Source organism: Actinoallomurus sp. NPDC050550 (assembly GCF_040655075.1).
Classification (GTDB): domain Bacteria; phylum Actinomycetota; class Actinomycetes; order Streptosporangiales; family Streptosporangiaceae; genus Actinoallomurus.
This window is the reverse complement of sequence record NZ_JBFAJC010000018.1, coordinates 1-112,541: the sequence shown is the minus strand read 5'-3', so window position 1 is coordinate 112,541 and position 112,541 is coordinate 1. Positions and strand designations below refer to the sequence as shown.

Annotated in this window: 110 protein-coding genes (1 of these 110 running past the window's edge); 53 read left to right on the top strand and 57 right to left on the bottom strand. The window is 69.8% G+C overall.

Going from position 1 to position 112,541, the window contains the following annotated elements; genetic code table 11:
* On the top strand, positions 1-120 hold the 3' portion of the coding sequence (locus tag AB0I04_RS24820; RefSeq protein WP_360888695.1) for a rhomboid family intramembrane serine protease. The gene continues 480 nt to the left of window position 1, outside the view; only the last 120 of its 600 coding nucleotides appear in the window; the start codon falls outside the window, past its left edge; its stop codon occupies positions 118-120.
* A gap of 322 nt (positions 121-442) precedes the next feature.
* Positions 443-1,471, top strand: coding sequence for a serine hydrolase domain-containing protein (locus AB0I04_RS24815; protein WP_360888692.1), 1,029 nt, complete (start codon positions 443-445; stop codon positions 1,469-1,471).
* Between the two features lie 94 nt (positions 1,472-1,565).
* Here AB0I04_RS24815 and AB0I04_RS24810 read toward each other — a convergent pair whose 3' ends face one another.
* Genes AB0I04_RS24810 through AB0I04_RS24800 form a run of 3 tightly spaced genes read right to left on the bottom strand, consistent with a single transcriptional unit; the run spans position 1,566 to position 3,400 of the window.
* Complete coding sequence (locus AB0I04_RS24810) at positions 1,566-2,363, bottom strand: SDR family oxidoreductase (RefSeq protein ID WP_360888690.1); 798 nt, start codon at positions 2,361-2,363, stop codon at positions 1,566-1,568.
* A gap of 59 nt (positions 2,364-2,422) precedes the next feature.
* Positions 2,423-2,524, bottom strand: a complete 102-nt coding sequence (locus AB0I04_RS24805; RefSeq protein ID WP_360888689.1) for a DUF397 domain-containing protein — start codon at positions 2,522-2,524, stop codon at positions 2,423-2,425.
* Positions 2,525-2,548: 24 nt separating this feature from the next.
* Entirely contained in the window at positions 2,549-3,400 is an 852-nt protein-coding gene (locus AB0I04_RS24800) for a helix-turn-helix transcriptional regulator (RefSeq protein ID WP_360888688.1), read from the bottom strand.
* Between the two features lie 183 nt (positions 3,401-3,583).
* Between AB0I04_RS24800 and AB0I04_RS24795 the strand changes: the two genes are divergently transcribed.
* On the top strand, positions 3,584-4,108 hold the full coding sequence (locus AB0I04_RS24795) for an ATP-binding protein (RefSeq protein ID WP_360888687.1): 525 nt from the start codon (positions 3,584-3,586) through the stop codon (positions 4,106-4,108).
* A 22-nt stretch (positions 4,109-4,130) separates the two neighbouring features.
* On the opposite strand, the gene AB0I04_RS24790 is transcribed toward AB0I04_RS24795, so the two are convergent.
* Positions 4,131-5,618 carry a hypothetical protein gene (locus AB0I04_RS24790; RefSeq protein WP_360888685.1) on the bottom strand — a complete coding sequence of 496 codons (1,488 nt, stop codon included), beginning with the start codon at positions 5,616-5,618 and terminating at the stop codon, positions 4,131-4,133.
* 300 nt (positions 5,619-5,918) lie between these two features.
* A complete protein-coding gene (locus tag AB0I04_RS24785) occupies positions 5,919-7,577 on the bottom strand; it encodes an APC family permease (RefSeq protein ID WP_360888684.1) in 1,659 nt (552 codons plus the stop codon).
* Positions 7,578-7,840: 263 nt separating this feature from the next.
* Here AB0I04_RS24785 and AB0I04_RS24780 point away from each other — a divergent pair, with 263 nt between their 5' ends.
* Entirely contained in the window at positions 7,841-9,673 is a 1,833-nt protein-coding gene (locus AB0I04_RS24780; protein ID WP_360888681.1) for an acyl-CoA dehydrogenase, read from the top strand.
* 178 nt (positions 9,674-9,851) lie between these two features.
* On the opposite strand, the gene AB0I04_RS24775 is transcribed toward AB0I04_RS24780, so the two are convergent.
* Together AB0I04_RS24775 and AB0I04_RS24770 are read right to left on the bottom strand one after the other, a co-directional pair.
* Complete coding sequence (locus AB0I04_RS24775) at positions 9,852-10,022, bottom strand: hypothetical protein (RefSeq protein WP_360888678.1); 171 nt, start codon at positions 10,020-10,022, stop codon at positions 9,852-9,854.
* A 98-nt stretch (positions 10,023-10,120) separates the two neighbouring features.
* Positions 10,121-10,369: a hypothetical protein gene (locus AB0I04_RS24770; protein WP_360888675.1), complete on the bottom strand. Its 249-nt coding sequence runs from the start codon at positions 10,367-10,369 to the stop codon at positions 10,121-10,123.
* 212 nt (positions 10,370-10,581) lie between these two features.
* Between AB0I04_RS24770 and AB0I04_RS24765 the strand changes: the two genes are divergently transcribed.
* Positions 10,582-11,892: a helix-turn-helix domain-containing protein gene (locus tag AB0I04_RS24765; protein WP_360888672.1), complete on the top strand. Its 1,311-nt coding sequence runs from the start codon at positions 10,582-10,584 to the stop codon at positions 11,890-11,892.
* A gap of 100 nt (positions 11,893-11,992) precedes the next feature.
* On the top strand, positions 11,993-12,226 hold the full coding sequence (locus AB0I04_RS24760) for a DUF6458 family protein (RefSeq protein WP_360888670.1): 234 nt from the start codon (positions 11,993-11,995) through the stop codon (positions 12,224-12,226).
* Between the two features lie 113 nt (positions 12,227-12,339).
* Here the strand turns inward: AB0I04_RS24760 and AB0I04_RS24755 are convergent, their stop codons facing one another.
* Genes AB0I04_RS24755 through AB0I04_RS24740 form a run of 4 tightly spaced genes read right to left on the bottom strand, consistent with a single transcriptional unit; the run spans position 12,340 to position 16,843 of the window.
* On the bottom strand, positions 12,340-13,371 hold the full coding sequence (locus AB0I04_RS24755; protein ID WP_360888667.1) for an alpha/beta fold hydrolase: 1,032 nt from the start codon (positions 13,369-13,371) through the stop codon (positions 12,340-12,342).
* The gene (locus AB0I04_RS24750) at positions 13,361-14,710 is read right to left on the bottom strand and encodes an amidase (RefSeq protein WP_360888664.1); all 1,350 of its coding nucleotides are present in this window, start codon (positions 14,708-14,710) and stop codon (positions 13,361-13,363) included. Before AB0I04_RS24750 ends, AB0I04_RS24755 begins: the two co-directional genes overlap by 11 nt.
* A gap of 26 nt (positions 14,711-14,736) precedes the next feature.
* Positions 14,737-15,924 (bottom strand): hypothetical protein, encoded by a 1,188-nt coding sequence (locus AB0I04_RS24745; RefSeq protein WP_360888661.1) that lies wholly within the window; start codon positions 15,922-15,924, stop codon positions 14,737-14,739.
* 13 nt (positions 15,925-15,937) lie between these two features.
* Positions 15,938-16,843, bottom strand: a complete 906-nt coding sequence (locus tag AB0I04_RS24740; protein ID WP_360888658.1) for a nitrilase family protein — start codon at positions 16,841-16,843, stop codon at positions 15,938-15,940.
* Positions 16,844-17,027: 184 nt separating this feature from the next.
* Between AB0I04_RS24740 and AB0I04_RS24735 the strand changes: the two genes are divergently transcribed.
* Positions 17,028-18,041, top strand: a complete 1,014-nt coding sequence (locus AB0I04_RS24735; RefSeq protein WP_360888655.1) for a substrate-binding domain-containing protein — start codon at positions 17,028-17,030, stop codon at positions 18,039-18,041.
* Here AB0I04_RS24735 and AB0I04_RS24730 read toward each other — a convergent pair.
* Complete coding sequence (locus AB0I04_RS24730; protein ID WP_360888652.1) at positions 18,028-19,032, bottom strand: sigma-70 family RNA polymerase sigma factor; 1,005 nt, start codon at positions 19,030-19,032, stop codon at positions 18,028-18,030. The genes AB0I04_RS24735 and AB0I04_RS24730 overlap by 14 nt on opposite strands.
* Positions 19,033-19,279: 247 nt before the next feature.
* Between AB0I04_RS24730 and AB0I04_RS24725 the strand changes: the two genes are divergently transcribed.
* Genes AB0I04_RS24725 through AB0I04_RS24710 form a run of 4 tightly spaced genes read left to right on the top strand, consistent with a single transcriptional unit; the run spans position 19,280 to position 23,123 of the window.
* A complete protein-coding gene (locus tag AB0I04_RS24725; protein ID WP_360888649.1) occupies positions 19,280-20,740 on the top strand; it encodes an MFS transporter in 1,461 nt (486 codons plus the stop codon).
* 9 nt (positions 20,741-20,749) lie between these two features.
* Positions 20,750-21,082, top strand: coding sequence for a YciI family protein (locus AB0I04_RS24720; protein WP_360888646.1), 333 nt, complete (start codon positions 20,750-20,752; stop codon positions 21,080-21,082).
* Positions 21,079-22,299, top strand: coding sequence for an RNA polymerase sigma factor (locus tag AB0I04_RS24715; RefSeq protein ID WP_360888643.1), 1,221 nt, complete (start codon positions 21,079-21,081; stop codon positions 22,297-22,299). Before AB0I04_RS24720 ends, AB0I04_RS24715 begins: the two co-directional genes overlap by 4 nt.
* Positions 22,300-22,352: 53 nt before the next feature.
* Complete coding sequence (locus AB0I04_RS24710; RefSeq protein WP_360888640.1) at positions 22,353-23,123, top strand: alpha/beta hydrolase; 771 nt, start codon at positions 22,353-22,355, stop codon at positions 23,121-23,123.
* 46 nt (positions 23,124-23,169) lie between these two features.
* Here AB0I04_RS24710 and AB0I04_RS24705 read toward each other — a convergent pair whose 3' ends face one another.
* A complete protein-coding gene (locus AB0I04_RS24705; RefSeq protein WP_360888637.1) occupies positions 23,170-23,742 on the bottom strand; it encodes a Uma2 family endonuclease in 573 nt (190 codons plus the stop codon).
* A 213-nt stretch (positions 23,743-23,955) separates the two neighbouring features.
* Here AB0I04_RS24705 and AB0I04_RS24700 point away from each other — a divergent pair, with 213 nt between their 5' ends.
* From AB0I04_RS24700 to AB0I04_RS24690, 3 genes are all read left to right on the top strand, one after another.
* Complete coding sequence (locus tag AB0I04_RS24700) at positions 23,956-24,783, top strand: endo alpha-1,4 polygalactosaminidase (protein WP_360888634.1); 828 nt, start codon at positions 23,956-23,958, stop codon at positions 24,781-24,783.
* 182 nt (positions 24,784-24,965) lie between these two features.
* Positions 24,966-25,403: a hypothetical protein gene (locus tag AB0I04_RS24695; protein ID WP_360888631.1), complete on the top strand. Its 438-nt coding sequence runs from the start codon at positions 24,966-24,968 to the stop codon at positions 25,401-25,403.
* A 63-nt stretch (positions 25,404-25,466) separates the two neighbouring features.
* Positions 25,467-25,982, top strand: a complete 516-nt coding sequence (locus AB0I04_RS24690) for a ricin-type beta-trefoil lectin domain protein (RefSeq protein WP_360888628.1) — start codon at positions 25,467-25,469, stop codon at positions 25,980-25,982.
* 75 nt (positions 25,983-26,057) lie between these two features.
* Here the strand turns inward: AB0I04_RS24690 and AB0I04_RS24685 are convergent, their stop codons facing one another.
* The 7 genes from AB0I04_RS24685 to AB0I04_RS24655 all read right to left on the bottom strand — a co-directional run bounded on the left by AB0I04_RS24685 (position 26,058) and on the right by AB0I04_RS24655 (position 34,600).
* Positions 26,058-26,630 (bottom strand): permease-like cell division protein FtsX, encoded by a 573-nt coding sequence (locus tag AB0I04_RS24685; RefSeq protein WP_360888625.1) that lies wholly within the window; start codon positions 26,628-26,630, stop codon positions 26,058-26,060.
* Positions 26,627-27,130: a SigE family RNA polymerase sigma factor gene (locus AB0I04_RS24680; RefSeq protein ID WP_360888622.1), complete on the bottom strand. Its 504-nt coding sequence runs from the start codon at positions 27,128-27,130 to the stop codon at positions 26,627-26,629. Before AB0I04_RS24680 ends, AB0I04_RS24685 begins: the two co-directional genes overlap by 4 nt.
* 201 nt (positions 27,131-27,331) lie before the next feature.
* Positions 27,332-28,729: a dihydrolipoamide acetyltransferase family protein gene (locus tag AB0I04_RS24675; protein ID WP_360888619.1), complete on the bottom strand. Its 1,398-nt coding sequence runs from the start codon at positions 28,727-28,729 to the stop codon at positions 27,332-27,334.
* 2 nt (positions 28,730-28,731) lie between these two features.
* Positions 28,732-29,709 carry an alpha-ketoacid dehydrogenase subunit beta gene (locus AB0I04_RS24670; RefSeq protein ID WP_360888616.1) on the bottom strand — a complete coding sequence of 326 codons (978 nt, stop codon included), beginning with the start codon at positions 29,707-29,709 and terminating at the stop codon, positions 28,732-28,734.
* 48 nt (positions 29,710-29,757) lie between these two features.
* On the bottom strand, positions 29,758-30,879 hold the full coding sequence (pdhA, locus tag AB0I04_RS24665) for a pyruvate dehydrogenase (acetyl-transferring) E1 component subunit alpha (RefSeq protein ID WP_360888613.1): 1,122 nt from the start codon (positions 30,877-30,879) through the stop codon (positions 29,758-29,760).
* Positions 30,880-31,096: 217 nt separating this feature from the next.
* Positions 31,097-32,707, bottom strand: coding sequence for a hypothetical protein (locus AB0I04_RS24660; protein ID WP_360888610.1), 1,611 nt, complete (start codon positions 32,705-32,707; stop codon positions 31,097-31,099).
* A 45-nt stretch (positions 32,708-32,752) separates the two neighbouring features.
* Positions 32,753-34,600 (bottom strand): hypothetical protein, encoded by a 1,848-nt coding sequence (locus AB0I04_RS24655; RefSeq protein WP_360888607.1) that lies wholly within the window; start codon positions 34,598-34,600, stop codon positions 32,753-32,755.
* A gap of 121 nt (positions 34,601-34,721) precedes the next feature.
* On the opposite strand from AB0I04_RS24655, the gene purS reads away from it, so the two are divergent.
* The 4 genes from purS to purL all read left to right on the top strand — a co-directional run bounded on the left by purS (position 34,722) and on the right by purL (position 38,616).
* Positions 34,722-34,964 carry a phosphoribosylformylglycinamidine synthase subunit PurS gene (purS, locus tag AB0I04_RS24650; protein ID WP_252845398.1) on the top strand — a complete coding sequence of 81 codons (243 nt, stop codon included), beginning with the start codon at positions 34,722-34,724 and terminating at the stop codon, positions 34,962-34,964.
* A gap of 130 nt (positions 34,965-35,094) precedes the next feature.
* Complete coding sequence (locus AB0I04_RS24645) at positions 35,095-35,538, top strand: ATP-binding protein (RefSeq protein ID WP_360888604.1); 444 nt, start codon at positions 35,095-35,097, stop codon at positions 35,536-35,538.
* A 52-nt stretch (positions 35,539-35,590) separates the two neighbouring features.
* Positions 35,591-36,268 carry a phosphoribosylformylglycinamidine synthase subunit PurQ gene (purQ, locus tag AB0I04_RS24640; RefSeq protein ID WP_360888601.1) on the top strand — a complete coding sequence of 226 codons (678 nt, stop codon included), beginning with the start codon at positions 35,591-35,593 and terminating at the stop codon, positions 36,266-36,268.
* 113 nt (positions 36,269-36,381) lie between these two features.
* Entirely contained in the window at positions 36,382-38,616 is a 2,235-nt protein-coding gene (gene purL, locus AB0I04_RS24635; protein ID WP_360888963.1) for a phosphoribosylformylglycinamidine synthase subunit PurL, read from the top strand.
* Between the two features lie 33 nt (positions 38,617-38,649).
* Here the strand turns inward: purL and AB0I04_RS24630 are convergent, their stop codons facing one another.
* The gene (locus tag AB0I04_RS24630; RefSeq protein WP_360888599.1) at positions 38,650-39,318 is read right to left on the bottom strand and encodes a TetR family transcriptional regulator; all 669 of its coding nucleotides are present in this window, start codon (positions 39,316-39,318) and stop codon (positions 38,650-38,652) included.
* Positions 39,319-39,401: 83 nt separating this feature from the next.
* Here AB0I04_RS24630 and AB0I04_RS24625 point away from each other — a divergent pair, with 83 nt between their 5' ends.
* On the top strand, positions 39,402-40,829 hold the full coding sequence (locus AB0I04_RS24625; RefSeq protein WP_360888596.1) for an MFS transporter: 1,428 nt from the start codon (positions 39,402-39,404) through the stop codon (positions 40,827-40,829).
* Positions 40,830-40,884: 55 nt separating this feature from the next.
* Here the strand turns inward: AB0I04_RS24625 and AB0I04_RS24620 are convergent, their stop codons facing one another.
* Together AB0I04_RS24620 and AB0I04_RS24615 are read right to left on the bottom strand one after the other, a co-directional pair.
* Complete coding sequence (locus AB0I04_RS24620; RefSeq protein WP_360888594.1) at positions 40,885-41,724, bottom strand: helix-turn-helix transcriptional regulator; 840 nt, start codon at positions 41,722-41,724, stop codon at positions 40,885-40,887.
* Between the two features lie 88 nt (positions 41,725-41,812).
* Complete coding sequence (locus tag AB0I04_RS24615) at positions 41,813-42,955, bottom strand: S8 family serine peptidase (RefSeq protein WP_360888591.1); 1,143 nt, start codon at positions 42,953-42,955, stop codon at positions 41,813-41,815.
* A gap of 185 nt (positions 42,956-43,140) precedes the next feature.
* On the opposite strand from AB0I04_RS24615, the gene AB0I04_RS24610 reads away from it, so the two are divergent.
* Positions 43,141-43,590, top strand: a complete 450-nt coding sequence (locus AB0I04_RS24610; RefSeq protein ID WP_360888589.1) for a sterol carrier family protein — start codon at positions 43,141-43,143, stop codon at positions 43,588-43,590.
* 33 nt (positions 43,591-43,623) lie between these two features.
* Here AB0I04_RS24610 and AB0I04_RS24605 read toward each other — a convergent pair whose 3' ends face one another.
* On the bottom strand, positions 43,624-44,187 hold the full coding sequence (locus AB0I04_RS24605; protein WP_360888586.1) for a hypothetical protein: 564 nt from the start codon (positions 44,185-44,187) through the stop codon (positions 43,624-43,626).
* Positions 44,188-44,420: 233 nt separating this feature from the next.
* Here AB0I04_RS24605 and AB0I04_RS24600 point away from each other — a divergent pair, with 233 nt between their 5' ends.
* Complete coding sequence (locus AB0I04_RS24600; protein WP_360888583.1) at positions 44,421-44,744, top strand: NIPSNAP family protein; 324 nt, start codon at positions 44,421-44,423, stop codon at positions 44,742-44,744.
* A 24-nt stretch (positions 44,745-44,768) separates the two neighbouring features.
* Here AB0I04_RS24600 and AB0I04_RS24595 read toward each other — a convergent pair whose 3' ends face one another.
* A complete protein-coding gene (locus AB0I04_RS24595) occupies positions 44,769-45,125 on the bottom strand; it encodes a DUF4190 domain-containing protein (RefSeq protein WP_360888580.1) in 357 nt (118 codons plus the stop codon).
* A 167-nt stretch (positions 45,126-45,292) separates the two neighbouring features.
* Here AB0I04_RS24595 and purF point away from each other — a divergent pair, with 167 nt between their 5' ends.
* Positions 45,293-46,729, top strand: coding sequence for an amidophosphoribosyltransferase (gene purF, locus AB0I04_RS24590; RefSeq protein WP_360888577.1), 1,437 nt, complete (start codon positions 45,293-45,295; stop codon positions 46,727-46,729).
* On the top strand, positions 46,726-47,769 hold the full coding sequence (purM, locus tag AB0I04_RS24585; RefSeq protein WP_360888574.1) for a phosphoribosylformylglycinamidine cyclo-ligase: 1,044 nt from the start codon (positions 46,726-46,728) through the stop codon (positions 47,767-47,769). The genes purF and purM overlap by 4 nt, the downstream gene beginning before the upstream one ends.
* 413 nt (positions 47,770-48,182) lie before the next feature.
* Here the strand turns inward: purM and AB0I04_RS24580 are convergent, their stop codons facing one another.
* The 7 genes from AB0I04_RS24580 to AB0I04_RS24550 all read right to left on the bottom strand — a co-directional run bounded on the left by AB0I04_RS24580 (position 48,183) and on the right by AB0I04_RS24550 (position 57,565).
* Entirely contained in the window at positions 48,183-49,661 is a 1,479-nt protein-coding gene (locus AB0I04_RS24580) for a SulP family inorganic anion transporter (RefSeq protein ID WP_360888571.1), read from the bottom strand.
* Between the two features lie 27 nt (positions 49,662-49,688).
* Positions 49,689-50,294, bottom strand: a complete 606-nt coding sequence (locus tag AB0I04_RS24575) for a carbonic anhydrase (RefSeq protein WP_360888569.1) — start codon at positions 50,292-50,294, stop codon at positions 49,689-49,691.
* A 186-nt stretch (positions 50,295-50,480) separates the two neighbouring features.
* Positions 50,481-50,819, bottom strand: coding sequence for a hypothetical protein (locus AB0I04_RS24570; RefSeq protein ID WP_360888567.1), 339 nt, complete (start codon positions 50,817-50,819; stop codon positions 50,481-50,483).
* A gap of 329 nt (positions 50,820-51,148) precedes the next feature.
* Positions 51,149-53,395 (bottom strand): kelch repeat-containing protein, encoded by a 2,247-nt coding sequence (locus AB0I04_RS24565; RefSeq protein ID WP_360888564.1) that lies wholly within the window; start codon positions 53,393-53,395, stop codon positions 51,149-51,151.
* Positions 53,396-53,673: 278 nt separating this feature from the next.
* Positions 53,674-55,014, bottom strand: a complete 1,341-nt coding sequence (locus AB0I04_RS24560; RefSeq protein WP_360888561.1) for a carboxypeptidase regulatory-like domain-containing protein — start codon at positions 55,012-55,014, stop codon at positions 53,674-53,676.
* Positions 55,015-56,033: 1,019 nt separating this feature from the next.
* Positions 56,034-56,261: a DUF3073 domain-containing protein gene (locus AB0I04_RS24555; protein WP_360888558.1), complete on the bottom strand. Its 228-nt coding sequence runs from the start codon at positions 56,259-56,261 to the stop codon at positions 56,034-56,036.
* Between the two features lie 236 nt (positions 56,262-56,497).
* Positions 56,498-57,565 (bottom strand): Glu/Leu/Phe/Val dehydrogenase dimerization domain-containing protein, encoded by a 1,068-nt coding sequence (locus AB0I04_RS24550; protein ID WP_360888555.1) that lies wholly within the window; start codon positions 57,563-57,565, stop codon positions 56,498-56,500.
* A 354-nt stretch (positions 57,566-57,919) separates the two neighbouring features.
* On the opposite strand from AB0I04_RS24550, the gene AB0I04_RS24545 reads away from it, so the two are divergent.
* Together AB0I04_RS24545 and bldC are read left to right on the top strand one after the other, a co-directional pair.
* Positions 57,920-58,786 (top strand): hypothetical protein, encoded by an 867-nt coding sequence (locus AB0I04_RS24545; protein WP_360888552.1) that lies wholly within the window; start codon positions 57,920-57,922, stop codon positions 58,784-58,786.
* A 306-nt stretch (positions 58,787-59,092) separates the two neighbouring features.
* A complete protein-coding gene (gene bldC / locus AB0I04_RS24540; protein ID WP_141956617.1) occupies positions 59,093-59,296 on the top strand; it encodes a developmental transcriptional regulator BldC in 204 nt (67 codons plus the stop codon).
* Positions 59,297-59,607: 311 nt separating this feature from the next.
* Here the strand turns inward: bldC and AB0I04_RS24535 are convergent, their stop codons facing one another.
* Positions 59,608-60,309 (bottom strand): TetR/AcrR family transcriptional regulator, encoded by a 702-nt coding sequence (locus AB0I04_RS24535; protein WP_360888548.1) that lies wholly within the window; start codon positions 60,307-60,309, stop codon positions 59,608-59,610.
* Between the two features lie 226 nt (positions 60,310-60,535).
* Here AB0I04_RS24535 and AB0I04_RS24530 point away from each other — a divergent pair, with 226 nt between their 5' ends.
* The 5 genes from AB0I04_RS24530 to AB0I04_RS24510 all read left to right on the top strand — a co-directional run bounded on the left by AB0I04_RS24530 (position 60,536) and on the right by AB0I04_RS24510 (position 65,679).
* Complete coding sequence (locus tag AB0I04_RS24530; RefSeq protein ID WP_360888545.1) at positions 60,536-61,573, top strand: LacI family DNA-binding transcriptional regulator; 1,038 nt, start codon at positions 60,536-60,538, stop codon at positions 61,571-61,573.
* 352 nt (positions 61,574-61,925) lie between these two features.
* Positions 61,926-62,162 (top strand): hypothetical protein, encoded by a 237-nt coding sequence (locus AB0I04_RS24525; RefSeq protein ID WP_360888543.1) that lies wholly within the window; start codon positions 61,926-61,928, stop codon positions 62,160-62,162.
* Positions 62,163-62,276: 114 nt separating this feature from the next.
* On the top strand, positions 62,277-63,140 hold the full coding sequence (locus tag AB0I04_RS24520; protein ID WP_360888541.1) for an N-acetylmuramoyl-L-alanine amidase: 864 nt from the start codon (positions 62,277-62,279) through the stop codon (positions 63,138-63,140).
* Positions 63,141-63,142: 2 nt separating this feature from the next.
* Entirely contained in the window at positions 63,143-64,582 is a 1,440-nt protein-coding gene (locus AB0I04_RS24515; RefSeq protein WP_360888539.1) for a class I SAM-dependent methyltransferase, read from the top strand.
* A 2-nt stretch (positions 64,583-64,584) separates the two neighbouring features.
* Entirely contained in the window at positions 64,585-65,679 is a 1,095-nt protein-coding gene (locus AB0I04_RS24510) for a DUF711 family protein (protein ID WP_360888536.1), read from the top strand.
* Positions 65,680-65,897: 218 nt separating this feature from the next.
* Here AB0I04_RS24510 and AB0I04_RS24505 read toward each other — a convergent pair whose 3' ends face one another.
* Positions 65,898-66,788, bottom strand: coding sequence for an alpha/beta fold hydrolase (locus tag AB0I04_RS24505; protein ID WP_360888534.1), 891 nt, complete (start codon positions 66,786-66,788; stop codon positions 65,898-65,900).
* 88 nt (positions 66,789-66,876) lie between these two features.
* Between AB0I04_RS24505 and AB0I04_RS24500 the strand changes: the two genes are divergently transcribed.
* Positions 66,877-67,368: a DUF523 domain-containing protein gene (locus AB0I04_RS24500; RefSeq protein ID WP_360888531.1), complete on the top strand. Its 492-nt coding sequence runs from the start codon at positions 66,877-66,879 to the stop codon at positions 67,366-67,368.
* A 124-nt stretch (positions 67,369-67,492) separates the two neighbouring features.
* Complete coding sequence (locus tag AB0I04_RS24495; RefSeq protein ID WP_360888528.1) at positions 67,493-69,160, top strand: MFS transporter; 1,668 nt, start codon at positions 67,493-67,495, stop codon at positions 69,158-69,160.
* A 129-nt stretch (positions 69,161-69,289) separates the two neighbouring features.
* Here the strand turns inward: AB0I04_RS24495 and AB0I04_RS24490 are convergent, their stop codons facing one another.
* Complete coding sequence (locus AB0I04_RS24490; RefSeq protein ID WP_360888525.1) at positions 69,290-69,931, bottom strand: DUF1707 domain-containing protein; 642 nt, start codon at positions 69,929-69,931, stop codon at positions 69,290-69,292.
* A gap of 243 nt (positions 69,932-70,174) precedes the next feature.
* Between AB0I04_RS24490 and AB0I04_RS24485 the strand changes: the two genes are divergently transcribed.
* The 3 genes from AB0I04_RS24485 to AB0I04_RS24475 are packed head-to-tail and all read left to right on the top strand — an operon-like array spanning position 70,175 to position 72,528.
* Positions 70,175-70,942 (top strand): hypothetical protein, encoded by a 768-nt coding sequence (locus tag AB0I04_RS24485; protein WP_360888522.1) that lies wholly within the window; start codon positions 70,175-70,177, stop codon positions 70,940-70,942.
* A gap of 43 nt (positions 70,943-70,985) precedes the next feature.
* Positions 70,986-71,702, top strand: coding sequence for a L,D-transpeptidase family protein (locus AB0I04_RS24480; protein ID WP_360888519.1), 717 nt, complete (start codon positions 70,986-70,988; stop codon positions 71,700-71,702).
* A 58-nt stretch (positions 71,703-71,760) separates the two neighbouring features.
* Positions 71,761-72,528 (top strand): arylamine N-acetyltransferase, encoded by a 768-nt coding sequence (locus tag AB0I04_RS24475; protein ID WP_360888516.1) that lies wholly within the window; start codon positions 71,761-71,763, stop codon positions 72,526-72,528.
* Here the strand turns inward: AB0I04_RS24475 and AB0I04_RS24470 are convergent.
* Positions 72,509-72,988, bottom strand: a complete 480-nt coding sequence (locus tag AB0I04_RS24470) for an SRPBCC family protein (protein WP_360888513.1) — start codon at positions 72,986-72,988, stop codon at positions 72,509-72,511. The genes AB0I04_RS24475 and AB0I04_RS24470 overlap by 20 nt on opposite strands.
* A gap of 166 nt (positions 72,989-73,154) precedes the next feature.
* On the opposite strand from AB0I04_RS24470, the gene AB0I04_RS24465 reads away from it, so the two are divergent.
* Positions 73,155-74,819 (top strand): carboxylesterase family protein, encoded by a 1,665-nt coding sequence (locus tag AB0I04_RS24465; protein ID WP_360888511.1) that lies wholly within the window; start codon positions 73,155-73,157, stop codon positions 74,817-74,819.
* 60 nt (positions 74,820-74,879) lie between these two features.
* Here AB0I04_RS24465 and rodA read toward each other — a convergent pair whose 3' ends face one another.
* The 4 genes from rodA to AB0I04_RS24445 form a co-directional block, all read right to left on the bottom strand.
* Positions 74,880-76,067, bottom strand: a complete 1,188-nt coding sequence (gene rodA / locus AB0I04_RS24460; RefSeq protein WP_360888509.1) for a rod shape-determining protein RodA — start codon at positions 76,065-76,067, stop codon at positions 74,880-74,882.
* 251 nt (positions 76,068-76,318) lie between these two features.
* Entirely contained in the window at positions 76,319-76,903 is a 585-nt protein-coding gene (locus tag AB0I04_RS24455) for a carbonic anhydrase (RefSeq protein WP_360888506.1), read from the bottom strand.
* Positions 76,904-76,995: 92 nt separating this feature from the next.
* Positions 76,996-77,388, bottom strand: coding sequence for a hypothetical protein (locus tag AB0I04_RS24450; RefSeq protein ID WP_360888503.1), 393 nt, complete (start codon positions 77,386-77,388; stop codon positions 76,996-76,998).
* Positions 77,389-77,636: 248 nt separating this feature from the next.
* Positions 77,637-78,347 carry a hypothetical protein gene (locus AB0I04_RS24445; RefSeq protein ID WP_360888500.1) on the bottom strand — a complete coding sequence of 237 codons (711 nt, stop codon included), beginning with the start codon at positions 78,345-78,347 and terminating at the stop codon, positions 77,637-77,639.
* Positions 78,348-78,547: 200 nt separating this feature from the next.
* Between AB0I04_RS24445 and AB0I04_RS24440 the strand changes: the two genes are divergently transcribed.
* Both AB0I04_RS24440 and AB0I04_RS24435 read left to right on the top strand, forming a co-directional pair.
* Positions 78,548-79,237: a phosphatase PAP2 family protein gene (locus AB0I04_RS24440; protein ID WP_360888497.1), complete on the top strand. Its 690-nt coding sequence runs from the start codon at positions 78,548-78,550 to the stop codon at positions 79,235-79,237.
* A gap of 207 nt (positions 79,238-79,444) precedes the next feature.
* Entirely contained in the window at positions 79,445-80,194 is a 750-nt protein-coding gene (locus AB0I04_RS24435) for a phosphatase PAP2 family protein (RefSeq protein WP_360888494.1), read from the top strand.
* On the opposite strand, the gene AB0I04_RS24430 is transcribed toward AB0I04_RS24435, so the two are convergent.
* Entirely contained in the window at positions 80,189-81,703 is a 1,515-nt protein-coding gene (locus AB0I04_RS24430; RefSeq protein ID WP_360888960.1) for an alpha/beta hydrolase, read from the bottom strand. The genes AB0I04_RS24435 and AB0I04_RS24430 overlap by 6 nt on opposite strands.
* Before the next feature lie 280 nt (positions 81,704-81,983).
* Here AB0I04_RS24430 and AB0I04_RS24425 point away from each other — a divergent pair, with 280 nt between their 5' ends.
* Positions 81,984-82,958: a hypothetical protein gene (locus tag AB0I04_RS24425; RefSeq protein ID WP_360888492.1), complete on the top strand. Its 975-nt coding sequence runs from the start codon at positions 81,984-81,986 to the stop codon at positions 82,956-82,958.
* Positions 82,959-83,220: 262 nt separating this feature from the next.
* The gene (locus AB0I04_RS24420; RefSeq protein ID WP_360888489.1) at positions 83,221-84,186 is read left to right on the top strand and encodes a hypothetical protein; all 966 of its coding nucleotides are present in this window, start codon (positions 83,221-83,223) and stop codon (positions 84,184-84,186) included.
* 3 nt (positions 84,187-84,189) lie between these two features.
* On the opposite strand, the gene AB0I04_RS24415 is transcribed toward AB0I04_RS24420, so the two are convergent.
* Positions 84,190-85,425, bottom strand: coding sequence for an MFS transporter (locus AB0I04_RS24415; protein WP_360888487.1), 1,236 nt, complete (start codon positions 85,423-85,425; stop codon positions 84,190-84,192).
* 70 nt (positions 85,426-85,495) lie between these two features.
* Between AB0I04_RS24415 and AB0I04_RS24410 the strand changes: the two genes are divergently transcribed.
* Complete coding sequence (locus AB0I04_RS24410; RefSeq protein WP_360888484.1) at positions 85,496-86,467, top strand: DUF5937 family protein; 972 nt, start codon at positions 85,496-85,498, stop codon at positions 86,465-86,467.
* Positions 86,468-86,547: 80 nt separating this feature from the next.
* On the opposite strand, the gene AB0I04_RS24405 is transcribed toward AB0I04_RS24410, so the two are convergent.
* Together AB0I04_RS24405 and AB0I04_RS24400 are read right to left on the bottom strand one after the other, a co-directional pair.
* Positions 86,548-89,298, bottom strand: a complete 2,751-nt coding sequence (locus AB0I04_RS24405) for an alpha-amylase family glycosyl hydrolase (RefSeq protein ID WP_360888481.1) — start codon at positions 89,296-89,298, stop codon at positions 86,548-86,550.
* A gap of 163 nt (positions 89,299-89,461) precedes the next feature.
* On the bottom strand, positions 89,462-90,403 hold the full coding sequence (locus AB0I04_RS24400) for a type II CAAX endopeptidase family protein (RefSeq protein WP_360888479.1): 942 nt from the start codon (positions 90,401-90,403) through the stop codon (positions 89,462-89,464).
* Positions 90,404-90,703: 300 nt separating this feature from the next.
* Between AB0I04_RS24400 and AB0I04_RS24395 the strand changes: the two genes are divergently transcribed.
* The gene (locus AB0I04_RS24395) at positions 90,704-92,041 is read left to right on the top strand and encodes a hypothetical protein (RefSeq protein WP_360888476.1); all 1,338 of its coding nucleotides are present in this window, start codon (positions 90,704-90,706) and stop codon (positions 92,039-92,041) included.
* A 53-nt stretch (positions 92,042-92,094) separates the two neighbouring features.
* Here the strand turns inward: AB0I04_RS24395 and AB0I04_RS24390 are convergent, their stop codons facing one another.
* Positions 92,095-92,667, bottom strand: coding sequence for a YbhB/YbcL family Raf kinase inhibitor-like protein (locus tag AB0I04_RS24390; RefSeq protein WP_360888474.1), 573 nt, complete (start codon positions 92,665-92,667; stop codon positions 92,095-92,097).
* Positions 92,668-92,696: 29 nt separating this feature from the next.
* The gene (locus AB0I04_RS24385) at positions 92,697-93,563 is read right to left on the bottom strand and encodes a PHB depolymerase family esterase (RefSeq protein WP_360888472.1); all 867 of its coding nucleotides are present in this window, start codon (positions 93,561-93,563) and stop codon (positions 92,697-92,699) included.
* 85 nt (positions 93,564-93,648) lie between these two features.
* Between AB0I04_RS24385 and AB0I04_RS24380 the strand changes: the two genes are divergently transcribed.
* Positions 93,649-94,113 (top strand): MarR family transcriptional regulator, encoded by a 465-nt coding sequence (locus AB0I04_RS24380; RefSeq protein ID WP_360888469.1) that lies wholly within the window; start codon positions 93,649-93,651, stop codon positions 94,111-94,113.
* A 48-nt stretch (positions 94,114-94,161) separates the two neighbouring features.
* Here the strand turns inward: AB0I04_RS24380 and AB0I04_RS24375 are convergent, their stop codons facing one another.
* The 3 genes from AB0I04_RS24375 to AB0I04_RS24365 form a co-directional block, all read right to left on the bottom strand.
* On the bottom strand, positions 94,162-95,145 hold the full coding sequence (locus AB0I04_RS24375; RefSeq protein ID WP_360888466.1) for a 1-acyl-sn-glycerol-3-phosphate acyltransferase: 984 nt from the start codon (positions 95,143-95,145) through the stop codon (positions 94,162-94,164).
* Between the two features lie 6 nt (positions 95,146-95,151).
* Entirely contained in the window at positions 95,152-95,976 is an 825-nt protein-coding gene (locus tag AB0I04_RS24370; protein ID WP_360888463.1) for a patatin-like phospholipase family protein, read from the bottom strand.
* A 203-nt stretch (positions 95,977-96,179) separates the two neighbouring features.
* Entirely contained in the window at positions 96,180-96,599 is a 420-nt protein-coding gene (locus AB0I04_RS24365) for a hypothetical protein (protein WP_360888460.1), read from the bottom strand.
* Between the two features lie 426 nt (positions 96,600-97,025).
* Here AB0I04_RS24365 and AB0I04_RS24360 point away from each other — a divergent pair, with 426 nt between their 5' ends.
* The 3 genes from AB0I04_RS24360 to AB0I04_RS24350 all read left to right on the top strand — a co-directional run bounded on the left by AB0I04_RS24360 (position 97,026) and on the right by AB0I04_RS24350 (position 99,026).
* Positions 97,026-97,511 (top strand): class I SAM-dependent methyltransferase, encoded by a 486-nt coding sequence (locus AB0I04_RS24360; RefSeq protein ID WP_360888457.1) that lies wholly within the window; start codon positions 97,026-97,028, stop codon positions 97,509-97,511.
* A gap of 187 nt (positions 97,512-97,698) precedes the next feature.
* The gene (locus AB0I04_RS24355; RefSeq protein WP_360888455.1) at positions 97,699-98,334 is read left to right on the top strand and encodes an isoprenylcysteine carboxylmethyltransferase family protein; all 636 of its coding nucleotides are present in this window, start codon (positions 97,699-97,701) and stop codon (positions 98,332-98,334) included.
* A 101-nt stretch (positions 98,335-98,435) separates the two neighbouring features.
* Positions 98,436-99,026 carry a dihydrofolate reductase family protein gene (locus AB0I04_RS24350; RefSeq protein WP_360888452.1) on the top strand — a complete coding sequence of 197 codons (591 nt, stop codon included), beginning with the start codon at positions 98,436-98,438 and terminating at the stop codon, positions 99,024-99,026.
* A gap of 40 nt (positions 99,027-99,066) precedes the next feature.
* Here AB0I04_RS24350 and AB0I04_RS24345 read toward each other — a convergent pair whose 3' ends face one another.
* From AB0I04_RS24345 to AB0I04_RS24325, 5 genes are all read right to left on the bottom strand, one after another.
* Entirely contained in the window at positions 99,067-99,603 is a 537-nt protein-coding gene (locus AB0I04_RS24345; protein ID WP_360888449.1) for a hypothetical protein, read from the bottom strand.
* Between the two features lie 286 nt (positions 99,604-99,889).
* Positions 99,890-100,558, bottom strand: coding sequence for a response regulator transcription factor (locus tag AB0I04_RS24340; protein WP_360888446.1), 669 nt, complete (start codon positions 100,556-100,558; stop codon positions 99,890-99,892).
* The gene (locus AB0I04_RS24335) at positions 100,555-101,757 is read right to left on the bottom strand and encodes a histidine kinase (protein ID WP_360888444.1); all 1,203 of its coding nucleotides are present in this window, start codon (positions 101,755-101,757) and stop codon (positions 100,555-100,557) included. The genes AB0I04_RS24340 and AB0I04_RS24335 overlap by 4 nt, the downstream gene beginning before the upstream one ends.
* A 32-nt stretch (positions 101,758-101,789) precedes the next feature.
* Positions 101,790-102,509 (bottom strand): DUF1453 domain-containing protein, encoded by a 720-nt coding sequence (locus tag AB0I04_RS24330; protein ID WP_360888442.1) that lies wholly within the window; start codon positions 102,507-102,509, stop codon positions 101,790-101,792.
* 216 nt (positions 102,510-102,725) lie between these two features.
* A complete protein-coding gene (locus AB0I04_RS24325) occupies positions 102,726-103,376 on the bottom strand; it encodes a TetR/AcrR family transcriptional regulator (RefSeq protein WP_360888440.1) in 651 nt (216 codons plus the stop codon).
* A gap of 31 nt (positions 103,377-103,407) precedes the next feature.
* Between AB0I04_RS24325 and AB0I04_RS24320 the strand changes: the two genes are divergently transcribed.
* Both AB0I04_RS24320 and AB0I04_RS24315 read left to right on the top strand, forming a co-directional pair.
* Positions 103,408-104,391 carry an ATP-binding cassette domain-containing protein gene (locus AB0I04_RS24320; protein WP_360888437.1) on the top strand — a complete coding sequence of 328 codons (984 nt, stop codon included), beginning with the start codon at positions 103,408-103,410 and terminating at the stop codon, positions 104,389-104,391.
* A 17-nt stretch (positions 104,392-104,408) separates the two neighbouring features.
* Positions 104,409-105,170, top strand: a complete 762-nt coding sequence (locus tag AB0I04_RS24315; RefSeq protein WP_360888434.1) for an ABC transporter permease — start codon at positions 104,409-104,411, stop codon at positions 105,168-105,170.
* A gap of 88 nt (positions 105,171-105,258) precedes the next feature.
* On the opposite strand, the gene AB0I04_RS24310 is transcribed toward AB0I04_RS24315, so the two are convergent.
* Positions 105,259-105,489: a hypothetical protein gene (locus AB0I04_RS24310; RefSeq protein ID WP_360888431.1), complete on the bottom strand. Its 231-nt coding sequence runs from the start codon at positions 105,487-105,489 to the stop codon at positions 105,259-105,261.
* A gap of 304 nt (positions 105,490-105,793) precedes the next feature.
* Positions 105,794-106,864, bottom strand: coding sequence for an acyl-CoA dehydrogenase family protein (locus tag AB0I04_RS24305; RefSeq protein ID WP_360888428.1), 1,071 nt, complete (start codon positions 106,862-106,864; stop codon positions 105,794-105,796).
* A 390-nt stretch (positions 106,865-107,254) separates the two neighbouring features.
* On the opposite strand from AB0I04_RS24305, the gene AB0I04_RS24300 reads away from it, so the two are divergent.
* The 3 genes from AB0I04_RS24300 (at position 107,255) to AB0I04_RS24290 (ending at position 109,573) form a co-directional block, all read left to right on the top strand.
* On the top strand, positions 107,255-108,376 hold the full coding sequence (locus AB0I04_RS24300; RefSeq protein WP_360888425.1) for a hypothetical protein: 1,122 nt from the start codon (positions 107,255-107,257) through the stop codon (positions 108,374-108,376).
* 197 nt (positions 108,377-108,573) lie between these two features.
* On the top strand, positions 108,574-108,846 hold the full coding sequence (locus tag AB0I04_RS24295; RefSeq protein WP_360888957.1) for a DUF6585 family protein: 273 nt from the start codon (positions 108,574-108,576) through the stop codon (positions 108,844-108,846).
* Between the two features lie 148 nt (positions 108,847-108,994).
* Positions 108,995-109,573, top strand: coding sequence for a hypothetical protein (locus AB0I04_RS24290; RefSeq protein ID WP_360888422.1), 579 nt, complete (start codon positions 108,995-108,997; stop codon positions 109,571-109,573).
* Positions 109,574-109,867: 294 nt separating this feature from the next.
* Here the strand turns inward: AB0I04_RS24290 and AB0I04_RS24285 are convergent, their stop codons facing one another.
* Positions 109,868-110,188 carry an EthD family reductase gene (locus AB0I04_RS24285; protein ID WP_360888419.1) on the bottom strand — a complete coding sequence of 107 codons (321 nt, stop codon included), beginning with the start codon at positions 110,186-110,188 and terminating at the stop codon, positions 109,868-109,870.
* A gap of 395 nt (positions 110,189-110,583) precedes the next feature.
* Here AB0I04_RS24285 and AB0I04_RS24280 point away from each other — a divergent pair, with 395 nt between their 5' ends.
* Positions 110,584-111,249, top strand: coding sequence for an AraC family transcriptional regulator (locus AB0I04_RS24280; protein ID WP_360888416.1), 666 nt, complete (start codon positions 110,584-110,586; stop codon positions 111,247-111,249).
* A gap of 435 nt (positions 111,250-111,684) precedes the next feature.
* Positions 111,685-112,188 (top strand): GNAT family N-acetyltransferase, encoded by a 504-nt coding sequence (locus AB0I04_RS24275; protein ID WP_360888413.1) that lies wholly within the window; start codon positions 111,685-111,687, stop codon positions 112,186-112,188.
* Positions 112,189-112,541: the final 353 nt, after the last annotated feature.

Genomic DNA, 112,541 nt, shown 5'->3' with positions numbered 1-112,541 from the left:
GTGTACGGCACGATGATCTTCGGCGTGCTGCCCGGGCAGCCGGGCATCTCCTGGCAGGCCCACCTGTTCGGGCTGATCGGTGGCGTCCTCGCCGCTCGCCTGACCAGGCAGCGCGCCTGACCTGCCGCTGGAGCCGTCACGCCGGTAATGCGCCACGCCCGCGCCGCCGTTGACCCGCCCGGGGGACGAGCGTGCCGTCGCGGCCGTGCGTCACAAGCCGCTTCCGACGACTGGTGCCGATACTCGCGGCACTGACCACCAGAGCGGAACATTTCTCCAAGACAGCCGGCTGTGCGGTGGCGATGCTGGCGGTCATGCCTGGTCATGAAGGAGACCGCTCATGTGGTTGAAGTGTTGTGTCGCTCTGGTCAGCGCTGCGCTGATCGGAGTTGCCACCTCGTCGCCAGCGCGCGCGATGGGTGGGACGTCCCGCGATGCCTGGTTGCGGGCAGAGATCCAGAATCTCGTCAATGTCGACGGCCTTCCCGGCGTAGCCGCGGTCACGAGCCACGACGGGCAGCCGGTGCGGCGGATGGCTGCGGGCCTCGCGGACATCCCCGCGCACCGGGCGATGCGACCCAACGACCAGTTCAGGATCGCCTCCATAACCAAGACCTTCGTCGCCACGGTGGTATTGCAGCTGGTCACGGAGCACCGACTCGCACTCGACCAGCCGATCGCGGGGCTCCTACCTGAACCGGTACCGCACGCCGACCAGATCACCGTGCGGGAACTGCTCAACCACACCAGCGGACTCTTCGACTACTCGGATAATCCTCGCTTCGACCCCGGCGCCACCTACACTCCCGCGCAGCTCATCGCCTTGGGCGTGGAGCATTCGCCCTACTTCCCGCCCGGGACCGGATTCCGCTACTCGAGCACCAACTACATCGCCCTCGGCGAGATCGTTCATCAGGTCACCGGTCACGCGATCCAGGACGAAGTGCAGACGCGTCTGATCCACACCCTCCACTTGAGCAGCACGACCTTCCCCACCGCGACCACGGTTGCACCCCGGCAGGCACGCGGCTACGTCTTCGCCGCTCCTCTGCCTCCTCGTTCCGGTCCCGCACTCGACGTGACCACCCGGACAAGCGCCAGCGCGGCCGGGGCGGCGGCGGCGATGGTGTCGACAGGCGACAACGTCGACCGGTTTCTTGGAGCGCTGCTCGGCGGGGGACTCTTCTCGCAGCACCTGCTCACAGAGATGAAGCGGCCCACGCCAGGAGCCGATGCGTTCTTCGCCGGTGCCGGCATGCCCGGCATCAGCTACGGCCTCGGCCTGGTGATCGTCTCGGCTCCGTGTGGAACGGCCTACGGCTCTTTGGGAGGCATCGACGGGTACACCTCCAGCGTGATGCAACTCGGCCATCGCCGGGTCGCGCTGCTCATGAACACTGACTCTCTGCAGCCCTCGCTGCGTCGGCAGACGCTCTCCATCGCCGAGCAGGAGCTCTGCCGCGCTGGTTAGTCCAGGCGGAACGGGTGCCCGGGAGGCGCTGCTGCGCGCGTCCAACTACTACCGGACCGCTGACTTCTACCGCCGCGTGTGCCCGTGACCGACGTCAGCCGCGCAGGCTGACGTCGGTCACGGTGGCGTCGCGCGGGGTCATCAGCGCGTTCACGATGACCCTCGCGACCGTCCGGGGCGAGATGTACGCCGCCGGGTCGTACTCGCCGCCCTCCTGGGCGCGGACCTTGCGCTGCATCCCACTCGCCGTACGCCCCGGATACACCGACGTCACCCGGATCTCCGGCTCCTCCGCCCGCAGCGAGTCGGCCAGGGCCTTCAGCGCGTGCTTGCTCGCCGCGTACGCGCCCCAGCCGGGGTTGGCGCGCAGTCCCGCCCCGGAGTTGACGAAGACGACGTGGCCACGCGCGGCGCGCAGCGCTGGCAGCAGCAGCCGCGTCAGCTCCGCGGGGGCCGCCGCGTTGACCAGCAGTTGCTCGATCCACGCATCGGGTTGAGACTCGGCGACGGTGCCCAGTTCGACCGCGCCCGCGCTGTGGACCAGTCCGTCCAGCGGCGGCACGTCGACGTCCGCGAGCGAGGCCTCCAACCTGAGCGGCTCCGACAGATCGAGCGCGGTCGTACGGACCCGGCCGCCGGCCTCCGAGACGGCCTGCGCGGCCGTCACCGGGTCGGATCCGTTGACGGTGAGCGGGCCGGTCGTCGGTTCGGGTCCGGCCGAAGCGTCCTGCGCCGTCGTCGGTCCGGATCCCGCGGTGAGCCGCGCGGCGGTCTCGGCCAGCCGCTCGGCCGACCGTCCGACGAGGATCAACGCGTGCCCGGCGTCGTAAAGCAGATCGGCGACCGCTCCGCCGATGCCGCCCGTGGCCCCAGTGATCAGGTACGTTCCCACGTGCCCATTCTTAACAGTGTGGCCCCTGCGTGACTGCCGGGGGCTGCTCCCCGGGTGAGCTACTTACGGTCGCTGGACAACTCGATGGCGACCACCTCGACACAGTTGCTCGCGTCACCACTACGGAAGCTCTTGCGCCATGCGACGCATGACAGATCCATCTCCGGGGGCGTCATGAGCTTGCACTACTCCTTGGCGATGGCGGCGATGAGCTCCGCCGACCCTTCCGGAGACAACGCCGCTGCTTGCAAGTCTTCGAAGCCCACCTTAAGGCTCCGGACAGTCTCCACGCTTTCGGCATATGCGTCACCGATCCGTGTTCCGACATAGGCCACATCGGGCGCGATCTCCTCAGGAAAGCCAAGGATGATGAACGGCCCGTCGAGACCGGCGTGCGTTCCTACATCGAGGGGGAGGACCTGAACGGTGACGTTCGGTCGACGGCCCGCGTCGAGCAACGCGTGCAGCTGCGCCCGCATCACCTCATGGCCGCCGATCGGGCGCCTCATCGCGGCCTCATCCAGGACTGCCCTCAGGACCGGAGCCGGGGGATCTTTCCGGCTGAGCAGCGCCTTACGTGCCATGCGGGCCTGAACGCGCCGTTGAATGTTCGCCTCGTCTCCGCGCCGTCCCGCACGGATGATCTCGCGGGCATACTCATCGGTCTGCAGTAGGCCGGGAAGGGTCTGCGGGCCCCACTCGTCGATCCGGGTGGCGTCATCTTCGAGCGCCACATATGAGCCGTTGAACACATCCGAGTAGTCCGTCCACCAGCCGCGTCGCCAGGCGTTCTTGGCGAGTTCCATGAGCGCGGCGCGGGTGGCGCTGTCCACGCCGTACAGGTCGAGCATCGCGGTGATGGCCTGGGTGGTCGGCTTCGTTCTGGCGCGTTCGATGTATGCCACCTTGAAGCGGCTCCAGCCCTGGCCGAGCTGGGCGGCGGCCTCCTCGGTGGTCAAGTCGGCGCGCTCACGGAGGCGGCGGAGCTCACTCGCGAGCTTACGTCCACGGACGGTGGGACTGTGCGGTTCAGGCATGAAGCCAAGTCTCTTGATAATGACTCAGGGCAATCAATCGATGACCGAATGTGGTCAGCCATGCTCGAAGTCATTGCGTTCATGCTCTGAGCCAGAGCAGCATCCTCTGTATCCAATCAGATACAGAGAGTGATGATGTCATTGCAGCATCACGCTCCATCCCCTGCGGGGAGTGATTTCCCTGTGACACCCGACCCTGCGGCCATCGCCGGTCGCACAGAATCCCCCATCGAGACGCGCGTCCGGTCCGCGACCACGCGCACGTACCGACCGTCCTGGGTGGCGCTTCGCGCTCGGCCGGAGTACGCCGCCAAGGCCCGTGAGTTCGCCGTCGCCAGCGTCTTCGGGTTGTCATTCGACGCCTACGAAGTCGGTCTGGTCACCAGCGAGATCGTCACCAACGCCATCGTCGCCACCGCCGCGCTGGGCGGCTGGCCGGACGACGCATGGCCGCTGCGTCTCGAGGTGGCGGCCTGTGATCGTTGGGTCCGCATCGCGGTCACCGACCCCGACCACCGGCCCCTGCCCGCCTCGAACGCCGGCGGGCAGTTGATCGAGAACGGGCGTGGGCTTTCCATCGTCGACCAACTCGTCACCGTGCGTTGGGTGACCTATGCCGAACGCGCCAAGACCGTGCACGTCGTCCTCGCCGCACCAGGCGTGACACTGACGACCGTCGAATTGCGCGAACTGGGCGCGCCGACGTGAGCTCGCTCGGCGACCGCCGCCATCAGGAGGGGCGCAGTACCCGGGCGACGCCGGAGATCAGGGCGGTGGCCAGGATCCAGCCGGTGCCGGTGAGGGTCCAGGCCAGCCAGCGGGACCAGCCGATCGGGTCCCACGCGCTGCGCTGCCCGAACGTCTCGATGGGCAGCATCAGGTCGAGGGTGTAGATCAGCGCGTGAAAGTGCGGCCGCTCGTCCGGCTGCTTGATCGTACGCGGGTGGTCGACGCTGAAGACCACGGTGCCGACGGCGACGAGCACGATCAGCCACACCGCGGCGATCCAGGGCCGGTAGCCGTACCCGACCGTCCAGTCGAGCAGGACGCTCCAGGCCCGGCTGATCCGGCCGAGCTGCCGTCGCCGGGCCCGCTGCTTGGCCAGCTGGCACTTGCGGGCGAGGTCGTCCCGGCCGATCCGGCGCAGCCAGGAGGCGAGCTGTTCGTACGGCTGCGGGCGGAACCCGTGCGGGTCGCGGGAGATCCAGTCGAGCCGCTGGCCCTCCTCGGGTTCGCCGCGCAGCGTCTCGTACACGAGTCCGTTGAGCCGCAGTCGCTCCGGCCAGACGTCGGGCCGGTCCAGGATCACGTCGATGCGCGAGTACCCGAGCGTGACCTCTCCCTGGATCGGCTCGCGGGGGATGAGGATCAGTTCCTTGACGTTGGCGTGGCTGAGGTGAAGCGCACGCCGGTCGGGCGCGCGGAGCGCGCCCTGGTCGAACGAGAGCGTGCCGTCGATCCGCGCGCCGCGCAGGCGTACCGGGCCCTCGGCGGTGAAGCCCGCGCTGCACTCCATGCGGTCCTGGACGATCATGTTGTCGCCGTCGAGGACACAGTCCTGGTCGCGCAGGGTCGTCCCGTACAGGAAGAATCCACCGGTCATGCGGGCGCCGGTGAGACGCATTCCGCCGGTGATGTCGGAGTTGCGGATGAACGCGCCCGCGTCGACCGTGAGACCGCCGGCGGACAGGGCATGGCCGCCGGGGTTGCTCAGCCGCACGTCGTTCATGCGGAAGCCGCCGGACAGAGACGCGCGCATCAGCCGCACTTCGCCCTCGATGAGCGACTCGGACAGGCTCAGATAGCCCTCCGTCTGCAGCCCGCCGCCGTCGAAGCCGGGCAGGCGGCAGGCGTTGAGGCGCATCTGCCGGGCACGCGCGTTGGAGAAGTCCGGCGCCTTCTCCAGGAGGCAGCGTTCCAGCCGGAGTTCGCAGCCGACCTCTCCGCCGGAGACGTTCAACATCCCGTTGATCCGTGCCCCGCGGAGGCGTACGGCGGGCACGTGCCCCGGCTTCGGCTCGCACGCTCCCAGGAGAAGCGCGGAGATCACCTCGGCCCGGATCGTACGGCCCGGGGAGCCGCTGGTCGGTGGCCGTTCGTCACCCAGCGAGACGAGTGTCCCTGTCGGGTAGGCGTCCCAGAGTCGCTGTTCGGCTCTGGTCAGGCGGGGACGCCGCCCGCCGAGCCAGGCGGCGACGGAAGCGAGGGAATCGGGCACAGACCGTCATCGTAGGCGTTTCTGATCACCACTTTGCGGCGAATGTTACGTATGTCGCGACATGGCTCCGCTGGTGTCGGGGACATGGCCCCGCCGGACGCGGCGCTGTGCTGCGATCTCGATGTCCCGCGCTGCGCGGTCAGTCCTCGAGCGCCTCTTGGACGAGCCAGGCCCGGTCGGGTTCGTCGTCGCCGTCGGGCCATACTGGAACTCCCGCAGGAAGGTCATCATGAACACCCGGGCATAAGATCATCAACGGATCGCGCCCGCCACTTCAAATCACGCGACGCCGCCGGGCCGTCACGCCGCACGCGCGGCCGGTTCCACCGCGAGCTCGAAGTCGTCCCTCGCGACGTGCTCCTGGACACGCTCGTACGGCAGGGCCGTCACCAGCGCGAAGTAGTAGATCACCAGCGCGAAGGCCGCGACGACCAGGAAGTCCCATCCGAAGGGCAGCACCTCGTGCGACCTGAACAGCCCGCCCTCGCCCGGGAACGCCCCGTAGTAGGAGATGATCCCCATGCCGACGAGGTACGGCCAGATCCAGACCGAGTGCCGCATCTCCAGGTTGGGCCGTTCCGCCGCCGGCCGGCTGTAGTACGAGATGGTCAGCAGCACGAAGCCGGCGACCACGGCGGCGAGCAGCCGCCACACCGTCTGCCAGCTCGCCCAGTAGAGCAGCAGCGTGGCGAAGACGAAGCCGAGCGGGTTCAGGAACGACGCGCACGGCAGCCGGAACGGCCGGTCCCGGTGCGGATCGGCCCGGCGCAGGTGCGCCATGGCCAGCGGAGTCGCCGTGTACATCAGCACGGCCGCCGAGGTGATGAACGAGACCAGCGTCTCCCAGCCCGGGAACGGCAGGAACAGGATCACCCCCATGATCCAGCCGAAGATGATGCCGTAGATGGGCACGCCGCGGGTGTTCACGAAAGCGAACCGGTCGGGGATGTACCGCTCGCGGCCCATGCCGTACAGCAGACGTGCCTGGGTGCCGGTGTAGATGAGCCCGGTGCCGGTCGGTGAGATGAACGCGTCGGCGTACAGCAGGACGACGAGCCAGGTCAGGCCGAGCACGGTGGCCAGACCCGCGTACGGGCCGATGTCGTGGGTGAAGCTGAGATTCGGCCAGCCGTGCGCGATGTCCCCGGGCTGGAGCGCGCCGAGGAATGCCACCTGCAGCAGCGTGTAGATGGCGATGCCGATGAGCGTCGAGTAGATGACGGCGCGCCACACGTCACGGCGCGGATTGCGCGCCTCACCGGCCATCTCGACGGCCGACTCGAAGCCGAGCTCGGCGAAGATCACTCCCAGCGGCAGGGCGAGGAACATGCCCTTGATGCCGTTGGTCGAGCTCGGGAAGAAGCCGCCCTGCGCGGTGAAGTTCTCCGGGTGGAGGAAGAAGAGGAAGGTGACGACGGTGAGCAGCGGGATGGCGATCTTCCACCAGACGGAGTAGGTGTTCGCCGTCGCGAAGACCTTGACCCCGAACGCGTTGATGATCGTGAACAGCAGCATCAGCAGGGCGGCGACGATGTATCCGGCCGGGAAGGTGACGACCGCCGTGCCGTGCACCTTGTGGGTGAGCCAGTGCAGGGGCTCGATGGCGGAGGCGTACGTCAGCGACGCCTGTACCTCGATCGGCGCGATGGCCATCGAGTAGATCCAGCTCGCCCAGCCGATGGTGAAGCCGCCGAAGCCGCCGAAGGCGTAGTGCGAGAACCGTACGGTCGCACCCGCCATCGGGTACATGCCGCCGAGCTCGGCGTGGATGAGCGCGAGCGTCAGCAGCATGACGCCGGCCAGCGGCCAGGCGAGCACTGCGGCCGGTCCGGCGTGCTTGGCGGCGTTCATCGCGCCGAAGAGCCAGCCGGATCCGATGATGGAGCCGAGAGAGAAGAACGTCAGGCCGATGAGGCCGACCTCGCGCCGGAGCTTGCCGGCGTGCGCTTCCGTGACCATGGCCTTCTCCTTCCGGCCCGTGAGGTCGCGGAGGGGGCGGGACCACGGCGGATGGTGCCGCTGTCCTGGTCCGACGATCACCCGGGTGTCTCCGAGCCGCCGTCACTTGGAGACATCCCGCAGTTGCTACCGCCCGTTCCTATAGAAACGACCATTTTTCGGGACAGAGTTTGTCTGTCCGGCTACTGGCGGGTAACATCATCGTGTTACTGACTGGTACGTAATCGGGTGCGACCCGCCCGCCCGAGAGCAACGGGGTGTTCATGGGCCACTACAAGAGCAACCTGCGTGACATCGAGTTCAACCTCTTCGAGGTCCTCGGCCGTCAGGAGATCCTGGGAACCGGACCGTTCGGCGAGGTCGACGAGGCCACCGCGCGCAGCGTCCTGGACGAGGTCAACCGCCTCGCCATCGGGGTGCTCGCGGAGTCGTTCGAGGACGCCGACCGCCACCCGCCCGTGTTCGACCCCGAGACCAACGCGGTCACGATGCCGGAGAGCTTCAAGAAGTCCTTCCGGGCCTACTTCAACGACGCCGAGTGGTGGCGCCTGGAGCTGCCGACCGACCTCGGCGGCATGAACGCTCCGCGCAGCCTGCACTGGGCCGTCGCCGAGCTCATCCTCGGCGCGAACCCGGCCATCTGGATGTTCTCCAGCGGCCCGAGCTTCGCCTGGCTCCTGTGGAAGATCGGCACCCCAGAGCAGAAGAAGCTCGCCCAGATCGCGATCGAGAAGCACTGGGGCTCCACCATGGTGCTGACCGAGCCCGACGCGGGCTCCGACGTCGGCGCCGGCCGTACGAAGGCGATCCAGCAGCCCGACGGCACCTGGCACATCGAGGGCGTCAAGCGCTTCATCACCAGCGCCGAGCACGACATGGCCGACAACATCCTGCACTACGTGCTGGCCCGCCCCGAGGGCGCCGGACCCGGCACCAAGGGCCTGTCGATGTTCATCGTGCCGAAGTACCTCGTCGACACCGAGACCGGTGAACTCCACGAGCGCAACGGCGCCTACGTCACCAACGTCGAGAAGAAGATGGGCCTGAAGGTCTCCACGACCTGCGAGCTCACCTTCGGCGAGAAGCACCCGGCCGTCGGCTACCTCGTGGGCGACGTCCACGAGGGCATCAAGCAGATGTTCATGATCATCGAGCAGGCCCGCATGATGGTCGGCACGAAGGCGATCTCGACGCTGTCCACCGGCTACCTCAACGCGCTGGAGTACGCCAAGGAGCGCGTGCAGGGCGCGGACCTCACCAAGACGGCCGACAAGGCAGCCCCGCGCGTCACCATCACCCACCACCCCGACGTACGCCGCCTCCTCATGTTGCAGAAGGCCTACGCCGAAGGCATGCGGGCGCTCGTCCTCTACACCGCCAGCTACCAGGACAAGGTCCAGCTGGCCGAGGCCGCCGGAGAGCCGGACGAGCTCGCCGAGAAGGTCAACGACCTGCTCCTGCCCATCGTCAAGGGCGTCGGTTCCGAGCGGGCGTACGAGGTGCTGACCCAGTCGCTGCAGACCCTCGGTGGCTCCGGCTTCCTCCAGGACTACCCGATCGAGCAGTACATCCGGGACGCCAAGATCGACTCGCTGTACGAGGGCACCACGGCGATCCAGGGCATGGACTTCTTCTTCCGCAAGATCCTTCGGGACAACGGCGAGGCGCTGCAGCACCTCGCCGGGCAGATCAAGGAGTTCGTCGAGAGCGACGCGGGCAACGGCCGGCTCAAGAACGAGCGGGCCCTGCTCGGCAAGGCCCTCGAAGACGCCCAGGGCATCCTCAACCCGATGATCGGCTGGGCGCTCGGCTCCATGGAGCGTCCGGAGGAGATCTACAAGGCCGGCCTCAACACGACCCGCCTCCTCATGGCCCTCGGCGACGTCGTCATCGCCTGGCTGCTCTGCCGCCAGGCCGAGATCGCGCTGGCCAGGCTGGGCGGCGAGGTCTCCGACGCCGACCGCGCCTTCTACACCGGCAAGATCGCCGCCGCGCAGTTCTTCTGCGCGACCCAACTGCCGAAGATCGCCGCCGAGCGCGCCATCACCGAGGCCACCACGGGCGACCTGATGGACCTCCCCGAAGAGGCCTTCTGACCCAGACCACCTGACAAGTGCTCACCGAGGTCCCGCCGCCTGCCCGCAGCGGCGGGACCTCGCCGCTCCGGGGCGGTACGAAAGACTCGGTATCAGCGAGGCCAAACCGGACAATCGCCGCATGGAACACGTCAGACGACCGCATTACCGAGCTTTCGGTACGTGACCATCACGGTGCTCAACGGGGATGTCGGCCGTGGAGAACGTCGCGCAGTTCGATCGCCGTCCGCGCGACCTCAATCTGGTGCCGTCCCCGTACGGCTATCCAGATCCATCTCCACGGATCGAAGAGGAAGCCCCAGCGGGGGAACTCGGCCCGCAACCGCGCGAGCCACATCGTCGCGTCCACCTCGTACGAGCGGGCTAATGGCTGATCGACCCGCGTATCGGACAACTCGGATCGCGGCCGTGGCGACGGCACCGCCGCTCCGGCGACCCACGGGCCGGTCACGGCCGATCCTTGTCAGTGTCCTCGACGTGCAGGACCCGGGCGATCAGGTCGGCGGCCCGATCGATCTCCTCAGCCGGGCACATGTACTCGCTCTCCAGCGGCGCGTCGCGGGCAGGGCCGGTCCAGCACCAGTACCAGTTGAGCGATCCGTCGTCTGATGCGATCGCGACGTACTGCGACAGGCCGGGGTTCATCGCCTGCCCGCGCGGGTCGCCGGTCGCCGACGCAGCGGGATTCCAGGCCATCAGCGCGCTCGTCCCGACCCGCACCGTCAGACCGCGACCCGTCAGAGCCGCTCGGAGCTCGTCTAGGTGCGTCCTGATCGCCCGCTCTTGGCGGGCGGCCCCTCGAGATGGATCTGCCGGTGCAGCGGTCATGGAGACTTCCTCCCGCTAACGCTCTACGATTCGTTTTAGATGCGTCGCTATCGGTCCCTATAACACCTCGATCTCGCGGCGTGAAGGGGAGCCCGAGAGGGGGCCATAGAGGGGACCGGTGGGCGTTTTGCGAAAAGGGAGGATCGATGCGAAGTGGCAATAGCGAAGAATTCGGTGCATATCTAGCGCACCTCCGTCGAGAGGCGGGCAAGAGCCAGCGACGTCTCGCCGAGATCCTCTGCGAACTCTCCGGATGCCCTACGGTCACCCGGCACGAGATCAGCCGGTACGAGCGAGGGGAACGTACGCCGAGGTTCTGGCTGCCGTACCTCGCCGAGGTTCTGGGAGTGTCATTAGATGAGCTAGAGCGCAGGGCCTACCTCGGTGGCAGCGATCGGTCGGCAGGACGTCACCCGGATACGGAGATCGCAGCGGAATCGGCCGCGCAGGATGACACCCCGTTCGGCCGATTCCGCGACGCCGCCGGACGACGCATCGGCCGCGACACGGTCGCCGACCTGTTCACTCGAATTCATCGGCTACGTCTCGCCGACGACGTACTGGCCGGCGGAGATCTGATCGGCCTGGCCATGCGTGAACTCGACATGGCGCTGACCCTGCACCGGGAGGCCGGCTTTACAGAGAAAGTCGGCCAGTCACTTCTCTCTGCCATCGGCGAACTCGCGCAGATCACCGGTTGGATCGCCAGCGACGCGGGGCGAGATCAGCATGCCCAGGAGGTCTATCGGCTGGGCATCAGCGCCGCACGTGAGGCCGGTGACCGCGCCTTGGCGGCCAATCTGGTCGGTTCTCTCGCCTACCACGAGACCAACGCGGGGAGCCGCGAGACCGGGACGGTTCTCGCCTCCGCAGCACTCGGCGAGGCAGGTGATGACGCGCCGCCTCGAGCGAAAGCGCTCTTTTGGGATCGTCTCGCCTGGACGTACGCGAAGACCGATCAGACCTCATCGGCGATCCGGGCACTCGGGGAGGCGTCTGAAGCCCTCGCCCGGGGCGGCTCTGAAGATGAGCCTGCGTATCTCTACTGGGTCGACGAGAGCGAGCTTCGGATCATGGAAGCCCGTGTCTACGTGGAGCTGCGGCGTCCATTGCGAGCGGTGCCCATCCTGACCGAGGTTCTTGGCAGGTACGACAGCACCCATACACGGGAGCTCGCGCTCTACCTGTCCTGGCTCGCAGTGGCCCTGGCGGACGCGAACGAGCCCGAAGAGGCCGCGCATACCACTCGCCGCATGCTGGAGCTGTCGGCGAACATGCCGAGCGAACGCACCGCCCGGCGCTCCCACACTGTCCTCACCTGTCTGCGCCCGTTCCGAGAACTCCCAGAGATCCGAGATCTCGTCGAAGAGTACGGATCCCGGTACTCGTGAGGTCGTCGGCTGATCGGCGGGGTCGATAGGGTGGTGCGTCGCAGCGCACGGGTGTTTACTCGTAGTTGGGTTTGGCGGATCGGCCTGGGTCGGAGGCACGGTGGGGTTCGGCGTCAGCATCTTCCTGATCACCATCGGTGCGATCTTTAAGTGGGCCATCAAGGCGCACATCAGCGGCATCGACCTGCCCGCTCTGGGCGTCATCTTCATGGCGGTGGGCGGCGCGTCGTTCATCCTGCAGATCGTCCTGATGAACCGCCAGCCCAAGAACCCGGAGACCGACGTCTTCACCGAAGGGCGCGGCAACGGCAACATGCCCACTCACCCGGAGTGACCTCGCGCGCCGCACGTACGCGGCGGTGAACTCCACGAGCCTCACGCCGTATGACTTCGGCTGACCCCGGATGCCCCACGGCCGGATCGGGCCGTGGGGCATCCGGGCGATGACTACTTCGCGTCGGCGACCTCTGTGGCGAGAAGGTCGCGGACAGCGGCATCGATGAAGGCGGCGCCGGTGGGGTCGGCTCCTCCGCCGGTCAGGTGGCCCCAGATTCCGGGAATCACCCGGGCCTCGCCGCCGGGGATGTACTGTGCGGCGCGGATCTCGTCTTCGGGCGGGAAGTACAGGTCCTTTTCCGCGGGGAGGGCGAGGGTCTTCGCCGTGATGGAGCCGAGGGCGCGTTTGATGTCGCCTTCCATTCCGGGTGTGGCGGAGACATCGGCGTGCTGCCATGTCCACAGCATCGCCAGCAGATCGTTGGCGTCCTGGTCGATGAAGTTGGCCTCCCAGAATCCGGTCAGGAAGTCCTGCAGGGTTGGGAAGCCGAGTTGCCGGTAGGTCTCCTCCCAGTAGAAGGCCTGGGAGAAGCCCCAACCGGCGTATACACGGGAGAACGCCCTGATCCCCGCCAGCGGTGGCGCGGTGTAGCGTCCGCCCTGGTAGGCGGCGTCCAGGGTGAGAGCCGCCCGCAGGCTTTCGAGGAACACGACGTTGTGCGGGGAGGTCTCCGGTGCCCCGCAGAACGGCAGTGCACGGGCGACCATCTCGGGATGGCCGACCGCCCATTGATAGGTCTGCAGGGCGCCCATGGAACACCCGAGGACGAGCGCGAGCCGTTCGATGCCGAAGTGCGCGGTGACCAGAACGTGCTGGGCCCGGACGTTGTCGCGGATGGTGATCGCGGGGAAGTCGGCGGCACCGTGCGGCGGTGGGGTGTTGGAAGGGGAAGACGACACCCCGTTGCCGAACAGGTTCGGCACGATGATGAAGTACTCGCGCGGGTCCAGTGCCCGGTCCTCGCCGATGAGCCATTCGTTGGAGTGGTGGTCGCCGGCGAACCAGATGGGGAACAGGACGGCGTTGGTCTTACTGGAGTTCAGCCGGCCGTATGTCTGGTAGGCGAGCCGGGCCGGCTGCAGCGTGCCTCCGTTCTCCAGCGCGAAGCCGGGGAGTTCCAGGATCTCGTGATCAGTGGACATGTGGTTCTCCAACGGTGAGCGCGGCCGTTTCGAAGAGCAGTTCTTCCTGGCCGGTCCGGCAGATGAGTTGCAGCCCAGTGGGCAGTCCGTCGACCGTCCCGGCCGGGATGGTGAGCGCGGGTAGGCCCAGCACGTTCCATGGGCTGGTCAGGGCGAGCAGGGCGTCGCGTACGCGCACCTGCCTGTCGTCCAGCCGGGTGTTCCGCTGATCGATGAGCGGTGCGGTGAGCGGCACGGTGGGCAGCGTGAGGACGTCATGGCGTTCGAACAGCGCGTCGACGGCGTCGGCGAGCCGGGGTCGTGCCCGTAGCGCCCAGACGTACTTCCAGGCGGGCACGGTGGCGGCTGATCGGAGGCGTTCGAGGACTTCGGGGTCGAACAGGTCGGGTCGCTCGGCCAGGCGGTCGGCGTGTACGGCGGCGGCCTCGCCGCTCTGGATGGCGATGAACGCCTCACGCAGCTCTTCGGCGACTCCGGGTGGGATGCGGAGCACATCCTTACCCATCGAGGATTCCAGCGCCGTACGCGCCGAGTGCAGGACGCGGGCGTCGACGGGGAACAGGGGGCGGGTGTCGAGCCGGCCGACACGGGGCGCGCGGCCCACCGGTGGTGTCCGCTCCGGGAGCAGTGCCCGGTAGGCGATTCGGCAGTCGTGTGCGCTCGCGGCGAGCAGACCGACGTGGTCCAGCGTCGCGGACAGCGGGAAGACACCATCGGTTGGGATCACGCCGTACGCGGGCTTGAATCCCGCGATCCCGCACAGAGCCGCGGGGATCCGTACGGAGCCACCGGTGTCCGTACCGACGGCGAGGGGGACCATTCCCGCTGCCACGGCGGCGGCGCTTCCGCCGCTGGAGCCGCCGGTCATCCGCGCGGGATCGTACGGGTTGCGGGAGGGGCCGTTGGCCGAGCGGTCCCCGGTGGGGCCGTAGGCGAATTCGTGGGTGGTGGTCTGGCCGACCACGATCGCGCCCGCCTCTCGGAGGAGCCGGACACAGGCCGCGTCGGTGCCGGCCACGTGGCCGGCATAGTGCCGTGAACCCATGCTCACGGGCCGGCCCGCGACCATGATGAGGTCCTTGACCGCGACCGGTATTCCGTGCAGCGGACCCCGGTCGACGCCGTCGGTGAGTTCACGGTCCGCCTGCCGGGCCGCCGTCAGTGACTCGTCGGCGGCCACGGTCACGAAGGCGTTGACGACCGGATCGAGGCGGGTGATGGCGTCCAGCGCGTGCCGCACGAGGTCGACCGCCGTGGTCCGTCGCCGCCGTAGGTCCGAGGCGAGGTCGCTGAGCGACCGGCCGGCGAAGTGGCCCGAGTTCGCGAGGGACGAGGACAAGGAGACTTCCTCTCAGTGGGCGAGGTTCATGAGTGCCGGAGGCCGGGGAACAGGCCGAGCAGCGGGATGATCGTGGCCGTGCACAGGGCCATGGTGGCGGTGTAGGCGACCATCGGCGGAAGGTGTCGCGGCAGCCGGCGTGCCAGCGCCGCCGCGAGTGGCGGTCCGGTGATCGCGCCGAGCAGCGCTCCGGAGATGATCGCGGGGATCGTTCCACCGAAGGCCAGGACGGTGGCCGGGGCGACCGACACGACCGGGACGAAGGTCGGATACCAGCCGTGGGCCGTCCAGCGGCCACGCCAGAGCATCACCCCGCAGGCCGCCGTCAGGACTTGGGAGACGAGAAGCTGCGGCAGCAGGCCGCTGCCGTAGGCGGGCGCGGCGGGATTCAGCAGGAAGTGCAGCACACAGCCGAGCAGGAGCCCGGCTCCGGCCCACTCGTTGCCGTAGAAATGGGCCTCGGTGAAGTCCGCGAGAATCCGGCGCGGGACCCAGGAGACGGTGTGGCGGACCTGACCCGATGGCACCGACTCAGCGGGCGTCCGCAGGCGGGGCATCCAGGGCAGCCTCCGGCAGATCGAGCAGGCGATGACGCCGCCGAGGGACATGGCGAGCACGCTTCCCACCACCGGTGACAGGCCGAGCGGGACGCACACCTGGTTCACCAGCAGCAGGGCGATGGGCGTGACGAGCGTGGCCCCCAGCGCGGCCCCGGTCACGGCGACGAGCCAGCCCTCCCCATACAGGATCACGATCGCGGGTGGCACGGACACGAACGGTACGAACGTCGGCTGCCAGCTGTCCGGCGTCGACAGCGTCCACCCCCACAGCAGGTTGCTCGCCACCACTCCCAGGCCTCCGCTGACCGCGACCCAGGGCCACAGCCCGGTGCCGCATGCCTGTGTGAACCCTGTGTATCGGGCCCGGCGAGCCAGGTGCGCGAAGGCCGCACCCGCGATCATGAACAGGCCGCCGAGAGCGGACTTGGCCAGCGTCGCCTCGGTGGTGTCACCGAGGATCCAGTCCACGTACCAGGCCGGATGGGTGTAGCCGAGCTTCCAGGACGGGTAGCCCGCCACGGCGGCAGGGAGGCCGGGCCGCGCAAGGGTGAGCGACAGCGCCAGGAGCGCGGCGAGGGCGACGACCGCACCGGCGGCGGCCCACAGCCGCAGGGCGTGCAGGCGTTCGGGTGCGCGGATTGTCGTCGTGGTCATCGCGGCCGCCTGATCAGCGGGGGGCCGCGGGGCTCAGCGTGTAGCCGAGCATCGGATCGTACAGGTCGGTGCGCCGGTCCCGGATCAGGTCGTTCAGCTGGTTCCAGATCTGGGCGCTGCGGGCGGAGACGACGTCGATGTCGGCGGTGAGGATGGTCTCCTCCTCGGCGCCCGCCACCCGGCCGATGGGCCAGCCATTGGTCCCGGCGATGAGCGAACAGCCGAGGAAGCGGGCGCCCCGGTCGGACCCGACCCGGTTGGCGGCGGCGATGAACACGTTGTTCACGTGCGCGGCGGTCATGGTCAGGTACGAGGCCATGCACCGGCCGCTCTTGTCGAAGATCGGCGGTGGCGTCCACACCCAGTTGTTGACGCTGCAGATGATGTCGGCGCCCTGCTGGGCCAGGAGCCGGGGGACCTCGGGGAACCAGATGTCCCAGCAGATCAGCAGGCCGATCCGCCCGATCGGTGTCTCGAACACCGGGAAGCCCAGGTCACCGGGGGTGAACCACAGCTTCTCCCGGTTCCACAGGTGAGCCTTGCGGTAGTGGCCCACGTATCCGTCCGGCCCGACGAGGACGGCCGTGTCGTACAGGCGCACTCCGTCGCGTTCGGCGAGGCCGCCGACCAGGTGTACCCCGTGCTGCCGGGCGAAGGACTCCCAGGTCCTGACCGTTTCGCCGTCCGGGACGTGTTCCGCGTGCTCGAAGGCCTCGGCGCGTCCGCGGAAGCTGTAGCCCGTCGCCGCCAGTTCCGGCAGGACGATCAGCGTGGCCCCGTCCTCGGCGGCCTGGGCCGCCAGGGCGAGCGCCTGTTCGGAGTTGGCGCCGCGGTTCTCCAGCCCGACCTGGGGGTCGAACTGGATCACGGCGACGCGCGCCGGGGCGGCGGCCGGCTCGTGAGGAGAGGTGGTCGTCATCGCGGGGCTCCCTTCTCGTTGCCCAAACGTTTGGGCCAAACGTTTGGGTTAGCATGAACGCGACACCCGGAGGCCGTCAAGAGGTGCGGGCTCACTTACTTACCCCGCGATGCGGCCATCGGCGTAGGGTGAGCCGGTGCCGTAAGGAGGTGTGGCGTTCGTGGCGGGTCCGAAGGTTCGCCCGGTGACTCTGCGGTCCATCGCCGATCAGCTCGGGCTCCACGTCTCGACCGTCTCCCGGGTGCTGAACGGTCCGGCCGAGGACGGAGCGCGCGCGGCCTCCGGCGACACCGCCGAACGCATCCGCAGCCTGGCGGCCGAGCTGGGATACCAGCCCGATCCCCACGGCAGCGGTCTGCGTACGGGGCGCAGCAGGCTCATCGGAGTCCTCGTCCCGCGCGTGTCCGACCTCGTGCTCGCGACGATCTACGAGGGCATCGACGAAGCCGCCGGTGAACGTGGGCTCACGACCATCGCCGCCAACAGCCTGGACGATGAGGCGAACCGGCGAGCGCGGACGAAGACGCTCCTCGCCCGCCGCGTCGACGGCCTGATCTTCGGCGACGCCCGCCTCGACGACGGCTTTCTGGACCGGCTGGCCGCGGACGGCGTGCGGTTCGTCCTGGCCAACCGCAGGTCAGGCCATCATCCCTCGGTCACGCCCGACGACCGGCTCGGCGGCCGGCTGGCGGCCGAGCACCTCCTGGGCCTCGGCCATACCGAGGTCGCCGTCATCGCGGGTCTCCCGTTCGCCAGCACGGGCGCCGACCGTACCGCCGGGTTCGTCGACCACTACCGTGACCACGGCATCCACATCCCCGACACGCGCGTGCTGCACTCACCGTTCGACACCGCCGGCGGGCGAGCCGCCGCGGACGAGCTGCTCCGATCCGCGGACCGGCCGACGGCCATCTTCGCGGTGAACGACTTCGCGGCGATCGGCGCCCTGGGCGCGGCCCGCGATCACGGTCTGCGCGTCGGAACGGATATCGCGATCATGGGATACAACGACACTCCCCTGGCCGCGGAGCTGCCGATCCCGCTCACCAGCGTCGCCGTACCGATGCGCGAGATCGGCCGGCGATCCCTCGAGCTGCTGATCCGGCTGATGGCCGACGAGAAGGCCGAGTCACAGCGCCTGCCTCCCACACTGACGCCTCGCGCCTCGACCTGCGCCGCGAAGGTCACCGGACGCTGAGCAGGCCGGAGCCGGCGTCCACGGTGGGCGGCAAGCGGAAGACGGCGAACACGCCGGGGTCCTGGAACACCGTCGTCCGAGCGATCCCCGCGTCGGCGACCGTGAACACCTGAAGCGTGTGCAGGCGGAGAACGCCGTCGTCGCCGGGGACGTACGCGGCGACGGCGGGCTGACCGTTGGCGCCGACCGGGAACATCCGCCAGCCGGTGCCCCGGAGCCGGAAACAGCGCGCGATGAAGCCGATGTAGTCGCCCTTGCCCACGTACCAGTTCAGGAACGGCGGCATCTCCAGGATGGCGTCCTCGGTAAGCAGCCGTTCGAGCGCCGCCAGGTCGGCGTTCTCGAGCGCCGCGACGTAGCGGTCGACCAGCGCGCGGTGCCGCCGGTCGGTCGGCTCGCTGATCTCGTCCTCGCCCACGGCGGCCTCCGCGAGCCGGGCCCGGGCGCGCTGTAGTGCGCTGTTCACGGCCGCCGGCGTGGTCTCGAGGGCGCCGGCCACCTCGGCGGCCGACCAGTCGAGGACGTCGCGGAGGATGAGCACGGCGCGTTGCCGCGGAGGCAGGAGCTGCATGGCGGCGACGAACGCCAGCCGGAGGCTGCCCCGGGTGACGAGGACGGTGGCCGGGTCGTTCGGGTCGGTCCGGAGCATCGCGTCCGGAAGCGGCTGCAGCCAGGGCACCTCGTGCCCCGGCACGAGCGGCTGCTCGGGGTCGTCGCCGGGAGCGCCGATCTCCGACGGCAGCGGTCTGCGGGCCTGCTTCTCCAGCGCGGTCAGACAGGCGTTGGTCGCGATGCGGTGCAGCCACGTGCGCAGGGACGCACGCCGCTCGTCGAACCGGTCGTACGCCCGCCACGCCCGCAGGAGCGTCTCCTGGACGAGGTCCTCGGCCTCGTGGACCGACCCCAGCATCCGGTAACAGTGCGCCAGCAGCTCCGACCGGTACGGATCGGCCCGGCGCTCGAAGTCCTCGCTGACCGGCACCTGCGTCACGCCTTCCCCTGGACCGCGGAGACTCGACACTACCCTCCGCGGTCGTCGCTCCGTCAGGTCCCGGTCGCCCACCACCATGCCCATGAATTCCTCCTCACGTGTACGTACTCCGCGGGAGCGGCGAACTCATCGCTCCGCGGCGACGGAGAACGTGGAAATCGGGGTCCGATGAATCGGACCCGGCCGCTCGGTATGTACCGGCGGGCTCTTCCCAGAGCCGCCCGCGACCTACCGAACGGAGACCGTCATGACCAGACCGGTGCTCGCATCGCAGCGCGCCGAAGCGACTCGTGAGGGGGAGGGGCGACGTTGGCTCATGCTCGCCGTGCTGCTGCTCGGCCAGTTCATGGGACTGCTGGACGTCTTCATCGTGAACGTCGCGATGCCCGCCATCGGCGACGACCTGCACGCCTCGGGCGCGTCACTCCAACTCGTCGTGGGCGGCTACACCGCGGCGTACGCGATGCTGCTCATCACCGGGGCACGGCTCGGCACCCTGTACGGCCGGCGGCGGATGTATCTTCTCGGCGTCATCGTGTTCACCGCGACGTCGTTCGCCTGCGGCGTCGCACCGGGGGCCGGGGTACTGATCGCGTGCCGGTTCCTCCAGGGCGCGGGGGCGGCGGTCATGGTGCCGCAGATCATGAGTCTCATCCAGACGCGATTCACCGGCCCGGCGCGCGCGAAGGCGCTGTCCGCGTACGGCGTGGTGCTGTCGCTCGGCTCGGTCGCCGGCCTGGTGATCGGCGGACTGCTCGTCAGCGCGGACCTGTTCGGGCTGACCTGGCGGCCGGCCTTCCTCGTCAACGTACCGCTCGGCGTCGTCCTCGCCCTTCTGGTGCCGCGCCTCGTGCCCGCCGACGAGCCGAGCACGGCCCGCCGCCTGGACGTGCTCGGTCTCGCGATCGCGGCCTCGGCGGCGTTCCTGATCGTGCTGCCGCTGGTCCTCGGCCGTGAGGAAGGCTGGCCGGCGTGGAACTTCGGCTGCATCGGCGCCGGAGTCGTCCTGGCCGGGATCTTCATTCCGGTCGAACGGCGCGCAGCGGGACGTGGTAGGGATCCCCTGCTGGACCCGGCGGTGCTGCGCAACCCTGGCATCAGAGCCGGGATCGGCGCGCTCGCCGCCATGCAGGTGGGCTACGGAGGGTTCCTCTTCGTCTGCACCCTCCACCTGGAGGCCGGTCTCGGCGACAGCGCCCTGCGGGTCGGCCTCACCTATCTCCCGATGGCCGCGACGTTCGGGCTCGTCGGTTTCTACTGGCGTGCGCTGCCGGCCGTCACCCACCGCGTGCTCCCGCCCGCCGGGCTGGCCCTGTGCGCTGTGGCCTACCTCGGCATTTCGGCGGCCGTACGCACCGGGGCGAGCGGCGGCGCGCTGATGTGGGCGGCGCTCGCGCTGGACGGGGTCGGCATGGGCCTGGCGGTCAGTCCGCTGCTCGCCCGTTCGCTGCTGCACGTCCCGCTCTCCCAGGCGGCCGACGCCAGCGGCCTGCTCACCACCACGATGCAGCTGGGCCAGGTGCTGGGCGTCGCCATCTTCGGCACGGTGTTCCTCGCGCTGCGGGACCACGCCGCCGCCCACGCCACGTCGGCGCACGCGTCCGCGTCCGCCATGGCCACCACCGGTCACTGGCTCGCCCTGCTGGCGGCGATCGGCGTGATCCCGGCGATCGCGCTCGCACGTACGACCCGAACCGCGTCGCCTTAGGCTCGCTTTGTGAAGTACTTGCTGCTGATATGCGGAGACGGGCCGGCGTACGAGGCGATGCTCGCCGACCCGGACTTCCTGCCCGCCTGCAAGGCCTGGGCCACGGCCCGCGGCGAAAACCTGATCACAACCGGTGGGCTGGAACCACCGGCTGACGCCACGACCGTCCGCGTCCGCGATGGCGAGGTTCTTCTCACGGACGGCCCGTTCGCCGAGTCCAAGGAGGTCGTGGCCGGATTCAGTCTGATCGAGTGCGCCTCGCGCGAAGAGGCGGTCGAGGCGGCCCGGACCCATCCGGTGGCGCGCCACGGGACGATCGAGCTACGAGCCGTACAGCCGTGAACGTCGAGTCGACGATCGCGGGCCTGTTCCGGGAGGAATGGGGCCAGGTCGTCGCGACGCTCATCCGGCTGACCGGCGACTGGGACCTGGCCGAGGACTGCGCGCAGGACGCCTTCACCCAGGCGATCCAGCGGTGGCCGACGGAGGGGATCCCGCCGAGGCCGGGCGCGTGGCTCACCACGACCGCGCGCAACAAGGCGATCGACCGGCTCCGCCGGGCCGCTGTGGGCGTCGCCAAGATGCGCGAACTGGCCGCGCATCCCGCCGTGCCTACGGCGGATGCATTCCCAGACGACCGGCTGCGGCTCATGTTCACGTGCTGCCATCCCGCACTGCCGTTCGAGGCCCGGGTCGCGCTCACGCTACGCACCCTGGCCGGCCTGACCACGGCCGAGATCGCCCGGGCCTTCCTGGTCTCGGAGGGCACCATGTCCAAGCGGCTCACCCGGGCCAAAGGCAGGATCCGTGACGTGGGGATCCCGTTCCAGATACCGTCCCCGGAACTGCTGCCCGAACGGCTCGACTCCGTGCTGGGCGTCCTCTACCTGCTCTTCAACGAGGGGTACGCGGCCAGCGGCGGTGACGCACTGATCCGGCAGGGCCTCTCGGACGAGGCGATCCGGCTGGGCCGCCTGCTCGTCCGGCTGATGCCGGAGGAGCCGGAGGCCGCCGGCCTGCTGGCGCTGATGGTGCTTCATGACGCCCGGCGCCCGGCCCGGCTCGACGGCGACGAACTGGTGCCGCTGGAGGAACAGGACCGTTCCCAGTGGCAGCACGAGCGGATCGTTGAGGGCACGGCAGTGCTCGACCAGGCGCTGCGCCACGGGCGCGTGGGGCCGTACCAGATCCAGGCCGCGATCGCCGCGTGCCACGCGACCGCACCCTCCTTCGAAGAGACCCCGTGGGCTGAGATCGCGGCCCTCTACCGCCGTCTCGAGGCGCTCGTCCCATCCGCGATCGTCCGGCTGAACCGGGCGATCGCCGTGGGGATGGTCGACCCGGGGCGGGGACTGGCCCTTCTCGCGGCCCTGGAGTCCGATCTGCCCGACCATCACCTGCTGCCCGCCGCTCAGGCCGACCTCCTGCGCCGTCAGGGACGCCTTCCCGAGGCCGCCCGCGCCTACCGGTCGGCCCTGGCCCTGGCACCCACCGGGCCGGAGCGCCGCTACCTGGAGCGGAGATTCGCCGAGATCTCCGCCGGTGGGCTGTCCCTCTGACGCGAGGCCGTTCGTAGGTGGCGTGAGATCGGAACACCGGAAAGGCCGAGACCATGAACGTCACACAATCCGCCGACGGCACCGCGATCGCCTTCGACCAGTTGGGATCGGGGAGCCCGATCATCCTGGTGAGCGGCGCGTCCTGCACCCGCGGCGTCCACTCGCCGCTGGCCGAACTGCTGTCGGCCGGACACACGGTCCTCAACTACGACCGGCGAGGCCGCGGCGACAGCGGAGACACCCCGCCGTACGCGGTCGAGCGCGAGATCGAGGACCTCGCCGCGCTGATCGCGGAGGCCGGCGACTCCGCGGCCGTGTTCGGCAACTCCTCCGGCGCGATCCTGGCGTTGCGCGCCGCGGCCGCGGGCCTGCCGGTCACTCGGCTCGCCCTGTGGGAGCCGCCGTTCCAGCTCGACGCCGACGCACCCCGGCGCGCCCGCGCGTACGTCACCGAGCTGACGACCTGCCTGGCCGAAGACCGTCGTGGTGACGCCATGGCGCTGTTCATGCGCTTCGTCGGCATGCCACCCGTCGTGATCGACCAGATGCGTCAGGCCCCGATGTGGGCGTCCATGGAGGCCATCGCCCCGACCCTCGCCCATGACGCCGCCATCGTCGGCGACGGCGGTCTCCCGGCCGGCCTCACAGAGGTTGGGATCCCGACTCTGGTCCTGACCGGCTCCGAGACCGGCGCGTGGGCTCCGGCCGCCGCCGTCGCCCTGCTGGACGCCCTGCCGTCCGGCCGGCACACGACCCTCGACGGCCAGGACCACAACGTCTCCTGGGACGTCTTGGCCCCGCCCCTCGCGTCCTTCCTCTCCTGATCAATCCGAGACCGGTCCCGCCCGCACAGGGGTGGGGCCGGTTTCCTCACCGCAGTGAAGCCGTGTCGAGAGTGAGGTCGAACGGCTCCGGGAGACGCAGCTTCTCGCCGGCGACCACCCGATCGATCGTGCGGTATCCGTCGTCGCTCGGCTCGCTGAACAACGTGATCGCGGTCGGCTCGTCGACCGGGTCGATGAGCAGGTAGAGCGGGACACCACTCAGCGCGCAGTTACGCGGCTTGGCGAACCGGTCGCGCACGGCGTTGCCGCGCGACGTGACCTCGGCGACGAGCAGGACGCCGCGCCCGAACACCTCGCTGTCCCCGAACATCGGCGGATCCGGCGGCACGATCACCAGATCGGGCTCGATCCGGTCGCGGTTGCTCTCCAGGTGAATGGTGAGCTCGTGGCAGAGGTACCAGCCCTTCTCCAGAGCGACGTCGTGAAAGGCCGTGTGCAGGAAGTAGTTGATCCGGGCGTGCCGGAAGTTCCCGCGGGCGCTCACGACGAGACTCCCGTCGATGATCTCGACTTGGAAGCCCGGGTACGACGGTGTCCACTCCCAGATCTCTTCGATCGTGGGGGGCTCTTCTTCCTCGATCGGCTGCGGCATGGCCATGGCTCCACCATCCTCGAGTTCTCCTCGCTCAGCGTATCAGGACGACTACGAGGAGTATTGTCTAGAGCGCTGCCTGTGTCTGCCTGTTCGCGAAAATTCGGGACGCGTCGATGAGGCCGCCGTCGTCGGGGTTGTAGAGGAGGGTTCGGCCCCCCTTCGCTGAACGCCTGACGGCCGGGCGGGGGCCGGGTAGCTTGATCGCTTATGTCACGGATGCGTCATCGGTACGTGTTGTTCACCCTGGTCGCCCTGTCGCTCGCCGGTTGCAGCAGCACGGGCACGGGGGCCAAGGACGTGGCCGCGCACGGCGCGTCGTCGGCGACGGCCCAGGCGACCTCCTGGTGGCGGCCGAAGGTCGGTGTGAGCTGGCAGTGGCAGCTCAGTGGCAAGATCGACACGTCGGTCAACGCGAGCGTCTTCGACGTCGACATGTTCGAGACGCCCAAGTCCACCGTGACCGCGCTGCACAAGAAGGGCCGCAAGGTCATCTGCTACGTGAGCATCGGCTCGGCGGAGAAAGGGCGGCCCGACTACAACAAATTCCCCAAGTCCATCCTCGGCAAGAAGCTCGACGGGTGGCCGAATGAACGCTGGGTCGACATCCGCAGGATCGACGTACTGCAGCACATCTGGGCCGCGCGCCTGGATCAGTGCAAGGCCAAGGGGTTCGACGGTGTCGAGCCGGACAACGTCGACGCCTACCAGAACAAGTCGGGCTTCCCGCTGACCGCGAAGCACCAACTGGCGTTCAACCGGATGCTCGCGCGCGTCGCCCACCAGAAGGGCCTGGCGGTCGGGCTGAAGAACGACCTCGACCAGATCCCGTCCCTGGTCAAGGACTTCGACTTCGCGGTGAACGAGCAGTGCGCGGAGTACAAGGAGTGCTCGGATCTCAAGCCGTTCATCAAGGCCGGCAAGCCCGTCTTCCACGCCGAGTACAACCTGCCGCTGAGCAAGTTCTGCCCCGAGTCCAAGCGTCTGCGGCTCAGCTCCATCCGCAAGACCCTCGACCTCACCGCCAAGCGTCAGACCTGCTCCTGACCTGCGGCGCTCAGGGACGCCCGGGCGCGTGGTGATCCGACGGTAGGGCCCCCGGTCCCGGTCGTGTTTGGGACCGGTGGTCCAATTATCGCCGACGGTCTATCTCGGAAAAGAGCCGATCGCTAAGCTCGCTCCGCTCATACCGGTTAGCCGCATTATGGCCCGAGCGAGAGAACAAAGAGATGGGCATTCGTCGAAGGCTGGCCGTATCGGCGGTCGCCACCCTGTCACTCGCCGGTTTCGCCGCGGTCACCGCGGCCCCGGCCGACGCTGCGGACCACGGTTCGTGCGGCAAGGGCTGGTCCACCACGCCGCGGGACAAGGCGGCCATCAAGAGTGGCAAGACCACCTTCGCGTACGTGTATGCGTACGTGAAGTCCTACCCGCATTCCAATCATCGAGATGTCTGCGCGATCGTGCGTTCCGCCGGGAAGTACACGCGTTCGAAGCACGAAATGATGATCGGGCTCCAATTCAAGGGCAGGGCTCCCGCGAAGGTGGGCAGCGCCAGGTACTACGTCGGACCGGTGAAGGATTCGATCACCGGTAGGTACCGGGCGTTCGGCGCGATCACGATCGGCAAGCGCGTCTACAACGTCAACGCTCCCTGGCGGAGCTGACCCGTCCGCGAGCCACCACCAGGGGCAAGGACGGTTATGAACTCGGATGAGAAAGGACGGGCTATGCGCAAACGGAGTATGGCTGCCGTCGCGGCGGCCGCGACCGCGCTGCTGGTCCCCGCTCTGGCCGCCACGCCGGCCAGCGCCGCGAGCAGTTTCCACTTTCTGAACGAAGAGTCCTGGAGCTGCATCGTGATCACCAGCACGGCAGCGAACGCCCAGGCGCACATCAAGAAGTGCGATACGAGCACCACGGCCAAGAGGAAGCAGCTCACCTTCCAGGTCAAGTGGGGAAACCACCTCGTCAACGCCGCCACCGGCAAGTGCCTGGACATCAACCTCGGCAAGAACAAGAAGCTGAACAGCGGCGACGCTGTCGTGACGAACACCTGCAAGCAGACCGCTGCCAACCAGAAGTGGTCCTTCACCGGTGACGGCGTCGTGACGATCGAGCACATCCACCGTGCGAGAGAGCCCTATGTCTTCATCGCGGAGGCGGGGACCAAGAACTGGTCGAATGTGATCGTGCAGACGCAGGGTTACCCGGTCCCCGACCGGCAGATCTGGCACACGAGGTAAGTCCTCGCCGCCTGGTCGTACCTATTGTGGGGTTCTCCCTCGTCCGAGGCCGGGAGAACCCCACGCGGGCGAGGATCAGCGCGATCCGGTCACGATCTGATCCAGACCCGGCCGACCTGACAACGCCTCCAGCACCGCCCGTACGTCGGCGGGCCGACGCAGGGTCACCCGGAATGAGGTCGGGATATCGCCGGGGCGGATGGTGTCCCCGATCTTCGTTCCCGCGAACTGCTTCTTCGCCTCGGCGTACGCCTCCGCCGATGTGATGTACTCGATGCGGCGTACCTGCGGAATCTTCTTCAGCGCGGCGTCGATCGCGTCCTGCTGCTCCCGGGTGGCTTCCTGCCGATGGCAGGAAGGGTTCGCGGAGATCTTGGAGCAGAGGTAGATCGCGACCTGGGCCTCCCCGGATGGTCTCGGCGCCGTGAGCGGACCGGTGCCGCGGGGACCGGTCTCGTCCGGCACCCGGTGCGGAAGGCCGACCGCCAGGAACACCACCGCCGTCATCCCGGCGGCAGCCGCCAGGGGAGCGGCGAACCTCAGCCGGTTACGGCGTGCGGAGCGGCGGCGCAGCGGCGGAGGCGCGGCCGGTCCCCAGCCGTCGGCCATGGAGTAGGCGTCCCGTACGCGGTCTTCGAGCGTGCTCATCGGGCGTCCTCCAGGAGCTTGGCGAGAGCGGCGAGGGCCCGGGACGTCGTGGCCGACACGGTGCCGCGGCTGATCTTCAGAGTGCGGGCGATCTCTTCTTCGGGCAGGTCGCAGTAGAAACGCAGGGCGAGGACTTCACGCTGGCGGCGGGACAGCCGTGCGATCGCGGTCAGTACGGCGCGCCGCTCCTGCCCCTCCATCGCGCAGTCCTCCGCCGACCACGCGGGCGGCTGGTACGGCTGCCGGAACCGCCCCGCCACGGCCCGGCGGCGCAGCACGGAACGACAGCGGTTCAGCACGGCCGACCGCAGATAGGTCAGCGCGGCGGCGGGGTCGCGCAGGGACTGCCATCGGTCGTGCAGCCCGAGGAAGGCGTCCTGGACCACGTCCTCGGCGGTCGGCCCATCGCCGACCATCAACATGGCCAGCCGGATGAGCCCGACGGCGTGTTCGCGGTACAGCTCGCCGACGTCGGCGGGCGCCCGCGCGGAAGAGATCATTTCGATGTCCACATTCCAGAGACGCCTCAGCGCCCGGAATGCTGCGTGGCCGACTCGCTGGAGCCCAGCCTTTCGAGTGAACGTGCGCTTGTGGGTACGTCAAGTACTTAACGTACCCAGCTTGAGGAAGTGATCGTCTGTGCGCGGCGGCGGCTGTTGAGGGGTCTCCGGGCCTGCGCCGGCCCGGAGACCCCGGTGGCTTCAGCCCCAGGCGAGCATGCGCATGGGGTCCTCGAGCATGGCGCCGACCTCGCGGAGGACGGCGGAGCCGAGCTCGCCGTCGACGATGCGGTGGTCGAACGACAGCGCGAGCGTCGTGACCTTGCGGACCTTGATCTCGCCCTCGTGCACCCAGGGCATGTCCCTGATCTGACCGAACGCGAGGATCGCCGACTCGCCCGGCGTCAGGATCGGGGTGCCCGCGTCGATGCCGAAGACACCGACGTTGGTGATCGTGATGGTGCCGTCGGACAGGTCCGCCGGGGTCGACTTGCCGGCCCGCGCCGTGGCGGCGAGGTCGGCGAGCGCCCGCGCCAGGTCCGGGAGCGACAGGTCGTGCGCGTCGCGGACCTTCGGCACGATCAGCCCGCGCTCGGTCGCGGCGGCGATGCCCAGGTGCACGTAGTGCTTGACCACGATCTCCTGGGCCTCTTCGTCCCACGCCGAGTTGATCAGCGGGTTGCGCCGGACCGCCAGCAGGAGCGCCTTGGCGGCGAGCAGCAGCGGCGAGACCTTGACGCCCTCGAAGTCGGGCAGGTCACGCAGCCGCTTCACGGCGTTCATCGTCTCGGTGACGTCGACCTGCAGCCACTCGGTGACGTGCGGCGCGGTGAACGCCGACTGCACCATGGCCGCCGCCGTGTGCTTGCGCACGCCCCGGATGGGGATGCGCTCCTCGCGCCGCTCGCCTTCGGCCCGTACGGGCGTCGCGGGAGCAGGCGTCGCCGCGGCCCCCCGGACGTCGTCCCGGGTGATCGACCCCTGCGGGCCGGTGCCGGTGACCGTGGTCAGGTCGACGCCCAGATCCTTGGCCATCTTGCGGACCGGAGGCTTGGCCAGCACCGCGACGCGACTCCCGGCGGGCCGAGGCGTGGCCACGGGAGCAGCGGGCTCCGCCAGTACGGCGGCACTCGCGGGAGCGGATGCCGCCGCGACCGGGCCGGCAGCCGCCGCCTTGCGCGGCCGGCGCTTGGTGGATCCCGCCTTCACGCCGTAGCCGACCAGCACCGGGACGCGCTTCTGCTCCGGGGCGGAGGGGTCGACCGCCGGGGCGGGGCTGCCCTCGATTCCCGGCTCCCGCGCACCCTCGGCCGGCGCGGTCTCCTCCGCGGGCGTCCCGGTGACCGGAACGTCGCCGCCGACGGCGACCGAGATGATCGGCACGCCGACGTCGACCGTCATGCCCTCCTCGACGAGGAGCTCGGCGACGGTCCCCTCGTACGGGCAGGGCAGCTCGACGACGGCCTTGGCCGTCTCGATCTCGACGATCGTCTGGTTGACCTCGACGGTGTCACCCGGACGCACGTGCCACTTGACGATGTCGGCCTCGGTCAGGCCCTCGCCGACGTCCGGCAGCTTGAACTGCTTCAGCTCGCCCATGCTCACCACGCGAAGGTCCGGTCGACGGCGTCCAGGACGCGGTCGAGGTCGGGCAGGTAGTGGTCCTCGAGACGGGACGGCGGGTACGGCGTGGAGAAGCCGCCGACTCGCAGCACCGGTGCCTCCAGGTGGTAGAAGCACTTCTCGGTGATCCGCGCGGCCAGTTCGGCGCCGTACCCGTTGAACACCGGCGCCTCGTGCACGACGACGCACCGGCCGGTCCGGCGTACGGACTCCAGCACCGTCTGCTCGTCGAGCGGGTTGAGTGAGCGGATGTCGATGACCTCGATCGAGTGCTGCTCGTCGGCCTGCGCGGCCTCCAGCGAGGTCTTGACCATCGGCCCGTAGGCGAGCACGGTCACGTCCTCGCCCGGACGCGCGACGACGGCCTTGTCGAACGGGACGGCCTTGGACAGATCGGGGTCGACGGAGGCCTTGTCCCAGTAGCGGCGCTTCGGCTCGAAGAAGATCACCGGGTCGGGGCACTCGATGGCCTGCTGGATCATCGTGTACGCGTCGGCCGGGTTCGAGCACGCGACGACGCGCAGGCCGCCGGTGTGGGTGAAGTACGCCTCCGGCGACTCGCTGTGGTGCTCGACGGCGCCGATGCCGCCACCGCACGGAATGCGGATGACGACCGGCAGCTCCAGCGTGCCGAGCGACCGCATCCGCATCTTGGCGAGCTGCGAGGTGATCTGGTTGAACGCAGGGAACACGAACCCATCGAACTGGATCTCGCACACCGGCCGGTAGCCGCGCAGTGCGAGGCCGATGGCCGTGCCGACGATGCCGGACTCGGCCAGCGGCGTGTCGATGACGCGGGCCTCGCCGAAGTCCTTCTGGAGGCCGTCGGTCACCCGGAACACACCACCGAGCTTCCCGACGTCCTCACCCATGATGAGGACCTTCGGGTCGTTCTCCATGGCCTTGCGAAGGCCCTCATTCATGGCCCTGGAAAGAGTCAGCGTCTCAGCGCTCACCGTCGCACTCCCCTCCGCGCGTACCCACGGCCTGGGCCGGCCGCCCCCTCATCGGGACACATCCTCGAACGACGCCAGGTAGGACATGAACTGGTCGCGTTCTTCCGCGAGCAGCGAGTGCTCGGTCGCATAGACGTTCTCCCAGATCGCCGTCGCCTCGGGGTCGGGCAATTCTAGGCACCGTCTCCGCAGGTCCGAGCCGACCTCTTTGGCCTCGGCCTCGATCGCGTCGAAGAAGTCGCGGTCGGCCATCTGGTTCTTCACGAGGTACGCCTTGAGGCGCTCGATCGGGTCCTTCAGCTTCCAGGACTCCAGCTCGGCCTGGAGCCGGTAGCGCGTCGGGTCGTCGGTCGTGGTGTGGGCGCCCATCCGGTAGGTGAACGCCTCGATGAGCGTGGGGCCCTGGCCGCTGCGGGCGTTCTCGAGGGCCTTCTTGGTCACGGCGTGAACGGCGAAGACGTCGTTGCCGTCGACGCGGATGCCGGGGAACCCGAAGCCCTCGGCCCGCCGGTACAACGGGATCCGGGACTGCTTCTCCAGCGGCTCGGAGATCGCCCACTGGTTGTTCTGGCAGAAGAAGACGATCGGGGCGTTCTGCGCGGCCGACCAGACGAACGCCTCGTTGACGTCGCCCTGGCTCGTGGCGCCGTCGCCGAAGTAGACGATCGTGGCGTCCTCGGTTCCGTCCCGCTGGATGCCCATGGCGTAGCCCGTGGCGTGCAGGGCGTGGCTGCCGATGACGATCGTGTAGAGGTGGAAGTTGTGCAGCTTCGGATCCCACCCGGCGTGGTTGACGCCGCGGAACAGGCCCAGGAGGTCGAGCGCGTCGACGCCCCGGCACCAGGCCACCCCGTGTTCCCGATAGCTCGGGAACGCCATGTCGGTCGGCCGCAGGGCGCGAGCGGAGCCGATCTGCGCGGCCTCCTGGCCGAGCAGTGAGGCCCAGATGCCCAGTTCGCCCTGGCGGGTCAGCGCGACCGCCTCGGTGTCGATCCGGCGAACGATCACCAGATCCCGGTAGAGACCCTTGATCTCATCAGGCGTCAGGTTCACGTCGTAGTCGGGGTGCTCGACCCGCTCGCCCTCAGGGGTGAGCAGCTGGACGAGCTCCGATGGGGGAGATTGTGCGTCGGTGCCCAGGGGCGCACCGCGCGCGGCGTCGACGATCACGTGCCACTCCTCGTGCGTTCAGGGCCTTTCGCGGGATCGCCGCGGTCGGCCTGGTTCGCGTCGCCCTTCCCGCGGATCCCGGCGGTTGCGGGAGACGTAGTCGTCATCGTGACAGACCTCTCGTACCCGGGCGCAAGCCTCGGGTTCTACGGATTCGTACCCGCAAGGTTGTGCCCTGCCACCAACGCGAATCACGCTCCGATTCGGTAAACGTGGATCAATCGCGGGAGAGCACGCGGGTCGCGCCGGCGGCGACGGTCAAGCCGAGGATGAAGCCCGCGACGACGAGCGCGTCGGATATCCACAGGTAGATGCCGTGCGGCGCGAACTCCCCCTCCTGACCGAGCGAGCCGATCGGCAGCAGCACGTCCAGCGTGTAGAGGAACGGGTTGAACTGGGTGTTGTGCCCCGGCTCCTGGATCATCGGGTGGTGCTGGAAGACGATGGTGCCGAACGCCAGCAGCGCCACGAGCCACGCGGTGGCGAGGAACGGCCGGTAGCCGTAGCCGACCGTCCAGTCCTGGAGGTAGCCCCATACCCGGCCCGGCACCGGCTGCGTCGTACGGCGGTGCCGCTGCTTGGCGAGCAGGACGGTGCGCCGTTCGCCGTCGTGCCCGAGGGCGCGGTAGGTCTCGGCGAGCTTCTCGTACGGCTGGGGGATGTAGCCGTCCGTGTCGCGGCGCACCCACTTCAGCCGCTCCTTCGCGACAAGCGGCGGGTCGATCATCTCGTACGTGAGGCCGTCGAGCTGGTACCTCGGCGCCCAGGAGAGCGGGTCGTCGCGCAGGAGCTTGAAGTGCGCGTAGCTCAGGTCGACGATGCCCTTGATCGGCTCGGCGGTCCGCAGCAGCACCTCTTCGGCCTGGGCCCGCTGGAGGTTCAGCGCCACGCCGGCCGGGTTGCTGAGGCGTCCGCCGCGCAGGTTGAGCAGGCCGCCGATGTGCGCGCCCGCCAGGCTGACCACGCCCTCGGCGCGGAAGCCGTCCGAGCAGTAGATGTCGGTCTCGATGCTCATGTCGTCGCAGTTGAGCGCCGCACGTGCCGGATTGGACACCGACGCGCCGACCAGGGACAGGTAGCCGCCGATCCGCGCGCCGCGCAGCCGGATCTCCCCCTCGGCGCTGAACCCGCCGTCGCAGAAGACGTTGGCCGCGACCGCGAGCCGGCTGGCGTACAGCGCCTGCCCCTTGGGGTTACGCAGCCGCGCCCCGCGGAGGATCAGCTGCCCGCCGACGTTCGCGCCCGGCAGCCGGACCTCGCCCTCGGCGGTGAATCCCTGGTCGCAGTAGACGTTGTTGTCCACGACGAGGCGGTCGGCCAGCAGCGGCGCGTCACCGCCCGGGTGGGACAGGTGGGCACCGGTCAGGTTGAGGATGCCGGTGATGTGGGCGCTGTCGAGCCAGACCCCGCCGTACACGTGGCTGCCCTCCAGCCACAGGTGCCCGTCGATGCGCGCGCCGGAGGCGACCAGGCCGGGCAGCCGGCAGCGCATGAAGTGGACGCTGCGCAACTGCGCCCAGTACAGGTGCGGGGCCTCGGTGAGCTGGCAGCCGGTGAGCGCGAGCGGCACGGTCACGTGGGCGTGCCCGAGGTTCAGCGTCCCGGCGATCCGCGCACCGGTCAGGCGAACGGCGGCGACCTGGCCGGGTTCGTTCTCCCGTGCGCCGAGCAGCAGCGCGGAGATCACCTCGGCGCGGATGGTGCGTTCGGGGCCCCAGGCGTTCGTGCTGTCGAAGTCCTGGTCGCCGCCGGACAGGTCGACCGTCTCACCGCGCGGGAACGCGTCCCACAGCACGCGCTCGGGTGGGGTCAGCTCATCACTCAGCATCAGACGAACTCCGGGGGGAAGACGAGAGAACCTTCATTTATATCGCTAGTGGCGGGAGAGCACCCGCGAGACGCCTGCGGCGATGGTGGTCGCGAGGATCCAGCCCGACGCGACGAGCGCGGCGGCCAGCCACTGCTGCCAGCCGCGCGGCCCGAAGGCGTCCTCCTGACCGAAGCCGATGACCGGCAGCAACAGGTCGAGCGTGTAGAGCAACGGATTGAACGGCGGCGCCTCGCCCGCCTTCAGCGGCGGCGGGTGGTGGACGCCGAAAGCCACGACGCCGACGGCCAGCAGCCCGGCCAGCCACAGCACCGCTCGCTGCGGCCGGTAGCCGTAGCCGACCGTCCAGTCCTGCACGAGGCCCCAGACGGCGAGCCAGCGCGGCAGCGTACGCCGTCGGCGGCGCTGCCGGGCGAGCTGCACCGTACGGGCGTCGGCGTCCTGCCCGAGCCGTCGGTAGACGCCCGCGAGCTGCTCGTACGGCTGCGGCTGGTACCCGTCGGCGCCGTCCAGCCAGCCGAGCCGGTCGGCGCCCGCGCCGGGATCCTCGACCGTCTCGTACGTGAAGCCCTCGAGCCGGGAGCCCGGCGGCCAGCCCTTCGGAGCGTCGCGGAGCACCTCGACGCGCGCGTGCCGTACGTCGACCGCGCCGTCCACACCGCGAGTTCTGAGCCGCAGCGTGGTGGCGCGTACCTGCCGGCAGCTGATGGCGGCCTCACCGGGGGCGCTGATCGTCGCGTCGTCGAAGCACAGGTCACCGCCGATCCGCGCGCCGGCGAACGAGACCCGGCCCTCGGCGGTGAAGCCGTCGCAGCAGTCCACGACGCCGCCGACGTTGATCCCGTGCGCCTTGAGCGCCCGGGTTCCCGGCGCGGTGAGCCGGGCGCCGGAGAAGTCGACGCTGGCCTCGACCCGCGTGTCGACCAGATGGACGGCACCGTCGGCGACGAACCCGTACTTACCGAACAGGCCGCCGGTGATCTCCGCACGGGAGGCCCGAAGCGCGATCTCGCCCGGGTTCGACAGGTGCGCCCCGTCCAGGTTGATCGACCCGGTCACGTGGGCGCCGTCGAGGTAGATCTGCCCCTGCGCCCGGAGGCCCCCCGCCCGGAGGCTGCTCCCGACACTGAGGAGATGCCCGCGCAGCGCCACGTCCGAGGGATTTACCAGCTCCGCGCCGTCCAACTCCAGCGGGCCGCCGATTACCGCCGACCGCAGGCTGACCATCCCTTCGGCGCGCAGACCGTCGCTGAGGGAGACCGTGCCTTCTACCCGGGCCCGGTCCAGTTCCAGCGCGACGCCGCCAGGGCAGGACAGCCGGGCGCGGTCGAGGATGATCGCGCCCTGCACCCGCGCGCCCCGCAGGCGAGTCGATCCCGAGACGGTCAGGTCGGTGGCGATCAGGTCGCGGGCCACGGTCAGGCCGCCGGCCTGCAGCGCGCGTTCAGCGTCGATCCGCGCCGAGCTCAGGGACAGTGCACCGTCGACCTGCGTCCCGACGAGAAGGACCGGCCCGTCGAACCGGCAGCCCTTCAGCCAGAGCAGGCCGTCGATCCGGGCGTCTGAGGCCTGCAGACCCGGCAGCCGGGAGCCCGAGAGGTTGACCTGCCGGAGGCGGGCGCCGTACAGGCTCGGCGTCTCGGCGAACTCGCAGTCGCGCAGGAGGGCGGCGTACGGGACGTCGGCGAAGGACAGGTCGAGCCGCCCGGTGATCTTCGCGCCGGTGAGCCGGACCGCGGGCACCCGCCCCGGCTCGGGCGGCAGCGCGCCCGAGAGCAGGGCCGCGATCACCTCGGCGCGTACCTCGCCCTGGCCGCCGAGGTCGACGGTCCGCGCTGCGGGGAATGCCTCCCAGAGAGCGGATTCCGGCTCGGTGAGTTCCTCGGCGCGCATGACGACTCCTCGGGGGCGGGGGATCGGCCCTAACGATCCCATCGGGCCAGGGTTCGCGTCACCGGCATCGTGACGTTGCCGTACGCTTCGGTGCCGTAGCTGCAGATCAGAGGGGGTTGCCATGGCGCGTTTCATCGTCGACGTCATGTTGAAGCCGGAAATTCTCGATTCCCAGGGCCAGGCCGTCGCCCGGGCGTTGCCACGGCTCGGTTTCGAGGGCGTCACAGGGGTACGCCAAGGGAAGAGGTTCGAGATCGAAGTTGAAGGGCCGGCCGACGAAGCGGCCACTGAACGTGTCCGGAAGATGGCTGAGACGTTGCTGGCCAACCCCGTCATCGAGACGTTCGAACTCCGCGCAGAATAGTCGCCTAAAGTTAGCTCGGTCCCGCGATTACGTCAGTTTCCACCGGGGAAGCCTTAGCTTCGTTGAAAGAATCAGCAGACGGGGTCGACCCCAGGTCAGGGGTCAAGATGACACGAGGTGTCCGGTGGATATGAAGTTCTCACTCGACTTGCCGCGTGAGACTCTCAGCATCCCGGTGATCCGACGGGTCCTGGGCGATACGCTGCGCGGATTGGGGGTTTCGGAAGCCTGTATTGCCGACCTTCTCGTGGCCGCATCCGAAGCCTGCACCAATGTCGTGCAGCACGTTGATTCGGCGACCCACTATGAAGTGATCGCCAGTATCGCCGGTGACCACTGCGTGCTGAAGATCTCCGACACGGGCCACGGCTTCCAAAGCGACAGGCAGAAAGGCGCGGGGCCCGATTCGGAGTCCGGGCGCGGGATCAAGATCATGCAGGCGCTCGTCGACGACGTCACCTTCGACAGTCGCCCCGACGCGGGCACGGTCGTCTACCTCCAGAAGAGACTGAGCTGGCAGGAGGAGTCCCCGATGCGCCTCCTCGAGCCCGAGCTGTTGAAAACCGCAGGCTAACCCCCGGATAAGCTGGGGCACGTCCCGACCGTTCCTTGATCGGAGTGTGCCCATGTCAGCCCGTGTGGGCGTCATCACCTTTCCCGGTTCGCTGGACGACCGGGACGCCGCACGCGCGGTCCGCCTCGCCGGCGCCGAGCCAGTGTCCCTCTGGCACGCCGAGGCCGACCTCCTCGGTGTCGACGCCGTCGTCCTTCCCGGCGGCTTCTCCTACGGCGACTACCTCCGCGCCGGCGCCATCGCCCGGTTCGCGCCGCTCATGGACAAGCTCGTCGCGGCCGCCGGCGACGGCCTTCCGGTGCTCGGCATCTGCAACGGCTTTCAGGTGCTGTGCGAGTCGCACCTGCTGCCGGGCGCGCTGACCCGCAACGCCGGCCTGCACTTCGTGTGCCGCGCCCAGCGCCTGCGCATCGAGAACGCCGACACCGCCTGGACGACCGATTACGAGCAGGGCCAGGAGGTCGTCATCCCGGTCAAGAACATGGACGGCTGCTACGTCGCCGACGAGGCCACCCTCGACGAGCTGGAGTCCGCCGGCCGGGTCGTCGCCCGTTACGTCGACGTCAACCCCAACGGCTCCCTGAGGGACATCGCCGGCATCTGCAACGAGGCGGGCAACGTCGTCGGCCTGATGCCCCACCCCGAGCACGCGGTCGAGGCGCTGACCGGCACCTCCACCGAGGGGCTCGGCTTCTTCACCTCTGTCCTCAAGAAGTTGGTGCACCAGTGACTGAGCAGGTCCACACCTCCGTCAACGAGCCGGGCGACGAGCGGTCCGACGTCGGCGCGTCGGGGACGAGCCCCGACCTGTCGGCCCCGGAGCCCGCTGCGCCGCCGGTCGAGGTGGACACCGTCGACCGTGCGGAGCGGACGCCCGAGCGCGAGCTGCCGTACGCCGAGCTCGGCCTGAAGGACGACGAGTTCGTCCGCGTGCGGGAGATCCTGGGCCGGCGGCCCACCTCCGCCGAGCTGGCCATCTACTCCGTCATGTGGAGCGAGCACTGCTCGTACAAGAGCTCGCGCGTCCACCTGCGGCAGTTCGCCGACAAGGCGCCGCAGAGCGATGCGCTGCTCGTCGGCATGGGCGAGAACGCCGGGGTCGTCGACGTCGGCAACGGCTGGGCCGTCACGTTCAAGATCGAGTCGCACAACCACCCGTCGTACGTCGAGCCGTACCAGGGCGCGGCCACCGGCGTCGGCGGCATCGTCCGGGACATCATCTCGATGGGCGCCCGGCCGGTCGCGGTCATGGACTCCCTGCGCTTCGGCCCGCCGGAGGCAACGGACACGCGCCGGGTGCTCGACGGCGTCGTCCGCGGCGTCGGCGGCTACGGCAACTGCCTCGGCCTGCCGAACATCGGCGGCGAGGTCGTCTTCGACCCCTGCTACGCCGCGAACCCGCTGGTCAACGCCCTGTGCGTGGGTGTTCTCAAGCCCGAGGACATCAAGCGGGCGATCGCGCCGGGGCCGGGCAACAAGGTGGTCCTGTTCGGTGCGGGCACCGGGCCGGACGGCATCGGCGGCGCGTCGGTGCTGGCGAGCGCGACCTTCGATGAGGAGTCTCACCAGAAGCGGCCGTCGGTGCAGGTCGGCGACCCCTTCATGGAGAAGGTCGTCACCGAGTGCTGCATGGAGATCTTCGCTGAGGACCTCGTCGTCGGCATCCAGGACCTCGGCGCGGCGGGCGTGTCCTGCGCCACCACGGAGCTGGCCGCGGCCGGCACCGGCGGCATGGACATCGACCTGACTCTGGTGCCGCTACGCGACGCGACGCTGCGGCCCGAAGAGATCCTGATGAGCGAGTCGCAGGAGCGCATGATGGCCGTGGTCGAGCCGGCCAAGGTCGAGCGCTTCCTCGAGGTCTGCGCGAAGTGGGACGTCCCCGCCACCGTGATCGGTGAGGTCACCGACACGGGTCGGCTGCGGATGACCTGGCACGGCGAGACGATCGTCGACATCCCGCCGGGCACCGCCGCCGACGAGGGCCCGGTGTATGAGCGGCCGTACGAGCCGCCGGCCGACCTGGCGCAGCTGCAGGCCGACGGCCCGGGCCGCCTGCCGCGTCCGGCCACCGCCGAGGACCTGCGCAACACGGTGCTGTGGCTCATCGGCTCGCCGAACCTCGCCGACAAGACCTTCGTCACCTCGCAGTACGACCGGTTCGTGCTCGGCAACACCGTGCTGGCCATGCCGGAGGACGCCGGCGTGATCCGCATCGGCGACGGGCCGCAGGGCATCGCGCTGGCCACCGACGGCAACGGCCGCTACGCCCGGCTCGACCCGTACGCCGGCGCGCAGCTCGCCCTGTCGGAGGCGTACCGCAACGTCGCGACCACGGGCGCGCGGCCGCTCGCGGTCACCAACTGCCTCAACTTCGGCTCGCCGGAGGACCCGGGCGTGATGTGGCAGTTCGCGCGTGCCGTCGAGGGGCTCGCCGACGCGTGCCAGGCGCTGGGCGTCCCGGTGACCGGCGGCAACGTCAGCTTCTACAACCAGACGGGCAGCACGCCGATCAACCCCACCCCGGTGATCGGCGTCCTGGGCGTGCACGACGACGTCGACCGCCGCGTGCGGATGTCGTTCAACGTCGAGGGCACCACGCTGCTGCTGCTCGGCGAGACCCGGCCGGAGTTCGGCGGCTCCGAGTGGGCGAACGTCGTGTTCCAGCACCTCGGCGGGCTGCCGCCGCGCGTCGACCTCGCGGCCGAGGCGGCGCTGGCGTCCGTGCTCGTGACCGGGGCGCGGGAAGGCGTGCTGAGCGCCGCCCACGACCTGTCCGACGGCGGCCTGTCGCAGTCGCTGGTCGAGTCCTGCCTGCGCGGCGGGCTCGGCTGCGTGATCAGTCTGCCGGACGACCCGTTCACCGAGCTGTTCAGCGAGTCCGTGGCCCGGGCCGTCGTGGCCGTCTACCCGGATCACGAGGAGCGGGTCGTCGCCCTCGCCGAGGCCGCCGGGGTCCCGGTGCGCCGTCTGGGCACGGTCGGCGGCGACGCCTTCGAGGTGGAGGGCCTGTTCTCCATCCCGCTGAGCGAGCTGCGCGAGGTGCACCAGGGCGCCCTGCCCGCCCTGTTCGGCTGATCGAGAGACCGCGCCGGGCCCGGCCCGGCGCGGTCAGCCGTTCGGGGCGATGGCCCGGACGCCAGCGACGAAGATGTCGATGCCGAGAGCGATGGAGGCGTCGGAGTCGACCGCGGCGGCGAGCACGGGCGCGGCGTCGACCATGTGACGGTACCGGTCCGGTGGCAGCGTCGCGAGTCTGATGCGCTTCTGGCGGCGGACCTCCGCGACCTCCTCGCACGTCATCGTGGGCTTGACGTTGGGATCGCCGATGACCAGTGTGATCGCCGTCCGCAGGCCGTACCCGCAGAGGACGCCCGCCTTCTCGGGCTCGAATCCCCCCTCCGCGAGGATCGCCAGCGCCGCCTCCATGGAGTCGTAACAGTACGGGGCGTCGATCCAGGCGGTCATCAGCAGCTGCGCGGCACTCGGGTGTACGCGTAGGACGCCGACGACCGACTCCATCAAGGTGCGGAGCCGGTCGTACCACGGCGCCGCCGGATCGACCTTCGTGTCGACCAGCGACCACACGCGGTCGACGAGCGCGACGTGCAGTTCGTCCTTGTTCTTGAAATGCCAGTAGAGCGCCATGGGCGTGACACCCAGGCGCTGGGCGAGCCGGCGGATCGTCAGCCCCTCGAGGCCCTCTTCGTCGGCGAGCGCCAGGGCGCCGTCCACCACTGTCTCCCGGCTCAGGCGAGCGCGTTCTTCTTCTGCGGCCACTTGACAACTATACGCTGTACAAGCTTCCCTATACGGCGTACATGTACGTCGTATAAGAACACTGTATAGGGGAGTCGAGGACGATGGAATCTCGTCGACGCTGGTGGACCTTGACCGGGGTCGCGCTGGCGACCTTCATGACCTACCTCGACAACAACGTCGTCAACGTGGCGCTGCCGTCCATCCAGCGCGACCTGCATCTGACGCTGTCCGGGCTGGAGTGGATCGTCAGCAGCTACATCCTGGTCTTCTCCGGCCTGATGCTCGTCGGCGGCAGGCTCGGCGACGTGTACGGCCGCCGCCGGCTGTTCCTGGCCGGGCTGACCGTCTTCACCGCCGCGTCACTCGTGGCCGGGATCGCGGGGAACGAGACGACGCTGATCGTCGCCCGGGTCCTGCAGGGGGTCGGTGCGGCGGCGTCGGCGCCGTTGACGCTCGCGATTATCTCCTCGACCTTCCCCGACCCGCGCGAGCGTACGAGGGCGGTAGGGGTGTGGAGCGCGGTCGGCGCGCTCGCCTTGGCGCTCGGCCCGCTGACCGGCGGGTTCATCTCCGAGCGCTGGCACTGGGGCTGGATCTTCCTGATCAACGTCCCCGTGGGCGTGGTGACGATCGCCATCATCGCCTTCTCGATGCGCGAGACCGGTGCGGCCGTACGCCGCCGTCTGGACGTTCCAGGCCTGCTGACCTCCGCGATCGCGCTGTTCTCCGTCACCTACGCGCTGATCGAGGGCCACGACCGGGGCTGGACCTCGGCCCTGATCCTCGGTGCCTTCGCCCTCGCCGCGGTCTCGGCGGCGGGGTTCATCGCGGTCGAGACCCGCACCGACGACCCGATGGTGGACCTGTCGATGTTCCGGGAGCGCGTCTTCAGCGGCGGCCTCGGCGCGATGGTCCTGTGGGGCTTCGGCGTGATGGGCGTCTACCTCTTCACGGCCATGTACCTGCAGAACATCCTGGGGTTCTCCCCGACCAAGGCGGGAGCGTCCATCATCCCGATGGCCCTGATGATGATCGTGGTCGCGCCGTTCGCCGGGACGGTCGCGCGGCGCCTCGGCACGAACCTCACCGTCGCGGCGGGCCTCGCCCTCAACGTCGTCGGAATGATCATGGTCTCGTTCGTCGGCGAGGGCGGCAGCTTCATGGACCTGCTGCCCGCGTTCGTGGCCTTCGGCATCGGTTCCGGTTTCACGATGATGCCGCTGACCGACGCGGTCATCGGGGTGCTCCCGCCCGCGCGGGCCGGCGCGGCCTCCGGTGTGCTCAACGCCTCCCGCGAGGTCTCGGGCCTGCTCGGCGTCACGATCATCGGCGCGATCCTGACCTCACGCCAGTCCGCGGTCCTGCACGGCGGCTCCACGCCGATCCACGCCTTCCTGTCGGGCTACCAGCTCGCCATCCTGGTCGGCGCCGCGATCGTCGCCGTGGGCGTCCCCCTCAGCCTCTACACCCTGCGCACCCGCCGTCAGGCCCCCGTGGGGACCGAGCCGCTGCTGGAGCCGGCCGCCTGAGGTGACCTACCCGATCCCCGGCGCTCACCTGAGCGCCGGGGATCACCCGCGCCGCTCAGGTCAGGACGTACGCGGGAGCGCCGGAGGCCTGGTCGGCGGCCAGCAGCCTCAGCCGTTCCTCGGCGGGCGAGCCGGCCGCCACGGTGTAGGCGACGAGCAGTTGATCCTCGTCGCCAGGAGGCGCGAAGGTCTCGAAGCGGAATTCCAGCTCGCCGACTCGCGGATGAAGGATCAGCTTCCGGCCGTGCGTCTTCTCCACGACGTCCTGCCCGTCCCAGAGGCGGCGGAACGCTTCGCTTCCCGCCGAGAGCTCCTCGACGAGGTCGGCCATCCGCGCGTCGTCCGGGCGCCGGCCCGCGTCGAGGCGCAGGTACGCGACGGTCTCCGCCGCGACGGCCTCCCATTCGGGGTACAGGGCACGGCCCGCCGGGTATAGGAAGGCGTGCCGAGCCGCGTTGGGCCGATCCATGCCGGAGAACCCGGTCACGGCGTCGGCGAGCGGGTTCCAGGCGAGGACGTCCATCCGGCGGCCGAGGATGAAGGCCGGAACGTCCCGCATCATCTCCAGCATCCGGAGCAGTCCGGGCCGTACGCGCTGTGGCCGCTCCGGCGTGCGCGTCGTCCTGCCGGGGCGCGCCAGGTTGCGGAGATGGGCACTCTCGGTCCCATCGAGGCGCAGTGCGCGGGCGATCGCGTCGAGCACGGCGTCGGACACGCTCGGACTGCGCCCCTGCTCCAGGCGCACGTAGTAGTCGACGCTGACACCGGCGAGCTGCGCCAGCTCCTCGCGGCGCAGGCCGGGCACCCGCCGTCGGCCGTACTCGGGCAGTCCCACGTCGCCGGGCTGGATGCGGGCACGCCGAGAGCGGAGGAACTCACCGATGCTCTGGTCCACCGGTCCAGTATGGGGCGCACTGACGGCTTTCGGAGAACACGGAAGAGGCCGCCGCCCGGCGTGGGCGGCGGCCTCTCGGCTCAGGAGCTCAGAGAGAGCTCTTGTAGAGCAGGCGGTTGGGGGTGTTCGGCTTGTTGTTCTTGATGGCGTTCAGGGTCGCGTGCGAGGTGAGCCACGACTGGACCGTGCCGAACGACTTCTGGCCGTACGTCGACTTGTAGAGCGCCGCGACACCGGCCACGAACGGCGTGGCCATCGACGTGCCGCTGAGGACCGCCGTGCCGCCGAGGTAGGTCGACTTGATGTTGCTGCCGGGCGCGTAGATGTCCACGCACTTGCCGTAGTTGCTCCACGAGGTGCGGTTGTCGGCCGACGTGCTGGCCCCGACGGCCTCGACGCTCGACGCGCTGGCCGGCGAGGTGTTGCAGGCGTTCAGCGGGTTGCCGTTCTCGTCGCCGTTGCCCGCGGCGACCGCGACGAACACCCCGGCCTTCGACAGCTTGGTGACCGCGTTGTTCAGCGCGGTCGACTTGCCGCCGCCCAGGGACAGGTTGGCGACCGACTTGGCGCCGTGGTGCTTGATCACCCAGTTGATGCCCGCGATGACGTCGGAGGTCTGGCCGCGGCCGTCGCAGTCCAGGACCTGGACACCGTGCAGGCGGACGCCCTTGGCGACGCCGTACGTCTTCGACCCGATGATGCCGGCGACGTGGGTGCCGTGGCCGTTGCAGTCCTTCTTGCCGTACACGGTGTTCGCCCGGCCCTGGAACTGGCTGAGCGAGGTGTCGATGCCGGTGTCGATCACGTAGGCGTCGACGCCCGAACCGGTGTGCTTGTAGGTGTAAGTGTGCGAGAGCGGAAGCTTGTGCTGGTCGATCCGGTCCGGACCCCAGTTGACGTTCTTCTGGGTGGTGTTGATCTTGATGACCTGGTCCGGCTCGATGGCGGCGACGTTCGGGTCGCTCTGCACCTTCTTGAGCTCCGTCGGCGTCAGCTTGGCGGCGAAGCCGTCACCGAAGTCGAGGAGGCGGCGCACGCCGGTGAGCTTCGACAGGCGGTCGCCGGTGTGCTTCAGCGTCACGATGTACTGCCCGGGCACGGTCTGGGCCGAGGCGGACGCGACCGCGACGTGGGCGGTGGGCGTGGTGATGGCGGCGTAGGCGGGGACGGCTGCTGCCGTGATCGCGACAGCGGAGGACGCGATCACGAGTCTTCTGGCTCGGACCCTCACGGGGGGCTCTCCTTCGAGTGGGGGGCGCGGGCCGGGAGGGGTGCACCGGCTGCGGAGTAACCAAACAATCACAAGACAGTACAGGTGTGGCAAGTGGTCTTTAGTGGCATATGGGGGACTAGGGCAATTTAGCGTGTCTCGCGGGTCATCGGGCGCTCCTAACGGCCGGTAACGTCGGTCCTGCCATGGCCCGACCCACACCTGAGCGGCTGCGCGCCGCCCTCGACGACCAACTCGCCACGCTCGGCGAGGAGCCCTACGCGGGCCCGGCGGCCCGCCTCGCCGACGCCCTCATCGACGCGGTGGTGACCGCGTACGCCACCGGCGCCGAACCCGAGCGTGCGGCCGCACGCCTGGCCGCGAAACTGCTGCTGGACCGGCTCGCCGGGGAGGCGCCGGGGCGCTCGGTGGAGGTGCGCGTGCCCCCGTACGCCGCGGTGCAGTGCGTCGAGGGCCCGCGCCACACCCGCGGCACCCCGCCGAACGTCATCGAGACCGATCCGAAGACGTGGATCCTGCTCGCGACCGGCCGGCTCGCGTGGGTGGACGCCGCCGACCGGATCACGGCGAGCGGATCGCGGGCGGATCTGTCCGCTTATCTGCCTGTTACGCCGTATTCGGCGAATGATCGATAAGAGGGCCGGCGGGGCTCGCCCGCCGGCCCGGGATCAGCCGAACTCGAGCAGTTCCAACCGCTCGGCGAGCACCCCGAAAAGCGGATCGTCCTCGCCCGGCACGGACGACCCGCATCCCAGGCAGAAGGCGACGCCGTCCCGGACGACGAAGTACTCGCGCACCGCCCATGTCCGCCCGGCGTCGTGGCGCGCGCAGTTCAGCCGCGCGCCGGCCCGCCCGGCGACGGTCACGTCGCTGATCTCGAAATCGACGAAGCCGACCCCGGCGAGCGACTGCCGCGCGCCCTCGGCGATCTCGGTGGCGGAACGCCCGGGCCGTACGGGCTGACGGAAGACGATCAGGCTGTGCCGCCGGTCATCGGGGTCGACGAACCGCGCGGTCTCCCACGGGCTGTTCTTGAGGTTCGGCTCCCGCTCCTCCCAGCTCTGCGGGACGTGGACGGCATAGCCGAAGTCGGACTTTTCAACGCGCTGCCAGTGCACTGAGCGCTCCCTGATCTCCAGACGTCGAAGGTGCCGGAGGGCAGCGGTGTAGGACTCGCCCGTACGCCGGGCGCGCTCGCGGACGCGTCGCTTGAAGTTCTTGTTCGCTGTCATCAGGCCCTCGACGACCACGCGACCCGGCCCCCGGCGTACGAGCCCGTGGCGGGCGGATGACCAGCGATCCGAGGAAGGGATCCCCTTTGCCTCCACCGAGCGGCCCTGCCGGGGAGGACCGAAGGAGGTTGGGCGGTGGATCAACGCCCGCCGTCATGCTCCCTCCGGCCCACGAGGCTTGTCAAGACGGCGTCCGGCGGTGCCGCGATGCTCTGTCGCGGGATGATTCCGCCATGATCACTTGCCATCTTCGCTACGAGATCGATCCCACCCAGGTCGAGGCCTTCGAGGAGTACGTGACGGGGTGGATCCCGATCGTGACCCGTTTCGGCGGCACGCACCACGGCTGCTTCCTGCCGCATGAAGGAGCCAACGACATCGCGTACGCGCTGTTCTCCTTCCCCAGCCTGGCGGACTACGAGGGCTACCGTGCCGCCATCCGCGAGGATCCGGAGGCCGCGCTGCTCTGGCGGCTCTCGGCCCGGACCCGCTGCATCCGCCGCTTCGACCGGACCTTCCTCCGCCCGTCCCTGGAGCCGACGATCGGGCGCGCGTGACCTGGCCGGATCGGTGCCGGACGCTCAGGGGCGGGGCGTGGCCTTGAAGAAGGGCACGCGCTTCTGCAGGCACTCGTCCCGTGCCTGTTTCGTGGGGTAACGGGTCTGGTCGGAACAGGGCGCGATCCGGCCGTAGAACCAGACGGCGAAGGCGATCGCGAGCGCCAGCGTCACCGCCGACAGGATCAGGCCCGCGACGGCCATGCCGCGGCCGTTCCGCTGGACCACCGCGATGACGCCAATGACGATGCCGGCCAGTGCGGGCAGGACGCCCAGGCCGCAGAGCCACAGCGTGAGGAGCCCCGCGATGCCGAGGACGAGCGCGGCGATGCCGAGCCCCCTGCGGCGTTGCGGCACCTCGCGCACCGGCTGATACACCATGTCACCCCCCGAACACCCATCGTGATGGATCGATGCCGGGCGAGGCGGTGCGGCACGCCGACCACGCGCAGGGAACCACGTCCGCGAACGCCCTGGTGGCCCCGGCCAGGACGGAAACGTCCACCCGCGGCGGTGGGAGCTCGGCGGATGCCGCCTACACTGGCCATGTGTCGCGTGGAGACGGACGGCTGAGCCACAACCTCGACCCCCGGGATCAAAGTCCCCAGGACGCCTGCGGGGTCTTCGGCGTCTGGGCACCCGACGAGGAGGTCAGCAAGCTCACCTACTTCGGCCTGTACGCCCTGCAGCACCGCGGCCAGGAGTCGGCCGGCATCGCGGTCAGCGACGGCGCGCGGATCGTCGTCTTCAAGGACATGGGCCTGGTGTCCCAGGTCTTCGAAGAGCCCGTGCTCAACACCCTGCGCGGGCACATCGCGATCGGCCACTGCCGCTACTCCACGACCGGATCGAGCGTCTGGGAGAACGCCCAGCCGACGTTCCGCTCGACCGAGACCGGCAGCCTGGCGCTGGGCCACAACGGCAACCTCATCAACACGCCGGAGCTGGCGGCCCGCGTCCCGGCCGGGGAGCTGAACGCCACCACCGACACCGAGGTGCTCACCGCCCTGCTGGCCGGTGGCGAGGGCGGCGTCGAGGAGACCGCGCTGGAGGTGCTGCCGCTCGCCCGCGGCGCCTACTCCCTCGTCTTCATGAACGAACGCACCCTGTACGCCGCGCGCGACCCGCAGGGGATCCGCCCGCTGGTGCTCGGCCGCCTCGAGCACGGCTGGGTGGTCGCCAGCGAGACCGCCGCCCTCGACATCGTCGGCGCCACGTTCGTCCGCGAGGTCGAGCCGGGCGAGCTGATCGCCATCGACGAGGCGGGCGTGCGGTCCACGAGGTTCGCCGTCGCCGAGCCCAAGGGCTGCCTGTTCGAGTACGTCTACGTCGCCCGGCCCGACACCTCGATCGCCGGGCGGAGCATCCAGGCCACCCGGGTCGACGTCGGCCGCCGGCTCGCCCGCGAGCACCCGGTCGAGGCCGACCTGGTCATCCCGACGCCCGAGTCCGGCACGCCGGCGGCGATCGGGTACGCCGAGGAGTCCGGCATCCCGTACGGCCAGGGCTTCGTGAAGAACTCCTACGTGGGCCGGACGTTCATCCAGCCGTCGCAGACCATCCGGCAGCTCGGCATCCGGCTGAAGCTCAACCCGCTGCGCGAGGCGATCGCGGGCAAGCGCCTGGTCGTCGTCGACGACTCGATCGTGCGCGGCAACACCCAGCGGGCGATCGTGAAGATGCTCCGCGAGGCGGGGGCCAAGGAGGTGCACGTCCGCATCTCCAGCCCGCCGGTGGCCTGGCCGTGCTTCTACGGCATCGACTTCGCGACCCGCGCCGAGCTGATCGCCGGCAACCTCTCGGTCGAGGAGATCCGCCAGTCCCTCGGCGCCGACACGCTCGGCTACATCTCACTCGACGAGCTGATCGCCGCGACACAGCAGGACAAGAGCCGCCTGTGCCGGGCCTGCTTCGACGGCGTCTACCCGATCGACGTCGCCGAGGACGCCCGCGGCAAGCACCTGCTCGAAGAGGCCCGCCGGTGACCGACGACTCCACCGCCACGTCCTACGCCGCGGCCGGGGTGGACATCGCCGCGGGCGAGCGCGCCGTCGAGCTGATGAAGTCCCGCGTCGCGAAGTCCCGCCGGCCCGAGGTCGTCGATGACGTCAGCGGCTTCGCGGGCCTGTTCGACGTCTCGGCGCTCACGCGGTTCGAGCGGCCCCTGCTCGCCACCTCCACCGACGGCGTCGGCACCAAGGTCGACCTGGCGCGGCGCCTCGGGGTGTACGACACGATCGGGCACGACCTGGTCGGCATGGTCATCGACGACCTGGTCGTCTGCGGCGCCGAGCCGCTGTTCATGACCGACTACATCGCCTGCGGGCGGGTCGTCCCCGATCGGATCGCCGCGATCGTCGGCGGCATCGCCGAGGCCTGCTCCCTGGCGGGCTGTGCCCTGGTCGGCGGCGAGACCGCCGAGCACCCCGGGCTGCTGGAGCCCGACGAGTTCGACGTGGCCGGGGCGGGCACGGGCGTGGTCGAGGCGTCGAACGTCCTCGGCCCGCACCGGGTGCGGCCCGGTGACGTGGTGCTGGGCCTCGCCTCCTCCGGGATCCACTCCAACGGCTACTCCCTGGTCCGGCACATCCTGCGGGAGACCGGGTTGTCACTGGAGGAGACACCGGCCGAGCTGACCCGGTCGCTCGGCGAGGAACTGCTCACGCCGACCCGGATCTACGCCAAGGACTGCCTGGCGCTGATCGCCGCCTCCGAGGTGCACGCGTTCGCGCACATCACCGGCGGCGGCCTTACGGCGAACCTCGCGCGGTCGCTGCCGACCGGCTGTGACGCCGTCCTCCAGCGCTCCTCCTGGGAGCCCCCGCCGATCTTCGGTCTCCTGGAGACGTACGGCCGGGTGCCCCGCGCGGAGATGGACAAGACCTTCAACATGGGCGTCGGGATGGCCGCCGTCGTCGCCGAGTCCGACGCCGACGCCGCGCTCCGGACCGCGTCCGAGCACGGCCTGCCCGCCTGGGTGCTCGGCGAGATCGTCGAAGGCACGGGCCAGGCCCGCCTGGTCTGACCCGCCCGGTCTCGGGGCCGGGCTCGGCCGCTCCGGCCTGATTCGAGCTGGGATCGGCCGACCTGACTCGATCAGGAACCGGGTCTGGCGCGGCCGGTCTGACCTGATCCGGCCGGTCCGGCGGCGTTCCCGAACAGAGGCGCCGGGCGGAGCGTCTGTTCCGGTATGAGGCGGTTCTGGGTTGCCGCGTGGCGCTGCCGGGCGCCGTCCGCGGCCGTACTACCTCGGCCCACGAGAGACCGGCATCCGCCGGGCGCTCGAGGCGGCCGGACGGAACTAGGGCGTGTCCGGTGGATCTTGTTCCTAGCGCGCTCTGGACGCCGCGCAGCCGGACGAAGATCCACCGGACACGCCCTGAGGACCGGTCAGGGGCGCGGCGACGCTGGCGGGCCCCTGACCAGCCGGTCCGGAGGTCAGCCGGTCAGGGCCGGCTCCTTCATACGCACGGAGGACTTCTCGTCCCGGCCGTCGTGCTGCGCCGCCCATGCCCGCAGCGCCGTACGGCAGGCGTGGTCGAGGTGGCGCAGGCCGGACAGGTCGAGCTCGACCGCCCGTCCGTGCGGGATCGTCTCCAGCGTGTCGAGCACCTTCGGCAGGCGAAGGAACGTGGCGTTCCCGCTGAGCCGGATCACGATCGGGTCCGCCTCCTCGTCCACGTCGACGTGGATCTCGGACACGTCCCACGCGGTCTTCACAACGGCCAGCAGGAGGCCGATGAGGACGCCCTCGAACAGGTTGGTGACGACGATCGCCAGCGCGGTCCCGGTCAGGACGACCGCCTCACCGCGCTCGGTCCGCCAGAGCCGGCCGACCTCCCGCAGCGACAGCAGCTTCCAGCCCGCGTGCACGAGGATGGCGGCCAGGGCGGTCACGGGGATGTACCCGAGCGCCACCGGAAAGGCGGCGGTGAAGGCCAGCAGCCATACTCCGTGCAGGATCCGCGAGGCCTTCGTCCGGGCGCCGGCCTGCACGTTCGCGGCGCTCCGCACGATGACGGCGGTCATCGGCAGGGCCCCGAGCAGGCCACAGATGGTGTTGCCGGCGCCTTGTGCCATGAGCTCCCGGTCGTAGTCGGTCCGGGGACCGTGGTGCATCCGGTCGACGGCCGCCGCGCTGAACAGGCTCTCCGCCGAGGCGATCAGCGCGAACGCCACCACGGTGCCGATGACGCCGACCGACGCCAGCCCACCGAGCTCGGACAGGCCGGGCGGCTGGATCGAGCCGAGGAGGCCCTTGACCTCGATGCGCTTGACCGGCAGGTCGAACGCGATCGTGGTCAGTGTCGCCAGCGCGACCGCCACGAGCGCGCCCGGGACCACCTGCAGGCGCTTCGGCACGTGCTTCCAGCCGACGAGCACGACGATCGTCCCGATCCCGATCGCGCCGGCGGCGAGGGCGGCCGGTTCGGTGGCCGACTCGGTGAGCAGGCCGGGCAGCCCGGTGACGTTGGCCATCGCGGCACCGGGCGACTTGTTGTCGAACAGGCTGTGCACCTGCCCGGTGACCAGGACGAGGCCGATACCGGCGAGCATGCCGTGCACGACCGAGATGGAGATCGCGCGGAACCAGCGGCCGAGCCGTAGCAGCCCCATCCCGAGCTGGATCAGACCGGCGGCGATGACGATCGCCCCGAGGGTCCGCAGGCCGTACTCCTGAACGGCCTCGTACACGAGGACGGTGAGGCCGGCGGCGGGGCCGCTGACCTGGAGGCTGCTGCCGGGCAGAACGCCGGCGACCAGGCCGCCGACGATGCCGGTGATCAGGCCGAGCTCGGCCGGGACACCGGAGGCGACGGCGACGCCGATGCACAGCGGCAGTGCGACGAGGAAGACGACGATCGACGAGAGAAAGTCCTGTCGCAGGGTGTCAGGCCTGGAGAAGGGCAGTCCCATGGGCACCTCGTTTCAGGGTCGGGGGGATCAGAGCGGCGGGAAGGTTCCGGTCTGCGGGTGGTGGGCGCTGACCACGCCGGTGTCGATGGCGTAGAACCAGGCGTGCAGCGCGAGCCGCCCATCGTCCACCCGGGCGGCGACGCTCGGGTGGCTGCGGAGCCGGTCCAGCTGGGTCAGGACGTGTCGCTGTACGGCGGAGGTGATGGACGCGCCGTCCGCGTCGGTCATCGCGTCCCGGACCGGGTCGTGCGGCCCGGTGTCGGCGAGCCAGCGCTGGACGGAGGGGATGGCGGTCAGGTCGCCGCCGCTCAGGAGCGCGCCCACGGCCCCGCAGTGGGAGTGCCCGCAGACGATGATGTTGGCCACCCGGAGGACCTCGACGGCGTACTCGATGGTGGCGGCCTCGGCGGTCATCCGCTCGGCGTCGTGGACGGGAACGATGTTCCCGGCGGTGCGGAGTTCGAAGAGCTCGCCGGGGCCGGCGCCGGTGATCAGCGTGGGCACCACGCGCGAGTCGGAGCAGGTGATGAACAGCGCCTCGGGGCGTTGGCCCGCAGCGAGGCGACCGAGATCCGTACGCCGGTCGGCCGCTCGCTTCGGGAACAGGCGGGCATTGTCGATCAGCGACTGCATGGCACAACCTTTCTTCGGGTCGTCGGAACCGATGTCAGGGAAGGACGAGGAACACCGGGTACGCGAGGCACGGCGCTGGGCCATCGCGGGCAGGCGTCAACCAGGCGGCGCGAGAGTCACGCCGTCTGCGGAGAAATCAGCGGAGAAAAAGGGAAACGTCGGGCGGTCAGCCGCGCTGGACGTGGATCAGCAGCGGAATACCTGCAGCGACTCGGGTGAGGACGCGGATGGTTGACGCTCCGCGTGGCCGCCCGTGATCGGACCGGCGAATCCGGATGCCAGGTCGGCGGCGATGCCGACCTGTCCGATCGGCGCGGTGGCGCGGTCGTCCTGAGAGGATGGCGGGAGCGCCGGCACCCGTCGGCGGCCGAGCATCAGGTGCTCGATCGCCGAATCGGGGCTGTCGAGCTCCTCGCCCGCCCGGTGGTCGCGCTCTGCGGCGGCGGTGGCCGCCGCCATCGGGGTATGGGAGTGGCCGGTCAGCAGGTCGGGGCCGCCGAGGAACGCCAGGGCGATCAGCAGCACCGCTGCGATCCAACCTGCGCGCGCCCTGAACACGACGTCCCCCCGACTCGAGTTCTGACTGAATTCGACCGGGGTCAGCCTAACCCGGAACACTGCGTGATGGGGAGGCCGCTTTTCGTGGTCAGTTGCGCGCTGGCCAGCGGTTTTTAGGGAGGTTTCCGGATGAACCGTGATAATCACCACTGCTCGGTCAGGGTGATTTAACCGGGAAGTAACACGCGGTCAGCGACTCGTAACGGTCTGGATGACCCCCGGTAGAACTGCGCGTCCGCAGAGCCGCGCGGGCCGCGGGAGCGATGTCCCGCGGCCCGCACGAGCCGTCAACTAGGTCAACTACAGGTGTGGTCCGGCTTGAGCGCGAAGTCGGCCGTGGTCGACGCGAGCTTCACGATCTTGACGGATCTGGTCTGCGGTGCCCAGCCGTCCTTGGCCGCGATCAGGGTGAGCGGGTTGTTGCGGACGTCGAGCCACAGCACGTACTGACCGTTCTTGTCGGTCTTGAGCGTGTAGCTCGCCGTCCAGCTGTCGATCTGCACCGTCGCCCCGGCCAGCGGAGCCGCCGCGCCGGTGCATCCGGCGCCCGTCACCGTCCCGGTGATCTTCCCCCAGGTCGACGGCGGCTTCACCGCGAACGTGACCGGCACGGGCGCCACACCGTACGGGGTCTTGGCGTCCACCGTCAGCTGCGCGGTGAACGTCCCCGGCTGGGCGATCGCGGCGACGTTCGCGTCGAACTTCACCGTGACCTTGGCGCTCTTGTCCGGCTGGATCGTCACCTCGGTCGTGTCCTCCGACAGCCACGGGACGTCGGCCCCCGCCGCGGTGCACTGGTCGTATCCGGGCAGGGTCTCGCCGTTCTTCACGGCGTTGAACCCGCCGCTGGAACCTCCGATCTTGTACAGGCCGCAGGCGGCGCCGCCGCGGTAGAGGGTGTTGTTGGAATTGGGCAGGGCCGTCCACGAGTCGGAGTCCGGGTGGTAGGCGAAGCCCTGGTTGGTGAGGGTGCTGGTGCCGTTGGTCACGCCGCCGGACACCAGGAGCTGGCCGCCGGACGCCGCGTAGCCCATCGCCCACAGGTCGATCGGCAGGTCGGCGATGGACGACCAGGTCCCGCTCGACGGGTCGAAGACGTACGCGTGCTTGCTGCTGACGCTGGCCGACGAGCCGCCCGCGCAGTACAGCTTGCCGCCGAGCCCGCCGCAGGCGAGCCAGGCGGTCTTCTCCGGGTAGGCCGCCGCCGAGCTCCAGGAGTTCGCCGCCGGGTCGTAGACCTGCACGTTGTCAGCGCCGCAGCTGTCCAGGCAGCCGCCCACGACGTAGACCTTGCCGCCGACGACGCCCACACCGGCGCCCGCGTACGGCTTGGGGTTGTCGGCGCCGGCCGACCAGGCGCCGGTCGCCGGGTCGTAGATCTCGGTCTTGGCGACCGCCGCGCCGGTGGAACCCCAGCCGCCGAAGACGTACAGCTTGCCGCCGACCGTCGCCGCCTCCGGGGCCTCCCGCGCGGTGCCCAGATCGGCGATCGGCGACCACGCCTGCCCGGTCGGGTCGTAGACGTACGCCTTGTTGAGCACGGACGAGGAGTCGACGCCGGCGATCGAGTAGATCTTGCCGCCGACGTTCACGACGGCGTTGTCCATGATCGTCGACGGGTAGTCGGCGATGCTCGTCCACGGCGGTGCGTACGGCGACGCGGCGGCCTTGGCCGCAGCTTTCGTCCGCGCCTTCGCGGCCTTGTCGGGCCGGAAGCGGCCCTGCGCGTAGTCTCCCTTCACGTTCTGCAGGGGCGCGCCCTGCGCCGCGGGATGGTAGTCGCCCGGCTGCTCACCGATCTTGGCGGTCACCGGTGCGGAGCCGGTGTTCTTCAGAGTCAGGGTCGCGCTGCCCTGGCCCTGCCACGCGACCGTCTTCGTCAGCGCGGTCGGCGTGACCGCGAGCCGGGGAGCGGGCAGCGAGAAGTCGGCCGCCGTCGCCCAGCCGGCCGCCACGTTCGCGGTGACGTCCTTGGCGGAGTAGCCGCTCGCCGACGCCGTGAACTTGTGACCTCCGGTGACCGAGGAGAACAGCCAGTAGAAGCCGTCGCCGAGGTTCGGGTCGTCCGGCGTCGCGGCCGAGGTCGCGCTCTCCGCCGGCCGGTCCGCCGACGTCACCTTGGCGCCGTTCACGCCCGCCCCGGTGTTCTGGTCGAGGACCTGGCCGACGACGAGACCGCCGGAGGCCGGGTCGCACGTCCGCTCGCCCAGGAAGACGTCGTCGACCTGCCACCAGTAGCCGAACTTCCCGGTGAAGTGGAACCGCACCTGGACCGCGCTCTTGCCGGCCGCCGCCGACAGGTCGACGGTCTCCGTACGGGGCCCGCGCACGCTCGTCGTGTGGTGCGACACCGTCGTCCACGTCTGGCCGCCGTCGACGCTCAGGTCCACGTCGCCGACCTGGCCGGAGAAGCCGTAGTAGTCGCTGCGGAACGACACGATCGGATGCGTCTTCCCGGTGAAGTCGGTCACCGGGCTGATCAGCGAGGTGTCCTGGCTGTTGCCCGAACCGTACTTGTCGCTGTCGACGATCGCGAAACCCACGGCGTGCACCTGGGATACAGCGGGTCGACCTGGAGCGTGTAGCTGTCGTCGGCGGGCAGGTTTCTCAGACAGATAGCGCTATGTAGTGATCCTGTGGCAGACTGTCACGCGCACGCCCGGTGCCCAGGCGACGTCGGGCACCCTCCTCGGTGGGGCCGCGAGGCCTCGCCGATCAGCGTCCGGAGGGGCGTGCCACGAGGGCTGTCGGCTCCCGCCGTTCAGCACCAGGGCACGAAGGCGATTGGATCACATCCCTGAGCGACACTGGGATCACTGAGCTAATCAGAGACGCTGAGCGCGTACCGGCCCGTCTTCGGAGCGGTGTAGGCGACCGTGGTCGGCTCGTCCTTGACGCGGACGGTTTCGTCCGGGACGGGCCAGCCGTGGCCGGACCCGTCCCGGACGAGACCGGTCACGTTGACGCGCGCCTTCGCGGCCAGCGTGAGGTTCTCGGTCACCGTCTGACCGTCGTCGACCTGGACGCCGCTCACGGTCTTCGAGGAGTACCCGAACTTGCTCGCGATCACGTCGTACGTCCCGGGCAGCACGCTGAGCGTGTAGTCGCCCTGGCCGTCCGTCGTGGTGGTCGCGTCGCCCGCCTTGACCTTCGCGGCGGCCAGCGGGGTCGTCCCGTCGGTCACCGTGCCGGTGACGATGCCGTGCGGCCCGGACTTGAACGCCCCGACGCCCTTCGGCGTGCCGAGCCCGGTCGGCCCGTCGTACCCGCTGCCCGCCGTGCACAGGTAGGCGGGGCTGCAGCTGCCGTTGGAACCGCTCGTGACGTCGTTGAGGTCGCCCGGATGCGCGTACGGCAGGGCGTTCGGCGAGGAGCCCGCCGTCGGCGCGCCGGCCAGCGCGTAGACCGACGCGATGACCGGTGCGGACACGCTCGTGCCGCCGTAGACGTGCCAGCCGCCGTTGTAGACGGCGACGCCGGTGTTCGGGTCGGCCACCGCCGACACGTCGGCGATCGAACGCTTGGAACAGCCGGTGTCCTGCTGGAACGACGGCTTGGCCTCGTACGCCGAGCAGCCGCTGCCCGCCCCGCTCCACGTCGTCTCGCTCCAGTCGCGCGAGGAGGAGTCCTTGACGAGGGACGTGCCGCCGGCGGAGGTCACGTACGGCGAGGCCGCCGGATAGCTCGTGCCGTACCCGTCGTCGCCGCTGCTGGCCGTGACGACCACACCGGGATGCTTGAAGTAGGCGTCGTCGGCCTGGCCCTCGTCGGAGCCCTCACCGCCGCCGTAGCTGTTTGAGACGAACTTGGCTCCCTGCGTGACCGCCTTGTTCACCGCCGTGCCGAGGTTGTCCATGCCGTTGTCGTCGGCCTCGACCAGCAGGATCTTGCAGCTCGGGCAGACGGCGCTGACCATGTCGATGTCGAGCGCGATCTCCCCGGACCATCCGGCGTCCGGCGCGGGGTAGCTGGTGCCGCCGCGCTGGTCGATCTTCTTGAAGCAGCCGTTGGCCGTCGTGCACGCCGGCAGCCCGTACTGCTGCCGGTAGACGGCCAGGTCGGTCTCGGCGTTCGGGTTGTCGAACGCGTCGACGATCGCGACCGTCTGGCCCGCCCGGTCGCGGGCAGGTCGTACGCGCTGACCAGATCGGCGGGCGCCCATCCGGCCGGTGTGCTCTTCGGTTGCACACCCTTCGGCCCGACCACGTCGTCGCGGACGAACGACAGGCACGCCATCTCGTCCGCCCGGGAAGGCTTGGCGCAGACCCGGCTCGTCGGGTGCAGTCCCGGGGACGTCGGGCTCGTCGCCTTCGTGTGCGGTGCGGGTCGCTTGGCCGGGATGCCGGAGGCGGACGCCGCCGGGACCGTGACGGCCGTCAGAACGGCCACCATGAGCGCCACGATCAGGGCGCCCGCGCGCCGGGAGCGAACCCGACGCAGCGAGTGGAGTGGGCGGCTGAGGGACGATGCCGCCCGCGAAGCGAGTGAGGAGGGTGAGCGACCTGACGACACCGAGCGAACCCGACGCAGCGAGTGGAGTGGGCGGCTGAGGGACGATGCCGCCCGCGAAGCGAGTGAGGAGGGTGAGCGACCCGGGGACGCGCCTGCGGACGGTACCGCGGGCGGGTGGGGCAGGCGGCGAGACCGCCGCCGGCTGGGGGGTTGGGGCATGTACGTCTCTCCTGGCGGGGTGGGACTCGACCCAGATCGCGGGTCTCGTACCCGCCGATCGTCACTCAGGAGCCGACAAAGATCACGTCCGCAGTTGGCCGGAAGTCAAGGTCATTGTCAGCTTGAAAACTCCTGAAAAAACGCTCAAAACGGAGAGAAGTTACCAAGCGTGAGTTTTTTCGCCATTCGGCACATTTTTGTGGACCGTGCCAGTGGCGAGCCCTACAAACGGCGGCCCGCAAACTTGGCCGCGTAGCGAACTGGTCACGGCGCGCATCCAATGCCTCGGCGCGGCGTCGTATGCCGTCCCAGATTCAGGACATGCGGAATCGCCGCAGGACGGCGCGCGAGGAGAACCCGCGCCCTACGCCACTACGCCGGAGTCGGCGGGCACGCGCGAAAAGCGTCCCCGCCGTACTGGCGGGGACGCTTTTCGGTCGTACCTCCCGGCATACCCCTCAGGCCTCGGTCGGCCGGGCGACCGGGTGTGGTCAGACGCTGAGACGGCACTCAGCTCTTACCCGTGCCGTCCTTCTCGTCGTAGTCCTCGGCGTAGTCCGCATAGCGCGACGCGAGGTCTTCGTACGACGAATCGTCGTCGTAGGGGTCATGGTCATCCTGCGAGTTCTGGTTGACGCCCAGCTCACCGCGCAGGCGATCCAGGTCCGTTCCGCCGCTGTTGTACTTCAGCCGGCGAGCAACCTTGACCTGCTTGGCCTTGGCTCGGCCGCGCCCCATTGGCTCGACCCCCTCGATGGTCGGGGACCCGTCGTATCGGCCCCACTTACGCTCGCTTACGCACCCGCAACCGAGCGCGACGTCACCCCGCGCATCGGCTACGGATACAACCGTACCCGTTTTGCGCCCAGCTCGGTACGTCGTCTACACGGCGGCGGCTGGTCTAGAGCTTAGCCGACCATTCCGGTCGACGCTCCAGCGGCCTCCGGCAGAGGTAGATCCCCAGCGTGTGGCGATCATCGGGGGAGCAGGATCGTCCGCAGACGGCCGATTTCGGACATCCGTCGCTCGGCGAGCCGATCCGCCGCAACCGCGGGCGGCACGCCCTCGTCGGCGGCGATCGCGAAGATCCGCCGGGTCGTCTCGAAGATCCCGCTCGCCTTCTGCTTCGCCCGGTCGAAGTCGAAGCCCTCGATCTCGTCGGCGACCTGGATCACGCCGCCGGAGTTCACGACGTAGTCGGGCGCGTAGAGGACGCCCCGGTCGTCGAGCTGCTTCTCGATGCCCGGGTGGGCGAGCTGGTTGTTGGCCCCGCCGCATACGATCTTGGCGCGCAGCGTGGCGACCGTCTCGTCGTCGAGGGCCGCGCCGAGCGCGCACGGGGAGTAGACGTCGATGTCGGAGCCCGTGAGGCCCTCGTGGCCGTCGACCACGTCGACCTCCGGGTGCCGCGCCCGTACGCGCGCCACGGCGGCCGCACTCACGTCGGTGATCACCACGTCCGCGCCGTCCTCGCGCAGGTGCTCGACGAGCCGGTGGCCGACCTTGCCGACGCCCTCGACGCCGACGCGCCGGCCGCGCAGCGTGGGCGAGCCCCACACGCGCTCGGCCGCCGCCCGCATGCCCTGGAAGACCCCGTACGCGGTGAGGATCGAGGAGTCCCCGGCGCCGCCGTGCGCTACCGTACGGCCCGTCACGTAGTCGCACTCGCGCGCGATGACGTCCATGTCCTCGGAGAAGGTGCCCACGTCACAGGCCGTGAAGTAGCGGCCGTTCAGCGACTGCACGAACCGCCCGTACGCCCGGAGCAGCGCTTCGGACTTGTCCGTGGCGGGATCGCCGATGATGACCGCTTTGCCGCCTCCGAGGTCCAGGTCGGCCAGGGCGTTCTTGTAGGCCATGCCCTTGGACAGGTTGAGGACGTCGGCCAGGGCCTCATCCTCGGAGCCGTAGGGGTAGAAGCGGGTGCCGCCGAGCGCAGGGCCCAGGGCCGTCGAGTAGATGGCGATGATCGCCTTGAGGCCGCTGGTCTCGTCGTGACAGAAGACGACCTGTTCGTGGGGTGTGCCGAAGACCTTCGTCACTGTGGTGGCTCCTCTCTGAGCACACGCTGCCCGTGGCCGGGGTGAGGCACGAGCGGAATACCCGGCGCCGGCGGCGAAAACCGTGGATCGCACGGCCGTGACCGGCGCCGGGGCATGAGTCCGACAGGTTCAGGGTAGGCGTACCGGGGCCGGAGTGCAGGCAGCGGCACGACGGAACACCGAGCGAGCCGACGAGCGAGCGGAGTGGGCGGCTGAGGGACGATGCCGCCCGCGAAGTGAGTGAGGAGGCGAGGCCGGTGGGTAAGCGCGCGCTGGTGGGCACGTGAGGTCTCAGGAGGATCTCGGCGGCCCTGACGACGAGCGTTCTGCGCCGTGTCGTGTCACGATGCGATCGTGTTGCCTTACGCCGCCTACCTCCGGGTGTACGAACCGCTGGCCGCCTATCCCGAGCCGGAGCGCGCCCGGTGGTCGGCGTACGCCGAGTCGGAGGGTAGACCGCGGCGGGTCGGGGCGCTGGGCGTCGAGCATACTCGCGCGCTGTGGCGGATGATCGCGGTTCCGCCCATCGTCGCGCCGACGCGCGAGAGCGGCGACGCGTACGTCCGGCGTGTCGAGGGCGTGACGTATGTCTGTCCGTGGGAGACGCGTCTGCGGTCGTGGCTGGCGTTCGACCGGTTCCGGGCGGAGATGCCCGAGCGGCTGACGGGCGCGTTCGTGCCGCCCCGTGTGGCCGAGCAGGCGGAGACGGCGTTCGAGGGCTGGAAACGCGAGTCGGGGTCGCTGACCCCGCACATCCTGTCGAGCACCTGGCAGGTCCCGATGGCCTGGTTCCTGCCGTTCGTGGCCAAGGAGCGGTGGCTCGTGCTCGGCGGGCAGGCGGAGGCCGGATCCGGCGGCCCGACGACCGCCACACCGACCCGTACGCTGATCTACGTCACGCCGATGGCCCAGGCGCGGCGGCGTGTCGCGCGCGCCCGGGGCGTCTTGCGGCGCCAGGTGGGCGAGGGGTTCGAGCTCGGCGACGTCGAGTCGGTGGGCCGCTGGCTCGAAGAGTTTCATCCCCACTCTCTTGTGGAACTCGATTACGGCGGGTTGGTGCATCTGCTCGACGACGCGGCGTTGCGGGCCGACGAGTCGGTGGCGGAGATCGCCGCGGCCCTGATGGGGCTGGAGACCGGGCAGACCGAGGTCGCGGTCGCGATGCACAAGCGCGTGACCGCTCGGTGGCGGGTTGTACGAGCTCTCGAATCCGCCAACTGAGCAGGATTCCGTGCCTCCGAGACCAGGTCACACGTCGGCGGCAAGCCGTTCCATCGTGTGAAGTGAGCAAAATTAGCCGAATCACCGCGCGATGCGACTATACGTGTCGCTAGAATCACGCAGCGTGACTCGACCACCAAAAATCACAGAGTTGCTATCAGGGACTTGCCTGTTGCGCTCAGTGGTGGCATGGTTACGTCTTGTGATGTCAAAGTGGTCCATCCAGACCATAAGAGACATCAGTGGCACGCGCGAGGTTCAAACGCTGGATCGCTGTCATCGGTCCACGGAGGAGAGGCCGCACAAATGTCAGCTCGTACGCCAGAGGCCGAGCCCCTGCTGACGCCGGCAGAGGTGGCGACGATGTTCCGCGTCGACCCCAAGACCGTCACCCGTTGGGCGAAGGCCGGGAAGTTGACGTCAATCCGGACGCTGGGAGGACATCGGCGCTACCGCGAGGCCGAGGTCCGCGCTCTGCTGGGGGGGATCCCGCAGCAGCGGTCGGAGTAGTCGGAAGAGACCCCGATCAGTCGTCGGCGAGCCGCACGGACCCGTCGGCGACGGTTCGACTGGGGGGCGCATGGCCGGCAGGCGCCGGGCGTGTCGCATGAGCCGTGAGCTGGCGGGTCACCGCCGCTCGCGAAAGGTCGGGGAGATTCCGTGAGGTTCGAGCCGGTCCCGTTCCTTCGGGACCGTGCCGGGGGGTTGCACGGACTCCAGGTGATGGATGCCTCGCCCGAGACCGGGCGGGGCATCCACACTCATGAGTGTCACCGGGTGGCCGTGCCGCGGACGCGGCGCCCGTCAGGACACGGTGCCCGTCAGCCGGTCCGGGATTCCCGGGACAGGCGTTCGAACAACGCGGCCACCTCGGGGTCGTGCCGGGCGGCCACGTCCAGCAGCACGACGTGATGATCGACGAGCAGCCGTTCGAGCTCCTCGCGGGGTATGTCGCGGTGTTCGAGCCAGTCGAGGCCGGCCGTCTCCACGGAGGCCATCCACGAGCGCAGCGTGATGCGCAGGATGGGGCCCGGCTCCTCCACGCCGATGGCGGCGATGATCCGGCTCATCACGAGGCTGCGGATGCCCTCGATGACCTCACCGATCTCGCCGGTCCGGTACGCCGGACCGCCGCGCAACAGCGCGACGAACGCCGCGGCGTAGTGCTCGACGAAGTCGAAGTAGCGGTGCAGCGACACCGCCAGCAGCTCCAGGCCCCGGCCCTCCGTCGGCGGCTCGAGCAGGTCGTTCAGCTGCCGGGCGGCGGTGTGCAGGGCGGCGAGGTAGAGCTCCTGCTTGCCGCCGAAGTAGTGGTAGACCAGCGCGCGGGAGGCTCCGGCGGCGTCCGCGACGTCGTCGATCGAGATCTCCTCGGGCGGCCTGTCGCTGAACAGCTCGAGGGCGGCCGAGATCAGCTCCTCGCGGCGCTCATCAACGCTGAGGCGCCGCCTTCCCGGCCGTGCGCCGGAAGAACGCCTGGGCGGTCCCGCCTGGCCTTCCGGAGCGGTTGCGCGATCAGCCACATTGGAAGCGTATCGGAGCGAGCTTTCCGTGCGATGGTTCCCTCTCGAGCTGGTCAACGCACGGGCGCGACGTAGTGACCCGGCCCGAAATCCCTCTCGGGTATGCCCCTTACTCAGGGTCACGGGCGTCGGAGGCGATGTAAGGGCATCATGGCATCTCCTCCCTTGCGGCGGTCCGCCGGTATCTGTCCCTGATTCAGGCGGTCGCTGGGACAGGAGAACCCCCATGCCCGAGGACCCACGCCAGGAGGCGGCCGTGCCCAAGGTGCCGGCGGCGAAGCCGACGATCCGTAACGTGGCCGAGCGCGCCGGCGTATCGAAATCGCTGGTCTCTCTCGTCATGCGCGGGTCGCCGCACGTCAGCGAGGCCCGACGGCAGGCCGTGCTGAAGGCGGCCCGGGAGCTCGGGTACCGCCCTAACGCGGTCGCCCGCAGCCTGGTCGAGGGACGCACCCGACTGATCGGTGCGCTGGTCGCCGACCTGCACAACCCGTTCTTCGCCGAGTTCCTCGACGGGCTGCAGGAGAGCCTGCACGGCGCGGGACTGCGCATGCTGGTCGGCAGCGGCCGGTGGGACCCGCAGTTCGAGGCGGAGGCCGTCGAGGCGTTCCTGGAGATGCGCGTGGACGGGCTCGTCCTCCTCAGCGTCGTGCCGGACAGCCTGACCGAGACGGCGAAGAACGTCCCCGTCGTCGTCGTGGGCGAGCGCGACATCGAGGGTGTCGACATCGTCGTCGACGACGACGAGCTCGGCGCCCGGCTCGCGGTCGACCACCTCGTCGAACTGGGCCACCGCCGCATCGCCCACATCGAGGGCGCCCCCTCGACCACCGCGCACTACCGACGAGCAGGGTACGAATCGGCGATGCGCCGGCACGGCCTGGCCGACCGGATCGTCGTGGAGCCCGGCGACTTCACCGAAGAGGGCGGCTACCGCGCCGCCCGGAAGCTGCTCGCCCGGGACGAGCCCCCCACGGCGATCTTCGCACCGAACGACCTCGTCGCCACCGGAGTGCTGTCCGCCGCCGACGAACGCGGACTGCGCGTCCCCGCCGACATCTCCATCGTCGGATACGACAACACCCATCTGGCCGCCATCCGCCACATCGCCCTGACGAGCGTCGACCAGCCGCGCCGGGACATGGGCCGGGTCGCGGCCGAACGCCTCTGCGCCCGCATCGAGGACCCGTTCCGGCACCCCCGGCAGACCCTCGTCACACCCCACCTGGTCATCCGCTCGACCACCGGCCCCGCCCCCCGCTGAGGACCTGACACCACCTGGACACCGCTCGCTACGGACGGGGGCGTTGAGACGGGCCCTTGGATGCGCCCTGGCCTGCGCGTCGCGGCGTCGCGAGATCTACGTATGGCATCGCTGATCTACCTGGAGGGCTCGCCGGGTCCCGCCGGGGTCTCCGGTGGGTAAGGGCGTCGCCAAGGCTCGCCGAACCCCCGTACCGCGGAGGGACGCGGCCGCCTTAATGGGTGCGTGACCGGCCGCCCGGCGGGTCGCCATCGGGAGTGTCGCCGGCCCTACCGGGGGGAGGGCCGGGGTGCCGAGGCGGAGACCGCCGGGCGGCGGGCGGGGCAATTCGCCGAATCCTGGGAGCCGACAAGTGCGTGATCCGGAGTTGGTGTCATCCGCGCAGCGCGCGGCGAGTGAGCTGGAACGCGCGTGGTCGCAGTGGCGGCACGCCCGCGGGCTGATCGAGGAGGTCACCGAGTCCGTCGCCGGGTACGTGGCCCATTCGATCGACCACCCGTGGGGACGGCCCCGTGTGGTGCTCGGCCTGGACGCGGACGAGGCGCGGGCCCTCGCGGCCCTGCTCGGCAAGGAGAGCGTCGTCCGCTGACCCGCCCGATCGTGGCCGCCGTCGCGTGACTCAGCGCGGAGGGAGCGGCGGCGGCCACTCAGCGATTCCGGGGGAAGGCCACGGCATTACCCGGCGTTTGGCACACTGGGCGTGATGTGTTATTCCACGGTTCGCTCCGGCAGGGCGCTGAGCGCCCTGGTCATGACGGTGCTCGCGGGTGCGCTGGCCGCCTGTGGGACCGGGAGTTCGTCCTCGGCCTCGGCGGCTCCGCCGTCGGCCAAGGCGTCCTCCTCCCAGCCCGGCATCGCGCCCGGAGAGCCGTCGCCGGGCGGCGGGTCCCCGAGCAAGGCGTCCAAGGGCTCCCTCGCCGGGAAGGTCATCGTGGTCGACCCCGGCCACAACGGCGGTAACGCGAAGCACCCGGAGATCATCAACAAGAAGGTCAACGTCTACAACGGGTGGAAGGCCTGCAACACGACCGGCACCTCGACCGACGACAACTACAGCGAGCACGAATTCACCTGGGACGTCGCCAACCGTCTCGCCAAGATCCTGCGGGCGAAGGGCGCCAAGGTCGTGATGACCCGCTCCAACGACACCGGTGTCGGGCCGTGCGTCGACGAGCGCGCTCGGATCGGCAACCGCGCCCACGCCGACGCGGTCCTGGCCATCCACGGCGACGGCGCGCCCGCGAAGGGCCACGGTTTCCACATCATCGAGCCAGCGGTGATCAAGGGCCACAACGAGTCCATCATCGCGCCGTCCAAGCAGCTCGGCGGGGACATGCGCGACGCCTTCCACCAGGGCACCGGCATCCCGTTCTCCACCTACCTCGGCAAGAACGGCATCGACGTCCGCAGCGACCTCGGCGGGCTGAACGTCTCGACGCGGCCGGCGGTGTTCATCGAGTGCGGCAACATGCGCAACCCCGGTGACGCGGCGAAGATGAAGAGCCCGCAGGGCCGCCAGCAGATGGCCGAGGCCCTCGCCAACGGCTTCGTGAAGTACCTGGGCTGAGGATGTCCGTCGACCAGGGCGCCGCCGAGCGCGTGCGCGGGTTGTTCGAGCACGCCGACTACACCGTCGCCGGGGTCCGGCACCTGCTCGGCCCGGTCACCGGGGCGGCGCTGGCCCGCGACGAGATCGTCCCGGCCCTGCGGGCCACCCGGGGCGGCACGACCCTGGAGACGCTCGTCCGGTTGTTCTGGCTCCAGGTGCCGGTTCCGGAGTCGGCCCTGCCGTTCGAGGACCTGGCCGCCCTCGGCCTGGTCGAGCGGTCGGGCGGAGAGGTCCGTGCGCTCCTGCACGTCGAACCGGTGGAGTCCGCGTCCGGGGTGCCCGGTGACCCGCCGTCCGCCCGGGGGCACGTCGTCTCCGACCTGACGGCGCGGCCGGGCGGCGACCGGGTCCGTCCCGACCACGTCGTCGGCCAGGGCGGGGCGTCGGGCAACCTGGCGCAGCTGGTCCTCGGTGGTCCGGTGGGCGACGTCCTGGACCTGGGGACGGGATCCGGAGTGCAGGCCGTCCATCTCGCGGACCGGGCCGGGAGCATCACCGCCACCGACGTCAGCCCGCGCGCCCTCGACCTCGCCCGGCTGAGCTTCGCGCTGTCCGGGATCGAGGCCGAGCTGCTGGAGGGCTCGCTGTTCGAGCCCGTCGAGGGCCGGACGTTCGATCTCATCGTGTCCAACCCGCCGTTCGTGATCTCACCGGATCTCCGGTTCGAATACCGGGAGTCCGGGCTGCCGGGCGACGAGCTCTGCCGGCGGCTGGTCCGGCGGGCACCGGCCCACCTCGCGCCGGACGGCTGGTGCCACCTGCTCGCCAACTGGCTGCACGTCGAGGGCGAGGACTGGCGCGAACGCGTCGCCGACTGGATCGAGGGCGTCGACTGCTGGGTCGTCGAACGCGACGTCCAGGACCCCGCGGAGTACGCCGAGCTGTGGCTGCGCGACTCCCGGGACGCCGGTTCGGCGGAGTATCGGCGGCACTACGACGCCTGGCTCGACTACTTTGAGGCGAACAAGGTCACCGGCATCGGCTTCGGCTGGATCACCCTGCACAACTCCGGCGGCGAGGACGTCCGGGTCGAGGAGCTGCGGCACGCCGTCGACCAGCCGGTCGGCGCCTACGTCCGCGACGTCGTACGCGCCCGGCCGCGGCTCACCCCGGCGACCACGCTGCGCACCGTGCCGGGCATCGTGCAGGAGCAGATCGGCCCGCCCGGAGTGGAGGACCCCGAGCGGATCCTGCTCCGGCAGACCCGCGGGTTGCGCCGCGTCGCGCAGGTCGGCACGGTCGAGGCCGCGCTGGCCGGGGCCTGTGACGGCGACCTGCCCCTCGGCCCGCTGCTCGACGCGATCGCCCAGCTCACCGAGACCGAAACCGGAGCCGTACGGGACCGTGCCTTCGCGGTGCTGCCCGATCTCGTGGCCGACGGGTTCTTTGACATCATTTGAGCATGGTCCCGATCCGTACGCTCACGCTCGGGGTGCCCGAGCCGCACCCGCTGGCCGCGGACGTCGTCACGAAGGGCGCGGACGCGCTGCGCCGCGCGGAGGCCGTCTTCCGCCAGGCGGGTCACGAGGTGCAGACCCTCCGGCTGTCGACCCGTCCGGTGTTCGACGACATGACGCCGACCGTCGCGTACGCGCGTGACCTGCAGGCCGCGCTCGACGACGCCGGCCTGACGTACTGCTCGCTCGGCCCCGCGACGTCGGGCGTCGAGACGATCCCGGACCTGCTCATCGGGAACGACGCCCTGAACCTCACCGTCCGCCTCGACGGCAACACCTCGGCGGCCCGGCCCGCGGCGGAGGCGATGCTGCGGCTGGCGAACGAGACGGAGGAGGGCTTCGGCAACTTCCGGTTCGCGGCGCTGGCGTGCGTCCCGCCGGGCGGCCCGTTCTTCCCCGCCGCCTACCACGAGGGAGCGGCGAACCTTACGGTCGGCCTGCAGGGTGCGAGCATCGCGGTCGGCGCCGCCAAGGGCGGCCTGGACGGCCTGACCGAACGCCTCGCCGCGGCCCTCACCGAGGAGGCCGCTCCTGTCGTCCGCCTCGCCGAGCGGGTGGCGGCCGAGCTGGGGGTACGGTTCGGCGGCATCGACCTGTCCCCGGCCCCGAACGGCGCGGACAGCATCGGCGCGGCGTTCGAGGAGATCACCGGGGAGTTCGGCGCGCCGGGCACGCTCGCCGTCGCCGCCGCGCTGACCGCCGGGCTGCGCAGCACCGGCCTGCCGACCTGCGGCTACAACGGGTTGATGCTGCCCGTGATGGAGGACGTCGTCCTCGCCCGGCGCTGGGAGGAGGGCCGGATCGGCCTGCACGACCTGCTGGCGTACTCCTCGGTCTGCGGCACCGGCCTGGACACCGTGCCGCTGCCGGGCGACTCCTCGCCCGACGCCCTCGCCCGGCTGCTCCTGGACGTCACCGCGCTGGCCGTACGCCTCGGCAAGCCGCTGTCCGCGCGGCTGTTCCCGGTTCCGGGCACGCGCGCCGGCGACCGTACCGCTTTCACCTCCGAGTACCTGACGAACACCACGGCCCGCTGGTGACCACTGCCCCGCCCCGGCGCGCGCTGCGGCGGTGACCTGCGGGGGCGTGCGGTCGCGCTCAGGTGGGGACGCCCCGGCGGGCGTACGGCGAGCGGCACCGCTGGGGGGCGTACGGCCTGCGGCCAGGCGCGCTCGGGGCGTACGGTCGGCCGTCAGGCGAACTGGCGCTCCGGAGGGTGCTCGGCGGACGGCTCCGCGCGGGGGCGTTCCGTCGGCGGTCAGGTGGTGACGCGCCCGATGGCCTCCAGGGTCGTGGCGACGTACGTCTCGGGGTCGGCGAGGAACACGTCGTGGTCGTCGTCGATCTCGAGTACCTCGGCGTCCAGCAGCCGTGCCATCTCACGCTGGTCGGCGGGCGGCACCGCGCGGTCCTGGGTCGTCACCACGACGGCGGTGGGCAGGCCGGCGACCAGGGGAGCGAGCGGGCGGAAGTCGAACTCGTACTCGGCCAGCATGGTGTCCACGATCGCGCGCGGATGCGCCCGTACGAGCTCCCGGCGCAGCCAGGGCCACAGTCGCTCGGTCTCCGCGCTGCGCTTGCGCGTGTCGCTGAAGTAGCGCAGTGGGGCGGAACGGCCGATGTCGAAACGCGTCAGCGGCCGGGCGGCCTTCAGCAGGGGCCGGGTCACCCGGTCGGTGGGGCTGTCGAAGCGCAGGGCCGTGGACTGCAGCACGAGACCGGCGACGCGGTCCGGGTGGCGCCGCGCGAGTTCGAGTCCCACCGGGCCGCCGAGGGAGAAGCCGCACACGACGACCTCCTCGATCCCCAGCGCGTCCAGCAGAGCGGCATGGTCGTCCGCCGCCGCGTCGACGCGGAACTTCCCCGGTCGGCTCGGCCCTCGCCCGTGCCCGTGGTGGTCCATCGCCACCATGCCCTGGGACAGGTGCGGCATGAGATGGCAGAAGTTGACGTCGGCCGTCAGCGCCCAGCCGTGCAGGAGGAGGACGGGCGCCGGGCCCTCGACGACCCGTACGGTGACCTCGCCGCGCCGGGGCAGCTGGACGACCCGCGAGGGCGGGAGAGGAGGCTCGACGACGGCCTCATCGACCCTGCCGACCCTGCGGACGAAGGAGAGTCCCCGCCGGAGATCCGCCTGCATCGAACTCATGATCGCAAGCTTGGCAGAACCAGGTGACGACGAGGTATGAGACCGTGGTCACATCCGTGTATTCCTGGGTTGACCTACGCTTAACGTGATGGAACGCATCCTCGTCAGTGCCTGTCTCCTGGGTCGGCCGGTGCGGTACGACGGCACCGGCAAGCGCAGTAACCACCGCATGTTCGAGCGGTGGCGCGCTGAGGGGCGTCTCGTGCCGGTCTGCCCCGAGGTGCACGGCGGGCTGCCGGTGCCGCGTCCGCCCGCGGAGATCCGCGGCGGCCTCGGCGGCGACGTCCTGGACGGGCGGGCCCGGGTGGTGACCCGCGGCGGCGAGGACGTCACGACCTACTTCCTCGAGGGCGCGCGGCAGGCCCTCGAGCAGGCGCGCGCGAATGGCGTGCGCATGGCGATCCTCAAGGAGAGCAGCCCGTCCTGCGGCGTCGGGCGGATCTACGACGGCACCTTCAGCGGCGCCGCCGTTCCGGGGGAAGGCGTGACGACCGCCCTGCTCGAACGCCATGGGATCGCGGTGTTCGCCGAGGACGCCATCGACGCCGCAGCCGCTCACCTGGCCGAACTCGAAGCCTGAGCCGCTCCCACCACGCACCCCGACCGGATCCTGAACCGGAAAACGCGATATGTCTTGATCTCGATCGAGACGCGATATATCTTCTCGGAAAACGAGTAGAACTTGAAATGGAGATGGAGGAGGCATGACCACGATCGACGAGTCCCAGGCCGGGACCGCCGGCACGACGGCGTACCGATGGCGCTGGGCAGCGCTCTTCGTCCTGCTGGCAGCCGAGGTCATGGACATGCTCGACGCCATGATCACGAGCATCGCGGCGCCGTCGATCCGGGCTGACATCGGAGGCGGCGTCAGCACGGTGCAGTGGCTCGGCGCCGCCTACACCCTCGCCATGGCGATCGGCCTGCTCACCGGCGGGCGGCTGGGCGACGTCGTCGGGCGCAAACGGATGTTCCTGATCGGTGCGCTCGGCTTCACGGCCGGCTCGCTGCTGTGCGCGCTGGCGCAGTCGCCGGAGACGCTGGTCGCCTTCCGCGGGCTGCAGGGGCTGTTCGGGGCGATCATGCTCCCGCAGGGCCTCGGCATGATCAAGGAGATGTTCGCCGAGGAGGAGATGTCCAAGGCGTTCAGCATGTTCGGCCCGGTCATGGGCCTGTCATCGGTCGGCGGGCCGATCCTCGCCGGCTGGCTGATCGACGCCGACTTCTTCGGCACCGGCTGGCGGATGATCTTCCTCATCAATCTGCCGCTCGGGCTCCTGGCCTTCGTCGGCGGGCTGCGGTTCCTGCCCGAGTCCCGGTCGGCGCAACCGCCCAGGCTGGACCTCGTCGGCGTGGTGTTCGCCGGAGCGGCGTCCGTGCTCCTCGTCTATCCGCTGCTGCAGGGCCGCGAGCTCGGCTGGCCGGCGTGGACGTTCCTCATGCTCGCGGCCGGGGTCGCCGTCTTCGGCCTCTTCGGGTGGTACGAAGGCCGCAGGCAGCGCGCGGGCGGCGATCCGCTCATCGTGCCGAGCCTGTTCCGCAAGCGCGGCTTCACGGGCGGGCTGATCGTCGGGATCGTGTTCTTCTCCGGGATAGCCGGGTTCTCTCTTGTCTTCAGCCTCTTCCTGCAGATCGGTCTCGGCTACTCGCCGCTGCGGGCGGGCCTGGCCACCGTGCCGTGGTCGGTCGGCGTCGTCATCGGGTTCGGCGTCGTCCAGGCTGTGCAGCGGTTCGGTCGTCTGGTCATCCACGTCGGCGCGCTCGTGATGGCGCTCGGTGTCGTGGGCATCATCCTGACCCTGCGCCTGGCGGGCGCCGATGTCAGCCCCTGGGAGCTCATCCCCGCTCTCATCGTGACCGGCACCGGCATGGGCCTGCTGATGGGGCCGTTCTTCGAGATCGTCCTCGCCGGGGTCGAGCAGCACGAGACCGGCTCGGCGTCCGGCGCGCTCACCTCCATCCAGCAGCTCGGCAGCTCGCTCGGCGTCGCCGTGCTCGGCACCATCTTCTTCGGCATTCTCGGCGGCCAGGTCGCCGCCGCGACGGACACGGTGGCGCCGAAGGCGTTCGCCGCGGCCGGGGTCTCCGGCCCGCAGCGGGACCGGCTCGTCACCGCGCTGCGCGACTGCGGACACGACCGGGCGGTGGCCAAGGACGCGGAGTCCGTCCCGGCGTCCTGCCTCCGTGCCGAGGGGCAGGTGCGCGCGGCCGGCGTACCGGCGCAGGGGGCGTCCGCCGAGATCGGGCGGACGGCGCTGCGGAAGGGGTTCACCGAGGCGATGAAGCTGACGCTGTGGGTGGAGGCCGGCCTGCTCGGCCTGACCTTCCTCGCGGTGTTCCTGCTACCGAGGCACGCGCGTCCGCAGGAGTGAGTCATCGGTGCTCGGTGAAGGCCGCCGCGAAAGCGGGCCTTCACCGAGCACCGCGTACGGGACCTGCCGGGCGGCCCGGCTCCGCCGGGCCGCCCGGGGGCCGGCCGGCCGGAGCCGGGCGCGCCGGGCTCAGTCCTCGATGGAACGCCGTTCGGCGTCGCGTTCCTCCAGCTTGCGGCGCCGCCGCTCGGCATCGGTCGCCTTGCGCGTCACGCCGACCCCGCCCCAGAACGCGAACCCGGTGATGATGATCTTCGGTGCCCCCGCGGCGCCCACGCCGCTCGCACGGTGGTCGAAGCCGCCCATGATGCCGATGCCGTTCACGTGGACCTCGGCGTCCTCCGGGACGATGATCTCCATGCCGCCCATCACGGCGAACGCCCGGATCGTCACCTGCCGGGACTCGAACCGCGCCTCGCGCAGGTCCAGCTGCCCGCCGCCCCAGAACGCCACGGCGGTGAGCTCTTCGGGAACGACCCAAGCGCCCTTGCGCTGGAAGCCGCTCATGATCCCGAGGAACGTCCGCGATCCGGGCGTGCCTCCGAACCGGTCGCCCTGGGCGACGGCCGGCCGGGTCGTGGGTTCCGGCAGGTCACGGGTGATGGGCTCGAGCTCGCCGTACGTCTTCGCCGCGTAGACTGCCGTGAGACGTTCGTCGAGCTCCTCGAAGTCCAGCCGGCCCTCTCCCGCCGCCTCACGCAGGATCGCGGCGACCTGGTCGCGCTCGGCGTCGGAGATGCGCATCTCGCGCCGCTCCGGAAGATTCGTCATGACCACACCCTAGATCGCCCGCCCGCTGATCCGTAGGCTCACAAGGTTTCTTAGGGATTCGCGATGTTGAGTAGCGGTCGCTAGAGATGGCGAAGGCGGGGTGCACGCGATGGCGCGTCGCCGATGGGCGGTCGACGCCCTGATGGGCTGACCTCGCTCGAATTTTCGAATCACCAAGCGGATTGCGGATACGGATCGCTACTGTGCGTACATGTTTGGTCGCGTGTCATCCGGTCGTGTCGCATGAGCGGCAAGCTTGCGCTGGCCGCAGGTCAGGTGGCCCAGACCGCGACCGCCCACGCGCTGCTGCGTGGCGGCGTGGATGAGCGGACCGGTGAGGCCCTGACGGCTCGGGTGGTGGCCGAGCGGGTGGGCTGGGCCGCGGACCTGGTCGCTGGGATGACCACCGACCTGCTGGCCGAGCATTGGAACGCTGGTGACGTGTCCGTGCTGGCCGGCGGGGCGGATGGCGCGGGCCGTGTCTTGCCGTCGAATGGGTGGATGGCGTTGCGCCGGTTGGGCTGGGGCGTGAGGGTCCTCGACGGGGTGCGGGTCAATGACCGGATCGTGCGGATGGCTCAAGAACAAGCCGGGCGGACCCTGCGTGGTGCGCAGCACCGCGCCCAGATGGTGGCCGGGATCCTCAACACCTGGCCTGCCGATTCGGACAAGCGCACGCCGGCCGAATGGGACGCCGTCCGCGAGGCGATCCCCGACGGCCGGTCCCGGCCTAGCGGCGTGATCAGGGCACGCACCCGACAGGTCACCGCGTTCGTTGCCAGGCATGGGCGGTTTCCGGTCGATGTATTCGAACTGGAGGAGGTGCCGCGCGCGGCGCGGATGTGGGCGTGCACACGATCAGCTCAACCACCCCCAACAGCCGGAACCAGCCACGGCACCGGCCCAAAGGAGCGGCACTGGGCGCAGGCTTCCACTTGCACGCCCACGCCACCCCACCCAGGTGGGCAGATCCCCCAGTCACAACACTCCAATGTGACTACGGGTCCTTAAGCTGACCAGAGACGCTTGCCGTCGGCAACTAGGCTGATTTCTTGTGAAAAAGCAACGAACCGTCGTTCTCGCGTCGATCGCCCTCGCGGGCGGGGTCACGCTCACCGCGCTCGCGCCCGTCGCCGCCCAGGCCGCCACCTTCAACCCGTGCTCGGCCGCGAACCACGGCAGGCTGAAGTACCCCACCGGGTCGGCCAAGCACGTGGTGTTCGCGATCTCCTCCGCGTACTCCTCGAACCACGTCGTGGTCACCGAGTGCGTCAAGCAGGGGAAGTCCTGGAAGAAGGTCAGCGCCACCACGGGGCGCGCGGGGACGAAGGCCTTCGCCCGGCCGGGCGCCAAGCGGGAGGGCGACGGCAAGTCGCCGACCGGCTCCTTCACGCTCACCGAGGCGTTCGGCCTCGGCAACCCCGGCACCAAGCTGAAGTACCGCACGCTGCGCGGCAGCGGCGACTGCTGGGGATCGACGCCGGGCAAGAGCCACTACAACGACTATTACTCGGCGTCCCCGTGCCGCTCGACGGACGAGGACCTGTCGGCCACCGCGCGTCGCGGGCCGTACCACCAGGCGGTCGTGATCAACTACAACCGGCCGAACCCCAAGTCGGGGTACGGCTCCGCGATCTTCTTCCACGTCGGCGGTGTCACGCCGACCGCGGGATGCATCTCGATCAAGGAGCCGCAGCTGCGCGCCGTCATGCGCACCCTCGTCCCCAACGACCGGATGATCATGGGTCCGAAGAGCGCGCTGTTCCGCTGAAAGCCCTACGACCCACGGCCGATGGCGGGGTGCCGTCTCGGCGTGGATGAATGAGGGCATGGACGAAACCCGGGTTAAGGCCTACCTGGCGCGAATCGGCGCGGAGCGGCCCGCGCGGCCCGACGCCGCGGCACTGCGCGATCTGCATCTGCGCCACCTGCGCACCGTGCCGTTCGAGAACCTCGCCATCCACCTGGGCGAGGACATCGTCCTCGACGAGGAGGCCCTGGTCGCCAAGGTGGTCGACCGGAACCGGGGCGGGTTCTGCTACGAACTCAACGGGGCCTTCGGGGCGCTGCTGTCGGGGCTCGGCTACGACGTCACCCTGCTGGCCGCGCGGGTGTTCGGCGATGACGGCCTCGGCATCCCGTACGACCACATGGCGTTGCGGGTCGGGCCCTGGCTGGCCGACGTCGGGTTCGGCAGCCACTCCCACCATCCCCTGCGGATCGACGAGCGCGGCGACCAGGCCGATCCGGCAGGCGTCTTCCGGATCGTCGACACCCCCGACGGCGACCTCGACGTGCTGCAGAACGGCAGGCCGGTGTACCGCCTGGAGACGCGGGCGCGCACGCTCCGGGACTTCGTCGCGGGCTGCTGGTGGCACCGGACGTCACCGGAGTCGCACTTCACCCGGTCCCTCGTGTGCTCGATGCTCACCGAGACGGGCCGGATCACGCTCAGCGGCCGCACCCTCACCCGTACGGTCGGCGAGGAGCGCACGAAACGGGAGCTCGGCGACGACGCCGAGGTGCTCGCCGCCTACCGCACCCACTTCGGCATCGAGCTCGACCGTGTCCCCGAGGTCAGGAGTCCGGTGTCCTGAGCGCGTCCTGGCGTTCGGCCGCTCGTACGAGCCGGCGGGTGAGGGAGCGGACGATCGCCAGCATCACCCGCTCGGCCAGTGGGCCGGTGCCGGGGATCAGCTCGGTGAACGTCCCCTGCCAGACGACGTCAGTACCGCCGCCGTCGCGGGGCTCGAACCGTACCTCCGCCCGGTAGTCGCGGACCGGCATGGGCGTGCGCATGGCGTAGCCGTGCAACCGGTCCTGCTCGTAGGCGATCGTCTCCTCGCGGACCACGACCGGCCACAGGCCGAGGCGCCGGACCGCGCCGATCCCCCCGGGCGGCGGGTCGCCCTGCCGCTCCCACCACGACCGGGGCGCGAACAGGCCGGCCCACTCCGACCAGCGGGCGCCGTCCGCCGCCAGCCGGAAGAGTGTCGCGGCATCCGCCCGGCTGTGCGCCGTCGCCCTGACCGAGAACCTTCGCCCGTCGCGCGCCATACCGACCTCCCGGGGTGTCGCCCCCCACGATCTCGCGACACGCCGTCGCACACCAGGGCGTGTCCGATGTGTCCCTGCCCGCGTGGGGTCCGCGCTGACAGTGCGGCGCGCCGGCTGTCAGCGGACGGTCCGTGGTCGGTCAGCGCCGTCGCCCAGTCTTCCGAGCATGACGACGAACGAGAACATGCGGAACGCGGCCAGGATCGGAATGGCGGCATCGGCCGGCGTGCTGGCGGCGGCGCTCACGGCGGCGCCGGCCCTGGCCGCCGGGAGCCCGCGGACGGCGGAGGACGGACGGCTCGTTACCACGACGTCCGGCCCGGTGCTGGGCACGGTCGGATCGGACGTGCGGGAGTTCTCCGGCATCCCGTACGCGGCGCCCCCGGTCGGCGCGCTGCGGTGGACGCCGCCTCGGCCGGCGACCCCCTGGTCACAGCCGAGGGACGCGACGAAGCCGGGCCCGGTGTGCGCCCAGGGCCCGTACAACAAGCCGGTGGGCAGCACGGTCAGCGAGGACTGCCTGACCCTCAACGTCACCACGCCGCGCGACGCCTCGGCGGTTCGCCAGAAGCCGGTGATGGTGTTCCTGCACGGCGGTGACCTGACGACGGGGTCGGGCAGCCAGTTCGAGCCGCGCCGGATGGCGGCGCAGGGCGACGTCGTGGTGGTCACGGTCAACTACCGGCTCGGGATCTTCGGGTTCTTCGGTCACGCGGGGCTGCCCGGGTCGGGCACGTTCGGGCTGCAGGACCAGCAGGCGGCGCTGCGCTGGATCCGGCGGAACGCCGCCGCCTTCGGCGGAGACGCCCGCAACGTCACGCTCTTCGGCCAGTCCGCCGGAGCGAAGAGCACGTGCGCGCAGCTGACCTCGCCGGTCGCGAAAGGTCTGTTCGGCAAGGTCATCATCCAGAGTGCGAGCTGCGGCAGCTTCACCCCCACCCTCTACCCGGGACAGCCGGCTCCGACGACGACGGATTCGACCAAGTGGCGGTCGCTCACGGAGGTCGACGCGCAGGGCGGCGCGCTGTCCAAGACCCTGGGCTGCGAGGACCAGGCGGACGCGATCGCCTGCCTGCGCGGACTCGGCATGGACCGGCTCCTGGCGCACACCGAGGAGTTCGGCGGCGCGGCGTACGGCACGCCGACCCTGCCGCGGGATCCGGAGGCGGCCATCCGCGCAGGGAGGTTCACCAAGGTGCCGGTCGTCATCGGCCACACCCGCGACGAGGGGCGCATGGTCACCGCCGCCCTGGTAAACCCGGCGATCGGCGGAACGCCGATGACCGAGCAACGGTACGTCGAGCTCACCGACCAGGCGTACGGGGCGCGGGCGGCCGAGGTGCGCCGCCACTACCCGCCGTCCGCCTACACCGCCGCGGGCGCCCAGTGGGCGCCGGCCCTGGCCTGGGCGGCGATCGAGACCGACCGGACCACCGTCTGCCCGGTCCTGCGCGACGCGGACGCCATCGCGCGCCGTACGCCGGTGCACGCGTACGAGTTCGCCGACCCGGACGCGCCGACCTGGACGGCCTTCCCCGCCGGATTCCCGGCCGGTGCCTCGCACATCTCCGACCTGACCTTCCTGTTCGACGTGAACCGGCCGGACGGCACCCCGGTCACCCTGTCCGCCGCCCAGCGGAGCCTCGCGGCGACGATGATCGGCTACTGGACGGCCTTCGCCCACGGCGGCACGCCGGTCGCCGACCGTGCCCCCGGCTGGCCGGCGTACGCGCCCGGCGCGCGCCACGTCCAGACGCTGGCACCGGCCCGCATCGGCGGGGTCGACGACGCCACCGAGCACCAGTGCGCCTTCTGGAAGAACGCCCGCTAGGACACAGCTCCCGGCGTACGGCCCCGGCACCGCGACGGTGCCGGGGCCGTACGGCGTGGGTCAGCCGAACCGCCGCTGTCGCAGGTGCACGGCCTCGAGCAGGCCGAAGGCGATCATGTTGGCGAGCGTCGCCGACCCGCCGTAGGAGATGTACGGCAGGGGCACGCCCGTGATCGGCATGATGCCGATCGTCATGCCGATGTTCTCGAAGGTCTGGAACGCCAGCCAGGACACGACGCCGGTCGCGACGAGCATCCCGAAGCCGTTCGCGCACAGTGCGGCGATGCGCAGGCCGCGCCAGAGCACGACGCCGACGAGCACGACGATCAGCGCCGAGCCCAGGAAACCGAGTTCTTCACCGGCGACCGTGAAGATGAAGTCCGTGTGCTGCTCGGGAACGAAGTGGCCGCCGGTCTGCTGTCCACGGAACAGCCCCTGACCGGTCAGCCCGCCCGACCCGACGGCGATCCGGGCCTGCGCGGCGTTGTAACCGGCGCCCTTGGGGTCGGCCGCCGGGTCGGCGAAGGCGATGAACCGGTTGATCTGGTACGGCTTGAGCAGGTGGAACCGCCACGCGGCGACCCCGCCGCCCACGGCTCCGCCGACCAGGGCCAGCAGCCAGCGCTTGGGCGCCCCCGAGACCGCCACCATCGCCAGGACGACGACGGCGAGGACCATCGTCGTCCCGAGGTCCGGCTGCATCATGATCAACGCGGCGAGCAGTCCGGCGAGGGCGAGGGCCGCCACGATGTCGCGCGTGTCGGGCGCGGTCTGGGCGTCGCGCGGCTCCCCGAGGAGCACGGCGAGCACCACCACGAGCCCGACCTTGGCGAACTCCGACGGCTGGAGCTGGAACCCGCCGCCCAACTCGATCCAGGAGTGATGCCCCTTGATCGTCGAGCCGAGCGGGGTCAGGACGAGGATCAGCCCGACGCAGGACAGGCCGTAGAGGATCGGGGCGTACGCGCGGACGAGCCGGTAGTCCAGCGCCGCGACCAGCGCGGCGAGCCCCAGGCCGATCGCCACCGTCAGCAGGTGCTTCTTCAGGAAGCTCTGCGGGTCGCGGCCGGCGCTCAGCAGGGCCGGGCGGGTCGCCGACCACACCAGGAGCGTGCCGATCAGCGTCAGCATGACCACGGCGCTGACCAGCACCCAGTCGATCCGGCGCAGCGGCGACTCGTGGGCGGCCAGCCGGCGCAGCAGCGGACGCCGCGAGGCCGTCGTCACCGAGTTGTGGATCCCGAACATGGCACCCCCCGCCCGCCCCCCGACGGGCCCCGGCCGTCGGCCGCCGAGGCCCACCGGCGTCGGGCGACGCGGTGAGCCCCGGGCCGCCCGGCCCTTCCCGGCCGTCCCCCGGCGAGCCGGACGGCCGGGCGGGAGCCGAGCCCGCCGACGGTGTCTCTCTCTGTAACTGGTCCGTTACGTTGTGAGCATACCCTCGGGCGGTGCGAACGCCGCTGAGGTGAAGGGTGCGAGCGCGCGGACCGGTGGCCGGGTCACAGGGGCACGAAGGCACCCGTGTCCGGGCTGTGCCGCCATACCGCGCCGGTCTCGACATCGAAGAACCAGCCGTGCAGCCGCAGGGTGCCGTTGGCCAGGCGCCGCGCCACCCACGGATAGCGCCGGAGCTTGTCCAACTGGGCGACGAGGTGAGAACGCCCCGGATCCTCCTGGGCACGTTCGGGGATCCCGCGCCACCGGTGCGTGTGCAACAGCCAGAATCGCGTGGTCGGGGCCTGGCGGAGGACGCGACCGCTGGTGCGGCCGCGCACCGCGCCGCACCGGGTGTGGCCGCACACGATGAGGTCCGGGACGCCGAGGACCACCACGGCGTACTCGAGGGTGGCCGCCTCCGCGGTCAGCCGCCCCATCCGGTGGGGCGGGATGACGTTCCCCGCGGTCCGCAGCTCGAACAGGTCCCCCGGGGCGGAGCCGGTCAGCAGCGCCGGGACCACGCGGGCGTCGGAGCAGGAGACGAAGATCGCCTGCGGCCTGCTTCCGGGCTGTGGCGGGGAGAACCGCCCCCGCCGTGTGGCGACCTGCTGGTGGAAACTGCGGGCATGGTCGATCAGTGACTGCATGGTGTGTCCTTCGCGCTGATGGCGGGTGAGGTGACCGGAGCTCGCGTCGTGCGCGACCGGCCGTCGTCGCGCATGTACGGGAGGACCGCCGATCAGCAGCGGAAGACCTGCAGCCGGGCCGGTGCGACGTCGGCGACGAGCCGGGTCGGCCGCGCGATCCGGTGGGGCGCGGCCGAACGCGCGGCCGGGTTCGCCTCGGCGGACGGCCCGGAGCAGCCCCGGGGCGTCTGGTCGCCGTGGCCGGAGGCCGGCGCGGTGAGGTGGTGAAGGGTGGCGTCGCAGTGGCCCCACGGAACGGGCCGGCCTCCGTCGCCGGGATCGGAGCGCAGGTGATGCGCCGACCGGGCGACCTGGCAGAGGCCGAGGGCCGGCCGATCGGCCCGGAGGGACACGAGCGCGCCCCCCGAGTGGGTGCCGTGCGGAGACGTGCCGTGCAGGAGAAGGACGACGGTCACGGTCAGCGCCCACAGGATGACGGCCGCCACGCGTGCCGTCCGGAGCGCACCGTCCCCTGCTCGCCGCCTCCCGGCCAACCCGGCTCCAATCAATTACCAAGAGTGTTCAATCGATGACTCTATGTTGCCACTGTCGTCACGGGTCTACACGCGTGGCGACGCAGAGGTGTCGGCGCGGCTAGGAACGCCGCTCGTCCCGTGCCCGCGATCCGGGCGCGAATACGCCGAGGACCGGGCCGGTCGGTCCGGCACGGTCCTCGGCGTTCGATCTCCGGGGGTCACGACCCGGGCCGGGGCGCTCCTCCCGCGGGCCGCGCGTCACCGCCGTGCCAGGTCATCTCCGCGCCGAGGTGACCGGTGCGCACCACCCAGATCGCGGACACGATCGCCACCACGACGGCGACGGCCGCCACCACGGTGCCGATCACGGGGCGGGCCAGGAGGCCCTCCGCCGTGGCCGCGCGGTACCGCGCGAGGATCACCAGGACGACCAGCACGAGGGTGAGCAGGGGCACGAGCATGCGCAATTCCCCGCCGAGGTCCGCGTGCCGCTCCAGCAGCGAGGCCTCGCCGCCACCGCCCCGGGGTGCACCGCCGCCCCGGGGCGCGCGGGCGGCGCCGCCGCCGAACTGCTTCATTCGCGCCATCCGCTCGTCGCGCAGTTTCTCGCCGGCGCCGGCGGTGAGGATGGTCGCCGCCATCGTCACGATGGCGAAGACCCCCGCCGCGAGCCCGTACCGCACCCGCCAGACCGGGCGGACCGCGAGGGCGATCACGACGCCCGCCAGAATGGGGACGAGCACCACGGGGATGTGCAGGAGCAGCGCGTGGGCGGGCAGTCCGAAGGCGGTCGACAGCTCGATCGGGGCGGCGGCGACGGCCACCACGACGGTCGCCACCAACAGGAGGACAGAGGGGTCCGAGCGGAAGAACGGCCGCGCGGGTGCTCCCGCGGGGGCGTCGGACCCGGACAGGGCCGTATCGGTCATGGCCGGTGAACGTATTGGCGACGCCGCCACGTTCGCTGAGAGGAATCTATGAATCCCTTCTGAACGCCGAGCCCGCCGCGCATTCCGTCGATCAGTCGCCCCGTGTGTCGGGTCTGCCGCACACCGCGCCGACCGCAGCGATAACGTGTCTTGATCATGAGGGCGCGGTGAATGCCGCGGAACGAGCGGAAGGACGGGACGTGTCGAGCCGGGGGAAGATCACGGGTGGCGTCCTGCTCCTGGTGGCCGTGGCCGCCTTGGGTCTGATCGCGAAGACGTCCACCTCGACGCGCGCCGACATCCGGCTCGACGAGCATCTCGCCACGCTGCGAACGCCGGTCTTCACCCTGGTCGCCAAGGCGGCCACGCTCGCCGCTCAGGCGGAGGTGGGTCTCGTCGCCGCGGTCGTCGTTCCCGCGGTGCTGTGGCTGCTGCGGCGTCGCCGCGACGCGCTGCTGACCGCCTGCGTGATGGTCGGGGCGTTGGCGATCGCCTTCGCGGTGAAGACCCTGGTCGCCGAGCACCGGCCGCCGAGACGGTTGTGGCTCATCCCGCCGGACAACGCGATGAGCTTCCCGAGCGGGCACGCCACCGTCGCCGCCGCCGCGGCGCTGCTGCTGGGCATGCTCGTGCGCGGGCGGCCACGGCCGTTGGCGATGGCGGCCGGAGTGATCTTCGCGGGTGTCGTGGCGATCGCCCGTATGTACCTCGGCGTCCACTACCTGCTCGACGTCGTCGGCGGGTGCCTGGCGGCGGTGAGCGCCGCGCTGCTGGTCTCCGGCTTCCTCGACCTGCCGCGCATCCGGCGCGGCCTGGAGGACGTCGGGACCCCCGCCGCCGGACGACACCACGCCGGCCGTACGTCCCGGGTCGACACCGGACGGCGCTGATCCGGCGCTGTACGCTTCACGTCCTGTCCGAGCGTCGTCCCCGTACGCTTCGTGTCCTGACCGGGTGCTGGCCCCGTACGCCTTCCGCCGGGCGGGGCTGAGCGTGACGGCTCGGCGCCGGGCGACGCCGAGATCGCGCCGTACGTTGCTCTTCAGGAGGACCGCGCGTCGCGGTACGGCGGGAGAGCGGAGGGTAGGGGCTCGGACATGTGGCCGGAGAGTGTGCGCCGGTGGACGCGTCGGCGGTTCAGCGCCGACGGGCCGCTCGGCCTGCGGCTGACGCTGGCCTGCGCCGCCGTCTTCCTCGTCGCGGTGCCCTTCGTCGTCCTGCTGGCCCTGGTGAACGCCCGGTGGGCGCCGCTGCGGCACCTCGACGACGTCGCCACCGTCGACACGAACACCTTCGTCCTGCGGCACCGGGCGCTGGCCGGGCCGTTGCGGGCCACCGCGTACGTCTTCCACCCCTGGGTCTTCCGCGTGATCGTCCTGGCGCCGGCGGCGTGGCTGCTCTTCCGGGGCGCGCGGCGTCTCGCCGCGTGGGCCGCCGTGAACGTGCTGGTGGCGGGTGTACTGTCCGCAGGGCTCAAGATGGCCGTCGGGCGACCGCGCCCCGCGCTGCTCAGCCCGATCGCGCACGCCGGCGGGGCGTCGTTCCCGTCGGGGCACGCGCTGATGACGGTGGTGGGCACCGCGACGATCGTGCTCATCGTGCTGCCGGTCCTGCGCGGTGCCTGGCGTGCGGTCGCCTGGGCGGCCGCGGCGGTGCTCAGCGTGGTGTCCGGGATGTGCCGCGTGCTGCTCGGCGTGCACTACGTCAGCGACGTCGTCGCGGGCTGGATCCTCGGCGTCGCGATCGTGCTGGCCACCACGGCGGCGTTCGAGACGTGGCGCCCGCGGATGAGAAGAGACCCCGGGCGGCGTCCGCCCGGGGTCTCTCATCGATGCCGCGTGTTATGAGTGGACCGGCCGTGAGGGCTCCTCGGCGGCCTTCGTCATCGGCGTGGTGCCGGTGGGCCAGACGGCCGCGCAGTGCGTGCCCGCGGCGGGGAGCTTCAGCGAGGTCAGGTACGTCTCGATGTAGCCCTTCGCGCAGGGGCTGTTGCGGTAGTCGCCGTGTCCGACCCCGTCGTACTGCAGGAGCCGGGCGCTCGGGATCTGCTTCGCAACCGTCGTGCTCCACACGTGCGGCGTCGCCACGTCGTACTTGCTCGCCGTGACCAGGATGGACGTCCCGGCCTTGACCGACAGGCGGTGCTGCGGGTTCGTCACCTTCGACGGCCAGCCGAGGCAGCTCGTGATGTCGCTCCAGAACTGCGACATGCGCGTGTGCGGCGCGATCTTCGCCAGGTTCTTCCGGTAGCGCTGCAGCTCGGCGAAGCCGCTCACCTGCCACTTCCAGTCCTGGCACCAGATGGCCTGGTAGGAGTTCTCGCCCAGGTCCGCGTGGGCGGGCCGGGCCGGCGAGGAGAGCGTACCGACGGTGGGCTTGCCGCTCGCGACGGACGCCAGCTTCGTGGCCAGTGCCGCCCAGCGCTCGCCCGGCCGGTACATCGGGCTGAACGCGATCTCGCGCAACCCGTTGGCATCGATCTTCTTGCCGTTCGACGGGTCGGTCAGCGTGCCCTTCTCGGCCTTGGCGTACAGGCCGTCCCACACGGCCCGGACGTTCTGGCCGTGCAGCGCGCAGCCGCTCGTGCGGGCGCACCAGTCGGCGAAGGCGTTGAACGACGACTCGAAGTCACGCGTCGCGGTCTCGAGGTACCGGTACGCCGACGTGATGCTGTGGTCCATGTTGGAGTCGATCGTCATCGCGCGGATGCGGCTCGGGAACAGCTCGGCGTACTGCTGGCCGATCTGCGTCCCGTACGACCCTCCGTAGTAACTGATCTTCTTCTCGCCGAGCGCCGCGCGGATGGCGTCCATGTCCCGGATGGTGCTGACCGTGTCGACGTGGTCGAACAGCGGCCCGGTGTTGGCGCGGCAGTCGGCGCCGAGTTTCGCGTTGTACGCCAGCAGGCTCTTGTACTCGGCCTGCGTGCTCGGGAAGTCGGTCGGCGCCTTGTCGAGTAGGTCCTGGCTGCACTGGACCGGGTGGCTGCGCGAGACGCCGCGCGGGTCCCAGCTGACGATGTCGAACCGCTGCCGCAGGACGCTGTCGTCCGTGATGTTCCGGCCGATGATGTACGAGTCGATGCCGGAGACGCCCGGCCCGCCGGGGTTGACGAGCAGGATGCCGATCCGGTGTTTCGGGTCGAGGGCGGGCAGCCGGCCGACCGCCAGGTCGAACGTCGCGCTCTTCGGCTTCGCCCAGTCGACGGGCACCTTGATCGTCGTGCAGTCGGACTTCTGCGTGCCGCCGCAGTCGTGCCACGACAGGCTCGCCGGCTTCGACGCCGCGCCGGCGGTCGCGGGGGCGGCGACCATGGCCGTGGCACCGGCGATCAGGGCGGCCATCGCCGCCGTCATTCTTCGCACCCGTACGTCTCCTGGAAATGGGGGGCAACAGCGCCGTCAGACGAGACGGCGTGATCATGACAAAGATGATCTTAATGAGATCGCCGACAAACGAGGACGAGACGGATCTTTCGCCGGTGGGTCGTCCGGCTCGCGACGTTCCCTTTCCGGCTGCTGACGTTGTCGTGACCGGAATCGATCGTGTCTCTCAGTGATCGCACGAGAGCATGGGGTGCGGATCTGTCATCCGTCGCATCCACCGTGCGGCCGGTCTCGTAGGAGCCTGATCGTCATGTGGCCGAGAACGTGGACACCAGGGCGGCGCGCGGTGGTCGCGGCCGTGACCCTGCTGACCTGTGCCGCTCCCGGCTCGGCGTTGGCCAGGCCGTCGCTTCCGGGCCGGCCGATGCCGATTCCGCCCGTCCGGGTCCACGGCATCACCGCGATCTCCGCGGGCGTCGACTTCGCGCTGGCGCTGCGCACCGACGGCACGGTCGCCAGCTGGGGCAGGGACAATTTCGGCCAGGTCAGCTTCGCGCGCCGGCTGCGTGGCATCACGGCCATCTCCGCCGGGAACGACTTCGCGCTGGCACTGCGCACGGACGGCACGGTCGTCGGGTGGGGGCGCGATGAGTTCGGTCAGGCCAGCCCGCCGCGCTGGTTGCGCGGCGTCCGGGGGATCTCGGCCGGCGGCGACTGGTCCATGGCGGTCAAGTGGGACGGCACCGTGGTGGCGTGGGGGAGCGACACCTTCCGGAAGGTGAGCTCGGCGAACCGTCTCTCCGGGATCACGGCCGTGACCGCCGGCGGCGACTTCGGCCTCGCGCTGCGAACCGACGGCACCATTGTCGGCGTCGGCAGCGACGCGTTTGGTAAATCCAGCCTGGCGCGTTTCGTGCGCGGCGCCATCTCCATCACCAAAGGCACCAACTTCGGCCTCGCCCTCCTGACGGACGGCACTCTCGTGGGCTGGGGCGCCGACGACTTCCGCCAGGTCACCCTCGCCCGGCGGGTCTTCGGGATCCGCGGGGTCTCCGCCAGCGCCGCGTTCGTCGACGCGGTGCGCTGGGACGGCACCGTGGTCGGCTGGGGTAACGACGAGTTCGGTCAGGCGAGTCCGCCGCGCTGGCTGCGCGGCGTCACCGCGATCTCCACGGGCAACGACTTCGCGCTCGCCCTGCGGTCCGACGGCACCGTCGTCGAGTTCGGCCACGTCGTGCTGCCTCGGCATGCGGGGGACGGCTCGGTCGTGATCTCGGGTACGTGAGGCGCGGCCGTTGCCGCCGTGCCTGCCGCAGCGGTGGCGGGCGCCGGCGGGGCCTGACGACGGACGATCCTCGCGACAAGCGGGGATGAGATGGACCTTTCGCTCGGTAGGTCGTCCGGCTCGCGACGTTCCCTTTCCGGCTGCTGACGTTGTCGTGACCGGAATCGATCGTGTCCCTCAGTGATCGCACGAGAGCATGGAGTTTTCATCCGCCAGCCGCCACATCCACCGTGCGGCCGATCTCGTAGGGAGCCTGATCGTCATGTGGCCGAGAACGCGAACGCCACGGCGGCGTGCGGTGCTGCGCGCGGCGGCCGCGGCCGTGACCCTGCTGACCTGCGCCGCCCCCGGTCCGGCGTCGGCCAGGCCGTCGCTTCCGGGCCGGCCGATGCCGATCCCGCCCATCCGGCTCCACGGCATCACCGCGGTCTCCTCCGGCGTCGACTTCGCGCTGGCGCTGCGCACCGACGGCACGGTCGCCAGCTGGGGCAGGGACAATTTCGGCCAGGTCAGCTTCGCGCGCCGGCTGCGTGGCATCACGGCCATCTCCGCCGGGAACGACTTCGCGCTGGCACTGCGCACGGACGGCACGGTCGTCGGGTGGGGGCGCGATGAGTTCGGTCAGGCCAGCCCGCCGCGCTGGCTGCGCGGCGTCCGGGGGATCTCGGCCGGCGGCGACTTCGCCCTGGCGGTGAAGTGGGACGGCACAGTCGTCGGCTGGGGAAGCGACGAGTTCCGGAAGGTCAGCTCGGCCGACCGCCTCACGGGGATCACCGCCGTCTCCGCCGGTGGCGACTTCGGCCTCGCACTGCGCAGCGACGGCACCGTGGTCGGGTTCGGCAACGACGAGTTCGGAAAATCCAGTCTGACGCGCTTCCTGCGCGGCATCACCGCCATCAGCACCGGTAACGACTTCGCCGTCGCCCTCCGGACGGACGGCACCGTCGCGGCGTGGGGAGGCGACGAGTTCCGCCAGGTCACCTCCGCCCGCCGGGTCTTCGGGATCCGAGACGTCTCCGCCAGCGCCGGGTTCGTGAGCGCGGTGCGGTGGGACGGCACCGTCGTCGGCTGGGGCCGGGACGAGTTCGGCCAGGCGAGCCCGCCGCGCTGGCTGCGGGGCATCACGGCCATCTCTTCGGGCAACGACTTCGTGCTCGCCCTGCGGTCCGACGGCACCGTCGTCGAGTACGGGCACGTCATTCTGGTCCGACGTGATGATCAGAGGTGATGATCAGACCGACGCGGGCTCGGGGCGGAGTTCGTCCGCCGGCGGCACCACCGGCAACGGCGGAGCCTGACGACGGGCGATCCTCGGAGCCAGGGCTCCGACCCCCAGGGCCGCCGCGGTGCCGGCGAGCGCGCTGAACCACCACACCGCCGCCGGCCCGACCGACGCGTAGACGCCGGTGCCCGCGGAGAGGGCGATGAACCGGGCGATACCCCAGGTCCACTGGAAGGCGCCCTGGTAACGGCCGCGGGCGTCCTCCGGTGCGAGGCTCGCCACGATCGCGCCGGCGACGCCGCCGACCGCCGCCTCGCCGGCCGACCACAGCACGACCGTCCCCGCGTACGCCCAGGGGCTGTGGGCGACCCCCGTCAGGGCGATGCCGACCGCGACCAGCACGCTACCGGCCACGAACACGGGCACCTGCGCGAACCGCGACAGCACGTGCAGGGCCACCGGTTGCAGGACCACCACCAGGACAGCGTTGAGCGTCGCCATCACGCCCAGCGTGGCGGTCGACAGCCCGTCGTCACGGATCGCCAGTGGCAGGGCCACCTCGGTGAGCGAGTAGATCATCAGCCCGATCCCGAACAGCGGGAGCAGCGCCCGCATCAGCGGGTCCCGCAGCACCACGCCGTACCCCGCACCGCTCGTGGAGGCGGCGGATCGGGTCGCCCTGCCGCGCCCGCCGGGCAGCAGCGTCACCGCGATGCCGGCGAACGCCAGCGAGGTCGTCGCGTCGACGAGGAACAACAGCCAATAGCCGTGCGCGGCGAGGAACCCGCCGAGGACGCCGGCCACCGCCGTGCCGATGTTGACGCCCCAGTGGAACAGCGAGAACGCCCTGCGCCGCCCGTCGACGGGCACCGCGTCGGTCATCAGGGCCCCGGTGGCCGGGCCGACCATGCTGCCCGCCCCGCTGAGGAGCACGGCCGCGAAGGCCAGCGAGAGGACGTTCGGGGCGGCGTACAGCAGCCCCTGGGCGGTGGCGGTACCGAGCAACCCGGCCAGGATCGTGGGACGCCGCCCGATGCGGTCGGCGAGCAGCCCGCCGACCGCCGGCCCGATCAGGTTGCCCGCCCCCAGCGCACCGAGCACGTACGGCACCTGCTGGGTGGAGACGCCGCGCGACCCCAGATAGAACACGAGGAACGGCGTCACGATGTAGCCGATCCGGTTCACGATGGTCCCGGCGAAGATGATCCAGGCGGTACGGGGCAGCCCGCTGAAGGTGGAGAGCATGACCGAAATCCTGCGGCTGCCGTAGACTCACGGCCATTGATTAAGTCATGGCCGAATCCAAGGAGCGCCCATGCTGTCCGAACTGGCCTTCTCCGCGGACGACCTGGCGCTCACCCGGCTCGCCATCTCCCCGATGTGGGAGGTCGTCAGCAGCTTCCGGCTCCTGATCGCCGGCTCCTCGCATCCGGTGCATCGTTCCTGGCTGGAGCAGGTACGACCGCGAGTGGCCGCCGCCGGGCTCGACGACGGCTGGCTCGCCCGGTTGATCCCGGCCCAGGGGTACCTCGCCGACTTCCTCACCCCGCCGCCCGTCGAGCCGACACCCGACCTCGAGACCGAGCTGGCCGTCATCCGCGCCACTCCGGCCGAGTACGTCCGGCGCGACGTCGACCACTTCGCGGTCGACGATCCGCGCCGCGCGGCCCTGCGCGCGGATCCACCGGACCGCCTCGCCCAGGTCTGCGCGGAGATCGAAACCTACTGGGAGCTCGCCCTCGCCCCGTACTGGGCGAGGATCCGGGCCGTGCTGGACGCCGACGTGTTCCACCGCGCCCGGCAGGTCGCCGAGCGCGGCACCGGTCACCTGTTCAACGACCTGCACGCGACGCTGAGGTGGGACGACAACACCCTCCGGCTGGTCCGCCGGCACTGTGCCGTCTCGCGGGAGGCCGCCGGGCCAGGGCTGGTCCTGGTCCCGTCCGTATTCGCGGAGCACGTGTTGACCTGGTCGCGTCCGCCGGAGCCGCCGCAGCTCGCCTACCCCGCCCGAGGGATCGGCACGCTGTGGGAGCACCGCCCGGTTCGACACGCCGACGCGATCGCCGCCGTCCTCGGCCGCTCCCGTACGCTCCTGCTGATCGAGCTGGCGGCGCCGGCCTCCACGACGGAGCTGGCCCGCCGCACCGGCATATCCGCGGCCGGAGTGTCCCAGCACCTGACCGCGCTGCGCGACGCGGGCATGGTCAGCGCCCACCGCGCCGGCCGCTCGGTCCTCTACGCCCGTACGGCGATCGCCGAGTCCCTCCTGGAGACCGCCGCCTGACATTCGCCGCAGATCACGGCGCCGGCCGGGGCCCGTGTCGTTCGCTCCCGGGGCGGGCGAACGACACGGGCCGAGATCGGCTAGGAGACCTTCTCGACCGCAGGGACGTGGGTGACCTGGTTCCAGGTGAACCGGTACTTGGCGCCGCCCGCCGGAACGCTGAGCTTCAGGTTCTCACCGCCGGCGGCCCCGCCCACGCCGTAGTTCTCGGTCCACGAGTCGTTGATCGCGATCTTCCACTCGTAGTCGCCGGCGGGCAGGGTGAACGTGCCGTGCCACTGGCCGTCGGTCGTGTCGAAGGACAGCCGGCTGCTCGCGCAGGCCGGATCCCAGTCGCCCGCGCAACCGACCTCCGACTGCAGCGACCCGGCCAGCGTCACGTGGTCCCGCGCCGGCTTGGGCTCGGCGGTCGTCACCGTGACCGGCGCGCTCGTGACGGGGCGCGAGCCGGGTTCGAGCAGGATGGCGCGGTACCGGACCTGCGTGCCCAGCGGCAACTTCGAGACGTCGTCGGTGACGACGTAGTCCGGTGAGGACGTGTCCGTGCCCAGGTCCGTCCAGGCGCCGCCGCCGACGCTGCGCTGGAACCGTACCGACTGCGTCGCCCGCTCCGGGTCGATGCTCGCCTGGACGGTCACCGGGTCGATGCCGGTCACGGTGCCGCCGTCCTTCGGGGCGGTCACGGTGACCGACGGCGCCGGCACGGCCGTCGACCGTACGTCGCTCCAGCGGATGTGACCGGCGTTGTCCAGGACGACGGCGCGGTAACGCAGCGCGGTGCCGGTCCGGTAGCCGCTGGTGTCGTGGAACACCTGGTACGGCGCGTTGTCGTCGGTGCCGATCGACTGCCATGGGCCGTTCCCGACCTTGGCCTGGAACGTCACCTCGCCGAACGAGGAGCCGGCGACGTTCGCGCTGACGCGCATGCGGCCGTGCGACACGTCCGCGGGCGCGGGCGCGTCGAGCCGGATCGGCGGGGCGGCCTTGGACGCGGGGATCCGGCCGTCCGCGAGGTACACCACCGCGGACAGCGGCGGCACGGTCACGTCGAGGGTCCGGTCGCCCTTGCTGTGCAGCGTGGCCGCCCCGGGGCCGTACACCTTCGTGAAGCCGCCGTCGGCGACGTACGTCGGGATGGCGGCCGACTGCGCCGTAGCGGCGTTGTTCAGCGCGACGACGTACTCCCGCTGCTGCTTCCGGTCGACGCGGGAGAACGCGAAGATCCCGGGACCGTCGGAGGCGTGGCGCACCTGCTCCGCGCCGCTCCGCAGGGCGGGGTGCTGCTTCGTGACCGCGGCGAGCTCCCGGATCGTACGGTAGAGCGGGTGGCCGGGGTCGAAGTTGTCGACCGCGTGCGTCGAGTCGGTCCCGAGCAGGTCGTCCTTGAGATACTCCGGCACCTTGCTGGCGAACATCGTCTGCCGCGCCAGCTGGTCCCCGCCCGTACCGGTGAAGCCCTGCTCGTCGCCGTAGTAGACGACGGGGTTGCCGCGTGAGAAGTACATCAGCTCGTGCGCGAGCCGGTCCCGGGCGACCAGCTCGGCGTCCTGGGCGTTCGGGTTGTCGCTCTTGAGGAAGTAGCCGATGCGCCCCATGTCGTGGTTGCCGAGGAACGTCGGCAGCTCGTAGACGTTGGAGTCCGCGTCGGTGTACCAGTCGTCGTTCTGGAAGAACGTCGCCAGCGCGGCGTTCCCCCGGCTCCGTGACGCGAAGTCGCGCGCGGCGCTCTGGAAGGGGAAGTCCAGGACCGCCTGCATCCTGTCGTGCGTCGTGTAGTGCGAGGTGAAGCTCTTCGCCGCCGCGTCGCTACCGTCGAGGGCCACCTCACCGAACATGAAGAAGTCCGGCTTCCCGTGCGCCCGCGCGTACCGCACGAGTCCCGGCCCGAACGTCTGCCAGAACTCGTCGTTGACGTGCTTCATCGTGTCGATGCGGAAGCCGTCGATCCCGAAGTCCTTGATCCAGGTCTCGTAGACGTCCATGAACCCGCGCACGACGCGCGGGTTCTCGGTCATCAGGTCGTCGAGCCCGAAGAAGTCGCCGTACTGCGAGTCCTCGCCGGTGAACGTCGTGTTGCCGCGGTTGTGGTACAGCGTCACGTCGTTGAGCCAGTCCGGCTTCTTGAGGTGCTTCTCGCTGTCGTCGAGCACCGGCGTGTACGGGAACGAGGTGTTCGGGTCCAGCTTCGGGAAGGTCGAGGTGCCCGCGTAGTCGCGGTCGTCGAACGGCTTGCCGTCGGCGGTGCGGTACGGCTTCTGGTCCTTGGAGACGTACGCCGTGCGTGCCCCCTGCTTGTAGCCGATCACGTCGGCGGTGTGGTTGGTGATGATGTCGAAGTAGACCTTCATGCCGCGCGCGTGCGCCGCCTTGATCAGCGCCGCGAGGTCGGCGTTCGTGCCGAGGTGCGGGTCGATCTGCGTGAAGTCGGTGATCCAGTAACCGTGGTAGCCGGCCGACGGGCCGTCCTCGAGCTGGACGGCCTTGTTCTTGAAGCTGGGAGTCAGCCAGATCGCGTTGGTCCCGAGCCCCTGGATGTAGTCGAGCTTCGACGCGACCCCCTTGAGGTCGCCGCCGTTGTAGAAGCCCTTGTCGGTGGGGTCGAACCCGGAGACCAGCCGGTCGTTCCCGAGACCGCCGGTGTCGTTGGCCGTGTCACCGTTCTTGAATCGGTCGGCCATCACGAAGTAGAAGTTCTCGGTCGGGCTGCGGAGCGAGTGCAGGGCTCCGCCTCGAGGGGCGGGTTCGGCGTTGGCCGGCAGGGCCGCCGACCAGGCGGCCACGCCGAGCGTGGCCGCGGCTGCGGCGAGGGCGGTGCGTACCGAGTTGCGCATCGTGCGGACTCCTGGCTCGTGGGTGCCAAGACGGTAATTCACCGCACGCCCGGAGAAAAGATCTTCGGTGCCCGTCTCCGCTTTCAGCGGGCCGGTGCCAGGCTCACGTACGGCAAGGCTCCACCGGAGACGTATCCGGTGGAGCCTGGGTGTGTCTTCGATGTCAGTCGCGGGGGCCGCGGTAGCCGAGACGGCCGCGGGTGGCGATGAGGAGTATCGCGGCGGCGGCGCCGTAGCCGATGCCGCCGGCGGTGAGTATCCACGACTCCTGCGTGTTCTTGAACAGTTCCGGCAGGACGAGGCTGGCGACGGTGTTGTTGCTCGCGTGCAGGAGCAGGGCGACGGGCAGGCTCTCATCGGTGTGGTTGAACACCCAGGTGATGAGGTAGCTGATAGCCACGCACATCGCGACGAAGGTGCCGACCGTGAGCCACCAGTGGACCGTGTCGGCCCGGGTGCCGGCGAGCGACCAGCTCGTGAAGAACAGCGGCAGGTGCCAGAAGGCCCAGACCACGCCGAGGATGAGGGTGCCGCGGGCCGCTCCGTGACGGCGCTGGATCAGCGGAAGGGCGAAGTCGCGCCAGCCGGGCTCCTCGGCCATGCCGGTGGTCAGGACCTGGACGAGGAGCATGGGCAGGTAGGCGGCGGCGACCGCGACCGAAGGCGTGTGGAGGCCGTGGATGGCGCCGGGCATCAGGAGGGTGCCGCCTACCAGCAGGGCGGGGACGCCGGTCAGCACGATCAGGTACCAGTACCAGCGCACGCGCAGCCGGAACAGCCGCCGCCGCCAGTGCCGCAGCCCCTCCCGACCGCCGGTGATCGCCGTGACGACCAGTCCCGCGCCGAGCGGCCCGAGGTACGCGCCGGGGAGGACGCCGGGGATCTGGGTGTCGCCCAGGAGCTTGGGGAAGTGGAAGTGCAGCACCCCGAGTCCGTCGGCGGACAGCACGTACGGCAGCCAGGCCAGCCAGCTCGCCGCGTACGCCAGCACGAAGAACGCGACCAGCGGATGCCGCTGGACGACCCCGAACGGGCCGCGTCGGCGCGCGTGTTCTGGGGCGTGGACTGCGGTTGCGGGCGGCGTCGGCGCGATCGACCTGCTCATCGGTCGGATCCTCCAGGGGTGGCGGGGCGGTCTGCGAACGAGAACATGGCATCACCGCACGACCCCCCGGGTCGCTCCCGCCACCTGCCCGAAATCGCTCCAGCGCCCTGCCCGTTCGAGGTAGTGCAGGCTGGAAATTCGCAGCTCACGCCCCCTGCGGTCAGCCCCCGAACATCGCGACGGCGTCGGTATTGACCTCACGAATCGGGAAAATGGCGAGATCTGCCGCCCACGGCGGCGTCAAAGTGCTCACCGAGTTGTACGATCTTGGTCGACTTATCACCTGAATTAAGGCCGTACATGCTCCGAACTCTGGCCACCATCGCCACGTCGAGCGCCGTGGTGATTTCCTCGGCCCTTCCGGCGGCCGCTGACTCGAAACGGCCGACCACAATTATCGATTTCGCCAGTTCGGCGAACACGGTGGCCTACCAGCAGCCGGTGACCTTCACCGGCGAGCTGATCGACGCCCGTACCAAGGACCCGCTGGCCGGCGAGCCGGTGCAGATCAGGTTCACGCCACCCGGCGCGAGTACCACGACGGTGGCCGCCGGAACGACCGGATCCGACGGGCGCTTCACGATCAACACGACGCTGCCGAGCGGTGGAAGGGTCTCGGCGGTGTTCCCGGGTGACACCGGCCTGGATCCCGGCAGCAGCCCGGGCCCGGAGATATTGCTGCAGGCCGCGCATCTGCCGAGCCGGCTCGTGCTGGATCCGGTGCCCGCCTCCGTACCGGCCGGAACGCCGGTCACCTTCTCCGGCACGATGCAGGTCCAGGTCAACGGCGCCTGGGAGGCATTCCCGGGTGCTCCACTCACGCTGACGATGGAACCGGCCAGCTCCAGCCAGTCGAACCTCACCTACGTGACGACCAGTGGTGCCGACGGCCGGTTCAGCCTGACCGAGCCGGTGAGCGGGACCAGTGACTGGAGCATCGACGACACCCAGAAGGGCGTCCACCAGGGAGGGTGGTTCCAGGATTTCACCAGAGCCGACTACAACTGGATCGACGGCGTGTCCAGGACGCGCGTCGCCGGCTTCAGCGTTCCGTCCCATGACGAGGCGCACCATGCCTATTCCTCCGGTCTGTATGCCACCGGCACGGTGGAGCGCTGGAACGGCAATTCCTGGGTCGGCCTGATCTACGGCTGGGTCGACCTCTACTACCGGCCCAAGGGCTCCACCACCTGGCACAAGGACTACGCCACACAGACCGATGCGAACGGCCAATTCCGCAACGTCGTCGGTATTCATCTCGGCACCGTCGATTGGCAGGCACGGGTGCGCGCGTCGGCCGACACCCTGACGTCCACGAGCGCCGGTACGGTCACCAGCACCGTCACCGACAAGACCCACTTCAGGTCAGCGTCAATCACTCGCAGGTCGTCGAAGAGCGTCATCAACGGCCAGGTGGCCGACTGGTACAGCGGCCCCTCCTTCTCCGATCTGCGCGGCCTGAAGGTCCGCCTGTACTACCGGGCTCGGGGTTCAAAGACCTGGCACTCCTACCGGACCGCGACCCTCGGCCGGAACGGGGTCTTCCGGTTCTCCGTGTCCAAGAACCACGGCTACTACTTCAAGGTCACCTTCCCGACCCAAGGCGCTTTCCAGTCCTCCACCAGCCGCACTCTGTGACCGGGCAGCGCCGCCCCTGAGGCACGTACGATCAGCGGCCTTCGGCCGGCGGCTCAGGAGCGTTCGTAGAAACCGTCGAGACGGCCGCGGGCGAGGACGCCGCCCGCGGCCGCCAGCACGTCGCGTGGCTTGGCGGAGTCCAGGGCGGCGCCGCTCGACGCCGCGGTGACCGGCTCGGCGAGGGCGAAGAGCTGGAAGACGTACCGGTGCGGGCCGTGACCCTTGATCGGCGCCGGGCCGTGGTAGCCGCGGCCCATGCCCGAACGCAGGAGGCTCACGCCGTCGGCGGGGTTCTCGGCGTCGAGCGCCCCTTGGGCGAGGCCGGTCACCGAGGGGTCCAGCAGGGCGACGCAGTGGACGAACGGCGCGGCGGTGGGCGCGTCGGGATCCTCGACGACCAGCAGCAACTGCCCGGTGGACTCAGGTGCCGGGGACCAGTTCAAGGCCGGTGACAGGTCCTTGCCGCCGATTCGCTTCGCGGCGTGAACGGTCGGGAGCGTCTCCTCGTTCTCGAAGTCCGGGCTGGTCAGGGTCAGCGTGTCCGCGCCGGCCAGGTTCGATGAGTTCCAGGCGAGGCCCGTCTCCCCGGCTCGCCGGTTCTTCAGCATCTTGCCGATCACTGCCATGGGTTTCTCCTTCGTCCAAGGGGGATGGGTCAGAGCCGCCGGGTGTCGGCGGAGATGAGCAGGGGCTGGGCGAAGCGGCAGATCTCCTCGGCCGCGTCGAACTCCTCGGTGGCCGGCTCGTCCCACTCGGGCGGGGTCGGCGTACCCGGCCAGGTGTGGCCGCCCCCGAACACCGTCCAGGCGACGACCTGGGTGCCGCCGACGCCACCGTCCGTCGTGGTGCGGCTGGAGAGCTCGGTGGTGTGCGTCTCGCCTGGCCCGGGTGGGCACCGGTCGATGGCGCGCCAGTGCTCGGCCGTCTCCTGCAACGAGAGCATGCGGCCGCGCAGCTCGCCGCCCGGCCCCCGACGGCGGGAGTGGCCGCCGTCGATCGGTGAGAGCTTGTCGGCCGTGCCGTGGATCAGCATCGCCGACACGGCGTGCGTCGGCCAAAGATCGCGGAGGGCCGCGGGCAGCCCGCCGGCGACGGCCGCCAGCACCGCCACTCGGTCGCTCGCCTCCATCGCCATCCGATGTGCCATGAAGGCACCGTTCGAGATTCCCGCAACCACGACCCGATCCGGCGCTGTGTCGTACCGTTCGGCCGACCAGTCGATGATCGCGCGGAGGAAGGTGACGTCGTCCACTCCCGCCTCGTCGGACGTCGTGACACCACGGCCGTCCGCCCAGCACCCCTCGGAGGCGTCCGGGTAGGCGACCGCCAGACCCCAGGCGTCGGCCTGCTCGTCGAAGGTGGTCCACTCGCGCATGATCCATCCGCCGGCGTCCGGATGGTTGCCGTGCAGAACGAGGGCGAGCGGCATCGGCCGGTCATCCGGCGCTGCTCGGGGCAGCCGGATCGTGAAGCCGCGCTCCCTCCCGCCGATCCTCAGTCGACCAGCGACGTCATCGCTCACCACGCGCCTCACTCCCACGGATATATGCAACTTAACTGCGCAGTTTTCCTGTACTTTAGCGGATATGAGACGGAACGCGGCAAGCATGGAAGAAGAAGCGGTGGCCGTCGGCGGAGAGGCGGCCACCGGGTCGGACGCCGCGGCCATCGCCGATGAGCTGCAGTTCCTGGTCGGCGCGCTGGTCCGGCAGGTTCGGGCGGTATCGCCGGCTCGCGAAGTGACGCTGTCGCAGGTCTCGCTCCTGAAACGGCTCGACCGCGAGGGTCCGCACACCGTCGCCGACCTGGCCCGGCTGGACAAGATCACTCACCAGTCGGTCGCGGTCTCCGTGGCCGGCCTGGTCGACCGGGGACTCGTACGGCGCACGCCGGACCCCGACGACCGGCGACGCAAGCTCCTGGCCATCACGGACGAGGGCAAGCGCCTGCTGGCCGAACGCCGGGACGCCGGCCACGAGAACCTCACGGACGCGATCGCCGGCCGACTCGACGACGCCGAGCGGGCGCAACTCTCAAAAACGCTCGTACTGCTCCGCCGCCTCCTCGACTGAGGCTCCGGTGCCGGTCCGCTCGGCTCCCTGCCGGCGGCGCCTTGGTGACTACGTGGCGGTGGGTTGCGGCCGGTTCTCCGCGATCCAGTCGTCGATCGTCTGCCACCAGTCGAAGAGCCACCGCTCCCGGTCGTCCTCGGGGATCGCTTCGCGCGGAACGCGCCACCACCGCGCGCGTAGCGGCTGCTCCAACGGGATCCGTCGCCAGACGTTACCGGCGGTCATGATGTCGTCGAGCCCCGTGTGGGCGATGAAGGCGACGTCGGCGCCCGGCGCGGCGTCGATCGCCGCCAGCGAGCCGGTCGGATGCGGTGGCAGGACGTTGGCCATCGTCCGGGCGCGTTCGGCCTCGTGCGGCCGGCCCTGCCGACGCAGCCGGCGGATGGCACGCACCCGGCGCCGCGGCGTGAAGTTCCCGCCTTCGGGGAAGATCAGCAGCGCGTCCGCGGGGCCGATCCCGGTGGCCAGGCGGCCGATCTCCTCGACGATCCGCTCGCGCGACGCGGGACCGCCGGGCACGAACGCGTTCGGCAGCCGGTTCAGCAGAACGTCGACCGAGGGATCGAGCTGCAGAGCGGCCTTCATGACGATCCGCGGCCGACGCGCGTACACGTTGAGCAGGTAATGCACGATCAGGAAGGAGTCGCCGGGCCCGCCGTGCCGGCTGAGCACGATCACCGGGCGTTCGGGAACCATGTCGAGCGGTTCCTGGATCTCGACGACGAGCCCGAGTACGCGGGTGGCGGCGTCGTACACGCGGGTGAGGAACCATCCGCACAGCGCGTAGTGCCGCGTTCGTACGGTCTCGGGGGAGCCGCCGATCACCCACAGGAACAGGCACGCCGTGAGCACGGCACACTCCAGGGCGAGCCAGTGGACCGAGATGACCGCGATCCGCAGGAACCGATGCCGGCCGCGCGAGGCCACCGCGCCGATGAGCAGTAACAACGGGGAGGCCGCTATCGCCGCGATCGCCACCGCGAACAGCAGCGGAGGGAGGACCAGGCGCCTGACGAACCGTGGCGGGAGCACGGCGGGTCACTGGTCCGACAGGTACGCGCGGCTCGCCGCGTACGCCCGCTCGATGTTCGACTCGACCCGTGAGGCATCGCGGTAGCGCAGCTGGGACAGGCCCGCGCCCTGGTCGGTCGACCCGGTGGGCAGGACGTGGACGGTGACGTCATCGGGTAGTTCAGCCATCTCTTCGGCGAACCGGTGCCGCCGGGTGATCTCGAAGGCGACCAGGCCCACCTGCCAGGGCCTGGTCGGCGCGGTGAGAGGGGCCTCGATCCGGCCGACCTGCAGGACGTACACCGTCCGAGCCCCCTCCCGCAGGGCCCGGCCGACGGGGATGCTGTGCACGAGGCCGCCGTCGTAGAAGTGTTCGTCGCCGATGCGGACCGCCGGGAGAATGCCGGGGACCGCGCAGGAGGCCAGCACCGCCGGGACGAGCGGGCCGCGGGTGAACCACCGCGCCTCGGCGCGTTCGACGTTGGCGGCCACACAGTGGAACGGCACGGCCAGGTCCTCAATCCGGTCGGCGGGGATCAGCGCGCCCAGCGCGGTCGCCAGGAGTTCGGCCGAGTGCAGGTGCGTGCCGGAACGGATCAGGGTCGACACGCGGCTGAAGAACGAGCCGGCGAACACCGACCCCGCCCCGTCGCCCTGCCACGCCTGGGTCAACTGGTCGACGGCGTTCGCCGGATCCGAGGCCACGAACGCCCCGTTGAAGGCGCCGACCGAGGTCCCGACGACCAGGTCCGGCCGGATTCCCGCCTCGGCGAGCGCCCGCAGCATGCCGACCTCATGGGCGCCCAGCAGTCCGCCGCCACCCAGTACGAACGCGGTCTTGGGGTGATCCACAGCGTCTCCCGTCGTACGACCACAGCGCACCCCTCTTACCCCGATCGAGGCCATCGATGGCGCTCCGGGATCGTCTTGCAGGTCACGTGGGGGTGGGCGGGGGCGCGGGCGACGCGCTGACCTTCCGCTTTCCAGGAGTGACACCGCCTCCTACGCGCAAGAGGCGCCGTATGTGGAGACTCTTACGCGTAGGAGCCGCGGGGTCACACGGACTGGTCGAAGAACTGGGAGGCCGGTTCCGTGACACGACCCTGCTGGGCGGTGACGGGTGCTTGGCTCGTCGCCGAAGCGCTCCCAGCGCCACCGCGGGTGCGGGCCAGCTCCCGCTGCAGCTGCTGATTCTTCGTCACCAGCGCCGACATCGACTCCTCGCGCTCATCCCGCAGGTCGCGGAGCTCGCGGCGGAGGCGCATGGAACGTAGTAGTGAGAGCAACGACATCGCGAGGCCCGCGATGACGAAGGCCGCGACGAGCCCTCCGACGATGAATACCTGTGCGCCGGTGTGTACTCCGGGCACATGATGGCCAAAGATGCTGAGCGAGGCGGATGACGAGTTCTCGGTGATGATGCCGACGCCCACTGCTACGGCGGCAGCGGCCAGGACGATTCCTAGGAAGACCATTCGGTCTTCTCCTCTCCTCGAGTCCTCTGGTGGCCGCAGGCACACGAATCGATGGCTTCGATGGCTCCCGCGACATCGTGCCACCATCTAGTCATATAGGTGGTTTGGTCAAGTTCGCCGGAAATCTCCTAGTTCGACAGAGTGTCAACAAGGTCAGCGCTTCGCGTTTGCCCGGTAGCCGATTGTCAGTTTCCGCGACAGTGGACTTCTCGCCGAGCGGTGCTGGACCGGCGGGCCGCCGCGTGATGATCTGTATGTTATGGACGAGGTTCTGGCTGATCAGGTCGGTTATTACCGTCGCCGTGCGAGCGAGTACGACGCGACCGCGTACGGGGATGTCGCGGCGGCTCGTGAGCGCATCGCGCGGCTGGTCGCGCAGATGCATCCGAGCCGACGAGTGTTGGAGATCGCCTGCGGAACCGGCCTATGGACAGAGGCGCTCGTGGACGTGGCCGACACGGCGTGGCGATCGATGCGGCGCCCGAGGCAGTGGCCATCGCCCGTGATCGAGTGAGGTCGGACAACGTCACTTTCGAGGTCGCCGACGTTTTCTCGTGGACGACGGACGACCGGTTTGATGTGATCTTCTTCTCGGCCTGGCTTTCTCACGTACCGATGAGCCGGTTCGAACAGTTCTGGCGGATGCTACGGCGTCTCCTGGCCGAGGATGGACGAGTGTTGTTCATCGACGAGCACGTCAATGTTCGCGAGAAAGAAACTTACGTTGCGGGCGTCAACGAAATCGTCGAACGGCGGCTGCGAGACGGCGGGAAGTTCCGGATCGTGAAGAACTTTGTGGACCCCGAAGCGTTGCAAGACCGGCTGCGGGATATGGGATGGGACTGTCAGGTCCGCCGGGACGGCAGCGACTGGATTCGTGGCGAGGCGCGTCCTGTGCAGTACCTCGGCTGACGATGTCCAGGCCCGCAAGTCGCGACCGTCGTGCCGTGGAACGCCTGCGCGCCCTCCTACCCGAGGTGATCCCCGCCGTCCGTGACCGAACCTGAAGTACCAAACGGGTCTTCACCTGTGGGTGGAGTCTTCCGAGTCAGCCTGTGGGTGGTGGTGATGCACTTCGTACGCGGAGCAGCCTTTGGTCATGGACTCACTTCATTCCGTACTCGTCGCTCTCATCGGCGCCTGTGTCCTGACCTTTGTCGTGGCCTGGACTTTGGGAGCCGTCTATTTCGGTGTGAAGAACCACGCTGGTCTGGGCGGCTGGGTCCGTGGCATGCGTCGCAGCTTGACCCGCCGGGCGCTGCTCATGGTGGGCGTCGGCGTGTTCATCGCGGTGGTGCGACGTTTTCCGCATTCCTTCTGGCGCCATCTGCAGTACTGGCAGCCTGAGCTCGCGCTCCTGGGCGCCCTGATCGCCCTGGCCTCCACCGCTCTGCTGCTCTGGGCCCGCTGGGTTCTGGGCACCATGTGGGCCAGCATCCCGATGCTCCAGGAGCACCACCGGCTGCGTACCGACGGTCCGTACCGGCTGGTCCGCCACCCCATCTACACCGGTCTGCTCGGCCTTGTCACCGGCGGCATGCTGGCCTGCGGCTTCGGCATCTGGATCGTTCTTCTGGCGATCGCCATCCCCTGGCTACTGCGCCGGGTTCGGATCGAGGACGGCCTGATGGCCGGTGAGTTCGGCGCCTCCTACGAGGCCTACCGCGCCCGCGTCCCGGCACTGATCCCGTGGACCCGCCCGGCCGGCCCCCGCCATGCCGACGACCGGGAGTAGGACCCAGGGGGCGAGTTATCTCCTCCGATGTCGTGTCGATCTGACGGTCTGTCGTTCGTGTAGTTCGTGAGACCGACGAACGACGATGAAGGAGATGCGCCATGGGCAAGGTCATCGTGATCGAGCATCTGACGCTTGATGGCGTGATGCAGGCTCCGGGACACCCCGAGGAGGACCCACGGGACGGCTTCCGGCACGGCGGCTGGGCGACCCGAGGCCAGGACCCGGCCATGCAGGAGGTGATGGGTGTGTACATGTCGAGCACGTGGTCCCTGCTCGCCGGCCGGACGACGTACGAGCGCTTCGCGGACTACTGGCCGAAGCAGGCACCGAACCCGTTCACCGAGGCTCTCGACCGTGTCCAGAAGTACGTGGCGTCGACCACCCTGACCGAGCCGCCGGCCTGGCAGAACTCCACGCTCCTCAAGGATGACGCCGCTGATGCGGTGAGCCGCTTGAAAGGGGAACTGCAGGAGAACCTGGTGGTCTTCGGCAGCGGGGTGCTGGTCCGGTCGCTGCTGCCGCGGAACCTCATCGACACGTTCATCCTGCTGATCCACCCGCTGACGCTCGGCTCCGGCCGCCGGCTGTTCCCGGACTCCGGCTCGGAGCTGTCGACCTTCCGGCTGGTCGACTCCGTGTCGACCGGCACCGGAGTGATCGTCGCCACCTATCAGCCCGCCGGAAGCTGATCAGGCGTCGTCTCCAGAACGGAGGCCGTAACCCGGGATGTCATCCGACCCGCAGGGCGACTTCGGTCGGCTGGGTGCGGGCCAGTGCCACCCTGGTCTTGGCCTGGAGCAGGGCCGTGCGGGTGAGCATCATGGCCACCGCCATGAAGATCAGGGCGTCGGTGAGCGCGCCTCCGGTGACGGAATGGGTGGCCATCCATTTGCCCAGTTGCCGGCCGAAGACGTGTGCGGTGCCGTAGGCGAAGGCGAGGCGTGCGCCGACCACGACGATCCACGTCAGTGCATAGCCGACTCCGGCACGGGACTTCGCGCAGCGGCGGCCTTTGGCCACGCCTTCATGTACGGGCATGAAGGCGCTGGCCAGTAGCCCCAGCAACAGCCCGGCGGCCGTGCCGGCGATTTCGAGCATCAGGCCGTACCCGCTGGTGGCGAGTTCGTCGATGAAGATCGGCACGATGGCTGCGGCGCTGATGACCGGACGGAGAACGCGGGATCGGGTGACTCTCCGCGTGCCGAGATCGGATTCCAGCACGATGAAGAGTACGGCGAGGTTCAAAAGCCATACGCCCATGTCCATTGCTGCGGCCTTTCAGATTCGCGGTTTCGTTCTGCTGCGGCCACAATTTAGGAATCCGGGCATGTGCCCCACATCGGTTGGTGAACCGAGATGGGGTGGAGGTCGGGCGGGGCGGGGTCTCTCCACCGGGTCTCCACCCGACTGACGTGCTGCGTCACCGCGGCCGGATTCGACCTGGGCGACCTCGGCATCACGGAGCACGCACGGATGCCAACGGCCGAATCTGCTTTATCCGCTCAGCGCGGTGATCAGTGAGCCCACAATGGCTGGAATCCGGGTGCGAGTGTCACACCGAGGAGCGTCCGTCTTCCTGTCTGCTCCCGGCGAGGGTGAGGGCCAGCCGTACGGCCTCGGCGCGAGAGTGCAGATCGGCCTTGGCGAACAGATTGTTGATGTGGGTCTTCACGGTGGATTCGGTGATGTACAGGCGCCGGGCGATCTCGTTGTTGCGCAGGCCCTGGCCGATGAGGTCGAGGATCTCCCGTTCGCGCGCGGTCAGCGGCACGGCCGTGGCCGGGCCGGGCGCGGGGGCACGGGTGGCGAGGGCGAGCAGCCGCGACTGCACGTCGGGGTCGAGCACCGCTTGCCCGGCGTGTGCGCCGCGTACGGCTTGGACGATCTTCGAACGGTCCGAGTCCTTGGTGAGGTAGCCGCGGGCGCCGGCGCGCAGCGCGGCGAGGATGGACTCGTCGTCCTCAAAGGTGGTCAACACCACGACCGGCAGGCCGGGCCGGGCGGCCTGGATCCGGCTGGTGGCCTCGACCCCGCCCATGACCGGCATGTGCAGGTCCATGAGTACGACCTGCGGGTCGTGCTCGTCGACCGCGGTGACCGCCTCCTCGCCGTTGGCGGCGGTGCCGACGACGGCGATGTCCGGGTCGAGGTCGAGCATCACCGCGAGCGCGTCCCGGATCGCGGCCTGGTCGTCGACCACCAACAGCCGGATCGAAGTCATCGCGGCAACTCCAATCGCACTGTCCAGCCTGGGGCGGGCGATTCGGCGGGGCCAGCGTACAGCGTGCCTCCGAGCAGACTGGCACGCTCGCGCATCCCGACCAGGCCCATCCCGCTGCCCGAGTCGTTCGGCCGGGCGAAGGGCCCGGCCGTTCCGGTGTCGGTGACGGTGAGCCGGATCAGCCGGTCGGTGTAGTCGAGCAGCAGGTTCACCTCGGCGCCGGGCGCGTGCCGATGTGCGTTGGTGATCGCCTCCTGCGCGGCGCGGATGACGGCCTGGGCGACCTCGACCCGAACCTCGCCGGGCTCACCCTGTATCTCGAATCCGGCCGTCCCCCCGTGCGCGAGATGGGCGATGGTCTCAGGAAGCGGCAACGTGTCCTCGCGCAGCGCGTGGATCGCGCGGCGGGTCTCCCCGATCCCTGACACCGCCAGGGCTCGTGCTCGCCGTACGGCCTCGTTGGCGTCCTGGTCTCGTCCCTCGGCATGCAGGGCGTCGGCCATGTCCAACTGCATGGCGACGCCGGACAGGGCGTGGCCGAGTACGTCGTGGATCTCCCGGGCGATACGCCCCCGTTCCTCCAGCGCGGCCTCCCGAGCCTCGGACGCGGCCGCGCGCCGGCTCTGCCGGGCGGCGAGGTCGGAGGCGGCGACCGCGTCGGCCCGTTCCCGGCGCGCGAGGCCGATGTAGAGGGGCAGGCCCACGATGAGCGAGATCCACCAGGTCCCTACGTCCGGCACGTGCAGCAGGGCGATGGCGACCCAGGTCGCGGTGGCCGTGATGGCGGTCCCGGCTCCGACGATGGTGAACGCGGCCCGCCGGGAGGCCAGCTTCTCTCCAGCGGTGACGGAGGCGAGGAACACCAGCGCATTGGCCGCGGTGATCCCCGACATCGGGTACAACATCGCGGCGGCGGCCATGAACACCGACACCAGCGTTATCTGCATCCGGTCCGACAGATGACGCCAGGGCACGATCGACGAGGCGACCCCCGCGGCGATGGTGACCACCACCAAGCCCCAGGTGATCCCGGCGAACCGGACCGGCGGGCGCTCGACGAACTGGACCAGGGTGAGCACCGAGAGGGTCCCGATGACGAACGGGCGGATCAGTTCGTCGGGGAACCGCGCCGAGGTTCCCGTCGGCGCGTCGTCGACGGGGGTCCCGGCCGGGCGTGTGTCATCAGGGTCGGCGTTCATCCCCGGACATTGTCCGCCTGTCCCGGCCATGGTCACCGGTCACGGTGGTGCGGGTCATGCTCCTCGCGGGAGCCGCCGCTGTTCGGCCGCGGTCCGTCGTACGGGGCGGAACCGTTGTCGTTCGGCCGTCGGACGTCGAGGTTGCGCACGTCCTCGATCAGCGCCGCGAAGCCACCGCGCCGGCGCGGACGGCTGGTCTGGGACCAGTCGGTGGTCTGCACCTTCTCCTGCAACCCGTCCAGCAGGGACGACATCGTGTGCGGTGCGCCGTCGCGTCCCTTCGCCCACACGACCCGGCCGCTGGTGCGCATCGCCTTGGACAGCACGGCCAGCCCCTCCACCACCATGCCGGCGCCGAGCGTGAGCATCAGCCCACTGCTGCCGGCGTGCTCAGCGGTCGGGTCCACCACGCCCAGCATGACGCTCGCGCCGAACCTGACCGCGAGGTTGATTCCCCACAACACCACGGTCGTCGCCGTGTAGCGCAGGTAGACGATGCCGTCCTTGTCGAACACGCGGATGCTCGCGCCGCGCAGCAGGCCCAGCACGAGGCTGAGCACGGTGGAGCCGGCCAGGAATCCGATGGAGACCGGGGACTGGTGCACCTTGGCCAGATCGGTGAGTCCGACTCCTGCGAGCACGGCGGGGAGCAGCAGCATGCGCTTGGCTTCGGCGGGCTCGCCGAGCAGACGGCGGGCCAGGATGTAGCCGACCGCACCGATGATCAGGATGATCTCGACGGGACCGCTCACCGATCCCACCTCCTCCGCGGGGTACGTCATCTGGACGTCGCCACGTTAGGAAGCCGGCGGCCCATCGTCGTGGGCCAGCCGCCGTATCTTGGGTGGACGTCCGCCTCCACCCGGCGCGAGTGGCGTGGCGCCGGGGCGCGGGGGAGTGCTCGGTTCGAGTGGACCGGGCCTCCGAGGCCGCCCGGTTCCGGTTCGCTCAATCCAGCCGGGGAGCGCTCAGCCCTCGTCCGATCTACGCATCGTGATTCCATTTTCGAAGGTGCGGATGACCGTCGCGGTGACGCCGTGACGGGGTAGGCGCCCGCCTTCCGACTCCTCAAGACCGGTGTAAACCAGTGCCCAGAGCACGTGCCGGATCCAGACGGGGCTCACCTCCGGGTCGAATACCCCCTCGTCCTGTCCGCGCCGGATGAGCGAGACCACCGCGTCCTCTAGCGGCGCGTCGGTCTTGGCCGCCCCGTAGGTCTCCAGCACGCGCGGATCGCCGAACACGAACATCAGCCGGTCGCCGACCTCGACCATCGCCGCCACCAGCCGGCGCATGGCCTCCAGCGGCGGTCCGTGTTCGATCGCCGCCGCCGCGGTGGATGCCGTGATCACCTCGACCGAGTCGTCCACCGCGGCTTTGATCAGCGTTTCCCGGTCCGGGAAGTAGCGGTGCAGGGTGGTCCGGCCGACCTCGGCGGCATCGGCGATCTCGGCGAGTGTCGCCGACCAGTCGCGGGCGAGCACAGAAGACGCCGCGCTCAGGATGGCGCGGCGCGTGCGGTTGCGAGTGCCCGACTGCGTGTCTGCGGTGCCGCTCATTCCGAACAGCCTACAGTTGCCGATACCCATATAGAACGCTAGCGTCCCCTTATGGAACACAGATGTTCCATGAAGTCGACAAGGGATGCTGATGATCCACGCCGAAGGTCTCGCCCGGAAGTTCCGGGTGAGAAAGCGAACCATCGACGCCGTCCAGGGCATCGACCTCCACGTCGAGGCTGGTGAACTGGTGGCACTCCTCGGGCCCAACGGCGCGGGAAAGTCAACGCTGCTGCGGATGCTCACCACTCTGCTTCCGCCGACCTCCGGCCGGGTGACCGTCGCAGGTCACGATGTCCTGACCGATCCCACCAGGGTGCGCTCGGCCATCGGCTACGTCGGGCAGAAGAGCAGTGCGGGCGAGAACTTCCTGGTCCGAGACGAGTTGGTCACCCAGGCGCGCAGCTACGGCCTAAGCAGGGCGGACGCTCGTCAACGCGCCGACGAGGCGCTTCGGCTGCTGGACCTGCAGCCGCTGGCCGCCCGTAAGCCGGCAACCCTCTCCGGCGGGCAACGCCGCCGGGTGGACGTGGCCATGTGCCTGCTCCACCGTCCCCGGCTGCTGTTCCTGGACGAGCCCTCCACCGGTCTCGATCCGCAGAGTCGCGCCAATCTGTGGGAGCACGTCCTGCGCCTGCGCGAACAACATGGCATGACGCTCTTCCTGACCACCCACTACCTTGACGAGGCCGACCGGATGGCCGAACGGGTGCTGATCATCGACCGCGGCCGGATCATCGCCGACGGTACGGCCCAGAGGCTGAAGCGCGAACTCGCCGGAGACCAGGTCGTGGTCACGGTCGTCGATCCGACGGAGGCCGCGACCGCCGCTGCCGTCGCCGAACGGATGCCCGCGGTCAGCGCGGTGGAGACCGACGCCACTACCGTCCGGCTCCGCGTGCCCCGCGCCGAGACCGCGCTGCCCGAGTACCTGCGCACGCTCGACGCCGCCGGCGTCAAAGCCGTCACCGCCGAGACCCGACGGTCGACTCTGGACGACGTATTCCTGTCCCTCACTGGGCGCAGCCTGCGCGAAGGCGACGAAACCGATCAAGACGACGGCGACCATTCCTAGGACGGAGAAGCCGCAGCATGGTCAAGTTCCTTCGAGACACCACGATCGTGTTCTCTCGCGAATTCACCCCCGAACTACGCCAGCCCCTCAGCCTGATCTTCTCGATGACCCAGCCTCTTCTGTTCATGTTCCTGTTCGGCTGGCTACTTCAGGGCGTGAGCGGGTACGGCGCGTCCAGCGGTTCCTCATGGCAGTGGTTCGCGCCCGGCATCCTGGTCATGATGGGCCTGTTCGGCCCGATGGCGGCCGGACATTCCCTGCTGATCGAACTGATCGGCGGTGCGACCGAGCGGATGATGGTCACCCCCCTCAGCCGCACCGCGATGCTGATCGGTCGGACCATGAAGGAGTCGGTGATCCTCCTCGTACAGGCCACGCTCATCGTCGCGCTGGCCCTACCGCTGGGATTTCGGCTCTACCCCGCAGGCGCGCTGGCCGGGCTGGCGCTGCTCGTGATATTCGGCATCGGTCTGAGCGGCCTGTCCTTCGCGCTCGCGATCGCCGCCCAGCCCAACGGCACCCTCTTCTGGACCGTCACCCAGGTACTGACGTATCCGCTGCTTCTCCTCTCGGGCGTGCTGTTGCCGATCGAGCACGGTCCCGAATGGCTGCGGGCCATCGCCAAGCTGAACCCGATCGCCTACCTCGTACGCGCCGAGCGCGCTCTCTTCGCCGGCAAGCTCGCCGATCTCTCTTCCTTGTACGGCCTGATCGCCGCCTGTGCCCTAGCGGCCGTCGGGCTCTTCCTCGGCACCCGAACCATGCGCCGCGGGGTCTAGTCCCAAGATCGTGAATCAGGAGGGCATGCCGTCTACGGCGGCGTCAACGTGCCCGTCGCGCGACCTCGGGTGGTCACGACGACAACGGTCAGGGCAGCCGGCGCTCGCCGATCCGTGCTATGCGACGCCGGCTGGCGTCGCCGGCGGCGATCCGCCGGTCGACGAAGGTGTCCTCTCCGGACCCTTCGCCCAGCTGCCCGAACCAACTAGCGTCCAGGTCATCGCTGTCCATGTGGTTCTGCGCGCGGACGCGCCAGAACACGGCGCCGGTGGCGAGGGCGATGCCGACGAGGGCGGCCCAGATCATGTAGGCGCTCATACGACCACCGCGGGCAGGGCGAGGTGGATGTCGATCACAGGCGGACCTCCGAGTGGTTGGCCAGCCACGTTTGTACGCGGATGCATCCCATCCACACGGCCGACTCGATGGCGTACAGCTCGTGGAGTATAGCGATTTCAGCCAGAAAACACCCAAATGCCCATAATCAGGGCATAGTGTGATGATTCTGGCGGGTCCGGGCAAGTCGGTCTTGCTGGAGGGCCTCCGAAGAGTTCATCGGCTCAGGCCGGCCGATCGTGCGATCAGGGCGGCATGCCGTTCCGCAGCGGTGGTCCGCCGACGATCAGCTTTCAGCGACGAGAACCCGGCCGTAGTTCTCCGCCGCGATGTAGGCCCGTAGGTGCGCGTGGCGGCTGCCGACCGCGATGTCGCGCCAGTACCGCTGCAACGCGTTGGTCGTGGCGAAGCCGCTAGCCCCATGCAGGTCCAGCATCAGCTCCACGGCGGCCCGGCAGTCGCGGGCGGCGTCCGACAGGTCCATTCCCAGCCGCGCGTGGTCGGTCTCCGTGATGTCGCCCGCGTCGACGGCCTGCGCGGCGGCGAGCAGGGTGCGTTCGGCGCGGTCCACGAGCAGCGCCGCCTGGGCCAGCCAGTGCCGCGCCGCCGGCGAATCACCCATCCGCGAGTACGCCGTCATGTACGGCTTGCGATCCGAGGCGAACATCGCGTTCACGATGTCGAGCGCGCCGCGTGCCGCGCCCACCACCGGGGCGAGCACCGTGATTCCGTAGAAGACCATGGTGGCGTGAGCCGGTGGTCTCACCGGGCTCACCCGTTCCGCTGGTACCAGCAGGTCCCGGGCCACGACGGTGTGACTGCCGGTGCCGCGCATGCCGGCGGATTGCCAGGTCCGTTCGATGGTCAGGTCGGCCATGGGAATCATCGCGAACGCGTACGCGCCGTCGACCATCACCCCGAGGCCGGCCCAGGACGCGTCCTCGCAGCCGGAGATGTAGGGCCAACGGCCGCTGACCCGGATGCCGCCCGGCTCGGGCTCTCCACCGCCCGCCGCCAGACCGGATCCGCAGGCGAGCGCGTCCGGGTCGGCGTAGCAGTCGGGTGGCACCGCGTCGCCGAAGACGTCGTCGGTGAAGGTCTTGGCGGTCGCACAGGTGCCGGCGATCCAGGCGGTGGACGGGCAGTACCGGCCCACCCCCGACAGGTGGCGAGCGACGGTGATGGCGTCAGCCCAGGCTCCGCCGAACCGCTCGGGCGTCCTGAGGGCGAACCCGCCATGACGGCGTACCACGTCAAGGCTTTCGGCGGTCGGGCGATTCTGCTGCTCGGTCTTCTCGGCATTCCCGAGAAGGACGCGGGCCTGGTCGTGAGCGATGGCGTCAGGTATCACGTCCATCAACTCAACCAGTCGCGGACGCCGGCGACCATATCCGAACGGCCCAGACGTATACGCGTGCGTCCCTTCCGAGGCGGCGCTCGACCTCAAGCATCCGCAGCGTGACCCGCCGTTCCTCCCGCCGGGCGGTCAAACGCGCCCTAAGCCTCTGTCACCATGCGCGATTGGTCAACCACGATATGCAGATATTGACTGGCCGGGTGAAGATCGATAACGTCCGGTTCGCGTATTGTCCGCTCCGAATCATTGGCGCCATGACGGCAATGCCGAACAGGGAGATTTCGTCGATCCGGCGGCGCAGATCACCAATCGACTGAACGGGAGCACGACATCAAGGAATCATCTTGTAGAGACCTGAACAAGCGTCGGCATTTTCCACTCGCCCACGCGATGATTCGAAGTTCTCTCTTCGCTGTCGCCGCTCTTTTGTTCGTCGCGTCCATCCTCGTCGCCGGTGGCGCTGGCGGTGCCGAATCCCGTGCTCGGACGACGGCCGCGGGCGTCTCGGCCATCGAGGCGCGTCCTAACGATGGCTCCGGATATTGGCCGGACTTCTCCAACACAGGCTATGCCAACACTCCGGCCAACGCTGGCGGCCTGGGCCTGGGGGCGTATCCAGGCAGCCTTACCGACTATGCGTCGGGTATGAGTGCCGACAAACCATTGACGCTTGATTACCCGGACAACAGCGTCATCTCCTTCACGCACTTTTTGGCTGCCAAGGTAATTATCTACGGCGACAATCTCACGTTCGTCGGCTGCTTGTTCGAGGGTACCGATCCGAACGATAATCTTGTACAGATATACTCCGACAACAACGTCAAGTTCCTGTACTCGACGTTCAAGCCCAACTCCTACTCGATGCCGCCTGGTAATGATGGCACCGTCTCGTCATCGCATTCCAAGCCTGGCACGCCTTTCGACAAGTCCTGGCAGTTGTCCACGACGATGAAGGAAGCCGTTGCCGTCATGGACCACAATGACATCTGGGGTAACGCGGGTATGGAGATGGTCACAGGCTTCCCGGGGCGCCCGTCGACCTGGACTAACAACTACATTCACGATATGGCCGATACGTCGCATGACGTATATCACCATGATGGCATAGGGCCGCAGAGCGAAGGTGATGGCGGCCCCGTGATCGTCGACCACAACACCCTGGCCTCTCTGGGCAACACCAACGCCCTGGCCCTGCAGGGCGACGGTGTCTATGATCACATTTCATTTACGAACAACTATGTTTCCGGCTGGGGGTATGCTGTGCATATCGGCGACGTCGACAACGCCACCAACATCACCGTCACCGGAAACATCTTCTCGGCCGAGCTCGAGCAAGTGTACGGCTTCTTGTACGGCAATATCTGGGGTGGGTCGGCTCGCGGCTCCACCTGGCGTGGCAATCTCATTCAAGCTCGTTCCGGGGACGGAAACCACACCTATTCGACGGCCGACAATGGCAGATATCTATGGCCGACCGACGCTGGAAGCCACATCACCGACTACGCAGGATGAGTCAGAGCCGCTCGACGCCGCCAACGCGCGGCGCGCGTTCCGGCTGATCATCAAGGGGGCCGAGACGGCCGGGCGCTCATCACCGTCATATAGACACGGGATCCAAAGCTCCACCGCAATCCCGAATACGCCACCCGCGCCAACCCGCGGGGCCGCCAATACGCTGACCTCGGCAGGGCGGTGGCCAACCACGTCACCTGGGCCAAGCTGTCCGGCGCCCTGGATCCCTGGTACGCGGCGAAAGCCTGACCTTCGGCGACGTGAGCATCGATCGCAACGAGGTTCGCCGCGGAAGGCGCGCAGCGCCATGGGCGTCGATCCAGGAGGTGAAGGTCGAGAAGGGCTGGATCACCATCAAGCAGGAAGGCAGATTCCGGCCGCTGCACAAGCAGGAAGTCGCCAGGATTCCCAACTTCTCGCTCTTCATCACCCTGGTCGAGAAACTACGCGAGGGCCTCCGCGTCGGCTAGCCGTACCGGCGTGCGGCATGGCGACATGCAGACGTTCACCGCGATCCGAACACCCGCCCGATACTAATAGACACTTCTGTTCATTTGGGCGCCGAAGTGCGCTACGGTGCACCGAGGCGACTGTCGGGCGACCGGAGAGGTGCACGCGATGGCGACGATGATCTCTTACCGAGGGCACGGCTGGCTGAGTTTCCCGATGCTGTTCGTCGCCCCGCTCCCCCTGGTCGCGGTGCTCTCGTCGACCGGCCTGCCGAGCGTCGTGGCGGCGGTGGCGAGCTTCCTGGCGGGTGCGGCCGTCAACTATCTGGTGGGCAGTCATCTGAACTCGACGGTCACGCCGCAGGGCCGGGTGTTTCACAACCGGCACGAGTTCATGGGCGCGCCGATGCAGAACGTCTCGTGGTTTATCGGCGGGCTGCTCTTCCTCGTGGCGGGGGCCACCGTGGCCCGTATGGGTGGCAAGACGGCTGGGCACGTCTTCTTCTACGTCGTGGCGGGGGGATGGCTGGCGGCGATAGTGATCGTCAGGATCCGGCGCGGCCGGATCCACCTTGTCTACCTGGCGGGGGAATCGGCACTCCGCGGTGGCGAGATGACGGCCACGCTCGGCGGTCGTGCGATCAGGTTCGAGGTGCCGGCCGGGACCAAGTCGGGGGCCTTGGTACGGGCACCAGGGCAGGGCCCGGACGGCAAGGACCTGCATCTGCGTGTGATGGTGCGTGGGTGATCCGCCACCCCTTTTCCACCCTGGCCGGCCAATTGCACGCGCCCCGACTGCGCTGACCTGCGAGAGCACCACCGCGATAGAGGGCAACCCCGGCCCGTACGGCAAGACCTTTCACGGCCCGAGGATGCTCATCCACTCGGGTCTTGGTCCGCGGTCTGGGCGGTGCCGATGCTGGACAGCCGGGTCAGGCTGCCCGCGGCCGGCGGACTGTGGAGGCGGGCCGGGAGGGGACGTGCCCCCTCCCGGCAATTGGTCGCCGCAGTGACGACGGGATTGGAATCCGTCTTGTCCGGCCTAGGCGTCCTCGAGGATTTCCGCGAATGCGATCACAACGCCTCCGGTGGCGTGCTCGCGGGTAGCGCCGACGAGGGGACCCGCCTCTGCGGCGGCGGCGCTGGCCGCCGCGTAGTCGGCGAAGTACAGGTCCAACAGTCGGTACGCCGGAGTCGGGCTGCCGTCCTCCTTGGGCCAGACCTTCGACGCCTGCAGCCGAATCAGGCCGGGGAGCTTGCGCGCCAGCGCGATCTGCTCGGAGTAAGCTGCCTCGAAGGCGTCCGGGTCGGTGGGGTTGGAATAGACGAAGCTGATTTTGGTCGGCTTGTCGTGCTCCGTCATGGATGATCTCCTGGTTGTTAGTCTCGGTTGATACAAGCGAGCAGACCCAGACTCGGGCGATGATGTCGGGCGAAATTTCGCTAGCGCAGCTGCTTCGCCAATGGAAGAAGTTGGCACATGACAGAGCGCCCAGCGTGGCCCTTAGCCCGCCCGTTTGTTGGCCCCACTCACTGTTCGTCGATCGTAGGGATAGGAATGGGCAGCGACCATGACCGCTCCGCCAGGAAACTTTGCTGATCGTCCAGCGACGTCGGCCGATTTGCTCGGATCGCCGCATGACTTTGCCGATCCGCCAGCGCTTGAGGATGCCGCGCTCGGTCTCGACGCAGATGGTCAGTCGCACGACTTGCTCTCGGAGCTGCTCCGGAGCGTCCGTCTGAGCGGAGAACGGATCGTTGAGTACGCTCCCTCGCAGACTTTCTCAATCGGCTTCGCGGATATGGGCAGCCTGCACATCATCGAAGAGGGCGAACTCGCACTTCGGATCGACGGAGACCCGCACGTCGAGCCACCTGCTCGGGAGCCTCCCGGCCGTGATCATTCTGCGCGGCGGCCACGGCCCAGCGCTCGAAGGGCTCGAAGTCGCCCGCAGGATGCTCGTACTCGAGATGCAATCGCCCTCTCAAGGATCGGCGGTGATGGTCGCCCGCATCCTCGATCTGATCTTCATCCAGATCATGCGCATCTGGGCCGCCGGCACGGACGCCGAACCGAACTGGCTGGCCGGTGCGTTCGACCCGCAGATCGGTCTGGCCTTGAGCGCTATCCACCGAGACCCCGGCCATGAGTGGACAGTCGAGGAACTGGCCCGAGCGTGCAACCTTTCCCGGTCGGCCTTCGCCGGGCGGTTCGTCGCTCGCGTTGGGAAGCCGCCGGCCGCCTATCTCGCGCACGTACGCCTGGACGCCGCCACCGGCCTGCTCCGCGACACCTTTCTTCCGGTCGCGCGCATCGCGGAGAGCGTTGGCTACGCGTCGGAGGCGGCATTCAGCCGCGCGTTCAAGAACCGCTACGGCATGCCACCAACTCGCTGGCGACGAGACGTACGAGGTCGCTGGTGACCCGCGACACCGTCGGGGCTGAGGCAACCGATCTGGGATCTTGCTCTGGCTGTTTTCGAGGGGCACTCGCCTAGGCAGTGCGGCCGGTCTGACGCCGGCCGGGACCGGCCCGGAGAAGCCGCATGCCCGGCCCGCGTCCGGCCGGCCGCCGGCGCCGTGCCTATCGCCGGCGACGAGGGCAGTGCGGCTCTGTGAGCAGAGGGGTTCGTCCTCGACGATCAACACGCGCATGCTCTCGTTGCCAGAGAGCCGGAACATATCGTCGGCGTATCGAAAACCGCATACGTGCCGGCAACACCCGGCCGCCTTGTCTGGAGGACATGACCTATAGCCATATCGATGTGAAATACGCGCGGAGAGCGTCGGCATTTCCGTGCCATCCCCCCCCGCGTCGGCCGCTTCCTTGCCGGATACCGACAGTAACCAGTGGCGCTCGTGACAAGCGATGGCATCGCCGCAGGCAGCCGGCCGCGAGCCGCCGCAGCCGCCGACATCGCTGAACTCGTACACCTGCGCGCCGTGATGCTGTCCAGCCTCGGCCAGGACCCCGGCGGCGAGGGTGCGCCGTGGAGGAGACAGGCCGCCACCTGGTTCAGTGAGCGGCTCGCCCGGCCGGAGGACTGGGCCTTCCGAGTGATCGGCCCGCCCGGAGGCACCCTGGCCGCGTGCGGCGCGGCCTGGCTGACCGAGCACCTGCCCGGGCCCACCACCCCGGACGGCCGACGCGGCTACATCGGCTTCATGTGCACACGCCCCGCCGCCCGCCGCCGCGGCCACGGCAGCGAAATCTTCGGCAGCCTCATCGAATGGCTCACCACGCGCGGTGTCGCCCGGCTGGAACTACACGCATCACCGGACGGCCTGGAAATGTACCGCCGGGCAGGCTTCAGTGAAGACCCGTACCTGGCCATGTACCGGATGAGCAGCCCACCCAAGTGAGCAGTCGAAATCGGGGGTGGCGTTCCGGGGCGGGGCACGGTTGTCACGCAGTCAGTCACCCAGGCGAGGGTGTGCCAGGACGCCTCCCCGGTCTGACCGATGTCGGCGAGTTCGGCTCGCCCGTCCCCGCACGCGATGTCCAGGATGGGACTCGCCAGCCGGGACGGACGCGTGCGCGATGAGCGGTCGGTCGGCGGTTGGAAAGAACGGCAACCATTGATCGAATTCCTTCGCCATGCGGTCGACGCCCATGCCGGGGTCTCTCTTGGCTCTGGTCATCAGGCGGCGAAGTCACTCCATATAGCACGATTGCGGTGGGCGATCATCAGCTAAGGGAGTTATGATCCGGCTTC

Coding starts and splice junctions, on each gene's coding strand:
- AB0I04_RS24805 (WP_360888689.1), bottom strand. CDS start 2,524: ATGGATCTGTCATGCGTCGCATGGCGCAAGAGCTTCCGTAGTGGTGAC.
- AB0I04_RS24800 (WP_360888688.1), bottom strand. CDS start 3,400: ATGCCTGAACCGCACAGTCCCACCGTCCGTGGACGTAAGCTCGCGAGT.
- AB0I04_RS24785 (WP_360888684.1), bottom strand. CDS start 7,577: ATGGTCACGGAAGCGCACGCCGGCAAGCTCCGGCGCGAGGTCGGCCTC.
- AB0I04_RS24780 (WP_360888681.1), top strand. CDS start 7,841: ATGGGCCACTACAAGAGCAACCTGCGTGACATCGAGTTCAACCTCTTC.
- AB0I04_RS24770 (WP_360888675.1), bottom strand. CDS start 10,369: ATGGCCTGGAATCCCGCTGCGTCGGCGACCGGCGACCCGCGCGGGCAG.
- AB0I04_RS24755 (WP_360888667.1), bottom strand. CDS start 13,371: ATGTCCACTGATCACGAGATCCTGGAACTCCCCGGCTTCGCGCTGGAG.
- AB0I04_RS24745 (WP_360888661.1), bottom strand. CDS start 15,924: ATGACCACGACGACAATCCGCGCACCCGAACGCCTGCACGCCCTGCGG.
- AB0I04_RS24740 (WP_360888658.1), bottom strand. CDS start 16,843: ATGACGACCACCTCTCCTCACGAGCCGGCCGCCGCCCCGGCGCGCGTC.
- AB0I04_RS24725 (WP_360888649.1), top strand. CDS start 19,280: ATGACCAGACCGGTGCTCGCATCGCAGCGCGCCGAAGCGACTCGTGAG.
- AB0I04_RS24710 (WP_360888640.1), top strand. CDS start 22,353: ATGAACGTCACACAATCCGCCGACGGCACCGCGATCGCCTTCGACCAG.
- AB0I04_RS24705 (WP_360888637.1), bottom strand. CDS start 23,742: ATGGCCATGCCGCAGCCGATCGAGGAAGAAGAGCCCCCCACGATCGAA.
- AB0I04_RS24700 (WP_360888634.1), top strand. CDS start 23,956: ATGCGTCATCGGTACGTGTTGTTCACCCTGGTCGCCCTGTCGCTCGCC.
- AB0I04_RS24695 (WP_360888631.1), top strand. CDS start 24,966: ATGGGCATTCGTCGAAGGCTGGCCGTATCGGCGGTCGCCACCCTGTCA.
- AB0I04_RS24690 (WP_360888628.1), top strand. CDS start 25,467: ATGCGCAAACGGAGTATGGCTGCCGTCGCGGCGGCCGCGACCGCGCTG.
- AB0I04_RS24685 (WP_360888625.1), bottom strand. CDS start 26,630: ATGAGCACGCTCGAAGACCGCGTACGGGACGCCTACTCCATGGCCGAC.
- AB0I04_RS24680 (WP_360888622.1), bottom strand. CDS start 27,130: ATGATCTCTTCCGCGCGGGCGCCCGCCGACGTCGGCGAGCTGTACCGC.
- AB0I04_RS24675 (WP_360888619.1), bottom strand. CDS start 28,729: ATGGGCGAGCTGAAGCAGTTCAAGCTGCCGGACGTCGGCGAGGGCCTG.
- AB0I04_RS24660 (WP_360888610.1), bottom strand. CDS start 32,707: ATGCTGAGTGATGAGCTGACCCCACCCGAGCGCGTGCTGTGGGACGCG.
- AB0I04_RS24655 (WP_360888607.1), bottom strand. CDS start 34,600: ATGCGCGCCGAGGAACTCACCGAGCCGGAATCCGCTCTCTGGGAGGCA.
- purS (WP_252845398.1), top strand. CDS start 34,722: ATGGCGCGTTTCATCGTCGACGTCATGTTGAAGCCGGAAATTCTCGAT.
- AB0I04_RS24645 (WP_360888604.1), top strand. CDS start 35,095: ATGAAGTTCTCACTCGACTTGCCGCGTGAGACTCTCAGCATCCCGGTG.
- purQ (WP_360888601.1), top strand. CDS start 35,591: ATGTCAGCCCGTGTGGGCGTCATCACCTTTCCCGGTTCGCTGGACGAC.
- AB0I04_RS24625 (WP_360888596.1), top strand. CDS start 39,402: ATGGAATCTCGTCGACGCTGGTGGACCTTGACCGGGGTCGCGCTGGCG.
- AB0I04_RS24610 (WP_360888589.1), top strand. CDS start 43,141: ATGGCCCGACCCACACCTGAGCGGCTGCGCGCCGCCCTCGACGACCAA.
- AB0I04_RS24605 (WP_360888586.1), bottom strand. CDS start 44,187: ATGACAGCGAACAAGAACTTCAAGCGACGCGTCCGCGAGCGCGCCCGG.
- AB0I04_RS24600 (WP_360888583.1), top strand. CDS start 44,421: ATGATCACTTGCCATCTTCGCTACGAGATCGATCCCACCCAGGTCGAG.
- AB0I04_RS24595 (WP_360888580.1), bottom strand. CDS start 45,125: ATGGTGTATCAGCCGGTGCGCGAGGTGCCGCAACGCCGCAGGGGGCTC.
- AB0I04_RS24580 (WP_360888571.1), bottom strand. CDS start 49,661: ATGGGACTGCCCTTCTCCAGGCCTGACACCCTGCGACAGGACTTTCTC.
- AB0I04_RS24575 (WP_360888569.1), bottom strand. CDS start 50,294: ATGCAGTCGCTGATCGACAATGCCCGCCTGTTCCCGAAGCGAGCGGCC.
- AB0I04_RS24560 (WP_360888561.1), bottom strand. CDS start 55,014: ATGGGCGCCCGCCGATCTGGTCAGCGCGTACGACCTGCCCGCGACCGG.
- AB0I04_RS24555 (WP_360888558.1), bottom strand. CDS start 56,261: ATGGGGCGCGGCCGAGCCAAGGCCAAGCAGGTCAAGGTTGCTCGCCGG.
- bldC (WP_141956617.1), top strand. CDS start 59,093: ATGTCAGCTCGTACGCCAGAGGCCGAGCCCCTGCTGACGCCGGCAGAG.
- AB0I04_RS24530 (WP_360888545.1), top strand. CDS start 60,536: ATGCCCGAGGACCCACGCCAGGAGGCGGCCGTGCCCAAGGTGCCGGCG.
- AB0I04_RS24520 (WP_360888541.1), top strand. CDS start 62,277: ATGTGTTATTCCACGGTTCGCTCCGGCAGGGCGCTGAGCGCCCTGGTC.
- AB0I04_RS24515 (WP_360888539.1), top strand. CDS start 63,143: ATGTCCGTCGACCAGGGCGCCGCCGAGCGCGTGCGCGGGTTGTTCGAG.
- AB0I04_RS24510 (WP_360888536.1), top strand. CDS start 64,585: ATGGTCCCGATCCGTACGCTCACGCTCGGGGTGCCCGAGCCGCACCCG.
- AB0I04_RS24505 (WP_360888534.1), bottom strand. CDS start 66,788: ATGAGTTCGATGCAGGCGGATCTCCGGCGGGGACTCTCCTTCGTCCGC.
- AB0I04_RS24500 (WP_360888531.1), top strand. CDS start 66,877: ATGGAACGCATCCTCGTCAGTGCCTGTCTCCTGGGTCGGCCGGTGCGG.
- AB0I04_RS24495 (WP_360888528.1), top strand. CDS start 67,493: ATGACCACGATCGACGAGTCCCAGGCCGGGACCGCCGGCACGACGGCG.
- AB0I04_RS24490 (WP_360888525.1), bottom strand. CDS start 69,931: ATGACGAATCTTCCGGAGCGGCGCGAGATGCGCATCTCCGACGCCGAG.
- AB0I04_RS24485 (WP_360888522.1), top strand. CDS start 70,175: ATGAGCGGCAAGCTTGCGCTGGCCGCAGGTCAGGTGGCCCAGACCGCG.
- AB0I04_RS24475 (WP_360888516.1), top strand. CDS start 71,761: ATGGACGAAACCCGGGTTAAGGCCTACCTGGCGCGAATCGGCGCGGAG.
- AB0I04_RS24470 (WP_360888513.1), bottom strand. CDS start 72,988: ATGGCGCGCGACGGGCGAAGGTTCTCGGTCAGGGCGACGGCGCACAGC.
- AB0I04_RS24465 (WP_360888511.1), top strand. CDS start 73,155: ATGACGACGAACGAGAACATGCGGAACGCGGCCAGGATCGGAATGGCG.
- rodA (WP_360888509.1), bottom strand. CDS start 76,067: ATGTTCGGGATCCACAACTCGGTGACGACGGCCTCGCGGCGTCCGCTG.
- AB0I04_RS24455 (WP_360888506.1), bottom strand. CDS start 76,903: ATGCAGTCACTGATCGACCATGCCCGCAGTTTCCACCAGCAGGTCGCC.
- AB0I04_RS24445 (WP_360888500.1), bottom strand. CDS start 78,347: ATGACCGATACGGCCCTGTCCGGGTCCGACGCCCCCGCGGGAGCACCC.
- AB0I04_RS24435 (WP_360888494.1), top strand. CDS start 79,445: ATGTGGCCGGAGAGTGTGCGCCGGTGGACGCGTCGGCGGTTCAGCGCC.
- AB0I04_RS24430 (WP_360888960.1), bottom strand. CDS start 81,703: ATGACGGCGGCGATGGCCGCCCTGATCGCCGGTGCCACGGCCATGGTC.
- AB0I04_RS24425 (WP_360888492.1), top strand. CDS start 81,984: ATGTGGCCGAGAACGTGGACACCAGGGCGGCGCGCGGTGGTCGCGGCC.
- AB0I04_RS24420 (WP_360888489.1), top strand. CDS start 83,221: ATGTGGCCGAGAACGCGAACGCCACGGCGGCGTGCGGTGCTGCGCGCG.
- AB0I04_RS24415 (WP_360888487.1), bottom strand. CDS start 85,425: ATGCTCTCCACCTTCAGCGGGCTGCCCCGTACCGCCTGGATCATCTTC.
- AB0I04_RS24410 (WP_360888484.1), top strand. CDS start 85,496: ATGCTGTCCGAACTGGCCTTCTCCGCGGACGACCTGGCGCTCACCCGG.
- AB0I04_RS24405 (WP_360888481.1), bottom strand. CDS start 89,298: ATGCGCAACTCGGTACGCACCGCCCTCGCCGCAGCCGCGGCCACGCTC.
- AB0I04_RS24400 (WP_360888479.1), bottom strand. CDS start 90,403: ATGAGCAGGTCGATCGCGCCGACGCCGCCCGCAACCGCAGTCCACGCC.
- AB0I04_RS24395 (WP_360888476.1), top strand. CDS start 90,704: ATGCTCCGAACTCTGGCCACCATCGCCACGTCGAGCGCCGTGGTGATT.
- AB0I04_RS24390 (WP_360888474.1), bottom strand. CDS start 92,667: ATGGCAGTGATCGGCAAGATGCTGAAGAACCGGCGAGCCGGGGAGACG.
- AB0I04_RS24380 (WP_360888469.1), top strand. CDS start 93,649: ATGGAAGAAGAAGCGGTGGCCGTCGGCGGAGAGGCGGCCACCGGGTCG.
- AB0I04_RS24365 (WP_360888460.1), bottom strand. CDS start 96,599: ATGGTCTTCCTAGGAATCGTCCTGGCCGCTGCCGCCGTAGCAGTGGGC.
- AB0I04_RS24360 (WP_360888457.1), top strand. CDS start 97,026: ATGGACAGAGGCGCTCGTGGACGTGGCCGACACGGCGTGGCGATCGAT.
- AB0I04_RS24355 (WP_360888455.1), top strand. CDS start 97,699: ATGGACTCACTTCATTCCGTACTCGTCGCTCTCATCGGCGCCTGTGTC.
- AB0I04_RS24350 (WP_360888452.1), top strand. CDS start 98,436: ATGGGCAAGGTCATCGTGATCGAGCATCTGACGCTTGATGGCGTGATG.
- AB0I04_RS24345 (WP_360888449.1), bottom strand. CDS start 99,603: ATGGACATGGGCGTATGGCTTTTGAACCTCGCCGTACTCTTCATCGTG.
- AB0I04_RS24340 (WP_360888446.1), bottom strand. CDS start 100,558: ATGACTTCGATCCGGCTGTTGGTGGTCGACGACCAGGCCGCGATCCGG.
- AB0I04_RS24335 (WP_360888444.1), bottom strand. CDS start 101,757: ATGAACGCCGACCCTGATGACACACGCCCGGCCGGGACCCCCGTCGAC.
- AB0I04_RS24320 (WP_360888437.1), top strand. CDS start 103,408: ATGATCCACGCCGAAGGTCTCGCCCGGAAGTTCCGGGTGAGAAAGCGA.
- AB0I04_RS24315 (WP_360888434.1), top strand. CDS start 104,409: ATGGTCAAGTTCCTTCGAGACACCACGATCGTGTTCTCTCGCGAATTC.
- AB0I04_RS24310 (WP_360888431.1), bottom strand. CDS start 105,489: ATGAGCGCCTACATGATCTGGGCCGCCCTCGTCGGCATCGCCCTCGCC.
- AB0I04_RS24305 (WP_360888428.1), bottom strand. CDS start 106,864: ATGGACGTGATACCTGACGCCATCGCTCACGACCAGGCCCGCGTCCTT.
- AB0I04_RS24300 (WP_360888425.1), top strand. CDS start 107,255: ATGATTCGAAGTTCTCTCTTCGCTGTCGCCGCTCTTTTGTTCGTCGCG.
- AB0I04_RS24290 (WP_360888422.1), top strand. CDS start 108,995: ATGGCGACGATGATCTCTTACCGAGGGCACGGCTGGCTGAGTTTCCCG.
- AB0I04_RS24285 (WP_360888419.1), bottom strand. CDS start 110,188: ATGACGGAGCACGACAAGCCGACCAAAATCAGCTTCGTCTATTCCAAC.